Raw genomic sequence first — 93,637 nt, forward strand, 5'->3', positions numbered from 1 at the left:
GCATGCTCGCGCTGTGGGCCGAGTGCCGCGCCGCCGCCACCGAGAGCGGACCTTATCTGTTTGGCCGGGTCAGTCTGGCCGATGCCTTCTTCGCGCCGATTGCCGTGCGTCTGCGTACCTATCAGGTGAACCTGCCGGCCGCCGACCAGGCCTATGTTGAAACCGTCTACCAATGGCCCGCCTTCAGGGCGTGGCAGAAGGCCGGACTGGAGGAGTTGAATCCGTGAAACGCGTACACGTCGCCGCTGCCGTCATTCGTGACGACAACGGCAAGATCCTCATCGCCCGCCGCGCCGACACCCAGCATCAGGGCGGTCTGTGGGAGTTTCCCGGCGGCAAGGTCGAGGCCGACGAGTCGGTCGAAAGCGCGCTGGCCCGCGAGCTGCACGAAGAGTTGGGCATCGTCGTTGGCGCCGCCCGACCGCTGATCAAGGTGCGTCACGACTATCCCGACAAGCAGGTGTTGCTGGATGTCTGGGAAGTCTCGGCATTCACCGGTGAGCCGCACGGTGCCGAAGGCCAGCCGTTGGCCTGGGTCACGGCGAAAGAACTGGCGAACTATGAATTCCCGGCGGCTAATCAGCCGATCGTGGCGGCAGCGCGTTTGCCGGCCGAATACCTGATCACCCCGGAAGATCTGGAAACCCCGGCGTTGCTGCGCGGTATCCAGAAGGCGATTGCCGGCGGGATCAAGTTGATTCAGCTGCGCGCGCCGAATGGCTATGACCCCAAGTACCGTGATCTGGCGGTCGATGCGGCCGGCCTGTGTGCGGGCAAGGCGCAGTTGATGATCAAGGGGCCGTTCGAGTGGCTTGGCGATTTCCCGTCGGCCGGTTGGCACATCACTTCTGCACAGCTGCGCAAATACGCGGCGGCGGGGCGGCCGTTGCCGGCGGAGCGCTGGTTGGCGGCGTCCTGCCACAACGCTGAGGAGTTGGCGTTGGCGGAACAGATGGGCGTGGATTTCGTCACGCTGTCACCGGTGCAGCCGACGCTGACCCACCCGGATGCGCAGCCGCTGGGCTGGGAGCAGGCTGAGGCGTTGATTGAAGGCTTCAGTAAACCGGTGTTTCTGTTGGGCGGGGTTGGTCCGGCGGAGCGCGAAAAAGCCTGGGGCGTTGGCGCGCAGGGTGTGGCGGGGATTCGCGCGTTCTGGCCTGATTCTCTGTAAAGGCTGCTGGCCCATTCGCGAGCAGGCTCGCTCCCACATTTGATTGCATTCCAACTGAAGAAATCCGATCAACTGTGGGAGCGAGCCTGCTCGCGAAGGCGATCTTTCAGGCGCTACTTTTCTGCAGGCTTTGCCGCCGGCTGCCAAAGAATCTCCGCAACCCCCTGCCGCCGCGCAATCAACCGCGCCGCCACAAACAACAAATCCGACAACCGATTGATATACGCCAGGCCAACCCCGGCCAACGGCTCGATCGCGTTCAAATGCTGACAGCGGCGCTCGGCACTCCTCGCCAGGCTCCGGCAGACATGGGCTTGGGCAATCAGCATCGACCCGCCCGGTAGTATGAAATTCTCCAGCGGCCCCAATTCTTCATTCCACACATCGATCGCCGCTTCCAGGCGTTCGATTTCGGCCGCGTTCAACGCCTGATATTCCGGCATCGCCAACTCGCCACCCAAATCAAACAGCCGATGCTGACAAGGCGCCAACACCTCAATCAGCTCATGGAGGCCCGGACACGCCTCGCGCTCGGCAAGCAACCCGGCCAACAACACCCCGACCTGACTGTTAAGCGTATCGACCTCGCCAATCGCCTCGATGCGCGGGTGATCCTTGGGTACGCGGCGGCCATCGCCAAGGCCGGTTTCGCCTTTGTCGCCAGTGCGGGTGTAAATCTTCGACAAGCGAAAGCCCATGGGTTACCTCGGTAATTGATTGTTTTCGACCGCAATCGGCGCAGGTTGCGCCAGCGGCAGGCGCAGGGTGAAGCAGGTGCCTTGACCCGGCGCCGACTGCACTTCCATCTGGCCTTTGTGGTTGTTGGTGATGATGAAGTACGACACCGACAAGCCAAGCCCGGTGCCCTGGCCGATTTCCTTGGTGGTGAAGAACGGTTCGAAGGTGCGTTTGCGCACGTTCTCGCTCATGCCGATGCCGTTGTCCTCGACCTGAATCTCGGCCCACGGCGGATTGAGTCTGGTGCGCAAAATAATGCGCCCCGGCTCGCTGTCGTCTTCGCGCTGATGAATCGCTTGCGCGGCGTTCTTCAGCAGGTTGAGCAGTACTTGTTCCAGTTCGTTGGCGGTGCCCGGCACCGGGCCCAGCGCCGGGTCGAACTGGCGAATGATCGCCTGACCCTTGAAGTCGAAACCGATGGCCAGGTCGAAGTCGTTGCCGGCGATGTCCACCGCCTGGTCGATCAGCGCCGGCAGGTCGCACGGCGCCATTTGCCGGGTACTGCGGCGGCTGAAACTGAGCATGTGCGTGACGATTTTTGCCGCCCGGGCGCCGGCCTGTTGAATGCCGTCGAGTAATTGCGGGACTTCGCGGCCCTGCAGGTAACGGTTTACCGAGTCCAGCTCGATGCCCAGTTGCTCGGCGGTTTCGAGGTTTTTCGGCAGGTCCGTCGAGAGCCGTCGGCGAATGTTCTGCACGTTGTGCAGAATCGCGCCCAACGGGTTGTTGATTTCATGGGCCATGCCGGCCGCGAGGCCGCCGACCGAGAGCATTTTTTCCGACTGCACCATCATTTCTTCCAGCGACAGACGCTGGGTGATGTCGTCGATACGGATCACCACGCCACGCCCGGCACCGCCCATCAGCGGATAGAAGGTCAGCGCGTAATGTTTCGGCTCGTCGTCCTTGAACCAGGTCACCCGCTCGATTTTCGCCACGCTGTGTTGTTCGACGGTTTCCTTGAGTTGTGGCAGAAACGGCTTGAGCGGCTCGAAGGCGAGAAAGATTGGCTGATTCAGCGCTTCGTCCAGCCGTGTGCCGGAGAGGGCGCTGGCTTCCTGGTTCCACTGGGTGACGTAAAGCTGCTCGTCGAGGGCGATCAGCGCCGAGGGCATCGAGTCGATGATGCTGTTGAGGTAGTTCTGGAAACCAGTGAGTTTCTTCTCGATCTTGCTGCGCACCTGGACTTCCAGTTCCAGTTTGCGGTTGGTGTGGCGGGTTTCCTCGGCCAGCCCCTGCGCCTGATCGTAAGCGGCTTGCGAGTCATCGCGGGCGCGCTTGAGTTGCTGCTCGCGGGCTTCGATGCGCGAGAGCATGGTGTTGAACGCCTCGGCGAGACTGCCGATTTCATCGTGGTTACCACGCGAGGCACGCAGGGCGTAGTTTTCTTCGCGGGTGACCTGACGCGACAACTCTTCGAGTTGGTGGATCGGCCGGGTGATCAAACGCTTGATCTGCCGGGCAATCACCAGCCACAGCAGCACGCTGAAAATCAGGATGCCGAGGCTCGCGGTCAACGTACCGGTGTAGAAGGCCATCGGCAGTTCGCTGCTCGCCACCAGCAACAGATGGCCGGGCGCGGTGCCGGGGCGGGGCAGGGTGATCAGCTGGTTGCTGCGAAATTCGGTGATCTGCCAGGCTTCGATGTGCCGATAACGCTCCGGCAGTTTCAGTTTGTCGCCGCGCTGCACCTGAGCGAGGCGTTCGCCTTTGCCGTCATACAGGGCGGCGGCGCGCAGCGGTGAATAACTGTCGAGCTCCTTGAGCAGGCGTTCGGCGCTCTCCGGTGATTGCAGGGACTCGCTGACCAGACTCGGGTTGGCAATCAGTCGGCCGATGGTCTGCAAGGCCTGCGGTGCCATGCTTTCCTGGGAAATATAATAGGCGGCGCTGATAAAAGTCAGGTTGGCGACCAGCAGGACCGTGGTCAACAGCACCAGCAGGGCGGCCAGCAGTTTCTGGCCGACCGGAAGGTTTTCGAGGCGCTGGCGCAATGGCATCAGGTTTATCGCGGCAAAGGAACAAGTCGCCAGCGTAGCCGCTGCTCAGTCGCTGGGCAATCCAAGGCTGCGCAGATGCGCAACCAGCCGCTGCTGCAATTGATTGAGGTGCGGCAGATTCAATTGGTGGCGCGCGGCGACTGTGCAGGCGTAGCCCAGCAGATAGCTGATCTCGGTGCGGCGCTGGTTGGCGACGTCCTGATACATCGACGAATAGTTGGCTGCGGTGGCCAGAATCACCCGCTCGACTTCCTGCTGCAGGTTGTCGGCGGCGGCTGGTTGCCCGCAGCGCTGCAACAACTCGGTGAGTTCGGCGCACAGGGTGGCGACCTCGCAATGGTGTTCCTGCAAGCCACCGTTGCGGCAATGGTGCAACACAGTCAGTGGATTGATCGCGCAGTTCAGCGCCAGCTTGCGCCACAACCGGGTGAGGATATCGGTGCTCCACTCATGGGGGATTTTTGCCGCGTCCAGATCGTCCAGCCAGATGGGCGCGACCGGATGCCCGGCATCGCCCAGCCAGGTGTAACCGTGACCGGCGAATACCACGCGCCAGTCGCCGTCGCGAAAGGCGCCTTCGGTACTTGAGGCGCTGATGCAGCGGGCCTGCGGTACACGGCTGGCGACGGCATCCTGACTGCCGAGGCCGTTTTGCAGGAGGATCAGTTCGGCGTCCGCTGTCAGCCGTGGGGCGAGGCGGGCAACGGCGTTTTCTGCGTCATAAGCCTTGCAGGCCACCAGCAAACGGCGGATCGGTTCGGGGCTGTCGGGTGTTTCGCCGGGCACCGCGTAGGTAGTGGCCACACCTTGTTCGATCAGCGTCAAGCCGCCCGCGGCTTGATAGCTTTGCAGGCGCTTGGTATCGCGCACGATCAGCCGGACCGGCAGGCCGGCCCGGGCCAGACGTGTGGCCCACAACGTGCCGAGGCTGCCGGCGCCAAGTACATGCCAGGGGGTGGCCATCAGTTTTTTGCTCGATTGCGTACAGGCATGTGCGGCTCGCCGTGTTCGTAGGAAAAGACCCGTTATAATGAGCCCGATTTTAACCGCAAGCCAAGCGCGCTCCATCCTCATCGAGCGCGCCTTTTTATTGGAGAGATTACATGCCGTCGTTCGACGTGGTATCCGAACTGGACAAACACGAACTCACCAACGCGGTCGAGAACGCCGTGAAGGAACTCGATCGTCGTTATGACCTGAAAGGCAAAGGCAGCTTCGAGTTCAAGGAAAAAGACCTCACCGTCAGCCTGACCGCTGAAGCCGGGTTTCAGCTGGAAGCGATGATCGAAATCCTCAAGCTGGCGCTGGTCAAGCGCAAGATCGACGTGCAGTGCCTTGAGGTCAAGGACGCCTACGCTTCGGGCAAGCTGATGAAGCAGGACGCCATCCTCAAGGAAGGCATCGACAAGGAACTGGCGAAGAAGATCGTCGGCCACATCAAGGACGCTAAGCTCAAGGTCCAGGCCGCCATTCAAGGCGAGCAGGTCCGTGTGACCGGCAAGAAGCGTGATGACCTGCAAGAAGCCATCGCTGCACTGCGTGCCAAGGAATTCGGCATGCCTCTGCAGTTCAACAACTTCCGCGACTAAGCTCGGTCAGATGATCTGTGGGAGCGAGCCTGCTCGCGAAGGCGGTGTGTCAGTCAACTCATTGCTGAATGACACGGCGCCTTCGCGAGCAGGCTCGCTCCCACATTGTTTTGTGTACACCCGGCGGTTTGCTGCCGCTTACTTTTCGCGTGCCGAATGGCCGGAAATCAGGAGATAGAACATGGATTTGAATGCTGAGGTAGACAACCTGGTCAAGGCATCCCAGGCGTGGATCCCGATGATCATGGAATACGGCAGCCGTGTGCTGCTGGCAGTGATTACCCTGGCCATCGGCTGGTGGCTGATCAACAAGGTCACGCAAAAACTCGGCGGTCTGCTGGCTCTGCGTAACGCTGATCTGGCGCTGCAAGGCTTTATCAGCAGCCTGGCGAACATCATTCTCAAGGTGCTGCTGATTGTCAGCGTCGCGTCGATGATCGGTGTTGAAACCACCTCGTTCGTTGCAGCGATCGGTGCTGCCGGTCTGGCGATCGGTCTGGCCTTGCAAGGCAGCCTGGCGAACTTCGCCGGTGGCGTGCTGATTCTGCTGTTCCGTCCGTTCCGTATCGGTGACTGGATCGAAGCGCAAGGCGTTTCGGGTACAGTCGACAGCATTCAGATTTTTCACACCGTGCTGCGTACTGGCGACAACAAGACCATCATCGTGCCAAACGGTAATCTGTCGAACGGCATCATTACTAACACCAACCGTCAGCCGACTCGCAAAGTCGTATTTGATGTAGGCGTGGATTACGAAGCCGATCTGCAGAAGGCCCGTCAGGTGCTGCTGGATCTGGCCAAGGATGAGCGTGTGTTGCAGGATCCTGCACCTCAGGCCGTGATTTCGACGTTGGGCGACAGTTCGATCACTGTTTCCCTGCGTGTGTGGGTTAAAACTGCAGATTACTGGGACGTGATGTTCATGTTTAACGAACAGTCGCGTGATCGTTTAAAGACTGCCGGCATTGATATTCCTTTTCCGCAACGCGTGATTCGTGTCGTACAGGAATCGGCAACACAATGATAGGTTGCTAATTAATTGCCTGACTTGTCGGTCAGGCAACTATGACAAGTGACAGGCAATAAAAAAGGCCCATTCGAAGATGGGCCTTTTTTTATGCGTCCAAACTAACCACTGACAATTACAAGATGTTCAGTGGGTATTCGGTGATCAGGCGGAACTCTTTGACGTCGCCTTCGCCTTCGTCAGCGTTAGCGGTGTGCCACGCTTGGCGAATACGGAAAGACAGGTCTTTTGCCGGACCGCTTTGAACCACGTACTTGGCTTCAAAGTTGGTTTCGTGATGTTTGCCGTCTTCGCCGTAAGCGCCGGTATAAGAGCTGACGGTCGGAGTGTTGGTGCCGTCGATGTTCCAGCCATTGACGTAACGGACCATGAAGCTCAGACCAGGAACGCCATACTCGGCCATTTTCAGGTCGTAGCGGGCTTGAACGGATTTCTCGCCAGGACCGTTGAAGTCAGAGTACTGGATGGAGTTGGCGAGGAAGATCGAGTCACCACCGCGGTTCGAAGGACCGTGGCCGCCGACACCGATGTAGTCAAACGGAGTGTCACCGTTGACCTTCTGGAAGGCGAGGGTGAAGGTGTGAGCTTTCAGGAACGAGAACGCAGCAGCCAGGGAGAACGCAGTGTTGCTGATCTCGCCTGCTTCAGCACGACCGGTGTCGGTGGTGCGGTAGATGTTACCGTCCAGGTTCAACGACTGATCGCCACCCATCGGGATGGTGTAGTTCAGGTTGGCGTAGTACTGGTTCCAGATGTCTTCCAGCTTGGCGCCATACAGCGAAGCGGACAGATTGTCAGTGATACCGTACTTACCGCCGAAGTAGTCGATGGAGTCAGCTTTGACGCCGGCGTAAGTGGCCCACAACTCGCCATCACGGGCGTTTTTGTCCTGGCTGGTGGCCGAGTAGAAGTGACCGGCTTCGAGGTCAAGGTCTTTGACTTCGCTGCTCTGCAGCTGGAAGCCGCTGGCAGTTTGCGGAATGATCCGGGAACCACCGACAGCGAACACTGGAGCAGTGCTTGGCTGCATATCGCCGACTTTCAACTCGGTTTTGGATACGCGGAACTTGATGGCTGCGCCGGCTTTACCTTGACTGTCATTGACGTCGCGGGCGTAACCGTTGGCTTTGATGGTATCGCTACGGCTCATGTTGCCCGAACCGGAAGTACCGTCACCGCCATCGAGTTTCAAGGCCAGGTAACCGAATGCATCAATACCAACACCAACGGTACCTTGGGTGTACCCGGAGGTGAAGTTGCCCAGGAAGCCCTGAGTCCAGTCTTTCTGGTCATGGCCGCCGTTTTTGTTGTCGCGGTTGAAGTAGTAGTTCTTCAACGTCTCGGTGAGTTTCGCGTCTTCAACAAAACCTTTGGCTTCAGACTGGTCACTTACAAACGGTGCGGCCGTAGCCATTTGAGTACTGGCTGCTGCAGCAACTGCCAGTGCGATCATGCTCCACTTCATCACGCGCATCGTGATTTGCTCCTTTGGTTTTAGAAGAGTACTGCCGTCCCACCTGTTTTATTATCTGGGCGGCTCTTTCTTTTTGTGTCGGCGCAAACTTATATCACGCCGACAATGTTGGCGATACTTGCTAATCCAACCTTTCAGCTTCTTTACGACGGTGTCGCAAACGGCGTGGTGGAGGTCGCAAATTCACAGTACCAATGCAGCCGGACTGACAACTTTATCGCTGTTTCTGGGCCTTTTTGCATCGGTAAAAAAGAGTCCCTGGCAAAACACTTGAATCTCCATCGGGCAACCCTGCCACTGTTCTTATTGGGCTTGACGCAACCACTTCCGGTGGCGCGCTTATAGTCCATATGGGTACGAATGCAACAAGCGTGCACAAACCGCGATTTCACTGCGGTTATTTTTCTGAACCCCCGCCTGCTTCTGTAAAAACCTCATAAATACGGGGCGCCAAGCCGCTTTTTATCAGGGCTTGACGCCATTCCTCCTATGGTGTTGCCACGCTCAATAACGCGCGTGACAACCAAAAACGTTACCGGTTCACCCCGCCAGTGAGTATTTGGCGGATGCCCGACGCAGTGAGCGTAGACGCACTGTGCGGTTTTGGTGCAAAAAAATTTACAGCTGTTCTGAATTCATACAGCTTGCACAGGCAGTAACGCTGAACGCCTCTGCAGATTTCGGTCATTTTTTCGAGCTCAGCGGCGAAGTTGGTTCCGTGCTGGTGCGTTGGCGCCCGTAAATGTCACATGTCGGGGCATCGGCAGGGCGCCGGATTACACCGTCGTCGTGAAGGCGGGCGCATTCGCAGGTATGCTGCCGTCCTGTCGCTTGGTGCGCTGTCTCTATGGATCAGCCGCTAAGCTGAATAATGAAGATCAGCCGGGAGTGCATGCAGTGTTTGCTTTAGATTCACGACTTCAACAGGACACGCTGACCATCGGTGATTTCCCACTGTGCCGATTGCTGCTGTCCAACGACGCCAATTACCCGTGGTTCATCCTGGTGCCTCGTCGCGACGATATCAGTGAGTTGTTTCAGTTGGATGTCGCCGATCAACAGCAGCTGTGGCAGGAAACCACCGCCCTGGCTGAGCTGCTCAAGGATTTGTTCGACGCCGATAAGCTGAACGTCGCAACGCTGGGCAACGTCGTCGCTCAGTTGCACATGCATGTGATTGTGCGCAAGCGCGACGACGCAGCATGGCCGGCGCCAGTCTGGGGCAAGCACCCGGCCAAGCCATACAGTGCCGAGCAGGTCGCCGCCATTCGCGAACGTTTGCAGCGGGTCTTGACCGAGCATTTCACCTTTGTGGAGGGCTGAGTCATGAGCCTGGAAGATCGCGTTACCGATCTGGAAAGCCGTCTGGCGTTTCAGGATGACACCATTCAGGCGTTGAACGACGTGCTGGTGGCGCAGCAGCGAGTGGTCGAGCGTCTGCAATTGCAGATGGCTGCACTGCTCAAGCGCCAGGAAGAAATGGTCGGGCAGTTCGAGTCCTTCGAGGAAGACGCGCCGCCCCCGCACTATTGAGTCACGGCACAGTTTTGTGCAGGCATAAAAAAACCGCGAGCAGCCAGGCTGTTCGCGGTTTTTTGCTTTGGATCAGCGACGCGGCAGAGCGGCGATCACGTCCTCGGCTTGCAGGCCTTTGTCACGGTTCATCACCGAGAACTCGACGCGCTGGCCTTCGACCAGTACGCGGTGGCCTTCGCCACGGATGGCACGAAAGTGCACGAAAATATCATCGCCGGAATCCCGGGAGATAAAGCCGAAGCCTTTGGAGGTGTTGAACCACTTCACGGTCCCGGTATCGCGGTTGCTCATGTCGTAGCTGGTCGGTGCAGCGGCAGGTGAAGACTTATAAAAGCTGACGGCCAGGTGCACAACCACCGCAACCAGAGCAATCAACAGGCTGAACAACACGGCAGGCTGGCCGGCGATGACGGGCATCGGCGCGATCAGGGTCAAGGTTTGCAGGACGACAGTCAGGACCAGAAGAGCGCTGACGATATTTTGCAGATGCTGACGCGGGCCCTTGTTCCAGTAAGGAATCACTGGCGCGAGAAGCAGGTTCAGCAGGCCGAAAAAGGCCAGGTAAAGTGCATCGGGTTGTTGCAGGTAGGGAACGGCTTCGGATTTCAAGCTAGGGATGAACGACAGCAGCAATGCCGCTGCGCCCATTAGCAGGTGGACGATTTTCAACATTTTAATTGGCTCACGTTTATGACGGCTCACAAGGAAGAGCTGAAGGCGTACGGTTCGCTTCGTAACGAAATAAAGAGGCGGTAGGCACGTACACGGCATCAGCCTATGCGCAAGACCCCGAAAAACGGGGCATAGCGACACACTGCCTATTTAACAGTAAAGGCGGCAGCTACTCAAATCAGCCCGGCCAGTGGCACTGTGCCGGTCGATTTGTCGCAGCCTGTGCCGCCGATCAGGGCTGCGAGGTGTCGGCAGCCTTGCTAGAGTGGGTCTGCACCTGCTGGATGAATTCAATCGCCTTAGGGGGTAAACATGGCAATCGATATCGGTATCAGTGAAGAAGATCGCAAGTCCATCGTCGAAGGGCTGTCGCGTCTGCTGTCGGACACCTACGTGCTGTATCTGAAAACCCATAACTTCCACTGGAATGTCACCGGTCCGATGTTCCGTACGCTGCATTTAATGTTCGAGGAGCAATACAACGAGCTGGCGCTGGCCGTGGACTTGATCGCCGAGCGCATTCGGGCGCTGGGGTTTCCGGCGCCGGGCGCCTATGCCACCTACGCACGTCTTTCTTCTATTAAAGAGGAGGTGGGTGTACCCAGCGCCGAGAACATGATCAAGCAACTGGTCGAGGGTCAGGAAGCCGTGACCCGTACCGCACGCGGTATTTTCCCGCTGCTGGACAAGGTCAGCGACGAGCCAACGGCAGACCTGTTGACCCAGCGCATGCAGGTGCACGAGAAAACCGCGTGGATGTTGCGTGCATTGCTCGAAGCCTGATCGACAAAGGTGCGCGGGCTTGTTTGAAAGGCCCGCGCGTTGTCCGAAGTCTTACTTGTGTGGTCGGCTTATCCTACGGCGTCGGTCAACAAGTCATCTGGATATAACTTTGCGTCTGCGTTTTTATGAAGGGCACAGGATGTGTCTTTTTCAATAAGCAGAGATGGCAAAGGAGTGTCACCTATATGGTAGATGGAGACAGGCGAGGCGACAGGGTTGTCGGTTTGCCACAGGCGTTGAAAGTCGATCCGTTCGTCAACGAATTCGACATGTCGTTGATCCAGCCTTTGTCGCGGTCCGTGCGTCTGAACGGGTATGCGACCTGCCTGCGGCTGGAGCAGGTTTACTGGAATATCCTCGGCAACATGGCGGCCGATAATGGTTGTTCGGTCAGTTCGCTGCTGTCCCACGTTGATCGTGAAGTGCATTTGCGTCACGGCGGGGTGAAAAACTTCAGTGCGCTGGTGCGAGTGGTTTGCGTAATGAATGGGGTCGAGAAGCAAATGCCGGCGGTTTCAGTCTGAAACGGCGTTTGCCAATGAGGTCGCGGCCTGTGCAGTCTTACGGCTGCACAGGCCGCATTTAATGGATATAATCCCGCTCTTTCGCCGCAAAGCCCTGCGCGCGGTGGCAATCTGATCGCCGAGACACCCCCATGCCGATGTACGATTACCAATGCGCTTCCTGTGGTCATCAGTTGGAAGCCATTCAAAAGATCAGCGAGGCACCGCTGGTCGACTGCCCTGCCTGCCAGGCGCCAGAGCTCAAGAAACAGCTGTCCATGCCGGGCTTTCGCCTCAGCGGCAGCGGTTGGTACGAAACCGATTTCAAGACCGGGACCAAGAAGAATCTGGCCGGTGGCGACAAATCTGACTAGGGTCTACAGCCTGAGTCGAACGACACGCGCGAGCTACCGGGTCGCTTGAATGCGCCGGGATCTCCACCGAATTTCGAATTACGAGAAGCGAACCACTATCATGATGCGCAGCCACTATTGCGGCCAACTGAACGAAAGCCTGGAAGGTCAGGAAATTACCCTTTGCGGATGGGTTCACCGTCGTCGCGACCACGGCGGGGTGATTTTCCTCGATATCCGTGATCGTGATGGTCTGGCTCAAGTGGTATTCGACCCGGATCGCGCCGAGAGCTTCGCTGCTGCTGATCGTGTGCGCAGCGAATACGTAGTGAAGATCACCGGCAAGGTGCGTCTGCGCCCGGCCGGTGCGACCAACGCGAACATGGCTTCGGGCATGATCGAAGTGCTGGGCTATGAGCTGGAAGTGCTGAACGAATCGGAAACCCCGCCGTTCCCGCTGAACGAGTTCTCCGACGTGGGCGAGGAAACCCGTCTGCGTTATCGCTTCCTTGACCTGCGTCGTCCGGAAATGGCCGAGAAGCTGCGTCTGCGTTCGCGCATGACCACCAGCATCCGTCGCTTCCTCGACGAGAACGGCTTCCTCGACGTCGAGACGCCGATCCTGACCCGTGCCACCCCTGAAGGTGCGCGTGACTATCTGGTGCCGAGCCGTACTCACGCCGGTTCGTTCTTCGCCCTGCCGCAATCGCCACAGCTGTTCAAGCAACTGCTGATGGTCGCCGGTTTCGACCGTTACTATCAGATCGCCAAGTGCTTCCGCGACGAAGACCTGCGCGCTGACCGTCAGCCAGAATTCACCCAGATCGACATCGAGACCAGCTTCCTCGATGAAAAAGAGATCATGGGCCTGACCGAAGAAATGATCCGCAACCTGTTCAAGGAAGTGCTGGGTCTGGAATTCGGCGACTTCCCGCACATGACCTTCGAAGAAGCCATGCGCCGTTACGGTTCCGACAAGCCAGACCTGCGTAACCCGCTGGAACTGGTCGACGTTGCCGATCAACTCAAAGAAGTCGATTTCAAAGTGTTCAGCGGCCCGGCCAACGACCCGAAATGCCGTATCGCTGCACTGCGCGTTCCAGGCGGTGCGAGCATGCCGCGCAAGCAGATCGACGATTACACCAAGTTCGTCGGCATCTACGGTGCCAAGGGCCTGGCGTACATCAAGGTCAACGAGCGCGCTGCCGGTGTTGATGGTCTGCAATCGCCGATCGTGAAGAACATCCCGCTGGAAAACCTCAACGCCATTCTCGATCGCGTTGGCGCAGTCGATGGCGACATCGTGTTCTTCGGTGCCGACAAGGCCAAGATCGTCAGCGAAGCCTTGGGCGCACTGCGCATCAAGCTCGGTCACGACCTCAAGCTGCTGACCTGCGAGTGGGCGCCAATGTGGGTCGTCGACTTCCCGATGTTCGAAGAGAACGACGACGGCAGCTTCTCCGCACTGCACCACCCGTTCACCGCACCGAAGTGCACGCCGCAAGAGCTCGAAGCCAACCCGGCTGGCGCTCTGTCCCGCGCGTACGACATGGTCCTGAACGGCACTGAGCTGGGTGGCGGTTCGATCCGTATCCACCGTAAAGAGATGCAACAGTCGGTATTCCGTCTGCTGGGTATCAACGAAGCGGAACAGGAAGAGAAGTTCGGCTTCCTGCTCGATGCGCTGAAGTACGGTGCACCGCCGCACGGTGGTCTGGCCTTCGGTCTGGACCGTCTGGTGATGCTGATGACCGGCGCCCAGTCGATCCGTGAAGTGATTGCCTTCCCGAAAACCCAGAGTGCTGCCGACGTCATGACGCAAGCGCCGGGTGTGGTGGATGCCAAGGCATTGCGCGAGCTGCACATTCGTTTGCGCGAAACGCCAAAGGCTGAGTAAGACGGGCCTGAAGGCGCATCTTCGGATGCGCCTTTTTTCTTTCTATAGAGAGCAGGTCGAGATTTTTTTGTTTGCTGGCCGCTGCATGAGCAGGGCGGGCAACGTTTCAAAGAGAATTCGGAGCGAGTTATGGCAGGTCATTCCAAGTGGGCGAACATCAAGCACCGCAAAGAACGTCAGGATGCCAAAAGAGGCAAGATCTTCACCAAGTGGATCCGTGAACTGACCGTTGCGGCCCGTCAGGGCGGCGGTGATCCGGGCTCCAACCCGCGTCTGCGTCTGGCCCTGGACAAGGCGTTGAGCGCGAACATGAGCCGCGACATCATCGACCGTGCCGTTGCGCGCGGCGCCGGTGCCACCGAAGCGGACAACGTTGAGGAGCTGACCTACGAAGGTTACGGCCCGGGTGGCGTGGCGGTGATGGTCGAATGCATGACCGACAACCGCAACCGCACCGCAGCGGCTGTGCGCCACGCGTTCAGCAAGTGCGGTGGCAACCTCGGCACCGACGGTTCGGTGGCGTATCTGTTCGAGCGTAAAGGCCAGATCAGCTTCGCGCCGGGCGTCGATGAAGACGCGCTGACCGAAGCAGCACTGGAAGCCGATGCCGATGACGTGGTCAGCCACGAAGACGGTTCGATCGACGTGTTTACTTCGTTCACCAGTTTCTACGCCGTGCGAAACGCGCTGGAAGCCGCTGGCTTCAAAGGTGATGACGCGGAAATCGTCATGCAGCCAACCACCAGCGCCGAGCTGGATCTGGAAGGTGCGGAGAAGGTGCTCAAGCTGATCGACATGCTTGAGGATCTGGATGACGTGCAGAACGTCTACTCCAACGCGGATATTCCGGAAGACGTGGCCGCTCAGCTCGGTTAAGAGCGGCTAGGCTTCAATGTGGGAGCGAGCCTGCTCGCGAATGCGGATTTTCAGGCAACATCGTTGCTGACGATAAAACCGCTTTCGCGAGCAGGCTCGCTCCCACATTTGTTATGGGTTGGTTTGAAAATCGTGCTTTTACCGAATCTGCAGGCGTTATGACTTTAATTCTTGGTATCGACCCCGGTTCGCGCATTACCGGTTACGGGATTGTTCGCGATACCGGGCGTGGCGGCTGTATTTATGTGGCTTCGGGCTGCATCCGTACCGGTGCGGGTGAGTTGCACGAACGTTTGCAAATCGTTTATCGCGGTGTTCGCGAAATCATTCAGACTTACGGCCCGGTGACCATGGGCATCGAAAAGGTCTTCATGGCGAAAAACGCCGATTCGGCGTTGAAGCTTGGCCAGGCCCGCGGCGCTGCGATTGTTGCCGGTGCCGAAGAGTGCCTGGAAATCGCCGAGTACACGGCCACTCAGGTCAAACAGGCGGTTGTGGGCACAGGCGCCGCCAATAAAGAACAAGTGCAGATGATGGTCATGCACATGCTCAAGCTCACCAGCAAACCGCAAATCGATGCCTCGGACGCCCTCGCAATTGCCATTTGTCACGCGCATACACGTTCCAGTCTGCTGCCGCACGGCTTGGGAACGGCACGCAGTCGTGGCGGGCGCCTGCGTCTCTGATAGCATCAGCATCAATTTTCCTGAAAGCGGATTCCTGCGCCTGAGTCGTCGGCCCGAGATTCGCCTTTCGACAGTCGCCAGCCCACGGTTGGCCAACGCTCAAGGATCTGAAACGTGATTGGACGCTTGCGCGGCACCCTGGCTGAGAAACAGCCGCCGCACCTGATTCTGGATGTAAACGGCCTCGGGTATGAGCTGGAAGTGCCCATGACCACCCTTTATCGTCTGCCGTCGGTCGGTGAACCGCTGACCCTGCACACCCATTTGGTCGTACGCGAAGACGCGCAGTTACTCTATGGTTTTGCCGGCAAGCGTGAGCGAGATTTTTTTCGCGAGTTGATCCGTCTCAATGGTGTCGGGCCCAAATTGGCCCTGGCCTTGATGTCGAGCCTGGAGGTCGACGAACTGATCCGCTGCGTACAGTCGCAAGACACCTCGGCGCTGACCAAGGTGCCGGGCGTCGGCAAGAAAACTGCCGAGCGTTTGCTGGTCGAACTCAAAGACCGTTTCAAGGCCTGGGAAACCTCGCCGGCCATGTTCGCGCTGGTGCCGAATCAGCCGGACGGCCCGGCGCCGGTCAACACCGCCGAGAACGACGCGGTCAGCGCGCTGATTTCCCTGGGTTACAAGCCGCAGGAAGCGAGCAAGGCGATTACCGCCATCAAGGACAAGAATTTGAGCAGTGAAGACCTGATCCGCCGTGCCCTGAAGGGAATGATTTAAGTGATTGAAGCTGATCGTCTGATCACCGCCGCGCACAGTCCGCGCGAGCGCGAAGAAGTCCAGGATCGGGCCATTCGCCCGGTCAGTCTCGCCGACTACATTGGCCAGCCAACCGTGCGCGAGCAGATGGAACTGTTCATTCAGGCTGCCCGTGGCCGTAACGAATCTCTCGATCACACGCTGATCTTTGGCCCGCCGGGTCTGGGTAAAACCACCCTGGCCAATATCATTGCCCAGGAAATGGGCGTGTCGATCAAGAGCACTTCCGGCCCGGTGCTGGAACGCCCGGGTGATCTGGCGGCGCTGCTGACCAACCTTGAACCGCACGATGTGCTGTTTATCGACGAAATCCATCGTCTGTCGCCGATCGTTGAAGAAGTGCTGTACCCGGCGATGGAAGATTTCCAGCTCGACATCATGATTGGCGAAGGGCCGGCAGCGCGCTCGATCAAGCTTGATCTGCCGCCGTTCACGCTGGTCGGCGCCACGACTCGCGCCGGCATGCTGACCAATCCCTTGCGTGACCGCTTCGGTATCGTTCAGCGTCTTGAGTTCTATAGCACGGCCGATCTGGCGACGATTGTCAGCCGTTCGGCAGCCATTCTCGGCTTGCCGCTGGATCCGGAAGGTTCTTTCGAGATCGCCCGTCGCGCCCGTGGCACGCCGCGAATCGCCAACCGCCTGCTGCGCCGGGTGCGTGACTTCGCCGAAGTGCGCGCCAAGGGCCACATCACCAAAGCGGTGGCGGATCTGGCGTTGAACCTGCTGGACGTCGACGAGCACGGTTTCGATCATCAGGACCGGCGCCTGTTGCTGACCATGATCGAGAAGTTCGATGGCGGTCCGGTCGGGATCGACAGCCTCGCCGCTGCGATCAGTGAGGAGCGCCACACGATTGAAGATGTGCTGGAGCCGTATCTGATTCAACAGGGTTACATCATGCGCACGCCACGGGGCAGGGTGGTGACGCGGCATGCGTATCTGCACTTCGGTTTAAACATTCCGTCACGAATGGGCGAAATGCCCGTGGCAGATGAGTTTCTCGATGCCGTGGACGACTAATACACATTTGTTGTCGATTTATTCAGGGTTTGTACTGTCAGAGGACGGTACTTTTGCAGTAATGCCCCGAAACCATGAAAAACAGTTGCCTGGCCGGATTGGCAACCTGAGGAGTAAGCACTAGAGTATGCGCGCGCAAAACGGGCTTGAGCCGTTCGCACATCGTTGTCGCGTTTATTACGAGGACACCGATGCGGGCGGCATCGTGTATTACGTTAATTACCTCAAGTTTATGGAACGGGCTCGAACCGAGCGGCTCCGCGAGCTGGGCTTTGCCCAATCGCAGCTTGCCGGGGAGGATCTGTTGTTTGTCGTGCATTCCAGCGAAGCGCGTTACCACGCGCCGGCGCGACTGGACGACGAACTGCTGGTAAGCGCTGAAGTAATCGAATTGAACCGTGCCAGCCTGCGCTTTAAACAGCAGGTCAGGCGGGCTACGGATAATGTGCTGCTCTGCGAGGGGCAGTTTTTGGTGGCCTGTGTGCGCACTAACAGTTTGAAACCCCGGGCCCTTCCCGAAGATCTGCGTGCGGCCTTCGCCGACGCGGTCGGCCCGGGTACACACTCAAAGCAGGAGATAAAGCGTGGAAGCTAACGTCGTCGACCATTCCTCCATGTGGAGCCTGGTCAGCAATGCCAGCATCGTGGTGCAGTTGGTAATGTTGACTCTGGTGGCCGCATCGGTGACCTCATGGATCATGATCTTTCAGCGCAGCAATCTGCTGCGCGCCGGTCGACGTGCCCTGGAGAGCTTCGAGGAGCGCTTCTGGTCGGGTATCGATCTGTCCAAACTGTACCGTCAGGCCGGGAGCAACCCGGACCCTGATTCGGGCGTGGAGCAGATCTTCCGTGCCGGTTTCAAGGAATTCTCCCGTCTGCGTCAGCAGCCAGGTGTTGACCCTGAAGCGGTGATGGAAGGCGTGGCCCGTGCCATGCGCGTTGCCATCTCCCGCGAAGAAGAGAAGCTCGAGCAGAGCCTGCCGTTTCTCGCCACTGTCGGTTCGGTCAGCCCGTACATCGGCCTGTTCGGTACCGTATGGGGCATCATGAACTCCTTCCGTGGTCTGGCCAGCGCCCAGCAAGCCACCCTGGCCACCGTGGCCCCGGGTATCGCCGAAGCCCTGATCGCCACCGCGATCGGCCTGTTCGCGGCAATCCCTGCGGTTATCGCTTACAACCGTTTTGCTGCCCGCAGCGAAACCTTGCTGGGCCGCTACTACACCTTCGCCGATGAATTCCAGGCGATCCTGCACCGCAAAGTGCACACCAGCGAAGAATAAGCAGGTAATTTCCAATGGCTTTAATCGCTCGAGCTCGCAAAAAGCGCAAGCCGGTCGCCGAGATGAACGTGGTGCCCTACATCGACGTGATGTTGGTGCTGCTGGTGATCTTCATGGTGACCGCGCCGATGCTCAATCAGGGCGTGAAAGTTGATCTGCCCAAGGTTTCCAGCGAAGCCTTGCCGCAGGACAACAACACGCAAGTCCTGACCATTTCGATCAAGGCTGACAAGACCTACTACTGGAACCTTGGCAGCGAAGTCGATACCGAGAAGCAACAGGACAGGGCCATGACCCTGCCGCAAATGACCGACGCGGTGACCAAGATCATTCGTGCCGGCACTGAAGGCGGCAAGCGTACCCAGGTCTTCATCCGCGGTGACAAGACCGTCGATTATGGTTCCGTCATGGGCGCCATGGGCGGGTTGCAGAAAGCCGGGGTCGGTAATGTTGGTTTGATTACCGAGGCCCCCTGATGCAGCAACAGCGAGAGCCGTCCGCCTCGGAAAGCTACTTCTGGCCTAGTGTTCTGGCAATTGTCCTGCACGTGCTGGTGTTCGGCATGCTGTTCGTCAGTTTTGCCTTCACACCAGAGTTGCCGCCGGCCAAGCCGATTGTCCAGGCGACCCTGTACCAACTGAAATCGAAAAGTCAGGCAACCACCCAGACCAATCAGAAGATTGCGGGTGAGGCGAAGAAATCCGCCGCGCGCCAGACCGAAGTCGAGCAGATGGAACAGAAAAAGGTCGAGCAGGAAGAGATCAAGGCCGCTGCGGAACAAAAGAAAGAAGAAGCGGCTCAAAAAGCCGAGGAAGCCAAGAAGGCCGATGAGGCTAAAAAAGCGGATGAAGCTAAAAAGGCGGATGACGCCAAAAAAGCTGACGACGCGAAGAAAGCCGAAGCCAAGAAGGCCGAAGAGAAACAATTGGCTGATATAGCCAAGAAGAAGGCTGAAGAAGAGGCTAAGGAAGAAGCCAAAAAAGAGGCTGCTGAAGAAGCCAAGAAGAAGATCGTCGAAGACGCGAAGAAGAAAGCCGCCGAAGACGCCAAGAAGAAAGCTGAAGCTGAAGAGGCGAAGAAGAAAATAGCCGACGAAGCGAAGAAGAAAGCTGCTGCCGATGCTGCGAAGAAGAAAGCGCAGGATGCGGCACGTAAATCGACCGAAGACAAAAAGGCTCAGGCCTTGGCCGATCTGCTTTCCGACACGCCGCAGCGCCAGCAGGCCTTGGCCGATGAGCAGGGTGACGAAGTTGCGGGCAGTTTCGATGACCTGATTCGTGCGCGGGCTGCAGAAGGTTGGGCGCGTCCACCTTCGGCACGCAAAGGCATGACGGTCGTGCTGCAGATCGGCATGTTGCCGGACGGGACGGTGACCTCGGTCAGCGTGTCCAAGTCCAGTGGCGATGGTCCGTTCGATGCGTCGGCAGTCGCGGCAGTCAAGAATATTGGACGTTTGACAGAAATGCAGGGAATGAAGCAGAGCGATTTCGCTCCGTATCGTTCATTCAAGATGACATTCACACCTGAGGATCTAGCCTTGTGAGAAACCTTCTTCGAGGAATGCTGGTCGTGATCTGCTGCATGGCAGGGATCGCGATGGCTGATGAAAAGAATATTCTGGTCACCAGCGGCAGCGATCGGGCTACCCCGATCGCCGTCGTACCGTTCGGTATGCAGGGCGGTGCCGTGCTGCCGGACGACATGGCTGAAATCATTGGTAACGATTTGCGCAATTCGGGCTACTACTCGCCGATTCCAAAGCAAAACATGATCAGCCAGCCAAGCCAGCCGAGCGAAATCATCTTCCGCGACTGGAAGGCGGTAGGTGCCCAGTACATGATGGTCGGCAGCATTGCTCCAGCAGGCGGTCGTCTGCAGGTGCAGTGGGCACTGTTCAATGTGGCCACCGAACAGAAAGTGGCTGACGGCAGTGTTTCCGGTACCACCGAGCAACTGCGCGACATGGCGCACTTCATCTCCGATCAGTCGTTCCAGAAACTGACCGGTATCGAAGGTGCGTTTTCGACTCGCCTCCTGTACGTGACGGCTGAACGCTTCTCCGAGAAGAACACCCGTTACACCCTGCAGCGTTCGGACTACGACGGTGCTCGCGCAGTGACGCTGTTGCAATCGCGTGAACCCATTCTGTCGCCGCGTTTCGCACCGGACGGCAAGCGCATTGCCTACGTGTCGTTCGAGCAGAAGCGTCCGCGTATCTTCATGCAGAACATCGACACCGGTCGCCGCGAGCAGATCACCAATTTCGAAGGCCTGAACGGTGCACCAGCCTGGTCGCCGAATGGCGATCGCCTGGCGTTCGTGCTGTCGAAAGACGGTAACCCGGACATCTACGTGATGAACCTGGCTTCGCGTCAGATCACTCGCGTGACCGCAGGTCCTGGTATCAACACCGAACCGTACTGGGGCAAGGATGGTTCGACCATCTACTTCACCTCGGACCGCGGCGGCAAGCCACAGATCTATAAAACCAGCGCCAGTGGCGGCGGTGCCGAGCGTGTGACCTTTATCGGTAACTACAACGCCAACCCGAAACTGTCGGCGGATGAAAAGACTTTGGTGATGATCCATCGTCAAGATGGCTTCACCAATTTCAAGGTGGCAGCTCAGGATCTGCAGCGAGGTAGTGTAAAGATCCTCACTGATAGCACTCTGGACGAGTCACCTACTGTTGCGCCCAACGGCACCATGGTAATCTACGCCACCCGCCAGCAGGGCCGGGGAGTCTTGATGCTCGTGTCCATTAATGGACGCGTTAGGCTCCCGCTTCCTACCGCTCAAGGCGAAGTCAGAGAACCGTCCTGGTCCCCTTACCTGAAGTGAGCGGGCGCTACACGTTTTACTTAACACACTGGGGTTCATTAGGAGTTTCACGATGGAAATGCTGAAGTTTGGTAAATTTGCTGCGCTGGCTCTGGCCATGGCTGTAGCTGTAGGTTGCTCGTCCAAAGGCGGCGACAACGCCGGTGAAGGCGCTGTTGATCCAAACGCTGGTTACGGCGCAAACACTGGTGCCGTTGACGGTTCCCTGAGCGAAGAAGCTGCTCTGCGCGCAATCACCACCTTCTACTTCGAATACGACAGCTCGGACCTGAAGCCAGAAGCCATGCGCGCTCTGGACGTTCACGCCAAAGACCTGAAAGCAAACGGCGCTCGCGTTGTTCTGGAAGGCAACACCGACGAACGTGGTACTCGTGAGTACAACATGGCACTGGGCGAGCGTCGTGCGAAAGCCGTTCAACGCTACCTGGTACTGCAAGGTGTTTCCCCAGCTCAGCTGGAACTGGTTTCCTACGGCGAAGAGCGTCCAGTTGCTACCGGCAACGACGAGCAGTCCTGGGCTCAAAACCGTCGCGTCGAACTGCGTAAGTAATTCGATATGCAAACGTGCCGTCGTGCTGTAACTGTTCTGGCTCTCAGCCTCGCGCCGCTTGCGGCGTGGGCTGCGGTTCCTGTGGTCGATGACAACTCCGGTTATAACAATAGCGGGAGCAGTTATCCGCCTGCAGGTTACGGTACGAACGGCGCCTATGCCGGGGGAGCGGCTTCGGCCCCTGCCTCGGCACAAGGCATGCTGTTCAACCAATTGCAACAGATGCAGGATCAGATATCGCGCCAGCAAGGCGTGATCGAAGAACTGCAGAATCAGGTTGCGCGCATGAAGCAGGAATCCCTGGAGCGATACCAGGATCTTGATCGGCGCATAGGATCCGGCGGTGCACCTGCCGCGACTCCTGAGAATTCTTCTGCCGGTGGCGATGCAAGTGCTGCTGCCGGTGCTGCCGCTGGCGCCGGGGCTGCTACGGCTGCCCAGGCACCTGCTGCAAGCAGCGAACCGGGTGATCCGGCCAAGGAAAAGCTGTATTACGATGCCGCTTTCGACCTGATCAAAGCCAAGGATTTCGACAAGGCCAGCCAGGCTTTTGCCGCTTTCCTGCGCAAATACCCGAACAGCCAATACGCGGGCAACGCCCAGTACTGGTTGGGCGAAGTCAATCTTGCCAAAGGCGATCTGCAAGGTGCAGGTCAGGCTTTCGCCAAGGTTTCGCAGCTGTATCCCAAGCACGCCAAAGTGCCGGATTCGCTGTACAAGCTGGCTGATGTAGAGCGCCGCCTTGGTCACACCGACAAGGTCAAAGGCATTCTGCAGCAGGTGGTGGCCCAATATCCGGGTACCTCCGCCGCTCAGTTGGCTCAACGCGATCTGCAACGCATGTAAGCAAGCTTGACCCGTTTGGAAGAAACCCGCGCTTGCCGCGGGTTTTTTCGTTAGAATTCACGCCCTTTTTCTGAAACACGCTTCTTGTGGTCTGCGCGTTGGCGGGATTACCTGAAGTGCCTGACGGAGGCGGACAGCCTGTTTAGCTGTTACGCCCGTGGCGACTATGCAAGACACATTGAGAATTACCGAAGTTTTCTACTCGTTGCAGGGGGAAACGCGGACTGCCGGGCTGCCCACTGTTTTTGTGCGCCTGACCGGTTGCCCATTGCGTTGCCAATATTGCGACAGCGCCTATGCGTTCAGCGGCGGCATCGTCCGCACCCTCGACGACATCCTCGAGCAAGTGGCCGGATTTCGTCCGCGCTACGTCTGCGTCACCGGCGGTGAGCCACTGGCTCAGCCGAATGCCATTCCTTTGCTTAAACAGTTGTGCGATGCCGGTTACGAGGTCTCGCTGGAAACCAGCGGCGCTCTCGACGTCTCGGCGGTCGATCCGCGCGTGAGTCGCGTCGTCGACCTGAAAACGCCGGGTTCGAAAGAAGCCCACCGCAACCGTTACGAGAATATCGAGCTGCTGACCCGCAATGATCAGGTGAAGTTTGTCATCTGCTCGCGGGAAGACTACGACTGGGCGGTGTCCAAGCTGATCCAGTACGGTCTGGATCGACGCGCCGGCGAAGTGCTGTTTTCCCCAAGCCACCATGACCTCAATGCTCGCGATCTGGCGGACTGGGTGGTAGCGGATAACTTGCCGGTACGCCTGCAATTGCAGCTGCATAAATATCTTTGGAACGACGAGCCGGGGCGCTGAGATGACTGAACAACTGAATGGCACCGAAAAACGTGCGGTAATCCTGCTGTCCGGTGGTCTGGATTCGGCAACGGTCGTGGCCATGGCTCGCGCGCAAGGCTACAGCTGCTACACCATGAGTTTCGACTACGGCCAGCGCTCGCATGCCGAATTGCACGCCGCTGCACGTGTCGCCCGCGACTTGGGCGTGGTTGAGCACAAAGTCATCGGCCTGAACCTGAATGGCATGGGCGGCTCGGCCCTGACCGACAGCAGTATCGAAATTCCGGAAGAACTCGGCGAAGGCATTCCGGTGACTTACGTGCCGGCGCGCAACACCGTGTTCCTGTCTCTGGCGTTAGGCTGGGCAGAAGTGCTCGGCGCGCGTGACATCTTTATCGGCGTCAACGCGGTGGACTACTCCGGTTATCCGGATTGCCGTCCCGAGTTCATCGAGTCGTTCGAGCGCATGGCCAATCTGGCGACCAAGGCGGGCGTGGAAGGTAATGGCTTCCGCATTCAGGCGCCGTTGCAGAACCTGAGCAAGGCGCAGATCGTCCAGGCGGGCGTCAAGCTCGGCGTTGATTATGGTCTCACCGTGTCCTGCTATCAGGCCGACGATGAAGGCCGTGCGTGCGGTAAATGCGACAGCTGCCGCCTGCGCGCAGAAGGCTTTGCGGCTGCTGGTGTAAGCGACCCAACAGCTTATTTTTGATTATTTTCAAAAAGGTGTTGAATAGTCCTTAAAAATCAGTATTATACGCGCCACCACACAGCGGGTCGTTAGCTCAGTTGGTAGAGCAGTTGGCTTTTAACCAATTGGTCGTAGGTTCGAATCCCACACGACCCACCATATTTGGCGGTTTAGAAAATCCGGAAGGCCCACGAAAGTGAGGATTTCCGGGTTTTTTTTTGCCTGCAATTTCGCTACGCGTTATTTCAATACCCGCAGCGCTGACGCAGGTCAGAATCATCTTTTGTATCAACGGGATATTCTGTAGCCTTGCGCAGCTTCAATGCTGTCCGTGCCTGATAATACTCACTCTCCCGGCGGTACCCTCAAGCGGTCCGGAGCCGGGTGTATACTCGACTTTCGCGCGAACGCGCCTGCAGGTCTTGCGAACATGACGCAGATTTCCGAACGCCTTTTGGTTCAAGCCCACCTCGATGCCAAGCAGCCCAAACCGCTGACGGCTGAGGAAGAGGCTTATTACCGTTCTGCCATCGCCGCCGAGCTCAAGGCTCAGGACGCGGTGCTGGTGGCCCACTTCTATTGCGACCCGGTGATTCAGGCTCTGGCCGAAGAAACCGGCGGTTGCGTGTCCGACTCCCTGGAGATGGCTCGCTTTGGCAACGCTCACCCAGCCAAGACGGTGGTGGTTGCCGGCGTAAAATTCATGGGCGAGACGGCGAAGATTCTCAACCCGGAAAAACGCGTGCTGATGCCGACCCTCGAAGCAACGTGCTCGCTGGATCTGGGTTGTCCGGTCGACGAGTTCTCGGCGTTCTGCGATCAGCACCCGGAACGTACGGTGGTGGTCTACGCCAACACCTCCGCTGCTGTTAAAGCGCGAGCCGACTGGGTGGTGACATCGAGTTGCGCGCTGGAAATCGTCGAAAGCCTGATGGACAACGGCGAGACCATCATCTGGGGTCCGGACAAGCACTTGGGCACTTACATTCAACGCAAGACCGGCGCTGACATGTTGTTGTGGGACGGTGCCTGCATCGTTCACGAAGAGTTCAAGTCCAAGCAACTCGAGGACATGAAGGCGTTGTACCCGGACGCCGCGATTCTGGTGCACCCGGAATCGCCGACGTCGGTGATCGAACTGGCGGACGCCGTCGGCTCCACCAGCCAATTGATTGCCGCTGCGCAGTCGTTGCCGAACAAGACGCTGATCGTCGCCACCGACCGTGGCATCTTCTACAAGATGCAGCAGCTGTGCCCGGACAAGGTCTTCATCGAGGCACCCACCGCCGGTAACGGCGCCGCGTGCCGCAGTTGCGCACATTGCCCGTGGATGGCCATGAACACCCTTGAGCGCACGCTCAAGAGCTTGAAGGAAGGCGCGAACGAGATCTTTGTGGATCCGGCGTTGATTCCGCAGGCGATCCGGCCGCTCAAGCGGATGCTCGATTTCACCCAGGCCGCACGGATGAAGCTGGCCGGCAACGCCTGACATCTAAACCCAAACACGAACCCTGTGGGAGCGAGCCTGCTCGCGAAAGCGGTGTATCAGTCACCATTGGAATCGACTGATACGACGCCTTCGCGAGCAAGCTCGCTCCCACAGTGGTTTTTGGGGTATGGAAATTATTTGCTCTTCTTCGGGATTCGTACGACGCGCGTATCCGAATAGATGTCATGCCACGTACGCTTCTGCTTGTCGTACAGCGACCAGAAAAAACCCAGCCCCACGCACAGCCACGACGCAATCGACACCATGAAGCGCAACAGCGCCTGCCACAGGCTGATCGCCGTGCCATTGGCGTTCTGTACACGAATGCCCCACACCTGCATGCCCAGCGTCTGCCCGCCATGGGTCCAGAACTTGGCAAAGAACGCGAACAGCACCAACAGCAGCACGGTGGAGTAGAGCGGATCGCCATCGAGCTTGCCGGCATCGGTCATCACCCGCAGACGTTCTTCACCAATGATCGCTGCCTGGATCATTTTGTAAACGAAACCGGTGACGATCAGCAGCGCGGTACACAGCAGAAAATCATAGAACATCGCTGCCAGGCGACGACCTAGGCCAACGGGAGGAAAGTCTCCTTGGGGCGTGAGCAGGTTTTTCGACATGGCAGCCTCTGGACGCAAATGGAAGCGCCATTTTACGGATTCGCGCGCACAAAAAAGCCCCTGATATCAATATCAGGGGCTTTTTCGTTACAGAAGATTAGGCTTCTGCTTGTACTTCGTCAGCCTGCATGCCTTTCTGGCCTTGCACAGCAACGAAGGTCACTTTCTGGCCTTCTTTCAGGCTTTTGAAGCCGTTGCCCTGAATGGCGCGGAAATGCACAAACAGATCCGGACCGCTTTCTGGAGTGATAAAACCAAAACCTTTCTCGTCGTTAAACCACTTGACGGTACCGCTCTGACGTGTGGACATTTCTTATTTCCTTTGACGCAAAAATTGATGACAGCCTCTTTCTCATGAAAGAGTACTGGGGCTGGTTGCAGGAGAGTAAGAAGACGTCGAACGGGATGTAGCTAACTTGTAGGCTACTGCCCAGGTCACGATTCCAAGCTGACCCATGCAAACACAGTGGATAAACTCTACGCCAACTACGGGAGAAAAAACAAGCCCCGCGAAGGCCCCGGTTTTCCTGCGCTTGCTGGCAGTTAGTCATTCCACTAGTGCGGCTTAGACGATTAGCTTGTTCAATTGTTTTCGAACGTTATAAGCAAAGTTCATATTCGAATCGGATGTTAGAAAATGCACTTTTTTGTGGCGATTGCGTTACACATTAGTGCACGTATAACGCAATCGCGTTACTTATAGAAACAGTCAATCAACCACGATAGTAGCGTTGTGGAACAAATGGCAATTTGCTTACAAGCATTTGCACCTTTTTCCCACGCACGATGGCCCAGACCGGGGTATCGATAGAGACATAAGCACTGTCGAGGTAACCCATTGCCAACGGACCGCCCAAGGTCGGACCAAAACCGCCACTGCACACGCTGCCGATGATGTCGCCAGTTTCGTTGACGATTTCTGCGCCTTCACGCACCGGGGTGCGTTCTTGCGGTAGCAGGCCGACGCGTTTACGTGCGACGCCATTCTGCTGCTGGGCGAAAATGTTTTCCGCCCCCGGGAAACCACCGGCCCGTGCACCATCGGCGCGGCGTGGCTTGGACATTGCCCACAGCAGACTGGCTTCGATTGGCGTGGTCTCGGTGTTCATGTCGTGGCCGTACAGGCACAGCCCGGCTTCCAGGCGCAGCGAGTCGCGGGCACCAAGGCCAATGGCCTGGACTTGCGGTTCGGCGAGCAGAGCGCGCGCAAGTTTTTCCGCGTCCGCGGCCGGTACCGAGATTTCGAAACCGTCTTCACCGGTGTAACCCGAACGGCTGACAAAGCAATCCACGCCCAATAACGACACGCGGTTGAACTGCATGAAGGTCATCTTCGCGACTTCTGGGGCAAGACGTGCCAGCACCGTAACGGCCGCTGGGCCTTGCAGCGCCAACAGCGCGCGCTCTTCAAACAGCGCCGTAATGGTGCACTGATCGCCGATGTGTTGTTGCAGGTGGGCCAGGTCCTGATCCTTGCACGCGGCGTTGACCACCAGAAACAATTCGTCGTTGCCGAGGTTGGCGACCATCAGGTCATCGAGGATACCGCCGGTCTCGTTGGTGAACAGCGCGTAACGTTGCATGCCCACCGGCAGGTCGATGATGTCCACCGGCACCAGGGTTTCCAGGGCTTTGGCGGCGTTGGCGCCGGTCAGGCGAATCTGGCCCATGTGCGAGACATCGAACAGCCCGGCCTGCTCACGGGTGTGCTGGTGTTCTTTCATCACGCCGAGCGGGTATTGCACCGGCATGTCGTAGCCGGCGAACGGCACCATGCGGGCGCCGAGTTCGAGGTGCAGAGCGTGCAGCGGGGTTTTCGACAGTTGTTCGGTGGACATGCGTGGCTCCTTGAAAATTTGGGTTTGAGGTAAAGGGCAAGATTGAGATCAAGATCAAAAGCCCCTCACCCCAGCCCTCTCCCGGAGGGAGAGGGAGTTAGTTACGTTGCTCTCCCGGAGGGAGAGGGGGCTAAATGCGATGTCTCCCTGAGGGAGGCGGAGTTAATTAAGGCTCAGCACTCGATAATGTTGACCGCCAGACCGCCGCGGGCGGTCTCTTTGTATTTGCTTTTCATGTCGGCGCCGGTCTGGCGCATGGTGCGGATGACTTTGTCGAGGGAGACGAAATGCTGACCGTCGCCGCGCATGGCCATGCGCACCGCGTTGATGGCTTTCACCGAGCCCATCGCGTTGCGCTCGATACACGGCACTTGCACCAGTCCGCCAATCGGGTCGCAGGTCAGGCCGAGGTTGTGTTCCATACCGATTTCCGCAGCGTTCTCGACTTGCTGAACACTGCCACCGAGCACTTCACACAACGCGCCGGCGGCCATCGAACAGGCCACGCCGACTTCACCCTGGCAACCGACTTCGGCACCGGAGATCGAGGCGTTTTCCTTGTAGAGAATGCCAATGGCCGCCGCGGTCAGCAGAAACCGTACGACGCCGTCGTCATTCGCGCCGGGGATAAACCGCATGTAGTAATGCAGCACCGCCGGAATGATCCCCGCCGCACCGTTGGTGGGCGCGGTGACCACGCGCCCGCCGTTGGCGTTTTCTTCGTTGACCGCCAAGGCGTAGAGGTTGACCCAGTCGAGCACCGACAACGGATCGCGCAGTGCCGATTCCGGGTTTTTGCACAGTTGCCGATGCAGCGCTGCCGCACGGCGCTTGACCTTCAAACCGCCGGGCAAGATGCCTTCGTTGCGGCATCCCGCAGCCACGCAGTCCTGCATCACCTGCCAGATTTTCAGCAGGCCGGCACGGGTTTCCGCTTCCGGGCGCCAGGCGCTTTCGTTGGTCAGCATCACCTGACTGATCGACAGGCCATAGGTGGCGCAATGACTGAGCAAATCCTTGGCACTTTTGAACGGGAAGGTCAGCGCCGTGGCGTCTTCGACGATGCGGTCGGCACCGGCCGCGTCTTCATCGACGACAAAACCACCACCGACCGAGTAGTACTCGCGGCTGCGAATCTGCAGGCCTGCCGCATCAAAGGCGCGAAAGATCATGCCGTTGGGGTGATAGGCGAGAGGCTTGCGGATCATCGCCAGGTGTTCTTTCTCGTTGAACGCGATGCTGTGTTCTCCGAGCAGATTGAGCCGGCCGTTACCGCGAATTTCCTGCAGGCGGGCGGCGACGGTTTCGGTATCGACGGTATCGGGGTGTTCGCCTTCGAGGCCGAGCAGCACGGCTTTGTCGCTGCCGTGACCTTTACCGGTGGCGCCGAGGGAGCCGTACAGTTCAACGCGCACACTGGCGGTGGCTGTCAGCAGGTTTTCACGGCGCAGGCCTTCGGCAAAGCGCGCAGCAGCACGCATCGGGCCGACGGTGTGGGAACTGGAGGGGCCGATGCCAATCTTGAACAGGTCGAACACGCTTAACGACATGAGTGGTTCTCCGGTTTCTTGTTATAGGAATTGGCGAAACATCAGGCTGGTTACATCCCCTGTGGGAGCGAGCTTGCTCGCGAAGGCGGAGTGTCAGTCACCATCAATGCTGGCTGACCTAGCGCTTTCGCGAGCAAGCTCGCTCCCACAGTGTTTTGTGGTGTTCTGGAGTAAGGGGCAGGTAAACCCGCCCCTCATTCAATTAAGCGTAGCTTTCGATCGACGGGCAGGCGCAGACCAGGTTGCGATCGCCGAACACGTTGTCGACGCGACCGACCGGTGGCCAGTATTTGCCTTCGATCAGCGACGCTACCGGGTACACGGCCTGCTCGCGGCTGTACGGGTGAGTCCACTCGCCAACCAGCTCTGCCGCCGTGTGCGGAGCGTTTTTCAGTGGGTTGTCGTCCTTGTCCAGCGTGCCGTTTTCCACCGCGCGGATTTCTTCGCGGATGCGGATCATGGCGTCACAGAAGCGGTCCAGTTCTTCCTTGGATTCACTTTCGGTCGGCTCGATCATCAGCGTGCCGGCGACCGGGAAGGACATGGTCGGCGCGTGGAAACCGAAATCGATCAGGCGCTTGGCGACGTCATCAACGCTGATGCCGCTGCTGTCTTTCAACGGACGCAGATCGAGGATGCACTCGTGCGCCACCAGACCGTTGCTGCCGGTGTACAGCACCGGGTAGTGCTCTTCGAGGCGACGGGAAATGTAGTTGGCATTGAGGATTGCCAACTGCGAAGCGCGCTTCAGACCGGCGCCGCCCATCATGCGAATGTACATCCAGGTGATCGGCAAAATGCTCGCGCTGCCGAACGGTGCCGCGCAGACCGCGCCTTCCTTGCGTTCCATCTGGCCGTGGCCGGGCAGGAATGGAGTCAGGTGCGATTTGACGCCAATCGGGCCGACGCCCGGGCCGCCACCGCCGTGTGGGATGCAGAAGGTTTTATGCAGGTTAAGGTGCGAGACGTCGCCGCCGAACTTGCCCGGTGCGCAGAGGCCGACCATCGCGTTCATGTTGGCGCCGTCGATGTACACCTGGCCGCCGTTGTCATGAATGATCCCGCAGATTTCGCGGATGCCTTCTTCGAACACGCCGTGGGTCGACGGGTAAGTGATCATCAGCGCGGCGAGGTGTTCGCGGTGCTCGATGGCTTTGGCGCGCAGGTCTTCGATGTCGACGTTACCACGCGCATCGCACGCGGTCACAACCACGCGCATGCCAGCCATGTTGGCGGTGGCCGGGTTGGTGCCGTGAGCGGACGAGGGGATCAGGCAAATGTCGCGGCGCTCATCGCCACGGCTCTGGTGGTAGGCGCGGATGGCCAGCAGGCCAGCGTACTCGCCTTGCGAACCGGCGTTCGGTTGCAGCGAGATCGCGTCGTAACCGGTGGCGGCGCAGAGCATTGCTTCCAGTTCATCGGTCAGTTGCTGGTAACCGGCGCTTTGCGCGGCGGGGGCGAACGGATGCAGAGCACCGAATTCAGCCCAGGTCACCGGGATCATTTCGCTGGCGGCGTTGAGTTTCATGGTGCACGAACCCAGCGGGATCATGGTGCGATCCAGCGCCAGATCCTTGTCCGCCAGTTTGCGCAGGTAGCGCATCAGCTCGGTTTCCGAGTGATAACGGTTGAACACCGGGTGGCTGAGGATTGGCGACTGACGTACCAGCGACGCAGGAATGGTGCTCTGCACGGAAGCGGCCAGCGCAGCGAAGTCCGGCAGAGTCTTGCCGTCGGCGAACAGGCCCCACAGGGTTTCGATGTCAGCCTGCGTGGTGGTTTCGTCGACCGACAGGCCCAGACGCTGAGCGTCGATCACGCGCAGGTTGATCTGCGCAGCGTGCGCCTTGTCGTGCAGCGCGGCGGTGTGTGCGCCGGTAGCGACGGTCAGGGTGTCGAAGAAACTGGCTTGTTCGACTTTCGCGCCCAGCGCGGTCAGGCCCTTGGCCAGAATCGCGGTCAAGTGATGGATGCGGTTGGCGATCTGCGTCAGGCCTTTCGGGCCGTGGTAGACGGCGTACATGCTGGCGATGTTGGCCAGCAGCACCTGTGCGGTGCAGATGTTCGACGTGGCCTTCTCGCGGCGGATGTGTTGCTCGCGGGTCTGCATCGCCAGACGCAGCGCCGGCTTGCCGAAACGGTCAACCGAAACGCCGACCAGACGGCCCGGCATGTCGCGCTTGAACGCATCCTTGGTGGAGAAGTAAGCGGCGTGCGGGCCACCGAAGCCCAGCGGCACACCGAAGCGTTGTGCCGAACCGATGGCGACGTCAGCGCCGAATTCGCCCGGGGCGGTCAGCAGCGTCAGGGCCAGCAGGTCGGCGGCTATGGCCACCAGAGCGTTGGCGGCGTGGAAGCGTTCGGTCAGTTCGCGGTAGTCGAACACGTCACCGTTGCTCGCCGGGTATTGCAGCAGCGCGCCGAAGAACGGCGTCACGTCGGTCAGTTCACGCTCATCGCCAACAACCACGTCGATGCCCAGCGGTTCGGCACGGGTGCGCAGCACGTCGAGAGTTTGCGGGTGGCTGTGGATCGAGGCGAAGAATTGGTGGCTGCCCTTGTTCTTGCTCAGGCGTTTGCAGAAGGTCATGGCTTCGGCAGCGGCGGTGGCTTCGTCGAGCAAGGATGCGTTGGCGATCGGCAGACCGGTGAGGTCGCTGATCATGGTCTGGAAGTTCAGCAACGCTTCGAGACGGCCCTGGGAAATTTCCGGCTGGTACGGCGTGTAAGCGGTGTACCAGGCCGGGTTTTCCAGCAGGTTGCGCAGAATCGGCGAGGGTGTGTGGCAGTTGTAGTAGCCCTGGCCGATGTAGGTTTTGAACAGCTGATTCTTGCCGGCGATGCCTTTGATCATCGCCAGGGCATCGGCTTCGCTGAGGCCGTCATCCATGCCGAGCACGCTGGTGCCCTTGATGCTTTCCGGGATGACGCTGGCGCTCAGCGCTTCGAGCGAGTCGAAGCCAAGGCTGTTGAGCATGGCTTGCTCGTCACCGGCGCGCGGGCCGATGTGACGGGCGATGAATTCGTTGGCGGTGCCGAGGTTGATTTGGCTCATGTCGGTATTCCTCAGGCTTCGGCTTGGGCTTTGATCAGGCGGTCGTACGCGTCCTGGTCGAGCAGTTTGGCCACGGCCGATGCGTCGCTAGGTTTGAAGCGGAAGAACCAGCCTTCGCCCAGCGGATCTTCGTTGACCAGTTCCGGGGCGTCTTCCAGCGCCGGGTTGACTTCCAGTACGTCGCCGTCGAGAGGCATGTACACGCCGCTGGCGGCTTTTACCGATTCCACGGTGGCGGCTTCGGCGCCTTTATCGTAAGCCTGCAGCTCAGGCAGTTGCACGAACACCACGTCGCCCAAGGCGTTCTGCGCGAAAGCGGTAATGCCGACAGTAACGCTGCCGTCAGCTTCAGTGCGCAGCCATTCGTGATCTTCAGTAAAACGCAACTCGCTCATGGAAACTCCTCAGGGGGCCAGACTCGTCTGGTGGACGCGGTGGAATAGTCGGGCGCGAAGGCCCTTATTTATGAGGGGTTGATTAGCAAGAACGCGGCCAACGTTTATTTATCGTTATAAATCAATGATTTGCGTGTATTGGTCGGTTGGTTGGCTGCGACGTGTGTAGCGAAATCGCTACAGGCTGGGGCGGGGATAAAAGCTGAACGGGATCAAAGCCTTGCACAGCGGTGATCGGAGGAGTGTGTAGCGATATCGTTCCGCTGTAGCGCTTTCAGTACAGGTGGAGGTCGTTTTTGAACGGATTTCGAATGCGCCACATAACCCTGTGGGAGCGAGCTTGCTCGCGAAAGCGTACTGTCAGCCCACATGTCTGTGAATGAAACACCGCATTCGCGAGCAAGCTCGCTCCCACAGGGGGCTGCGGTGTGATTAGGCTTTGTTGGGAATGCCGTACTTGCGCAGGCGATGGGCGATGGCCGTGTGCGAAGTTTGCAGACGGCTGGCCAGTTGGCGGGTCGAGGGGTAGCTGACGTAGAGTTTTTCCAGCAGCGTTTTTTCGAAGGACTCGACCGCTTGTTCGAGGCTGTCGACATCGCTGTCTGACTGCCGTGCGACCGAGGTGCCGGCAATGTCGAGATCGCCAATATCCACCAGACTGCTCTCGCAAATGGCCGCCGCGCGGAAGATCACATTCTGCAATTGCCGCACGTTGCCCGGCCAGCGGTTGCCGAGCAGGGCCGGGTAAGTCCCCGGGGCGAGGCGGCAGACCGGGCGCTGGATCTGCGCGCAGGCCTGCTGCATGAAATAGCGCGCCAACAGCAAAATATCCTGGCCGCGTTCACGCAGCGGTGGCACTTCAACGTTGAGCACGTTGAGGCGATAAAACAGGTCTTCGCGGAACAGGCCTTCGCTGACCATTTTTTCCAAATCGCGGTGGGTCGCGCTGAGGATGCGCACATTGACCTTCACTTCACGATCGCCACCGACGCGGCGGAAGCTGCCGTCGTTCAAGAAACGCAGCAGTTTGGCCTGCAAGTACGGCGACATCTCGCCGATCTCATCAAGAAACACCGTGCCCTGGTTGGCCAGTTCCATCAGCCCCGGTTTGCCACCGCGCGCCGCACCGGTGAAGGCGCCGGGGGCGTAGCCGAACAGCTCGCTTTCGGCGAGGTTCTCTGGCAACGCTGCGCAGTTGAGAGCGAGAAACGGTGCGCTGTGTCGCGTGCTGATCGCATGACAGGCGCGGGCAACCAGTTCTTTGCCGGTGCCGGTTTCGCCTTGAATCAACAGCGGCGCATCGAGGGCGGCGACCCTTTGCGCCCGGGCCTTGAGGGTGCGGATCGCCGGGGATTCGCCGAGCAGCGCATCGAAACCTTCGGCATGGTCGTGGTGCAGTGCCGAGAGTTGTTCGCCGATGCGGTTCGGTTGATAGAGCGTCAGCAGGGCGCCGGCGTCAGTGATCGGCGTGGCGTCGAGCAGCAAGGTCTGACCGTTGACGGTGATTTCGCGCAGCGGCAAACGGAAGCCGTGTTCGAGCAAGGTGTCGAGCAGTGCCGGATCGTTGAACAGTTCAGCGACACTTTCACCGGCCGGCTCACGACCGTACAGCGCGATCAACGCCGGGTTGGCCAGCAGCACTTTGCCGGCGCTGTCGAGGGCCAGCACCGGGTCGGTCATCGCCGCCAGCAATGCATCGAGCTGCAAGTGCCGACGCTGGCCGGGGAGGATGTCGACCACGGTCACCGCTTCCACGCCGAGCACGCGAAACAACGCATCTTTCAGTTCTTCGAGCACTTGCGGACTCAAGGTCGGCGCATCGATGTAGACGTTCGGCGGGATCATCTCCACCGCATCCAGATTGAGATTGCGCCCACCGAGGATAGCCAGGACTTCCTGGGTGATGCCGACGCGGTCGATGAAACTGACGTGGATACGCATGGGGCGGTTCAGTGATCTGCAGAGCGGAGGGTGGCAAGTATGCCTTAAATCAAAAGCCCCCTCACCCCAGCCCTCTCCCGGAGGGAGAGGGAGCTGACCGAGTTGTCTGAGGTTTGACATCGACCTGAAAGAACCAGTCGATTATGGATTCGGTGATGCAATATCAGGTCGGCGTAATTCTGAAGCATCCCCCAATCAGCCCCCTCTCCCTCCGGGAGAGGGCTAGGGTGAGGGGCTTTTGAGGTTTACTCGAAATGCTCGGGATTGACCGGATCCCCGGATTGCATATTCAACTTCTGTCGAATGTCTTCAAACATCAAATCGTAATGCTTGTGCACCGAACCGATCTGGCTGTGAGCCTTGGGAATCCCGTACTTCTCGGCGATCCGCGTCACGTCGCGGGCGAAGTTGTACGCCTCTTCCTTGGGCAGGAAAAACGTCTCCTTCATGTCCTTGCCCTGCATGCTGCCGTGCAAAGTGAACTGGATCCCTTTGCCTTTCTGCGGGTCGGTGAACACTTCATAGTCGAGGTGCACGTTGTAACTGACGTCATCCGGCGTCAACGCGTGCCGCTCGATATGCAAATGACCGGGTTCAAACTGGGCCATGGTTTTCTCCTTTCAAGGCATGGGAGAAGGGCAGACCTGGGGCCTGCCCCCGCAGTTTCTAATTATCGGTAAGTGATGCCGGGTTTCGCGGTGGTCACGCGAGTACCGGCAGTGCCCTGGACAATCGCTTCGATGTCCGCCAGCGAGCCGATTACCGCAACTTTTCCAGTATGGCGTGCGAATTCGCAGGCTGCCTGCACCTTCGGTCCCATCGAACCGGCGGCGAAACCGAGGCGTTCGAGTTCATCCGGGTGCGCTTCGGCGATGGCTTTCTGCGTCGGCTTGCCGTAATCGATGAACGCCGCGTTGACGTCCGTGGCGATCACCAGCAGGTCGGCTTCCAGTTGCTCGGCAAGCAGCGACGAGCACAGGTCTTTGTCGATCACCGCCTCAATACCCTTGAGGTTGCGGTTCTCGTCATACATGGTCGGAATCCCGCCACCACCGGCGCAAATCACGATGCTGCCCTTGTCCAGCAGCCACTTGATCGGGCGGATTTCGAAGATGCGTTTTGGCCGTGGACTGGCGACGACACGACGAAATTTGTCGCCGTCCGGAGCAATCGCCCAACCTTTGTCGGCGGCGAGTTTTTCCGCTTCAGCCTTGTCGTAAACCGGGCCGATCGGCTTGGTCGGGTTCTTGAACGCGGGGTCGTTGGCGTCGACTTCAACCTGGGTCAACAGGGTGGCGAACGGTACTTCGAAGTCGAGCAGGTTGCCCAGTTCCTGTTCGATGATGTAGCCGATCATGCCCTCGGTTTCGGCACCGAGCACGTCCAGTGGGTAAGGGGTGACGGAGGTGTAGGCCGCTGCTTGCAGCGACAGCAGGCCGACTTGCGGGCCATTGCCGTGGGCGATGACCAGTTGGTTGCCGGGATGGATTTTGGCGATTTGCTCGGTGGCGATGCGGATGTTGGCGCGCTGATTGTCAGCGGTCATCGGTTCACCACGGCGGAGCAGGGCGTTACCGCCCAGCGCTACGACGATACGCATGGTGCATGTCCTTCTAATCAGAGGAGAGGCAAACAACTCGATCTTCCTGTCGGAACCGGGATCCCTTGTGGGAGCGAGCCTGCTCGCGAAGGCGTCAGATCAGTCGACATCTCTGTTGAATGACCCACCGCTTTCGCTAGCAGGCTAGCTCCCACCTTTGGAACCGGTTCCTTCAGTGGGAGCTATTTCGGTTACAGATCAGCCAGGGTGGAGACCAGAATCGCCTTGATCGTGTGCATGCGGTTTTCCGCTTGCTCGAAGGCGATGCAGGCTGGCGACTCAAACACGTCGTCGGTCACTTCGATGCCGTTTTTCAGGTGCGGATACTGCTCGGCGATTTGTTTGCCGACTTTGGTATCGCTGTTGTGGAATGCCGGCAGGCAGTGCATGAACTTGGTGCGCGGGTTGCCGGTGGCTTTCATCAGCTCGGCGTTGACCTGATACGGCAGCAGTTGCTGGATACGCTCGGCCCAGGCTTCCACCGGTTCGCCCATCGATACCCAAACGTCGGTGTGGATGAAGTCGACGCCTTTGACTGCCGCTTTCGGGTCTTCAGTCAGGGTGATGCGCGCGCCACTTTCTTCGGCGTACTTGTTGCAGCGCTCGACCAGATCGTCATGTGGCCACAGCGCTTTCGGCGCGCAAATGCGCACATCCATGCCCAGTTTGGCGCCGACCAGCAGCAGCGAGTTGCCCATGTTGTTGCGCGCATCGCCGAGGTAGGCGTAGCTGATCTCATGGATCGGCTTGTCGGCGTGTTCACGCATGGTCAGCACGTCGGCGATCATTTGCGTTGGGTGATATTCATCGGTCAGGCCGTTGAACACCGGCACACCGGCGAACTTGGCCAGCTCTTCGACGATTTCCTGTTTGAAGCCACGGTACTCGATAGCGTCGTACATGCGCCCCAGCACGCGGGCGGTGTCTTTCATGCTTTCTTTGTGGCCGATCTGCGACGAGTTCGGGTCGATGTAGGTGACGTTGGCGCCTTGGTCATAGGCGGCCACTTCGAAGGCGCAACGGGTGCGGGTCGAGGTTTTTTCGAAGATCAGGGCGATGTTGTTGCCCTTCAGGTGCTGCTGCTCGGTACCGGTGTATTTCGCGCGTTTCAGATCGCGGGACAGGTCGAGCAGGTAACGCAGCTCACGTGGGGTGTGGTGTTCCAGGCTGAGCAGGTTACGGTTGTGGATGTTGAACGCCATGATGATTCTCCTTGGATTCGGTAATCGGCCCGGCCGCTACGGGGTGGGTGCGGCCGGGGAGATGGTCGTTTAGTAATCGATTGGGTCACGCACGATCGGGCAGGTCATGCAGTGGCCGCCGCCACGGCCACGGCCGAGTTCGCCGGCGCTGATGGTGATGACTTCCACGCCGGCCTTGCGCAGCAGGGTGTTGGTGTAGGTGTTGCGGTCGTAGCCGATGACCACGCCCGGCTCCACGGCCACCACGTTGTTGCCGTCGTCCCACTGCTCGCGCTCGGCGGCGAAGCTGTTGCCGCCGGTTTCCACCACGCGCAGCTTCGGCAGGTTGAGGGCCTTGGCCACGGTGTCGAGGAAGGTGCCTTCTTCGCGGCGGATGTCGATGCCGCCCTGTTTGCTTTCATCAGGGCGCAGGGTGAACGCGACAATCTGATTGACCACCTCAGGGAAAATCGTCACGAGGTCGCGGTCGCAGAAGCTGAACACGGTGTCGAGGTGCATCGCTGCGCGGGATTTCGGCAGGCCGGCGACGATGACTTTTTCCACGGCTTTGTTCTTGAACAGGTTCAGCGCCAATTGGCCAATGGCCTGACGCGATGAACGTTCGCCCATACCGATCAGCACCACGCCGTTGCCGATTGGCATGACGTCGCCACCTTCCAGCGTCGAGCTGCCGTGTTCCTTGTCCGGGTCGCCGTACCAGATTTCGAATTCGGCGTTGGTGAATTGCGGGTGGAATTTGTAGATGGCGGTGGCCAGCAGGGTTTCCTGACGACGCGCCGGCCAGTACATCGGGTTCAGCGTCACGCCGCCGTAGATCCAGCAAGTGGTGTCACGGGTGAACTGGGTGTTCGGCAGCGGCGGCAGAATGAAGCTGGAGTGGCCGAGGAAGTCGCGGAACATCTGGATGGTCTTGCCACCGAAGCTGTCCGGCAGGTCATCGGCGGAGACGCCGCCAATCAGGAATTCGGCGATGTGTCGCGGCTCGAGGCTTTTCAGCCAGGACTTCACTTCGCTGATCAGGCCCAGGCCCACCGAGTCGGCGGTGACCTTGCGCTCGAGAATCCAGTCCAGCGCTTCCGGGATCGCGACGATGTCGGTCAGCAGGTTGTGCATTTCCAGCACGTCGATGCCGCGCTCGCGCATCTTGGTGACGAAGTCGAAATGGTCGCGTTTGGCCTGGGCTACCCACAGCACATCATCGAACAGCAGTTCGTCGCAGTTGTTCGGGGTCAGCCGCTGATGGGCCAGACCTGGGGAGCACACCATGACTTTGCGCAGTTTGCCGGCTTCGGAGTGGACGCCGTACTTAACTTTTTCCGTGGTCATTTCAGATCCTCCAGATAACAAAACAATCAGGGGTTACAGAGTCAGGAAGCCGTCGTAGAGACCGTAGGCAGCCACCAGGGCACCCACGACCACTGCGGCGAAAATCAGCTTCTCGACGTTAGTGAAAATCGGTTGTTTGAGTTCCAGCTTGGCTTTGGCGAACAGGATCGCGCCAGGTGCGTAGAGCAGGGCCGAGAGCAGCAAGTACTTGACCCCGCCGGCATACAGCAGCCACACCGCATAGATCAGCGCGATGCCGCCGATAATCAGATCCTTGCGCCGTTCGGCCGCAAAGCCTTCGTAGCTTTCGCCGCGCACCGCCAGCAGCAGGGCATAGGCCGCCGACCACAGGTACGGCACCAGAATCATCGAAGTGGCGAGGTAGATCAGCGACAGGTAGGTGCTTGCCGAAAACAGCGTGATGACGAGGAAAATCTGCACCATCGCGTTGGTCAGCCACAGGGCGTTGACCGGTACGTGGTTGGCGTTTTCCTTACGCAGGAACTCCGGCATGGTGTGGTCTTTGGCGGCGGCGAACATGATCTCCGCACACAGCAGCACCCACGACAGCAGCGCTCCCAGCAACGAGATGATCAGACCGACGCTGATCAGCACCGCGCCCCAGTGACCGACCACGTGCTCAAGCACGGCGGCCATCGACGGGTTCTGCAGTTTCGCCAGTTCCGGTTGGGTCATGATGCCCAGCGACAGCACGTTGACCAGCACCAGAAACAGCAGCACGGTGATGAAGCCGATCACGGTGGCTTTACCGACGTCCGAGCGTTTTTCGGCGCGGGCGGAGAAGATGCTCGCGCCCTCGATGCCGATGAACACCCACACGGTGACCAGCATCATGTTGCGCACCTGGTTCATCACACTGCCCAGATCCGGATTTTTGATGCCCCAGATGTCGGCGGTGAAGATGTCCAGTTTGAAGGCGAACACCGCGATCAACACGAACAGCAGCAACGGCACGACCTTGGCGACCGTGGTCACGAGGTTGATGAACGCCGCTTCCTTGATCCCGCGCAGCACCAGAAAGTGCACGGCCCACAGCAGCACTGACGCGCCGATCACCGCCGCAACAGTGTTGCCCTCACCGAAAATAGGGAAGAAATAGCCGAGGGTACTGAACAGCAGAACGAAGTAGCCGACGTTGCCCAGCCAGGCACTGATCCAGTAACCCCAGGCGGACGAGAAACCCATGTAGTCGCCGAAACCGGCTTTGGCGTAGGCGTAGACACCGCCGTCCAGGTCAGGCTTGCGATTGGCGAGGGTCTGGAAGACAAAAGCGAGGGTGAGCATGCCGACAGCGGTGATGGCCCATCCGATCAGTACCGCGCCGACGTCGGCGCTGGCGGCCATGTTTTGTGGCAAAGAGAATATCCCGCCACCGATCATTGAGCCGACTACCAATGCAACCAGTGCACCGAGTCGTAGTTTTCCGGGAGCTTCAGACATTGCATGACTCCATTGCAGGAGAGAAGAGATCACAGCGTAGTTCTGTTGTCTGTTCAAACAGCTGACTTAGATCAGTGCATGGTCACATTCCATTGTTAATGAATGACTTAGGCTTCGACTGAAGGCATAAAGCTATTGCCTGCAAGGCCCGTCCTAGAGGCTTTCTGGCTACATTTTTGGGAATGGCTATTATTACTTTCGAATTATCACGCTAGTTCTTTTTCAGCTTTTGGCAAATTTTCCGCCTCTGTTTTCAGTACAGAATTGAATTATCGGGATCAGCGCACAAAACTGTCTTAACGTGCTAGGCGTTAGCGTCATCCGCTATATATAAATGGGCGTTTGTCGGTATTACCTGATAAACGTGATCAAGCTTTATCCGTTTAGTTAATAGTTGTTACAAATAACAACTCACAACGCACTTGAATGGAGATTCAGATGTCGCAACCGACGCAAAAGCTGCGATTAGGCGCGTTGATCGCCCTGGTGGTGGGTTCGATGATTGGCGGGGGGATTTTCTCGTTGCCGCAGAACATGGCGGCGCGCGCCGATGCCGGAGCAATCCTGATCGGTTGGGGCATCACGGCGATCGGCATGCTGACCCTGGCATTCGTCTTTCAGACCCTGGCCAACCGCAAGCCCGAACTGGATTCCGGCGTGTATGCCTACGCCAAGGCCGGGTTTGGCGACTACATGGGGTTTTCCTCGGCGTGGGGTTACTGGATCAGTGCGTGGCTGGGCAACGTCGGTTATTTCGTCCTGCTGTTCAGCACCCTCGGTTATTTCTTTCCGGTGTTCGGCCAGGGCAACACGCCAATCGCCATCGGCTGTGCCTCGGTGCTGCTGTGGGCCGTGCATTTTCTGGTGATGCGCGGGATCAAGGAAGCGGCGCTGATCAATCAGCTGACCACAGTGGCCAAAGTCGTGCCGCTGATCATGTTCATCGTCATCGCCGCCATCGCGTTCAAGGCAGACATTTTTACCCGTGACATATGGGGCACCAGCAACCCGAATTTCGGCGGGGTGATGGATCAGGTGCGCAACATGATGCTGGTCACGGTGTTCGTGTTTATCGGCATCGAAGGCGCCAGTGTGTACTCGGCGCGAGCGGAAAAACGCAGCGACGTCGGCCGCGCCACGGTCATCGGTTTTGTCGGCGTGCTGGCGCTGCTGGTGTTGGTCAACGTGCTGTCGCTGGGGATCATGAGTCAGCCGGAGCTGGCCAATCTGCAGAACCCGTCGCTGGCGGCGGTGCTTGAGCACATTGTCGGGCCGTGGGGGGCGTTGCTGATCAGCATTGGCCTGGCGATTTCACTGCTCGGCGCGTTGCTGTCGTGGGCGTTGCTGTGCGCGGAAATCCTTTTCGCCACGGCCAAGGACAAGACCATGCCGGCGTTCCTGAAAAAGGAAAACAAGAACCATGTGCCGGTCAACGCGTTGTGGCTGACCAACGCGATGATCCAGATTTTCCTGTTGATCACGCTGTTTTCGGCCGGCACTTACACCAGCCTGATCTATTTGGCGTCGTCGATGATTCTGGTGCCGTATCTGTGGTCGGCGGCCTACGCGGTGCTGCTCAGCGGCCGCGGCGAAACCTACGAACACGCCTCGGCCGAGCGCACCAAGGACCTGCTGATCGGTGGCATTGCCCTCGGTTATGCGGTGTGGTTGTTGTATGCCGGCGGGGTGAAGTATTTGCTGTTGTCGGCGTTGCTCTATGCGCCGGGGGTGATCCTGTTTGCCAAGGCCAAACATGAAGCGGGCGAACCGTTGTTCACCCATGTCGAGAAGGGCATTTTCACCTGCGTGATCATCGGCGCGGGGTTGGCAGCGTATGGGTTGTACAGCGGTGTGTTGTCGTTGTGAGGTTGTCGCTGGCGTATGTGCCGCCGTATGACTGGGAGGCGATGTTGGGGTTTCTGGCGGCACGGGCGGTGGTCCGGATGGAGACCGTGGGCGATGGCGTGTATTCGCGCAGCATCGGGTTGAACGGTGTTCACGGCACGGTTTCGGTCTGGCTTGGGACGGCGGATGCGCTGGAGGTCGAGCTGGACTTTCCTGATCCGGCAGCGGTACCCGAGATCGTTTTCAGGTTGCGGCGGATGTTTGATCTGGATGCCGATGTGGCGCTGATGCAAGCGCATCTGGCGAATGATCCGTTGCTGGCGCGGTTGAATGCCGAGCGTCCGGGGTTGCGCATTCCCGGTGCGTGGGACGGGTTGGAGTTGGCGTTTCGCGCGGTGCTTGGGCAGCAGATTACGGTGGCGGCGGCGATTCGTCTTGCGGGGAAACTGGTTGCGCAATATGGCGCGCCGCTGGATTCCTCAGTACCTGGATTGACGCATGTGTTTCCCGAAGCGCCGGTATTGGCAGTGGCAGATCTGGCCGCGTTGGGCATGCCGAAAAGTCGCGCGGGGACGCTGTCGGGCGTGGCGCAGGCGTTGCTGGATGAGCCCTCGTTGTTTGAGCCGAATCGCGAGGGCGGCATGGCGCGGTTGTTGGCGCTGCACGGGATTGGCGAGTGGACGGCGCAGTACATTGCGTTGCGGCAGTTGCGCGATCTGGATGGGTTTCCCCATGGCGATGTCGGGTTGTTGCGGGCATTGGAAGAGTTGGAAGGGGAGCGGCCGACAGCGCGGGGATTGTCCTTGCGCGCTGAGGCCTGGCGGCCTTATCGAGGGTATGCGGCGCAGCTGTTGTGGACGTCCTTGAGCCGTGCTGATTGATAGATCATCGCCCGGCCTTAAATTGCAGCCCTCACCCCAGCCCTCTCCCAGAGGGAGAGGGGGCCGACCGTGGTGTCTTGCGTTGTACATCGACCTGAAATACTGAGTCGATTATGGATTCACAGCCAATCGTTCAAGTCGGTGAATCTCTTCAGTATCCCCGAATCAGTCCTTCTCTCTCTGAGAGAGTGGGCCGACCGAGGTGTTTTGCGCTGTCCATCGACCTGAAACATTGAGTCGATTAGGGATTCACCGATATTCGTTCAAGTCGGTGAATCTCTCGAATATCCCCCAATCAGTCCCCTCTCCCTCTGGGAGAGGGTTAGGGTGAGGGGCTTTTTAAGCCCACTGTGGTTGATGAGAACCCAGTTCTGTGGCCGGCAACGCCCACTGAATCGGTGTGCCGCTGATCTTCACCGGCACCTGTAAGCGATGCGCCGGTCCCCACGGGGTCTGCTCAATCAGCAAACCCTGATCCTGTTCATCCTCGGCGCGCAGTGCTTCGTTTGTGCCGGGCCCATGTTCGATCAGCAAATTCGCGGTCCGCGCCAGCGACAATCGGGCAGAGCTTCCCCGGCCGTTGCGCAAGCGCTCGCTGAGCAACCTGAGCGCACTCGCCGCCATCAAATACCCCGTCGCATGATCCAGCGCCTGCACCGGCAACGGCGTCGGTTTATCGACCTGCTGCCAGCGCTGCCCGGCCTCGGCGATGCCGCTGCTCATCTGCACCAGACTGTCGAAGCCGCGGCGGTTCTGCCAAGGGCCGCTCCAGCCGTAGGCGTTGAGGCACACGTCGATCAGCCCCGGCGCCAATTGCTGGCGGCGTTCGCTGCCGAAACCGAGATTTTCCAGCGCATCGGCGCGGTAGCCGTGCAGCAGAATGTCAGCGTCCTTCAATAGATGTTCGAACACCGCGCGATCCGCCGGCTCCTGTAGATCCAGCCGCGCGCAGCGTTTGCCTAGAGTCATTTCCGGCACCACACCGGGCTCGTTCCAGGTCGGTGGATCGATGCGCAAAACGTCAGCCCCGAGCCCGGCGAGGAAACGGCTGGCGGTGGGACCGGCGAGCACGCGGGTCAGATCCAATACTTTGATTGCGGCCAATGGTCGCTCGACTGAGCCTTGCCACGGTTGCGCGTTTTCATCCGGCGAATCGAGGAAGTGCACCAGTTGCTCGGCATTCACCGCCAACCCCTGTGGATGTTGCTGCCACTGTGCCCAACTGCGCATCTCGGCGGCGCAGCCCTTGGCCTCGACCACTGCTTGCTCCAGATCCGTGCTGGTCCATTGCGCGACTTTCGCCGCCATCGCGGCGCGGTCAGCGCAGGCACCGAGCACGCGTTCAGCAGCGGCGCGATGGTGCGGGGCATTGGTGTGCAGGCGGATCCAGCCGTCCTCGGTGGCGTAGTCGCCGGCGACCGGATCCCACAGCGGTGGCACTTGCCAGCCCAGCGGACGTAGCGAGTTGGAGAACCAGAACGAAGCCAGACGCCGATCCACTTCAACCGCAGGCAGGTGACCGGTCTGTTGCCGGATAAACTCGCTGGCGGCCTGACCGGCAGCGGCCATGCTGGCGCAGGCAAGGTCGGTGACGGCGAACGCCGAGGGCAGTGCGCCACGGTCAGTGAACGGGATCGGCGTGTGCGGCAAGCCGAGTGCGGCTTGAATGGACGTGAGTAAATCAGTCATCGAAGGCCCTCCGGAGCGAGAGGGCGATGATAGTGCAAAAGAATGTCGGGTCAGATGAAATCCCGCAGGTGAACACTTACCCCTGTGGGAGCGAGCCTGCTCGCGAAAGCGGTGGATCAGTCACATTAATGTTGAATGTGCTGCCGTCTTCGCGAGCAGGCTCGCTCCCACAGGGATTTTTGCAGGTTTGCTAGACGCGGAACTGATCCATCAACTTCATCTGCTGACTGGCCAAAGCATTGAGCTGGCTGCTGATCGCTGCCGACTCAGTGGCTTGCCCGGTCAAGGTTTCGGTCACGGTACGAATCGCCGAGACGTTGCGATTCACTTCTTCAGCCACCGCACTCTGCTGTTCCGCCGCGCTGGCAATCTGCAGGTTCATGTCGCTGATCACCGTCACCGCGTCGCTGATCTTGCCCAGCGCATCCACCGCTTGGCGAATCTGCCCGGCGTTGTTGTGCGCCTGGGTCTGGCTCGAATGCATGGTCGCGACCACCCCACGGGTGCCAGTTTGAATGCGCTCGATCACGACGCGAATTTCTTCCACCGAGTCCTGCGTGCGCTTGGCGAGGTTGCGCACTTCGTCGGCAACCACGGCAAAACCACGGCCGCTCTCACCGGCGCGGGCCGCTTCAATCGCCGCGTTGAGGGCCAGCAGGTTGGTCTGTTCGGCGATGCTGCGGATCACTTCCAGCACCGAGCCGATCTGCTCGCTGTTGACTGCCAGCGCTTCGACTTCAGTCACCGCTTTGCTGACTTCATCGGCCAGTTGATTGATGTCGCGGGTGCTGCGCTCGATGATCGACATGCCGTCCTTGGCCGATTGATCGGCACCTTTTGCAGCATTGGCCGCGTTCGACGCGCTGTTGGCGACATCGTGGGCGGTGGCGCTCATTTCGTTGGAGGCGGTGGCCACCTGGTCGATCTCGCGGAACTGCACCTGCATGCCTTCGCTGGTCTGGCGGGCAATCTCCGAAGACTGGTCGGCGGTGCCGCGCGCTTCGGTGATGCTCTGTTTGATCTGCGCGATGGTCGGTTGCAGCTTGTCGAGGAAGCGGTTGAACCAGTTGACCAGTTCGCCCAGTTCATCCTGTTTGCTGTAGTTCAGGCGTTGGGTCAGGTCGCCTTCACCGCTGGCGATATTTTTCAGCATCTCGGCGACGCTGTTGATCGGACGGGTGACGCCGGACGCGGTCAGCCAGATCAGCAACAGGCCAACCAGACCGGCAACCACGGCGACCAGCAGCGCGGTGAGCACGCCGGTTTCCTGAGCATCATCGAGGACCGCTTGCAGCTTGACCGAGTCGGCCAGCAGCACTTGTTTCGGCAGATCGATGACCACGCCCCAGGCGCGCGAGTTGCCGATCGGGTCGACCGGGTAAACGGCGCGAATCAAGTCGCCCTGTTCGAGAATCTTCGGTGTGCCTGAGCTCAGCAGTTGCAGTACATCCTGGCCATCGGCGCCGAGGGTGTCGCTGATCTTTTTGCCGACCTTGTTGGCGTCAGAACTGTCGGCACCGAGCACGCCGCTGCCGGAGACGATCAGCATGTGCCCGGCGTTGTTGAACAGGTTGCGCTGGGAATCCACGGCCGCTGCTTGCAGGGCGTCGAGAGCAATATCGATACCAACCACGCCGATGGCTTTACCGTCGACGATCAGCGGCACGGAAATGGTCGTCATGAGCATTTCCTTGCCGCCGACGGTGTCGGCATACGGGTCGAGCAGGCAGGTGCGCTTGTTGTCGCGAGGGCAGGTGTACCAACTGTTGTAGGGCGTGCCGCTGACGCTGAGGGTGGTTTTGGTCAGGTCTTCTTCGACCATGATCGTGTTCAGCGAGGCGCCGGCGGCGCGGCTCCAATAGGTGGCGAAACGTCCGGCTTCGTTGGACTGGCGCGCGGCATCGTTGGCGAATTCGCTGTCCTTGCCGTCGAGAGCGTTCGGCTCGAAAGCGAGCCAGATACCGAGCACTTTGTCGTTGCGCTCGAACGCGGTTTTAAGGCTCAGGTTCAACTCTTCGCGCAAGGCGCCGGCGTCCAGCGAACGCTTGGCGGCCATCACCCGCATGTCCTTGATCTGGTCGGCCAGGGCGGTGATCACCGTCAGGCTTTCGCCGAAGGTTTTCTGCACCCGCACCGCTTGTTCGGCGGCTTTGGCTTGCAGCAGGTTCTGCACGCTGGCAGTGAGCAGCTTGTTGCTGGAGTCACTGACCAGTTCGTCGTTCTGGTTGGTCTGGTAAATGTTCATGCCGACGATCAGCGCAACCACACCGAGCAGGCACAGACCGGAGAGCAGGACGATTTTCAGGCGAATGGACAGAGAGTCGAACATGGGGCGATCTCGCGAATGAATAAACGGGTGGCAGGCGGATATGAACTATCCGGTTCGCCAAATCCATTCAGCGCCATTCAATGCTCATCGGCGCGAGGCGAGAGGGCATGAGGCGCGTGCCGACGGACGGTCACCGCTAAACGTTTGCGCAGGAGAATGTGCTGAAAAAGCGAATAATTACAGGGATGTTTCAGTGCGAAGACGGGTCAGTGCAGACCCGGATGGATTCCGGGCGCGACCAGATCCACAAATTGCCCAGGCTCATGCCGGCAATCGCCAGGTAAACCGGCCAGCCGTGGTCGAGCATCACCAGCATCAACGTCGCGCAAAGCAACATGCTCACCGTCGCGCTGACTTTGGCCTTGCGCGCGATGATCTTGCCGTTGCGCCAGTTGCTGAGGATCGGCCCGAACAGCCGATGGTTTTCCAGCCAGGCACTCAGGCGCGGCGAGCTGCGAGTCGCGGCCCAGGCGGCGAGGAGGATGAACTCGGTGGTCGGCAGGCCGGGCACGACGATGGCGATCAGGCCAATGCCGAGGCTGACGTAGGCCAGCAGGCCGAACAGCACACGGGCGAGTTTCGAGGAGGCGGGTTGCGGCATGGGCTCGGGATTGCTGTAAGGCGAGATGGGGATTCTACAGACTTGCGCTGTTCCCATGTGGGAGCGAGCCTGCTCGCGAAAGCGGTATGTCAGTCACATCTGTGTTGAATGTGCCGCCGTCTTCGCGAGCAAGCTCGCTCCCACAGGGTTTTGTGGTGTGTCGGGAATCAGGCCGGTTCAGCTTCAGTGGCGTAAGCCTGTTCCAGCAACACGGTGAAGCGGTTGAACGCGTCGATCGCGCCTTGCTCCACTTCGGCTTCTTCTTCAGCAGTGAATTGCAGCGAATCGAGGGTGCGCACAAAGCTCTTCCAGCCTTCGGCACGGCCACCTTCAGGCTCACCGAGGTGACGGGCGCCAAAGGTTTCGCTCAGCTCCAGCGCCACGGCACGTTTGATCAGGAATGCCGCACCGAGCTTCGAACCTTCGGAGACAAAGATCCAGCCCAGTGCGCGAGCCTTGCTCGGGTTTTTCACCGCGCCTGCGACCGGCGCCGGCACTTCGGTGTCGAGGTCGGCGAGGTCAGCCTTGGCCGCTTCAGCGCGGCAACGGGCCGGCAGATCCGGCACGATGGCGGTCAGTTCGGCATCGTTGTACAGGTCGACCAGTTCCGACTGGAACAGGTACTGCGCGACGACAAAACGGGCGAAGTTGGCGCGGGTCTCGAACGGCGCGTGAGCCTTCACCAGCGCATCGAGCTTGGTGTGCGGCTCGTTGGTGATCTGGTTCAAGCGTTGCGAACGCAGGGCAGGACGTTGTTCGGTGTCTTGAGCGGTCATGGGAAATCCTTGAGAAAAAGAAGCGCTTGCTAACGAGACGAACAAGAAGACGTGCAAGCGTAAAAAAACCTCACTGCACGCCACATGAATACGTGCAGTGAGGTCGACCGGATCAGATGTCCCAGATCAGGTTGATCGCGAAGTTGCGGCCCGGTTGGGTCAGGCGATCAAGGTTGGCCGGTTGCGTCACCGAGGCTTCGCCGACGCTGTCGTAACCACGGACGTCATCCCACAGCCAGTATTTCTTGTCGGTCAGGTTGTAGATGCCGCCGCTGACGGTGACGTCGTCGGTGACTTTGTAGTACCCGGCCAGATCCAGAATGCCGAAGCCTGGGGTTTTGAACTGACTGCTGACGCCATCCGGCGACTTGAAGTTGCTGTCGTCGACGCGATCCTTTTTCTTCACCACAGTCCAGCTCAGCAGGCCGCCGTAGTTGTCCTGGTCGTAACCCAGACCGAACACGCCGGTCAGCGGGTTGACGCTGTTGATCGGCTCGCCGTTGTCGTTGTTGCGACCGTAGGCGTAGGCGATAGAACCTTGGGTGTAGAGGCCTTGCGGCGCGCCGAACGCATCCAGATTCAGACGACCTTTGACTTCAGCACCCTTGATGGTGGCGTGCTTGATGTTGGCCGACTGGAAGGTCAGTTCGTTGCGGCCCGGGGTCACAGCGTCTTCGTTGATGAAATCGCGGTACTTGTTATAGAACACCGCCACATCGAACGAGCCTTGCTCGAAGTTGCCGCGCAGACCGGTTTCATAGCTTTTGCTTTTTTCCGGTTCCAGGTCCGGGTTCGGCGCCACGCTGTAGCCAGTGGTGGTGTTTTCGAAGCGGCCGTACAGGGCTTTCGCGGTCGGGGTGCGGAAGCCTTCAGCGTATTGACCGTACCAGGTGTAGTTTTCGGTCAGGGCGTAGGTCAGGCCGAATTTCGGCGAAACTTTGTGCCAGGTCTTGTTCTCGTCGCTGACCGTGCCTTGGCCGTCAGCTGCCACGGTGTTGAGGAATTCCTGAGTGATGTGCGGCTTGAGCTGGGTGTAGTCGTAGCGCAGGCCCGGCAGGAAGGTCCAGTTGTTCCAGCTGATCTGATCCTGAGCGAACACGCTGTAGGTGTTGATGGTAGGGTCCGGGAAGTCGGTAGCCTTGGCCAACACATCAGCGGGGCTGGTCGCACCGATGGCGGTGCAGCCACGACCGACCGCCAGGCAGGTGCCGTCGCCGCTGCGCGAGCCGGTGACTTTCTGCTGCTTGATGGTGGTGCCGTAAGTCAGCACGTGGTTGGTGTCGCCGATGGCAAACGCCTTATCCAGCTGCGCGTCGAACACCCACTGCTTTTCTTCGTAAATCGTGTCGCGAGTACGCAGCACTTTACGGGTGATCGGGTAGTAGAACTCGGTGGTGCTCTGGTCGGTTTTGGCGATCTGGTGGTTGAGGCTCCACTTCACGTTGTCGACCAGCAGGCTGTCGAGGGCGAACGAGTGCTCGATGCCGAAACGTTCACGGGTGATCGTGTCGTTGCCGGTGCGCCACTGGTACATGCCGCCGGGCAGGACGCTGTTGGGGATAGTTGGGGCGCCGTTGAAGTATGGGCCGCCGTAAGCGCTTTTCTGATCGGTGTCGCGATCATCCTTGTACTTTTCGTAGGTCAGGCCCAGACGTGAATCTTCGTTGTAGTTCCAGCCGATCTTGGCCAGCACGTTGTAGGCATTGACGTCTTCCGGGTTGGCGGCGGTGCGCTCAAGGCCAGTGCCATTGTTACTGCCGTAGGAATCGGTTTCGTGACCGTCACGCTGGCTGTAGTGCAGCAAACCGTCGAACTGATCGGCGCGACCGGCCACGGTGGCGGACTTCAGCCAGCTGTCATCGGCCGAGCTGTAACCGGTTTTCAGACGGGCGCCGACGTCCTCGCCAGGCTTGATGATGTCGTCGGCATCGAGGGTGTAGTAGCTGACGGCGCCGCCGATGGCGTTGCTGCCGTAGAGCACCGAGGCCGGGCCACGGAGGATTTCCACGCGTTTGACGATTTCCGGGTCAACGTAGTTGCGCTGGGTCTTGGCGTACGGGCCGTTGAAGAAACCGTCCGGCACTTCCACGCCATCAACCTGAGTCAGGATGCGATCACCGTCGATGCCGCGAATGTTGTAGCCGCTGATGCCGCCACGGGTGCCTGCGCCGCCGACGGACACGCCCGGCTCGTAACGCACCAGATCCTTAATGGTGTTGACGTTGTTGCGGTCCAGATCCTGACGGGTCTGCACGGTGACAGTGGCCGGCACGCTGTTGACCGATTGCTCCTGACGGGTGGCGCTGATGGTCACCTGATCGAGATTGAGCGTGCCGCTGGCGTTGCGCTTTTCCAGCACGACGTTGTTGTTGCCGAGTTTACGGAACGTCAGATTGGTCCCCACCAACAGACGCTCGAGGGCTTTTTCCGGTGGCAGCGAGCCACGCACGCCCGGCGATGACACGCCCTGACCCAGTTCTGCCGGCAAGCCAACCTGCCAACCGGTCACGGTAGTAAAGGCATTGAGCGCTGACACCAGCGGCTGCTGGCCGATGGAGAACGAGTAATCACCCATGTTGCGTGCCGGTTGCTCGGTGGCAGCCATCAGCGGCGCAGTGCCGGCCATCAGGATGGCCGCGGTCAACAGCGACAACACGCGGGAAGGGGAAGCAGTCTGGCGGGTAAGGCGAGAGGACATCGATAGCGCTCCGTGTCGCACGAATCTTTATAGGTGCTGATTCGCGTCCGATGATGCGAATCAATTGCATTGGCTATAACGAGACGTACTGACGGTGGCTATCGAGTAAAAATAATTCTCATTTAGTTCAAGATCACCAGCGCGGGGAATTCCTGCAGGCGCGCCGAGGTGATGTGCGCGAGGGAGCGCACCACGTCGAGGGGCTGATCGAGACGGTAATTACCGGTCACGGCGACGTCGGCCAGTTGCTCATTGGTGTTGATGATCCAGCCCGGGTAGTAGCGGCGCAATTCGGCCAGCACCTGATTCAGCGGGCAGTTCTCGAACACCAGTCGACCCTGCACCCAGGCCAGATCGGTATTGGCATCGAGTTTGGCCGGGCGGTCGAAACCGTTGGGACCGATGCGAATGCTTTCGCCGGCAGTCAGGCGCACCCGCGCATCGTTATGCGTGGCGCGCAGATCGACATCGCCACGTTGCACATTGACCTGGGCCACGCCATCGAGATAACGCACGGCGAACGCGGTATCGCGCACGCTGGCAGTGACCGGGCCGGCATCGATTTCCAGCGGCTGACCGCGACCGCTGGCGATCTCGAAAAACGCCTCGCCCTGAAACAATCGGGCAACGCGCTGCTGATCATTGATGGTGCTGGAAAACGCTGAATTGGTATTGAGCAGGACTTTCGAGCCGTCCTCCAGTTGCAGACGCTGGCGCTCGCCGACCACGGTCAGATGATCGGCCTGAATGCGCATAGGCAAGTTACTGAAACTGAACAAACCGAGAATCAGCACGGCGGCTGTGGCCAGCGGTTTCCAGTGCGGACGCAGACGCTTGAGGAAGGTGACTTTCGCTGGTTTGGCCGCGAGGTTTTGCGCGCACTGGGCGATTTGCGGGCCGTCCCAGATCGCCTGCGCCTTGGCAAAGGCCTCGGCATTCAGCGGGTCGGCCGCCAGCCAGGCATGGAATTGCCGGGTCTGCTCCTCGTCCGGGCTGCCGAGCACGATGAGCCAGTCCAAAGCCTGGTCCATTGCGTTTGCAGCGTCCTGCACCGAATCCGGCGAAGGCGAGCGGTGGGTGTCCGTCACGGTGTTTCCTCGGCAGTGTCTGCGCACGGCTGTTTTTTCAAGTGAAGCGTAAAAGTCGGGCAAGGGTAACAAAGCCCGATGATCCGTGCAGTCGATCCTGGCAATTACAGAAAAGCCCTACAGCCTCAGTCGCCATTCAGACGTTCGGCGACGCCGATGCAAATGGTCATGATCAGCTTCAGTTCTTTCTGCACAGTGCTGAGGGAGACGTTCAGTTCGTCAGCGATTTCCTGATAACTGTTCCCGTGCAACCGGCTGAGGATGAAAATCTGCTGCTGGCGGGGGCTGAGTTGACTGAGACTCACGTTCAGGCGCTCCAGCATCTGTTCGGCGTGGGCGGCGTCTTCGGCGCTGCTGGCGGGGGCGGCGACGCTGTGCACGACATCCTGCGGCACATCATCGACCATGGTCCGTGAATGGATCTTGCGCGCGCGCAAATGATCCAGCGCCAGATTGCGCGCGGTCTGGAAGACAAAAGGTTCGAGGTGATCGATGGCCCGTTCGCTCAACGCCCGCGTCACGCGCAGGTAGGTCTCCTGCAACAGGTCTTCAGCGGTGCTGTGATTGTTGACCATCCGTTCCAGCGTGCGCAGCAAGGACGTGCGCTGGGTGAGGAAGACGTGGTTGAAGCGCGATTGACTCACGGGAGGACCTGATCCATTTCGAGCGAATGATAATGCTTATCATCTAGTCAAATGGTCAAGCCCTGATTTTGAAAGCTGCGCAAAAAACTGTGGGAGCGAGCCTGCTCGCGAAAGCGGTGGATCAGCCAACATAAATGTTGAATGACACATCGTATTCGCGAGCAGGCTCGCTCCCACAGGGATAGGGGATTACTTGAGATTACTCGGCGTTACACAGCGCCAGGCAGTTATCCAGCATGCGGTTGGAGAAGCCCCACTCGTTGTCATACCAGGCCAGCACCTTCAGCAATTTGCCGCTGGATTTGGTGTGGTTGGCGTCGAAGATCGACGACAGCGGGTTGTGGTTGAAGTCGCTGGACACCAGCGGCAGGGTATTGAAACCGAGAATCTTCGAATGTTGGCTGGCGGCTTTCATCAGCGCGTTGACTTCTTCGGCGCTGGCTTCTTTTTTCAGCTGTACGGTCAAGTCCACCAGCGACACATTGATCACCGGCACGCGCACGGCCATGCCGGTCAGTTTGCCGGCCAGTTCCGGCAACACCAGGCCTACTGCTTCAGCGGCGCCGGTCTTGCTCGGGATCATGTTCTGCGTGGCCGAACGCGCGCGGTACGGGTCGGTGTGATAGACGTCGGTCAGGTTCTGATCGTTGGTGTAGGCATGAATCGTGGTCATCAGACCGCTTTCGATGCCCAGTTCGCGGTGCAGCACTTGCGCCACCGGCGCCAGGCAGTTTGTGGTGCATGAAGCGTTGGAGATGATCTGGTGCGACTGGCGCAGAATGTCGTGGTTCACACCATAAACGACGGTGGCGTCGGCGCCTTTGGCCGGGGCCGAAATGATCACTTTGCGTGCGCCGGCAGTAAGATGCGCGGCGGCTTTGGCGCGATCGGTAAAGAGACCGGTGCATTCGAACACCACATCAATCTTTTCCGCAGCCCATGGCAGCTCGGCCGGGTTGCGAATTGCGCTGACGGCAATGCGGTCGCCGTTGACGGTCAGGCTCTCATTATCATGTTCGACTTGTGCGTCGAACGTGCCGTGAACGGTGTCGTATTTGAGCAGATGGGCATTGATCGAGCTGTCGCCCAGATCGTTGATGGCGACGATCTGCAAATCCTGTCGATAGCCTTGGGTATACAGTGCGCGCAGGACATTACGGCCGATGCGGCCAAAACCATTGATTGCGATTCGAAGAGTCATGGAACAGCGCCGCCGTCGTTTTGTTGTTGGAATTACAAGATTATTCGCATAAAAATAGAAAACAAGCCTTTTTAGTGGCAATATTTTGTTTTATCTACAACGAGCGACCTGAATCAACTGGTCCGAATGGTCAAAAAAGCCGTCTGTCATTCCAACAACAACGGCGTTTGATCAGCATAGACAATCAGGTCGCCACATCCGTTAGCCTGGAGTTCTACACATGCATCCCCGCGTTCTTGAGGTCACCGAACGGCTTATCGCCCGCAGCCGCGCCACGCGTCAGGCTTACCTTGCACTGATTCGCGGCGCCGCCACTGACGGGCCGATGCGCGGCAAGCTGCAATGCGCCAACTTCGCCCACGGCGTGGCCGGGTGCGGCAGCGAAGACAAGCACAGCCTGCGGATGATGAACTCGGCGAACATCGCCATTGTTTCTTCGTATAACGACATGCTCTCGGCGCACCAGCCGTACGAAGTGTTCCCGGAACAGATCAAGAACGCCCTGCGCGAAATCGGCTCGGTCGGCCAGTTCGCCGGCGGTACCCCGGCGATGTGCGACGGCGTGACCCAGGGCGAACCGGGCATGGAACTGAGCCTGCCGAGCCGCGAAGTGATCGCGTTGTCCACGGCGGTAGCGCTGTCGCACAACATGTTCGACGGCGCGCTGATGCTTGGCATTTGCGACAAAATCGTCCCGGGCCTGATGATGGGTTCGCTGCGTTTCGGCCACTTGCCGACGATTTTCGTCCCGGGCGGGCCGATGGTCTCGGGGATTTCCAACAAGGAAAAAGCCGACGTTCGCCAGAAGTACGCCGAAGGCAAAGCGACCCGCGAAGAGCTGCTGGAATCGGAGATGAAGTCCTACCACAGCCCGGGCACCTGCACCTTCTACGGCACCGCCAACACCAACCAGTTGCTGATGGAAGTCATGGGCCTGCACTTGCCGGGCGCCTCGTTCGTCAACCCGAACACGCCGCTGCGTGACGCGCTGACCCGCGAAGCCGCGCACCAGGTTACGCGCCTGACCAAGCAGAACGGCAACTTCATGCCGATCGGCGAAATCGTCGACGAGAAGTCGCTGGTCAACTCCATTGTTGCGTTACACGCCACTGGCGGTTCGACCAACCACACCCTGCACATGCCGGCCATCGCCATGGCGGCGGGCATTCAACTGACCTGGCAGGACATGGCCGACCTCTCCGAAGTCGTGCCGACCCTGAGCCACGTCTACCCGAACGGCAAAGCCGACATCAACCACTTCCAGGCCGCCGGCGGCATGTCGTTCCTGATCCGCGAACTGCTCGGCGCCGGCCTGCTGCACGAAGACGTCAACACCGTACTCGGCCACGGCTTGAGCCAATACACCAAAGAACCGTTCCTTGATAACGGTGAACTGGTCTGGCGCGAAGGCCCGGTTGACAGCCTCGACGAAAATATCCTGCGTCCGGTCGCCCGCGCATTTTCGCCAGAAGGTGGTTTGCGCGTGATGGAAGGCAACCTCGGTCGCGGCGTGATGAAGGTGTCCGCCGTCGCGCTGGAAAACCAGATCGTCGAAGCACCGGCGATGGTATTCCAGGATCAACAGGACTTGGCCGACGCGTTCAAGGCCGGTCTGCTGGAAAAAGATTTCGTCGCCGTGATGCGCTTCCAGGGCCCACGCTCCAACGGCATGCCCGAGCTGCACAAGATGACGCCGTTCCTCGGCGTGCTGCAGGATCGTGGCTTCAAAGTCGCGTTGGTGACGGATGGGCGCATGTCCGGCGCTTCGGGGAAAATTCCGGCGGCGATTCACGTCAGCCCCGAAGCTTATGTCGGTGGCGCTTTGGCGCGCGTGCAAGAGGGCGATATCATCCGCGTCGATGGCGTCAAAGGCACTTTGGAACTGAAAGTGGACGCCGACGAATTTGCAGCGCGCGAACCTGCCAAAGGCCTGTTGGCCAACAACATCGGCAGCGGTCGCGAACTGTTTGGCTTCATGCGCATGGCCTTCAGCTCGGCGGAGCAGGGCGCCAGCGCCTTCACTTCTGCCCTGGAGACGCTTAATTGAAACTGGCTTTGGTCGGTGACATCGGAGGCACCAACGCGCGGTTCGCGCTGTGGAAAAACCAGCAACTGCAATCGGTTCAGGTGCTGGCCACAGCCGACCATGCCAGCCCGGAAGAGGCGATCAGCCTGTATCTGAGTGGGCTCGGTCTGGCGCCGGGTTCGATCGGTTCGGTGTGCCTGTCGGTGGCCGGTCCGGTCAGCGGGGATGAATTCAAGTTCACCAACAACCACTGGCGCCTGAGTCGCACCGCGTTCTGCAAAACCTTGCAGGTCGAGCAGTTGTTGCTGGTCAACGACTTCTCGGCGATGGCGCTGGGCATGACCCGTTTGCAGCCAGGCGAATTTCGCGTGGTCTGCGAGGGCACGCCGGAGCCGTTACGTCCGGCGGTGGTGATCGGCCCGGGCACTGGCCTTGGCGTCGGCACTTTGCTTGATCTGGGTGAAGGTCGTTTCGCCGCGCTGCCGGGCGAGGGCGGTCACGTCGATCTGCCGCTGAGCAGCCCGCGTGAAACCCAGCTGTGGCAGCACATCCATAACGAGATCGGCCATGTCAGCGCCGAAACCGCGTTGAGCGGCGGCGGCTTGCCACGGGTTTACCGGGCGATCTGCGCGGTGGATGGGCATGAGCCAAAGCTTGATACACCGGAGGCGATTACCGCGGCCGGTCTGGCGGGTGATCCGATTGCGCTGGAAGTGCTGGAGCAGTTCTGCTGCTGGCTCGGCCGTGTCGCCGGCAATAACGTGCTGACCACGGGTGGGCGTGGCGGGGTGTATATCGTTGGCGGGGTGATTCCACGCTTTGCCGATTTCTTCCTCGAAAGCGGTTTCGCCCGCAGCTTCGCCGACAAAGGTTGTATGAGCGATTATTTCAAAGGCATTCCGGTGTGGCTGGTGACGGCGCCGTATTCTGGCCTCGTTGGCGCCGGTGTAGCCCTGGATCAATCAATCCCGACCTGAAATGCAACCCCCCCTGTGGGAGCGAGCTTGCTCGCGAATGCGGAGTATCAGTCAACCCAAATGTTGAATGTAATGACGCCTTCGCGAGCAAGCTCGCTCCCACAGGGGTTTCTGTGGTGTTTGTAAGTTCCATGCTTAAGGCATAATCCGCCCCAATTCCAACAACAAGGATGCCTTCGAAGTGAGCTCAGTCAACAAGTCGATATTGTTGGTCGATGACGACCAGGAAATACGCGAGTTGCTGGAAACCTACCTGACCCGCGCCGGGTTTCAGGTGCGGGCCACCGCCGATGGCGCCAGTTTCCGCCAGGCACTCAACGAGGCGCCGAGCGATCTGGTGATCCTCGACGTCATGCTGCCCGATGAGGACGGCTTCAGCCTGTGCCGGTGGGTGCGTCAGCATCCGCGTCAGGCGCAGGTGCCGATCATCATGCTCACCGCCAGTTCCGACGAAGCCGACCGTGTGATCGGTCTGGAACTCGGCGCCGACGACTACCTCGGTAAACCCTTCAGTCCACGCGAACTGCAAGCACGCATCAAAGCCCTGCTGCGGCGTGCGCAATTCGGTCAGGAGCGCAGCGGCAGTGAAGTGCTGGCGTTCGATGAGTGGCGGCTGGACATGGTCAGCCATCGGCTGTTTCACACCGATGGCGAGGAAGTGATTCTTTCCGGCGCCGACTTCGCCCTGCTGAAACTGTTCCTCGATCACCCGCAGGAAATCCTCGACCGCGACACCATTGGCAACGCCACCCGTGGCCGCGATCTGATGCCACTCGATCGCATCGTCGACATGGCCGTCAGCCGTTTGCGCCAGCGCCTGCGCGACACCGAGAAACCGCCACGGCTGATCCGCACCGTGCGCGGCAGCGGCTACCAATTGGCAGCCAACGTGGTTGCCGGCAATGGTCATTGAGTCGCTGCGTAAACTCGCCGCCAAGGTGCCGGTGCCGCGCTCGCTGCTTGGGCGGATGTTGTTGCTGACGTTGCTGGCGGTGTTGTTCGCGCAGACGTTATCCAGCGTGATCTGGGTCTCGCAATTGCGTGCCACGCAGCTTGAAGGCCTGGTCACCAGCGCCCGCAGCCTCGCCCATTCGATGACCGCCAGCGTCAGTTACTTCCGCTCGTTGCCGGTGGCTTATCGTCCATTGGTGCTCGACCAATTGCGCAGCATGGGCGGCACTCGTTTCGTCGTGACGCTCAATGACAAACCGCTGGGCATGGACGTGCTGCCAGTCACCCCGCGAAAAGCCGCGGTGATGAAAGCCGTCGACGAAGTGCTGCGCCAGACCCTCGGTAATGACACGGATATTTCAGTGACCTTTGTCAGCCCCGAAGACCTGCGGATTTTCAACGCCGGGCTGAAACTCGATGAGTTGCCGCGCTCGTGGGCGCATTACGCCTTGACCCTCGAACCGGTCAACCCGCCCGTGCTGGTCACGCAGATTCAGATGGCGCCGGGCGAATGGCTGTACATCGCCTCCTTGTTGCCCGAACCGTACACCAGTCTTGAAGAACAAGGCCTGCCCTCGCAGCAGGTGTGGTTCATCGTCCTCACCAGCGGCTTTCTGTTGTTGTTCATCGGTCTGCTGGTGCACTGGCAGAGCCGGCCGCTCAAGCGTCTGGCGCGAGCGGCGCGGGATCTGTCGCTGGGCGCCGACGTCGAGCCGGTGGCCGAGGGCGGCGGCAGTGAAGTGGTCGAAGTGGGCCGCGCGTTCAATACCATGCGCGAACGCATCAGCCGTTACCTGACCGAGCGCAGCCAGTTGTTCAGCGCGATTTCCCATGACCTGCGCACGCCGATCACCCGTTTGCGTTTGCGCGTCGAATTGCTTGAAGACGAGAAGCTGCAAGCCAAATTCGGCCGCGATCTGGATGAGCTGGAACTGCTGGTCAAAGGCGCGCTGCAATGTGTGAAGGACACCGATATTCACGAGAACATCGAACCGGTGGATCTCAACCATGTGCTCGATTGTCTGGTCGAGCCGTACCTGGCGCCGAACGGCAACGGTCGCGTGACTCAGCATGGTCGTGCGTTGGCGGCGTATCCGGGCAAACCTTTGGCGTTGAAACGCTGCATCGGCAATCTGATCGACAACGCGTTGAAGTATGGGCAGAACGCGCATCTGCACATCGATGACGATGACAGTGCGTTTGTCTTGCACGTTGATGATGAAGGGCCGGGGGTGCCGGAGCAGCGGCTGGAACAAGTTTTTGAGCCGCACTTCAGGCTGGCGGGGCAGCAGCAGGGCTATGGTTTGGGGTTGGGCATTGCGCGCAACATTGCCCACAGCCATGGCGGGGAAGTGACGTTGCAGAATTTGCGTGAGGGTGGGTTGCGGGTGACCCTGCAACTGCCGCGTTCGGCGGATTAGGTCAAAAGAGCCCCTCACCCTAGCCCTCTCCCGGGGGGAGAGGGGAGTGACCGAGGCGTATTTGGCTATCCGCCGACCTGATGCATTGAGTCGATTATGGATTCGGTACAGCACTTTCAGGTCGGCGCAACTCTCCAGCATCCTGCGATCGGCCCCCTCTCCCTCCGGGAGAGGGCTCGGGTGAGGGTGTCTTTTTTGTCACGGATCAGTGACAAACCCCGCCCCCTTCGTTACAAGCCCGCCTCGGCCCGTTGTTTAGACTCCCCGCAGTCATAACAACAAAAAAGGCCACCCATGGATCTTTTCCACCCAGGCTTCAGCAGTTGGCTGAACGCCCCTGCCCACCAGCAATGGCTCGCCGCCGAAGGCCTGCGTCTGCTGGATTTCGCCAAGGCTTCAAGACTCCCGGAAGGCTTCGGCAACCTCGACGAACGCGGCCGTCTGCCGGCGAACGCGCAAGCCGAAACCATGAACACCGCGCGCATGACCCACAGCTTCGCCATGGCCCATGTTCAAGGCTTGCCGGGTTATGCCGAATTGGTCGATCACGGCATCGCCGCCCTGCGCGGGCCGTTGCGTGATGCGTTACACGGTGGCTGGTTTGCGGTCGCCGAACACCGCGACGGCAACACCGGCAAGAATGCTTATCTGCATGCCTTTGTCGCGCTGGCGGCGAGCTCTGCGGTGGTCGCGCAACGCCCCGGCGCACAAGCGCTGCTGGACGACGCCATCGACATCATCGACACGTATTTCTGGAGTGAAGAAGAGGGCGCCATGCGCGAGTTCTTCAATCGCGACTGGAGCGAAGAAGAAGCCTATCGCGGCGCCAACAGCAACATGCACGCGACCGAAGCGTTCCTCGCGCTGGCCGATGTCACTGAAGATCCGCGCTGGCTGAGCCGTGCACAACGCATCGTCGAGCGAGTAATCCACGGTCACGCGGCCGGTAACGGTTACATGGTCATCGAGCACTTCGACCGTGATTGGCAACCGTTGCGCGAATACAACCACGACAACCCCGCCGACGGTTTCCGCCCTTACGGCACCACACCGGGCCACGGTTTCGAGTGGGCGCGGCTGTTGTTGCACCTCGAAGCGGCGCGGGTGCAGGCCGGTATGCTCACCCCCGGCTGGCTCGCCACAGACGCGGCAAAATTGTTCGAGAACAACTGCCACAACGGCTGGAACGTCGATGGTTTGCCGGGCATCGTTTACACCCTCGACTGGGACAACAAAGCCGTCGTCCGCCATCGCTTGCACTGGACGCACGCCGAAGCCAGCGCCGCGGCCAGCGCCTTGCTCAAACGCACTGGCGATGCGCAGTACGAAACCTGGTACCGCCTGTTCTGGGAATTCTGCGAAACGCATTTCATCGACCGTTGCGACGGCAGTTGGCACCACGAACTCAACCCGCAAAATATCCCGAGCGCCGATATCTGGCCGGGCAAACCGGATCTGTACCACGCCTGGCAAGCCGTGCTGATCCCTCGTCTACCCTTGTCACCGAGTATGGCGACTGCTTTAGCGCAGTTGTCTCACGGTTCTCCTGTGTAACCATGTGGTGACATTCGCGCGTCCCTTCGTTACCTGCGAAGGGAATCGCCCTGTTTAAACTCCTGTGCAGCGCAAGCACCAGACTTGCATGCATAACAACAAGAAAGGTACATCTCAGATGAATGCGATTTCTCGCCTCGCTACTGTCATTTCTGTCGCCTCCCTGTTCCCGCTCGCAATTCTGCCTCTCAGTGTTTCCGCTGCCGAATCCAAAGGTTCGGTCGAAGTCGTGCACTGGTGGACGTCCGGTGGCGAAAAAGCCGCCGTTGATGTGCTCAAGGCGCAAGTCGAAAAAGACGGTTTCACCTGGAAAGACGGCGCTGTCGCCGGTGGTGGCGGTGCCACTGCCATGACCGTGCTGAAAAGCCGTGCCGTTGCCGGCAACCCGCCTGGCGTAGCCCAGATCAAAGGCCCGGACATCCAGGAATGGGCGTCGACCGGCCTGCTCGACACCGACGTGCTGAAAGACGTCGCCAAGTCGGAAAAGTGGGACAGCCTGCTCGACAAGAAAGTCTCCGATACCGTGAAGTACGACGGTGATTACGTGGCCGTGCCGGTGAACATTCACCGCGTGAACTGGCTGTGGATCAACCCGGAAGTCTTCAAGAAAGCCGGCATCACCAAGAACCCTACCACCCTCGAAGAATTCTACGCCGCTGGCGATAAGCTGAAGGCTGCGGGCTTCATTCCGCTGGCCCACGGCGGTCAGCCTTGGCAGGACAGCACCGTGTTCGAAGCCGTGGTGCTTTCGGTCATGGGTGTCGATGGTTACAAAAAGGCCCTGGTTGATCTGGACAACGCCGCGCTGACCGGCCCGGAAATGGTCAAGGCGTTGACCGAGCTGAAGAAAGTCGCGACCTACATGGACGTCGACGGTAAAGGCCAGGACTGGAACCTGGAAGCGGCCAAGGTCATCAACGGCAAGGCCGGCATGCAGATCATGGGTGACTGGGCCAAGTCCGAATGGACCGCCGCGAAGAAAGTCGCCGGCAAGGATTACGAGTGCGTGGCCTTCCCGGGCACCGACAAGGCGTTCACTTACAACATCGACTCGCTGGCCGTGTTCAAGCAGAAGGACGCAGGCACTGCGGCCGGTCAGCAAGACATCGCCAAAGTCGTGCTGGGTGAAAACTTCCAGAAAGTCTTCAGCATCAACAAAGGCTCGATCCCGGTTCGCAACGACATGTTGAACAACATGGACAAGCTCGGTTTCGATTCCTGCGCGCAGACCGCTGCCAAGGATTTCCTGGCAGACGCCAAGTCCGGCGGCCTGCAGCCAAGCATGGCGCACAACATGGCGACCACGCTGGCGGTGCAAGGCGCGTTCTTTGACGTCGTGACCAACTACATCAACGACCCGAAAGCCGACCCGGCCGACACCGCCAAGAAACTGGGTGCAGCGATCAAGTCGTCCAAATAAGCGTCGTTAGCGCAGGCTCTCGCTCCCACAAGGGATCTCACTGTAGTTTTTATTCCCTGTACTGGATTTCCCCATGAGTTCTGTTGCTGTGTTCAGCAAGGCCTCGCCGTTCGATGCATTGCAACGCTGGCTGCCCAAACTGGTGCTGGCGCCGAGCATGTTCATCGTGCTGGTGGGCTTCTATGGTTACATCCTGTGGACGTTCGTGCTGTCGTTCACCACCTCGACTTTCCTGCCCAACTACAAGTGGGCCGGCCTGGCGCAATACGCGCGGTTGTTCGACAACGATCGCTGGTGGGTCGCGAGCAAAAACCTCGCGGTGTTCGGCGGCATGTTCATCGGTATCACTCTGGTGATCGGCGTGTTGCTGGCAGTGTTCCTCGATCAGCGCATCCGTCGCGAAGGCTTTATCCGCACCATTTACCTGTACCCGATGGCGCTCTCGATGATCGTCACCGGTACCGCGTGGAAATGGCTGCTCAACCCGGGCATGGGCCTGGACAAATTGTTGCGTGACTGGGGCTGGGAAGGCTTCCGTCTCGACTGGCTGATCGACCCTGATCGCGTGGTTTACTGTCTGGTGATCGCCGCTGTCTGGCAAGCCTCGGGCTTCATCATGGCGATGTTTTTGGCCGGCCTGCGTGGCGTCGATCAATCGATCATCCGCGCTGCGCAGATCGATGGCGCGAGCATGCCGACGATCTACTGGAAAGTGGTGCTGCCAAGCCTGCGTCCGGTGTTCTTCAGCGCGGTGATGATTCTCGCGCACATCGCGATCAAGAGCTTCGACCTGGTCGCCGCGATGACCGCCGGTGGTCCGGGTTATTCCTCCGACTTGCCGGCGATGTTCATGTATTCCTTCACCTTCAGTCGCGGCCAGATGGGCATGGGCTCGGCCAGTGCGATTCTGATGCTCGGTGCGATCCTCGCGATCATCGTGCCTTACCTGTATTCCGAGCTGAGGACCAAGCGCAATGACTAGTCTCGCTGCCAAACCTGCTATCAGCCTGAGTCGCATCGCGATCTACGCGGTGCTGATCCTCGCCGTACTGCTTTATCTGGTGCCGCTGGTGGTCATGTTGCTGACCAGTTTCAAGACCCCGGAAGACATCAGCACCGGCAACCTGTTGAGCTGGCCGACCGTGGTCAGCGGCATTGGCTGGGTCAAGGCCTGGGCCACGGTTGACGGTTACTTCTGGAACTCGATCAAGATCACTGTGCCCGCCGTCATCATCTCCACCGCCATCGGTGCGTTGAACGGTTATGTGCTGTCGTTCTGGCGCTTCCGTGGTTCACAGTTGTTCTTCGGTCTGCTGTTGTTCGGCTGCTTCCTGCCGTTCCAGACCGTGCTGCTGCCGGCCTCGTTCACCCTCGGCAAGATGGGCCTGGCGAGCACCACCACCGGCCTGGTGTTTATCCACGTGGTTTACGGTCTGGCGTTTACTACGCTGTTCTTCCGTAACTACTACGTGAGCATTCCGGATGCGCTGGTGAAAGCCGCACGCCTCGATGGCGCGGGTTTTTTCACGATTTTCCGCCGCATCATCCTGCCGATGTCGACGCCGATCATCATGGTCTGCCTGATCTGGCAGTTCACCCAGATCTGGAACGACTTCCTGTTCGGTGTGGTGTTCTCCAGCGGTGATTCGCAACCGATCACGGTGGCGCTGAACAACCTGGTCAACACCAGCACCGGCGCCAAGGAATACAACGTTGATATGGCAGCGGCGATGATCGCCGGCCTGCCGACCCTGCTGGTCTATGTGGTCGCAGGCAAGTATTTCGTGCGCGGGCTGACGGCCGGCGCAGTCAAGGGGTAATCATGGCAACGCTCGAACTTCGCAACGTAAACAAGACCTACGGTGCCGGCCTGCCGGACACCCTGAAGAACATCGAACTGTCGATCAAGGACGGTGAGTTCCTGATCCTTGTCGGCCCGTCGGGCTGCGGCAAGTCGACCTTGATGAACTGCATCGCCGGTCTGGAAACCATCACCGGCGGCGCGATCATGATCGGTGACCAGGACGTCAGCGGCATGAGCCCGAAGGATCGCGACATCGCCATGGTGTTCCAGTCCTACGCGCTGTACCCGACCATGAGCGTGCGCGAGAACATCGAGTTCGGCCTGAAGATTCGCAAGATGGCCCAGTCGGCGATCGACGAAGAAGTCGCGCGCGTGGCCAAGCTGTTGCAGATCGAGCACCTGCTCAATCGCAAGCCAGGTCAGCTCTCCGGCGGTCAGCAACAGCGTGTGGCGATGGGCCGTGCACTGGCGCGGCGGCCGAAGATTTATCTGTTCGACGAACCGCTGTCCAACCTCGATGCCAAGCTGCGCGTCGAGATGCGCACCGAAATGAAACTGATGCACCAGCGCCTGAAAACCACCACGGTCTACGTGACCCACGACCAGATCGAAGCGATGACGCTGGGCGACAAGGTTGCGGTGATGAAGGACGGCATCATTCAGCAGTTCGGCACGCCGAAAGACATCTACAACAACCCGGCCAACCTGTTCGTGGCGAGCTTCATCGGTTCGCCACCGATGAACTTCATTCCGCTGCGTCTGCAACGCAAGGACGGTCGTCTGCTGGCGCTGCTCGACAGCGGTCAGGCGCGTTGCGAGTTGCCGATGAGCATGCAGGATGCCGGGCTGGAAGATCGCGAAGTGATCCTTGGCCTGCGCCCTGAGCAGATTGTTTTGGCGAACGGCGAAGGTAACGGCCTGCCGAGCATTCGTGCGGAAGTGCAGGTCACCGAGCCGACCGGTCCGGACACCCTGGTGTTCGTCAACCTCAACGAAACCAAGGTCTGCTGCCGTCTGGCGCCAGACGTGGCACCGCAGGTGGGCGAGAGCCTGACGTTGCAATTCGATCCGTCGAAAGTGTTGTTGTTCGATGCCAACACCGGCGAGCGCCTCGGCACTGCCGGTCAACCACAGACCGATGCGCGGTCTGCGAACGTGGCGCAATTCAAAGGCCGCTGAAGAACAAATGTGGGAGCGAGCCTGCTCGCTCCCACAAAGGAGCACGCGCTGGATTGTCTGTAATTCATCGCACTTTATGTAAACCGCGTTAGATAAAAACAGTTAATAACAATAAAGACGAGGATGTAGGGATGAAAAAGAAACACGTCAATGCCCGGTTGATCTGCCAAGTGTCAGCTGCGGCGGCATTGGTGCTGGCCGGTAACGCCATGGCGGCGGATGCCTTCAGCTCCGACTCGAAATGGATGACCGGTGACTGGGGTGGCGAGCGTACCAAGCTGATCGAGCAGGGTATCGACATCAAGGCCGACTACGTTGGGGAAGTCGGTGGCAACCTGAACGGTGGCTACAACGACGACAAGACCGCGCGTTACGCTGATCAGTTCGGTCTGGGCGTGGCACTCGATCTGCAAAAGCTGTGGGGCTGGGATAACACCCAGGCGAAGATCCAGCTGACCAACCGTAACGGCTACAACATCTCCAACGACCGCGTTGGCGATCCGCGTGCCGGCACCTTGAGTTCTTCGCAAGAAGTTTACGGTCGTGGCCACATGGTGCGTCTGACCCAGTTGTGGATTCAGCACCAGTTCTTCGACAACAAACTCGACGTCAAGGCCGGTTACTTCGGTGAAGGCGAAGACTTCAACACCTTCCCGTGCGACTTCCAGAACCTGGCGTTCTGCGGTTCGCAAGTGGGTAACTGGGCAACCAACATCTGGTACAACTGGCCAGTCAGCCAGGCCGCGATCCGCGTCAAGTACAACATCAACGACGAGCTCTACGCGCAAATCGGTGCGTACAACCAGAACCCGTCGCAGCTGGAACACGGCAACGGCTTCAAACTCAGCGGCAGCGGCACCAAAGGTACTGTGTTGCCGGTCGAGCTGGTCTGGTCGCCGAAGGTCAACAGTCTGCCGGGCGAATACCGCGTCGGTTACTACAAGAGCACCGCTGATGCCAGCGACGTTCGTGAAGACGTCAACGGTTTCGACGCTGCAACCACTGGTGATGCCTACAAGACTCACAGCAGCAAACACGGCTACTGGTTTGTCGCGCAACAGCAACTCACCAGCCACAACGGTGATGCCTCGCGCGGTCTGAACATCGCCGCCAACGCGACCTTCCACGACAAAGACACCAACTTCATCGACAACTACCAGTCGGTGATGTTTGTCTACAAAGGCCCGTTCGACGCGCGTCCGAAGGATGACGTTGGTATTGGCGCGGCGCGTATCCACGTCAACGATGACGTGAAGAAAAACGCCGAGCTGCTGAATGCATCCAACGGTGTGTCGGACTACGACAATCCAGTGTTCTCGCCGATTCGTGAAACCGAATACAACTACGAGATCAACTACGGCTTCCACGTCACCAACTGGCTGACCGTACGCCCTAACCTGCAGTACATCACTCACCCGGGTGGTGTGGATGAAGTGGACAACGCATTGGTCGCTGGCCTGAAAATTCAGTCTACGTTCTAACGCGTCTGCGATAAGCTCCTCTCTATGTGCGCATATTTGCGGACAGCCCAGGCTGTCCGCTTTTTTTTGGGGCAAGCGCCGCCCTGTGAAAGTCGAGTTCAGGACCGTGGCAAATGCATGAGCATCCGCTGCAACGCTTCTTCAAATCCCTGCGTGAACAACCGGTGTTCGCCTGGGAGCGCTATCAGATGCGCGACGTGTTGGTGATCGATCACCCGCTGTGTCAGGCGGTGTTCAGTCGTCAGGGCGCCCAGTTGCTGCACTTTCAACCGCGCGGGCAAAAGCCGTGGTTGTGGTGTGCGGCAAAGTGGCCGCATGTCGGTGCGATCCGTGGTGGCGTGCCGGTGTGCTGGCCGTGGTATGGCCGTCATCCGAGCGAAAACGCGTGGCCGTCGCATGGCTGGGCGCGACTGCTCGACTGGAAGTTGCTCGACAGCAGCAGCGCCGAAGATGGCGTGCGCCTGCACTGGCAATTGCAACTGTGCGACTGGCAGGTCGACCTGCACGCGCATCTGGGCGAACGCATGGAATTACGCCTGAGCACCGAGCATCAGGACGACATGCCGTGCCAGTTGAGCCAGGCTTTGCACGCTTACTGGCGTATTGGTGATGTTGCCGAGATAGCGCTGTCTGGGCTCGAAGGGGCGCAGGGTTATGACCAGTTGAACCGTCAGGTTTGTCAGCAGGAAGGTGAGTTGCGGGTTGATGGCGGCTGTCAGCGAGTGTTCCAGCATGACGGTGAATTGCAGCTCAAGGATCACGCCTGGCAGCGCGAGTTGTGCATCGATACCGGTGACAGTGCCGACACGGTGGTCTGGCATCCTGGGGCGCGGCCGTTGTTGGGTGTGAGCTGGGATGAGGTGTTGGAGTTTGTTTGCGTGGAAGCCGCGGCGGGTGGGACTGACAGCTTGCACCTGGCACCGGGGGAGAAGGCGCATTTGAGTTTGCAGGCGTGGGCGGCGGCTTAGTGTGTCAAGTACACCGCTACCCTCACCCTAGCCCTCTCCCAGAGGGAGAGGGGACCGAATGAGGGGTGTTGAAGAATTACGCCGACGTGAAAGTGCAGTGCTGAATCCATAATCGACTCTATTTTTCAGGTCGGTGTATAGCGCAAGACACCTCGGTCGGCTCCCTCTCCCTCCGGGAGAGGGCTGGGCGGGCGGCGTTCCGATGAGGGTTGGCTTTTAAGCTATCAATGACTCAGTTGAACTCGTCACCCACCGGATACCGGCTGGCATTCAGGCTCTCTTTGATCTTGCGCAGATGCGGCTGGAAATCCACCCCGCGACGCAAGGTCATCCCGGTCGCCAGCACATCCAGTACGGTCAACTGAATGATCCGCGAAGTCATCGGCATATAAATGTCGGTGTCTTCCGGCAGCGGAATGTTCAGGCTCAAGGTACTCGCCTTGGCCAACGGCGAATTCTCCGCCGTCAGGCCCAGCACCGAAGCGCCATTCTCGCGAGCAATGCGTGCCACTTCCACCAGCTCACGGGTGCGGCCGGTGTAGGAAATGATCACGAACAGCTCACCGGTGTGTGCCACCGACGCAATCATCCGCTGCATCAACACATCGGCATGCGCGGTCACCGCGAGGTTGAAGCGGAAGAACTTGTGCTGTGCATCCAAAGCCACTGGCGCTGAAGCACCGAGGCCGAAGAAGTGGATCTGCCGCGCCTGAATCAACAGGTCGACAGCACGGCTGATCAGGTTCGGATCGAGCGCCTGGCAAGCACTGTCCAGCGAGGCAATGGCGCTGCCGAAAATCTTCTGCGTGTACGCCTCGGGATTGTCGTCGGCCTCGACCGCGCGGCTGACATACGCCGCGCCGCTGGCCAGGCTCTGCGCCAGTTGCAGCTTGAGTTCGGGGTAGCCGCTGACGCCGAACGAACGGCAGAAACGGTTGACCGTCGGTTCGCTCACCTTTGCTGCCTGGGCGAGGGCAGCGATGCTGAAGCGGGTGGCCTGCTGCGGGTTGAGCAGGATCACCTCGGCGACTTTGCGTTCGGCCTTGTTCAGGTCTTCAAGGCGACTCTGGATCTGTTCCAGTAAATTTCGCACGCGGTCCATATGGAATTCCTAATTCACCTGCGCAAAGGTGCGCCGGGCTATGCAAATTGGGCCTTTGATATGGCCCGTCACGGTGGCCTATCCTACTGATGCGTCCGAGCGACCACCACTCGGAATCTGTATTTTGCGAAAATGTTGTGGTTATTACTACATTTTCCCTTGAGTGATGCCTTGAAAAAAGGTATTTGTAGCTTAACTTGATAAAAGAACAAACATCATGCCTTCGATTACGGTTGAACCGTGCACCTTTGCCTTGTTCGGCGCGCTTGGCGATCTGGCCCTGCGCAAGCTGTTTCCTGCCCTTTATCACCTCGATGGCGCCGACCTGCTGCACGAGGACACGCGCATCATCGCGCTGGCCCGTGAAGAAGGTTCCGAGCAGCAGCACATGGCGTTTATCGCCGCCGAACTGCGTCGCTACGTGGGCAAAGAACTGGACGAGGCCGTCGCCGAGCGTTTTCTCGCACGCCTGACCTATCTGCACGTCGATTTCCTCAAATCCGAAGATTATGTGGCGCTGGCCGAACTGGCCGGCAGCACGCAACGCATGATTGCCTATTTCGCCACACCGGCCGCGGTGTACGGCGCGATTTGCGAGAACCTGGCGAAAGTCGGTCTGGCAGAAAACACTCGTGTAGTGCTGGAAAAACCGATCGGCTCCGACCTCGAATCGTCGCGCAAAGTGAACGACGCCGTGGCGCAGTTCTTCCCGGAGAACCGCACCTACCGCATCGACCACTACCTGGGCAAAGAAACCGTTCAGAACCTGATCGCCCTGCGTTTCGCCAACAGCCTGTTCGAAACCCAGTGGAACCAGAATTACATCTCCCACGTGGAAATCACCGTGGCCGAGAAGGTCGGTATCGAAGGCCGTTGGGGCTACTTCGACAAGGCCGGCCAGCTGCGCGACATGATCCAGAATCACCTGTTGCAGTTGCTCTGCCTGATCGCCATGGACCCACCGGCCGACTTGTCCGCCGATAGCATCCGTGACGAAAAGGTAAAAGTGCTCAAGGCGCTGGCGCCGATCAGTCCGGAAGGCCTGACCACCCAAGTGGTGCGCGGCCAGTACATCGCCGGCCACAGCGAAGGCAAGTCCGTACCGGGCTACCTCGAAGAACCGAATTCCAACACCCAGAGCGACACCGAAACCTTCGTCGCTTTGCGTGCCGACATCCGCAACTGGCGCTGGGCCGGCGTGCCGTTCTACCTGCGTACCGGCAAGCGTATGCCGCAAAAGTTGTCGCAGATCGTTATCCACTTCAAGGAACCGTCGCACTACATCTTCGCCCCTGAGCAGCGCTTGCAGATCAGCAACAAACTGATCATTCGCCTGCAGCCGGACGAAGGCATTTCCTTGCGTGTGATGACCAAAGAGCAGGGCCTGGACAAAGGCATGCAACTGCGCAGCGGCCCGCTGCAACTGAATTTCTCCGACACCTGGCGTAGCGCGCGGATCCCCGATGCCTACGAGCGGTTGTTGCTGGAAGTGATGAACGGCAATCAGAACCTGTTTGTCCGTAAAGATGAAATCGAAGCCGCGTGGAAATGGTGTGACCAACTGATCGCCGGATGGAAAAAATCCGGTGACGCGCCCAAGCCGTATGCGGCCGGGTCGTGGGGGCCGATGAGCTCCATTGCATTGATCACGCGGGACGGGAGGTCGTGGTATGGCGATATCTAATGTGCAACTGCCGGCGGGCGTAGATGCCCACGAATTCAACAGCCCGGTGTTGTTGGCCGAAGGTCTGGCGCTGAACGTTGCCAAGCAACTGAGCGAAGCCATTACGGCACGCGGCAACGCGGTGCTGGTGGTGTCGGGCGGTCGTAGCCCGGTGGCGTTTTTCCAGCACTTGGCCAAGCAAGATCTGGACTGGTCGAAGGTCGTCGTGACCCTCGCCGACGAGCGTTGGGTACCGGTTGAACACGCTGACAGCAATGCCGGCCTGCTCAAGCAATACCTGCTCAAAGGCCCAGCGGCCAAGGCGCAGTTCCTCAGCCTTTATAGCGCGGCGGCCAACGTCGAGCAGGCGGCCGAACAGGCTGATCGCTTGCTCGCTGAGCTGCCGCCAATTGACGTGCTGGTGCTGGGCATGGGCGATGACGGTCACACCGCGTCGCTGTTCCCCGACAGCCCGAATCTCACCGAAGCGCTGCAAGCCGATGGCACTCGCCGTTGCTGGCCGATGCTGGCGCCGAGCGTGCCGCGTCAGCGCCTGACCATGAGCCGTGCGCTGCTCGCGTCGGCCAAGCACAAGATTCTGTCGATTTCCGGTCAGTCGAAACTGACCACCCTGAATGCCGCGCTGGCATCCGATGACGTCGCCGCCATGCCGGTGCGCGCGTTTCTGCAACCTACGTTAGAGATTTACTGGTGCCCATGAGCCAAGGAACAGCCGCTATGACAACCCCATCCCCGACCGTTTCCATGGCGGACAAAGTTGCCCTGATCGACAGCCTCTGCGCCAAGGCGCGGATCCTGCCGGTGATCACCATCGCCCGCGAACAGGACGTGCTGCCATTGGCCGACGCCCTGGCCGCCGGTGGTCTGACCGCGCTGGAAGTGACCCTGCGTTCGCAGTTCGGCCTCAAGGCCATCCAGATCCTGCGCGAGCAGCGTCCGGAACTGATGACCGGTGCCGGCACCGTGCTCGATCGCAACATGCTCGCGGCGGCAGAAGCGGCTGGTTCGCAATTCATCGTCACCCCGGGCATCACCCGTGATTTGCTGGAAGCCAGCGTCGACAGCCCGATTCCGCTGTTGCCGGGCATCAGCAACGCCTCCGGCATCATGGAAGGCTACGGTCTGGGTTATCGCCGCTTCAAGCTGTTCCCGGCCGAAGTCAGCGGTGGCGTTGCGGCCATCAAAGCCCTGGGCGGTCCGTTCGGTGAAGTGAAATTCTGCCCGACTGGCGGCGTCGGCCCGGCCAACATCAAGAGCTACATGGCGCTGAAAAACGTCATGTGCGTGGGCGGTAGCTGGATGCTCGATCCTGAGTGGATCAAGAACGGCGACTGGGCGCGCATTCAGGAATGCACCGCCGAGGCGTTGGCGCTGCTCGACTGATGCCGCCGGATTCAATTGTTACCTGACACTTCGTTGTGTGTTCTACGGCTTTACGGTGCGCTTGGTCGGTGCACCGTTTTTTTTTGCCTTGAAGAAAGTGCCAGGACATCACGCGATACATAGTTACCGCACAGGCGGATTTGTGTGGCGCTAATCTGCGTTCATCTTACGGAAGAGAGAACGCCTCATGGACGACCATCAATCTGTCGCTTTATCAATCAACGCTCTGTGCTCGCGGCAGTTGCCCGTGGTTGGCAGTTTCGATTGGCACAACAGCAAGGGCAAGGTGCGCAACATCAGTGCGGGCATCGAAGGTTTGCCTCTTGTATTACGGCTGGCCTTGGTCGATGCCATGACCGGCGAGCCGGTCAGCGGCGCCGTGGTCCGCATCGAGCAGCACATTGGCATCGACACACTGTGCGGCAGTCAGTCGACCGACACTAAAGGCATCGTTCGTTTCACCAGTCTTTACCCTGATCGGCAAACTGCCTTTTCGTGCATCGCTCTGAGCGTCGCCATCGCCAATGACGATCAACAGCCGCAGCTGTACCAGGAGGCCTGGGCAGGACGCCTGCATTTGCCTTGTGTCTGCAATTGCACAGCCGTTGATAACGATGCCGTTCGGCTGGTGTTGCGCCCGATCACGGAGGATGGCCCGGAGGACGGCTACTTCGGCAATCTGACGATCGGCGTCGACACCTTTGCACTGTCATCGCAGATCGGCGTGGCTGGCTACGACAAACATCTGATTACGGTGTTTTAACGCAGCTCGTTCAGTGCGCGAACCAGCAACTGCATCTCGGCAGCGGTAGTGGTCAGCCCCGGAGTGATGCGAATGCTCGGTCCGCTGGCTGCACCGTTGCGCACCACGGTAAACAGGTTGTAATCGTTGAGCAGACGCTCGGCCATCGCCACTTGATCGTCGTGCCGGGTAAAGCGCAGGGAGGTGATGCCGCAATACAGCCGCGGATCGTCCGGCGTCATCACCTCGATACCCGGCAACAGGCGCACCGCGCTGACCCACAGATTGCGCAGATAATTCAGGCGAGCACCTTTGGCCGGCGCGCCACCGAGTGAGCGGTGCTCTTCGAACACCAGCGGCAAGGTCATCAGCGCTGGAATGTTGGGTGTGCTGTACGAGGTGCGTGCCCGGATGTCATTGGCCGGGTAATGCATTTCATCCATGTCCGGATCGATGTCGGCCAAGCGTTGCGGCGCGATATAGAGGAAGCCGAGGGTGAGCGGTGCGCCGATCCATTTGTGCAGGTTGTAACCGGCGAAGGCGATACCCAACGCTTCAAGATCGAACTCGATCTGGCCAAGCGCATGGGCGCCATCAAGGATGACATCGACGCCATGTTCCTTGGCGAGTGCGGCGATGGCTTGCACCGGCATGACCAGACCGGTGCGGTGAGTGACGTGAGTCAGGGCCATCAGCTTGAGTTTCGGGTGACCTTTGAACGCCTCGCGATAAGTCTCCAGCAGGCTGTCGAAACTCGCCGGGTGCGCGTGGGCAATTTCGATCACCTCGGCGCCACGGTGCCTGGCCAGCCAACGCATCGCACCTTTGACCGTGTCGTATTCCAGATCACTGATCAGCACCTGATCGCCCGGTTGCAAGCGGTTGTAGTTGCGGATCAGCGATTGCAGGCCTTCAGTGGCGTTGCGGGTGAAGGCGACGCTCTGCGCGCGCACGCCGATCAACTCGGCCAGTTGTGCGCGGATGTCGAGGTTGTCGTGCTGTTCGAAACGCTGGCGTACATACACCGAATTACTGGTGTTGATCAGCTCGATATTGCGCTGGTATTCCTCGATCACCGTGCGCGACATGCGCCCGAAGTAACCGTTTTCCAGGTTCACGGGGCCGGGTTGAACGTCGTAACGATCAGCGAACGTTTGCCAGAAGGCTTCGTCACGGGCGCGGCGGGTGTTATCGGGCATGGTCGGCTGACTCTAAAGAGGAGGGCGCTTCAATGGCGCGGGGCAGGTTTGCCGTGTTTGGCGCGCAGCGGTTCGAGCAAGTCCGAGAGGCCGTTATGGTCGATCTCCTGCATCAGCGCGAGCAAGCCACCGAGTTCGCCGTGCGGGAAACCTTCACGGGCGAACCAGTTCAGGTAGGGGCCCGGCAGGTCGGCAATGATCCGGCCCTTGTACTTGCCGAAGGGCATTTCGCGGGTGATCAGCAGTTCGAGTTTTTCGGGATTCATCAGTGAGATCGTCTGGCTTCAAATCAGATTGGAAAATACAGGCATTCTGCATGCAGGCCAAATGACAGATCATGCAAATAACCGTGATACAGATAGTTCATTTATCTTTAACTTGTTGATATTTAACGATTTTATGTAAATAAAAAAGCTGGCACGCACACTGCAATATCCCTTGCATCTTCCACCGATCGCAAGGAATTGAAAAATGACCGACATGAATAAAGAAGCCATCTCTGTACTCAATGACCTGATTGAAACCAGCAAGGACGGTCAGGAAGGGTTCAAGACTTGCGCCGAAGACATCAAGCACCCAGAACTGAAAACTCTGTTCGTGACTCGCTCTGCCGATTGCGCCACTGCTGCAGCTGAACTGCAAGCCGAGGTTCGCAAGCTGGGCGGTGATCCGGAAACCTCTACCAGCGTCAGCGGTGACCTGCACCGTCGCTGGGTCGACGTCAAAGCCATGTTCACCGGCAAAGACGAAGAGGCTGTGCTGAACGAAGCCGAGCGCGGTGAAGACCATGCGCTGAAGGCTTATCGTGAAGCCATCGAGAAGATCAACAAGCACAACCTCGTGGGTATTCGTGATCTGGTTGAACGCCAGTATCACGGTGTGCAACGCAATCACGATCAGGTGAAGGCGCTGCGTAACCAGGCTCGCGCTCGTTCGTAAGCGTTTGCCGGGTAGAAAAAACGCCAGCTAGTCTGGCGTTTTTTTATGGGGCTGGGAAAAGCACAGGCAGAAGTAGAAGCCCCTCACCCTGGCCCTCTCCCAGAGGGAGAGGGGACTGATCGGGGTGGATGTTCGAGATGCACCGACTTGAGCGATCTGAGGTGAACTCAGGTTTTGAAAACCACGGAGATCGGCTCCCTTTCCCCCCTCGCCCCCCTGGGGGAGAGGGCTGGGGTGAGGGGGAAAAGCTCTACCTGACACCCCACCAATCAATCAGCCAATGCTGATCGCCGGCAAAGTCGGCAACGTCACCGTCTGCTGCTTGCGCGGCGCCAGAATCTCCGCCTCGCCATCCACCACCAACTCATCACGCTGGTTGAACACGCGAGTGGCAATGCGCACGCGAAACTTCGGCAGTTTCTCGAGAATTTCCAGGCGTACCGTCAGCGTGTCGCCAATCTTCACCGGCTTCTGAAAGCTCATCTGCTGACCGATATAAATAGTCCCCGGCCCAGGCAGCTCGCAGGCAACGGCGGCACTGATCAGCGCACCACTGAACATACCGTGAGCGATACGCTCCTTGAACATGCTGGCGGCGGCGAACTCGGCGTCCAGGTGCACCGGGTTGTGATCGCCCGACATCGCGGCGAACAATTGAATGTCGCGCTCTTCGACGGTCTTGCTGTAGCTGGCGGTCTGGCCGACTTCGAGGGCTTCGTAAGGGATGTTGGTAACCTGGGTCATCGGGCTTGATTCCTCTGATGGATTAAATGAATCCACAAAAAATTATTCGCTGCGGTGAGGGCGTGGATGGCTCAGGACCTGGTCGATCCAGGCCAGCACATCGGCGATCACTTCGTCGCGGTTGGTTTCGTTGAACAATTCGTGCCGCGCCTGCGGGTAGATCTTCAGTTGCAGGTTTTGGCTGCCGGCGCTGCGCAAGGCATTGGCCAGATCTGTCAGACGCTTGCCTTCACTCACCGGATCACATTCACCGCCAATCACCATCAGCGGCAGGCCCGGATCGATCTGGGCGAGATTGGACGCTTTGCTGATCTGCTGCAAGCCGCCGAGCAGGTCGATCCACAGCTGATTGGTGCAGCGAAAGCCGCACAGCGGGTCGCTGGCGTACTTGTCGACTTCCACCGGGTCGCGGCTCAACCAGTCGAACGGCGTGCGCACCGGTTTGAATTTGTTATTGAACGAGCCGAACGACAACCACTCGATCAACGCACTGCGGCCCTTGCCGCCCTGACGCAGTTTTTCCAGGCGGGCGATCTGTCGGGCAGCGCCATACAGCGCCACCGGCTGGAAATTCGAACCGCTGAGAATCGCCCCGTGCAAACTGGCGCTGTGGTGCAGCAGATAGCCCTGCGCCAGGTAGCTGCCCATGCTGTGCCCGAGCAAAATGATCGGCACACCGGGATGCTGTTGACCGATGTGCTGATTGAGGCTCGCCAGATCGCCCAGCACTTTGCACCAGCCGTCGTCATCGGCGAAATGCCCGAGCGTGCCCTGATCGGCCGTTTGGCCATGACCGCGCAAATCCGGGGCATACACCCCGTAATCTTTGTCGCAAAAAATGTCGGCCAAGCGGGCATAACGGCCGCTGTGTTCGGCCATGCCGTGGGCCAGCAGAATCACGGCTTTCAACGGCGCGGTGGGCAGCCACTGATTGACGAACAGGCGGCTGCGGTCACTCGCGTCCAGCCATAGGGTGTGGTGGATCATGGCGATTCCTTTGCTCAGAGTCGGAACATTGTATAGCGCGTCTGATCAGCCCACGCCACGGCAGGAAGATTCACACGATCAATGACGGCTTTGCCCGTATTTGCCTCAATGCCCATAACTGCTAGTGTCCGTGAAGCTCCGCTTTCAGAAATGACAGAAAGCGGCCCGGATCGGCTCAGGTAAAGAGGACAAGAACAATGCAACCTGATTTCTGGAATGACAAACGCCCGGCCGGCGTACCGCTGGATATCGACATGAATGAATTCAAGTCGGTGATCGAAGTGTTTGAGCGTTCCTGCAAGAAATTCGCCGATCGTCCGGCCTTCAGCAACATGGGCGTGACCCTGACCTACGCCGAACTGGAGCGCCAGAGCGCGGCCTTCGCCGGCTATCTGCAAGCGCACACCGATCTGCTGCCGGGCGATCGCATCGCGGTACAGATGCCCAACGTCCTGCATTACCCGATTGCCGTGTTCGGTGCGTTGCGCGCCGGGCTGATCGTGGTCAACACCAACCCGCTGTACACCGCGCGGGAGATGCGCCACCAGTTCAAGGATTCCGGCGCGCGGGCGCTGGTGTACTTGAACATGTTCGGCCAGAAAGTCCAGGAAGTGCTGCCCGACACCGACATCCAGTACCTGATCGAAGCGAAGATGGGCGATCTGATGCCCACCGCCAAGGGCTGGCTGGTCAACACCGTGGTCAGCAAAGTGAAAAGAATGGTCCCGGCGTATTCACTGCCGCAGGCGATCTCTTTCAAGAGTGCGCTGCGCATGGGCCGTGGGCTGGGCATCAAGCCGCTGAAGGTCGGCCTCGATGACATCGCCGTGCTGCAATACACCGGGGGCACCACCGGGTTGGCCAAGGGCGCGATGCTCACCCACGGCAATCTGGTGGCGAACATGCAACAAGTGCGCGCCTGCCTCGCGCAACTCGGCCCGGATGGCCAGCCGCTGTTGCGCGAAGGTCAGGAAGTGATGATCGCGCCGCTGCCGCTGTATCACATCTATGCCTTCACCGCGAACTGCATGTGCATGATGGTCTCCGGCAACCACAACGTCTTGATCACCAATCCACGCGACATCGCCGGGTTTATCAAGGAGTTGAAGAACTGGCGTTTCTCGGCACTGCTGGGGCTGAACACCCTGTTCGTCGCGCTGATGGATCATCCGGATTTCAAGACCCTCGATTTCTCCAGCCTGAAACTCACCAACTCTGGCGGCACCGCGTTGGTCAAAGCCACCGCCGAACGCTGGGAGCAGATCACCGGTTGTCGCATCACCGAAGGTTACGGTCTGACCGAAACGTCGCCGGTGGCCTGCACCAACCCGTATGGCGATCAGTCGCGGCTCGGTACGGTCGGTTTGCCGGTGCCAGGCACGCTACTGAAAGTCATCAACGATGACGGCGTCGAGCAGCCGATGGGCGAGCGCGGCGAGCTGTGCATCAAGGGCCCGCAGATCATGAAGGGTTACTGGCACAAGCCTGAGGCCACTGCCGAAGTGCTGGATGCCGAGGGCTGGTTCAAGTCCGGCGATATCGCGGTGATCGATCCGGACGGTTTCGTGCGCATCGTCGATCGCAAGAAAGACATGATCATCGTCTCCGGTTTCAACGTGTATCCGAATGAAATCGAAGACGTGGTGATGGCCCACCCGAAAGTCGCCAACTGCGCGGTGATCGGCGTGCCGGACGAGCGTTCGGGAGAGGCGGTGAAGCTGTTTGTGGTGGCGCGGGAAACCGGTGTGAGTCTTGAGGAGCTCAAGGCCTACTGCAAAGAGAATTTCACCGCGTACAAGGTGCCGAAACACATTGTGTTGCGTGAGTCATTGCCGATGACGCCTGTCGGCAAGATTCTGCGCAGGGAGTTGCGCGATATCGCGTAGCCCTTGACCGCTGCGCTTCGCACATTCGCGAGCAGGCTCGCTGCCACAGGGCAAAATATGATCCTTGTGGGAGCGAGCCTGCTCGCGAATTTTTGTTTGATGACCCCGAAAACCGGGGCTTTCAAGGCGCTCTAGGATTTTTGCTCTAAAATGACTGCTAGCAAGTCTTGAGTCATGAATATGACTGTAGGGGCCTCTTTTGGCTCTAGTCGACCCTCGGCAAAGCTGCTACTCTCGGCGCGCTTTGTGACTTCTCGGCCTCTCTGAAAGCCAGATTCACCAATACAAAACACACACCAATAATAATCGCATCAAATGCGGTGAAGAATTCGCGTTGCTGAGGAGTGGGCTTCCATGATCGAAGACTTTTGGAAGGATAAATACCCGGCTGGAATTGCTGCCGACATCAATCCAGACGAGTATCCGAACATTCAGGCAGTGTTGAAGCAATCCTGCCAACGCTTCGCCAACAAACCGGCTTTCAGCAACCTGGGCAAGACAATCACCTACGGTGAACTGTACGAATTGTCCGGTGCGTTTGCCGCGTATCTGCAACAGCATACCGACTTGCAGCCCGGTGATCGAATCGCCGTGCAACTGCCCAACGTTCTGCAGTACCCGGTCGCCGTCTTCGGTGCTATTCGTGCCGGGCTGATCGTGGTCAACACCAACCCGCTGTACACCGCGCGGGAAATGGAACACCAGTTCAACGATTCCGGTGCCAAAGCCCTTGTTTGCCTGGCGAACATGGCGCATCTGGCCGAAGCCGTGGTGCCGAAAACCGGCGTCAAACACGTCATCGTCACTGAAGTCGCCGACCTGTTGCCGCCGATCAAGCGCTTGCTGATCAACAGCGTCATCAAGTACGTGAAGAAGATGGTGCCGGCCTATCACTTGCCCAAAGCCGTCAAGTTCAACGACGTGCTGAGCAAGGGCCAGGGCCAGCCTGTGGCCGAAGCCAATCCGGACAGCGGCGACGTTGCGGTGCTGCAATATACTGGCGGCACCACCGGCGTGGCCAAGGGTGCGATGCTGACCCACCGCAACCTCGTAGCCAACATGCTGCAGTGCAAGGCGCTGATGGGGTCGAACCTCAATGAAGGTTGCGAGATCCTGATCACGCCGCTGCCGCTGTACCACATCTATGCGTTCACCTTCCATTGCATGGCAATGATGTTGATCGGCAACCACAACATCCTGATCAGCAACCCGCGTGACCTGCCGGCGATGGTCAAGGAACTGTCGAAGTGGAAGTTCAGCGGTTTCGTTGGCCTGAACACCTTGTTCGTGGCGCTGTGCAACAACGAAGGTTTCCGCAAGCTGGATTTCTCCGCGCTGAAAGTCACCTTGTCCGGCGGCATGGCCCTGCAACTGGCCGCTGCCGAGCGCTGGAAAGCCGTCACCGGTTGCTCGATCTGCGAAGGTTACGGCATGACCGAAACCAGCCCGGTGGCCACGGTCAACCCGATCCAGCACATCCAGATCGGCACCATCGGCATTCCGGTGCCGTCGACCCTGTGCAAAGTCATCGACGACGCTGGTGTCGAGCAGCCGCTGGGTGAAATCGGCGAACTGTGCATCAAGGGCCCGCAAGTGATGAAGGGCTACTGGCAGCGTCAGGAAGCCACCGATGAAATGCTCGACAGCGAAGGCTGGCTCAAGACCGGCGACATCGCGCTGATCCAGCCGGACGGCTACATGCGCATTGTCGATCGCAAGAAAGACATGATTCTGGTCTCCGGTTTCAACGTTTATCCGAACGAACTGGAAGACGTACTGGCAACCCTGCCGGGTGTGTTGCAGTGTGCCGCGATTGGCGTGCCGGACGAGAAGTCGGGTGAAGCGATCAAGATTTTCATCGTCGCCAAACCGGGTGTCACGCTGACCAAGGAAACGGTGATGGAGCACATGCGCGCCAATGTCACCGGCTACAAGGTGCCGCGTTCGGTGGAATTCCGCGATGCGCTGCCGACGACCAACGTCGGCAAGATCCTGCGCCGCGAGTTGCGGGATGAAGAGCTGAAAAAGATCAAGGCCAAGAACGCCGCCTAAAAACACGAAGCCCCGCAGATGCGGGGCTTTTTGTTGGTGCAGGCTGTAGATTTTCAGTGTCAGGTAAATCTACCCCCTCACCCCAGCCCTCTCCCCCAAGGGGGCGAGGGGGAAAGGGAGCTGATCGGGGGCTGTTCGAAACCTGAGTTCGACTCGATATTTCAGGTCGGTGTAGCGTGTCCAGCCAACTCGGTCAGTCCCCTCTCCCTCTGGGAGAGGGCTAGGGTGAGGGGAAGGGGGGTGGTACAAATCCTACTGACGGAACGGCGCGAAATTCACGTTGGTCCCCGCCGGACGCATGTCCTGCAGATACGAATCCTTGTCCGCGCTCAATTCCAGGCTCAACGCCGCCTTGCGCTTGCCTTCATTGCGAATCACCAGCCCTTCAAGCTTTTCACGCAGGAACACCGTCGGCACCTTCAGGTGCAGCAATTCGTCGGTGGCCGGTGTGTGCATGAGCAAGTGAATCCACTCGTACTGACCCACGGCCAGACGCGTTACCGGCAGGTCGAACCACCAGATGTTGCGGTTGCGGTTGAGTTCGGCGAAGTGGCAGTTGTTGGTGCCGAGCACGGCACCGCCCAGTTCCTGGTTACGACGGGCGATGGCCTGCTTTTTATCGAGTTTCATAACATTCCTGCGGGATCGGTCTCTGGCGCACAGCGCCCATATGTTGCGCATTCTCGGGGCAATGCCCGCAAACATAAAGCCCAACCTGCACGCCGCGACGAAATGAACCGCCAAAAATAAATGAAACTTGGCGCAAACCCGGCCAGTCAATCATTACGTACTGACTTTTCCCCCTAATTGCACCAAGGAGAAACACCATGAGTAGCACAGGCGATAAAGTAAAAGGCATGGCCAACGAAGCGGTCGGCAACGTCAAGCAAGGCGTCGGTAAAGCCACCGACAACACCAAGCTGCAAGCCGAAGGCAAGATTCAAGAGAAAAAAGGCGAAGCCCAGCAAGCGGTCGGCAAAGCCAAAGACGCTGTGAAAAAAGGCGTCGACAAGGCGTAACTCAGCCTTGAACGAAAGACACGAACGGCCATCCAAGGATGGCCGTTTTTGTGTCGAAATTCTGCTGAGACCCGGCAAGGTTCGCCAAACAGGCTACCTTGATGTAAAAAACGGCCCCTGAGTCGCCACGACTTCAAACCTGTATAGCGGCGAAAGGAGACGCGAATGATTTTCCCGGACATGAAAGGTCTGCCCCTGCACCGGGTGATGGTGCGCACGGTGACGGAATTCGTCGACGACGAAATGTCGACTTACGCCTCGGCACTGGCCTACCAGATGCTGTTTTCGCTGTTCCCGTTCATCCTGTTTCTGATCGCCCTGATCGGTTTCCTGCACCTGCCGGATTTCTTCTCCTGGCTGCGCCTGCAATCGGAACTGGTCCTGCCGCCGCAGGCGCTGGAGCAGGTCAACCCGGTGATCGACCAGTTGCAGCAGTCCAAGGGTGGCTTGCTCTCGGTCGGTATCGTCATTGCGCTCTATACCGCCTCTGCCGGTGTGCGCTTGATGATGAGTGCGATGAACGCGGCGTACGACGTGGTCGAAGGCCGGCCGGTGTGGAAGCGCTTTCCACTGTCGATTTTCTACACCGTCGGCATTGCCGGCATGCTGTTGGTGGCTGCCGCGCTGATGGTGCTCGGGCCGCAGGTGATGGGCTGGATCGCCGCGCAGGTCGGCCTGGAAGAAGTCATCGTCACCGTGTGGACCATCGCGCGCTGGCCGGTGATCGTGATTCTGATGATGGTCGCCGTGGCACTGATCTACTACGTAATGCCGGACGTCAAACAGGAGTTCCGCTTCATTACTCCCGGCTCGGTGTTGGCGGTAGTGGTGTGGATCATCGCTTCGTTGGGCTTCGCGTTCTATGTGAAAACCTTCGCCAACTACAACGCGATGTATGGCAGCATCGGTGCGATCATCGTGCTGTTGCTGTATTTCTACATTTCCGCCGCGGTGTTGTTGCTCGGCGCGGAAATGAACGCGGTGATCGAGCACATGTCCAGCGAGGGCAAGGACCCGGGCGAGAAAGTCCCCGGCGAACTCGATGAACAACCCAAACAACACGTCTCGGGCCTGGGCCGCGATCATTCGCTCAAGCCGGACACTGACGAAGTCTGATCATGATCCGTGAAATTCTGAAAATGGGCGACGAGCGCCTGCTGCGCATTGCGCCGCCGGTGCCGGCAGAGATGTTCGACAGCCCTGAACTGTGGCAACTGATCGATGACATGTTCCAGACCATGGAAAGTGTCGGCGGCGTTGGCCTGGCTGCGCCGCAGATCGGCGTTGATCTGCAACTGGTGATCTTTGGATTCGAGCACAGCGAACGCTACCCGGACGCTGAAGCGGTGCCGCAGACGATCCTGATCAATCCGCTGATCACGCCGCTGAGCCCGCTGACGGAAGAGGGCTTTGAAGGCTGTCTGTCGGTGCCGGGTTTGCGCGGTGCGGTGGATCGTTATCAGCAGATTCGCTACGAGGGTGTTGATCCCAAGGGCGAGCCGATTGTGCGTATCGCCTCAGGTTTCCACGCCCGCGTTGTGCAGCACGAATGCGATCACCTGATCGGCCGGCTGTACCCGTCGCGCATCACCGATTTCAGCAAGTTCGGATTTACCGAAGTGATGTTCCCGGACCTCGATCCCACCGCCGACGACTAACTCAAGACCCAACACATCCCCTGTGGGAGCGAGCCTGCTCGCGAATGCGCAATATCAGTGACAGATTCTGTGACTGACACACCGCTTTCGCGAGCAGGCTCGCTCCCACATTGGTTTTTGCATGTCCCTCAGGATTGAGCAGGAATCAGCTCCATCGCAATCATCGGCTTGCTCCGCGCATACCGACTCAAGCGCTCCGCCATCGCCTGCGGCAGGGCCGGGTCGAAGGTGAACCCGCGCCGCTCATAAAACCCGCGCAAATCCGGATGACAAAACAGCCACACCGGCTCGCTCACGTCCTGCACTGCCGCCGCGATCAACTGTGCGGCAATCCCTTGCTCACGACACCCCGGATCAACAAACAAGCCGGTCAACCAATGCCCACCCGCGACGGGCCGCAAACACAACGCGGCGACAATTTCGCCGCGCCGCGCTACCCACAATTGTGCCTCGCGAACGGCTTTCATCGAAGACTGGTGGCTGCGGTAAAACTTGTTCATCAACGGCCATAAAGACTCGTCGAGCAAGGTGTATTGGGTCTCGGGCATGGGATCGGACTGTCGGTGGGCAAAGCGGCGATTATAAAAGAACGTGCGCGGCGCGATAGGTGTATACCTGAGCCTACATCCCCTGTGAGTGGAGTACGCATCATGTCCAAAGGTATGGATTCAAAGAAAGCCGCGAAGAAGAAACCGGCCAAGACCGCGATTGAAAAGCGTGCGGAGAAGAAGGCCAAGAAAGTCGACATCTTCGGTCACTGATCACGCCTTTTCGGAGCCCGGTTCTCGGGCTCCTGCCTGAACCTGAAAATAATCTGCAAGATTGCACCGCGTCGTTGCACAGAAGGGCAAGACTCCCGTTTCGAGCAACGCCATGCCCCATTACTTCGACGCCGCCCACCGTCAGCAAATCGAAACCCTGCGCCAACGCTTTACCGCCCGCACCGAATGGCCCACCTGGCTGTTGCTGATCGGCGTTTACGGCAGTTGGTTCACCATTGTGCTCAATAGCCATTGGCTCGGTCGTGGCGTGAGCACGGTGCTGCTGATCCCGTTGCTGGTGCTTTGGTTGTCAGTGCAACACGAACTGCTTCACGGGCATCCGACGCGCTGGAACCTGGTCAACAAAATCCTCGGCTATGCACCATTCGCAGTCTGGTATCCGTACACGCTCTATCGCGACAGTCACTTGCTGCACCATCGCGATGAGGATTTGACCGTGCCCGGTGTCGACCCGGAAAGTCGCTACCTGACGGCAGCACGCTGGCAGGGCAGTTCGCTGTTCGAACGCAGTCTGCATTGGCTGAACAAAACCGTCCTCGGCCGTTTCGCGATGGGTGCGCCACTGGCGCTGTTGGCGCTCGCCAGCGAGGAGCTGCAACGCTTGAAAAACGGCGAGCGCCAGGCTTGGCTGATGTGGCTGACCCACGGCGCGTTCACCCTGCTGATGCTGGGGTTCATCGCCCGCTACAGCGCGCTGCCGGTGTGGCATTACCTGTTGTTGATCAGCGTGCCGGCGCTGTCGATCGCGATGATTCGCTCCTACTACGAACATCGCCCGCATGCGCAACCGGAACAACGCACGGTGCTCAATGAGGCCGGTTGGCCGTGGCGCTGGTTGTTCCTCAATCTGAATTTTCATCTGGTGCATCACGACTTGCCGAAGCTTTCGTGGTACGACTTGCCCAAGGTTTACCGGATGCATCGCGAGCAATGGATTGCGCGCAGTGGCGGGTTTCTGGTGCGAGGGTATGGCGAGTTCTGGCGCCGTCATGGCATCAAGCCAATCGACAGCCCGCAGCATCCGTTCCACTGACCCAAGAACATCACAAAACCTGTGGGAGCGAGCCTGCTCGCGAAGGCGTCGTGTCAGTTGATAGATCTGTTGTCTGACCCAGCGCTTTCGCGAGCAGGCTCGCTCCCACATTGGATATTTGTAACTCGGAAAATATGTGTATGGCTCAACACCACACCGAACTCCTGATGTACGTCGCCCCCGAGCCGATCCGCGCGGCGAATGAGCGCTGGATTGCGCGCATCCTCGAGCAGCTTGGGCACACGCGTCTGAGCGCTGATGGCCTGTCATTGCCCGAACTCTGGTTGTCACCGGATCTGTTGCTCACGCAAACCTGCGGCTATCCGCTGATGACCGCGTTGCGCGGGCAGGTGCGCCTCGTCGGCCGCCCACGCTACGAGCTCCCTGACGCCAGCGCCGGCAATCATTGCAGCCTGATTCTCAGCCGTGCCGATGACCCACGCCAAACCCTCGCGCAGTTGCGCGACAGTCGCGGGGTGATCAACAGTGAGGATTCCAACAGTGGCATGAACCTGTTCCGTCAGCGCCTGGCCCCGCTGCATCAGCACGGGCAATTCTTCGCTTCGGTCGGCATCAGCGGCGGTCATCGCGAGAGCCTGCGCTGGTTGCGCGAACACCGCGCCGATCTGGCGGCCATCGACAGCGTCACCTACGCCTACCTGGCGCAGCATGCGCCGCACGAGGTCAGCGCCTTGCGAGTGATTGCGCGCAGTGCCCTGAGCCCGACCTTGCCGTTCATTACTGTCGCCAGCGCCACGGACGAGCAGATCGAAACGCTTCGGCACGTGATGAACCAGACCTTGCGCGAACTGCCCGACGTCGCGAAAACACTGGGCTTGCCGGAAATACTGCCGGCGAGCACCCGCGATTACCAGATTCTCCTCGACTATCAACAAGAGGCCGAGGCGGCGGGCTATAGCCATGTTCGCTAATGCATTAATGGAATATAAGAATTCGTTTTAAGTATTTTTAACGAATAAGGCGCCTTGCTACGATCGCGCCACCGGACGACCGGACATTCAAGCGACCCCTAACCCAGGAGCCCCTATGTCCGGCGCCGAGCTTTGCCATCGCCACACCGTGGACGGTCTGTTCCGCGCCCACTACCGCTGGCTCTGCGCTTTCCTGCGCGGTCATGTGCATGACCGCGCCAGCAGCGAAGACATTGCCGCAGAAACCTTCGCGCAATTACTCCAGGCCCCGGCACTGACGGCCATTCGTGAACCTCGCGCCTTGCTGACGACCATCGCCCGGCGTCTGCTTTATCAGCGCTGGCGACGGGCTGACCTGGAGCGTCGTCATCGCCAGTCAATCGATGTCGATTACGCCGCCTCCCCCGAGGACCTCGTCACGCTCTCGCAAACCCTCCACCGCCTCGATCACAGCCTGCAACGCTTGCCCGGCAAGGTCCGCACGACTTTTCTGCTGGCGCGCATCGATGGCCTGACCTACCCGCAAATCGCTGCCGAACTGGGCATCTCCCAGCGTTCGGTCAGCGTGTACATGACGCGTTCCCAAGCACTGTGCGATCGCCACAGCGCCAACCAATTCCTGCAAGACAAGAGGTCCGCATGAGATCGATCAAAACCCTGCTCGGCAGCTCGCTATTGGCGTTGAGCCTGAGTGTCGGCGCTGTATCCGCAACGGAAAAAACCGCGCCGATTCACTTCGGCGACATCACTTGGGAAAGCGGCAGTTTCATCACCGAAGTGCTGCGCCTGATCGTTGAAAAAGGCTACGGCTACCCGACCGATACACTGCCGGGCAGCACCGTCAGCCTCGAAGCGGCGCTGGCGAAAAACGATATTCAGGTGATCGGCGAAGAGTGGGCCGGGCGCAGTCCGGCGTGGGTCAAGGCTGCCGGCGAGGGCAAGGTGTTCGGCCTCGGCGACACGGTCAAAGGCGCGACCGAAGGCTGGTGGGTGCCGGAATATGTGATCAAGGGCGACCCCGAGCGCGGGATCAAGCCGCTGGCGCCGGAGTTGAAATCAGTGGCGGACCTGCCGCGCTACAAGGATGTGTTCCGCGACCCGGAAGATCCGTCGCGCGGACGTTTCCTCAACAGCCCGACCGGCTGGACCTCGGAAATCGTCAACAGCCAGAAGCTCAAGGCTTATGCGCTGAACGACAGCTTCGTCAACTTCCGCACCGGTTCCGGCGCGGCGCTGGATGCCGAGGTGGCGTCGTCGATCAAGCGCGGTAAACCGGTGTTGTTCTACTACTGGTCACCGACGCCGCTGCTGGGTCGATTCAAACTGGTCAAACTCGATGAACCACCGTTCGATGCCGAGGCCTGGAAGACCCTGGCCGATGCCAACAACCCGAACCCCAAGGGCACGCGGTCGATGCCGGCAAGCCTTGCGATTGGTGTGTCGGCGCCGTTCAAGGCGCAGTACCCGGAACTGGTAACGTTTTTTGAAAAGGTCGATCTGCCGATTGATCTGTTGAACCAGACACTGGCGGGAATGAGCGAAAAACGCTTGCAGCCGAGAGTGGTGGCGCAGGCGTTCTTGCGTGATCAGCCGCAGGTCTGGAAAGCTTGGGTGCCTGCGGATGTGGCGACCAAGGTGACAGGAAGTCTGTAAGTCATTTCTGTTGTTTTTGTAGTGCTGCAACTTTTGCCTTCGCGAGCAGGCTCGCTCCCACAAGGGAATGCGTTCCATATGTGGGAGCGAACCTGCTCGCGAAAGCGTCCGCCCCGGCAACATTTCTCCCCGCGCTGAACCGATTCTTGTGCAAAAAGTGCCAGATACTGGCCGACTAGTGGCCTTGCGCAAGGCTTCCCGCTGGCTATGCTTCCTGTAACTAACTATGTCGACCGTCATGCCAAACCATGCCGGATGCACAGCGTTGGTCCGTGAATTCATGCTGCCAGAGTGCGCAAGCCAAGGCACCGACACTGAACCAACAAGGAGCGTCGCCTACATGGAAGTTCTTCAACGCGTTAGGGCTGGCCCGCGTGCGGGCTATCAAGAGAAGGATGTCTTGATTAGAGCGTCGCTGCATGGACGTTCCGATTGATCATCATTTATCACCTGACAACTTCCTCCTGTGGAGGAATGCGTGTGCCTGTTCTGTGGAACGTAGTGGTGGATCTTGAAAGAACTGAACTTTCATCAAATCAAAAGTCCGCGCGGAAGGTGATACAACCATGTTCAACCTACATCACAAGGCTGACCTGCAGGAAATCGAGCGCTTCAGCTGCGCCCTGACCGAGGCCAACGCCAAGTTGGCAGCGATCAGCCGTTCCATGGCAATGATCGAGTTCAGCCCGGATGGCATCGTGCTCGATGCCAATGAAAACTTCTGCAAGACCATGGGCTACAGCGCCGATGAAGTGCGCGGCAAACATCACCGAGTGTTTTGTGAAGAGGCTTTCTATCGCAGCGAGGAGTACGCCAAATTGTGGCGTGATCTGGCTCGCGGTGAACCGATCAGCGGCACCTTTCTGCGCTTGAACAAGGCCGGTAAAGAAGTCTGGCTCGAAGCCAGTTATATGCCGGTGTATGGCCCGGACAAACAAGTCAGAAGCGTGATCAAAGTGGCGGCGGACATCACCGCGCGGGTCAATAAAGAACACGAAGAAGAAAGCATGCTGGCGGCGATCAGTCGCTCGATGGCGGTGATCGAGTTCACCCCGGAAGGCAATGTCATCGCCGCCAACGACAACTTTCTGAAGACCATGCAGTACTCGCTCAATGAAATCGTCGGTCATCACCACAGCCTGTTCTGCCATCGTGCCGAAGCCGAATCTGCGCAGTACAAGGCCTTCTGGGCTTCGCTCAACCGCGGCGAATATCACTCGCATCGTTTCGAGCGCAAGAACAAGTCCGGGCAGATGGTTTACCTCGAAGCCTCCTACAACCCGCTGTTCGATGCCAAGGGCCGACTGTACAAAGTGGTCAAGTTCGCCAGCGACATCACCCATCAGATGACCACTTTGCAGAACGCTGCGGAATCGGCCCACAGCACTTCGGTACAAAACGACGCCTGCGCGCAAAAAGGCTCACAGGTCGTGCAGCAAACGGTGCAGATCATTCAGGACATTTCCCGCGACCTCAACGAAGCGGCGTCCAGCATCGATGCGGTCAGCAAACAATCGGACATCATCGGCACCATCGTCCAGACCATCCGCGGCATTGCCGATCAGACCAACTTGCTGGCGCTCAATGCTGCGATTGAAGCGGCGCGGGCCGGGGAACACGGGCGCGGCTTTGCGGTGGTCGCCGATGAAGTGCGCAGCCTCGCGGCGCGCACCAGTCAGGCCACGCTGGAAATTGTCGAAGTGGTGCGCAAGAACCATGACCTGTCGCTAAGTGCGGTGTCGAGTATGCAGTCGAGCCTGAGTCGGACCGGGCTCGGGGTGGAACTGGCGAATGAAGCGGGGGAGGTGATTCTGGAGATTCAGCAGGGTTCGCGGCATGTGGTGGATGCGATCAGCCAGTTCAATGAAACCCTGCAACTGAACTGATTTCTTCAGCTGGATACAATCAATGTGGGAGCGAGCTTGCTCGCGAAAGCAGTGTGTCAGTCGATGGAAGTTTCACTGAAACACCGCCTTCGCGAGCAAGCTCGCTCCCACATTTCATTTCAGGCGACCTGGAGATCAGAGCGCAGCGAGAAACTTGTCCGCTTGCTTGTCGCTGTCCTTCACGTCGTTGTCTTTCTCCGTCTGGGCCAATTTCATCTTGTCCTGCAAACGCTCGGCAATCTCTTTGCCGATGGCCTGTTGTTTCTCCGGCGGCATGGCTTTGATGTCATCTTCGGTCAGCCCCATCGACTGCAGAATACTGTCGCGCAGACGCTGTTCCGGCGTCTTGCTCATGTAGTCCTTGAATTCGTCAGTGGCGGATGTTGCCGAAGCGCTGGTGGCGTCGGTCGATTGCAGGCCAACGCGGGTCTTGGCGAAGGCTTCGTCGACGTTGTCGCTGATGCGCGAGGCTTCGCTGACTTGCTGGGTGGCGATCTGCGTGGCCGAATCCTGCACCTTGGCAGTGGCTTCAGCGGTTTGCGCCTGGGTCTGGTTTTGCAGGGTTTGCAGCATGGCGCCGTGCAGGCCACCTTGCAGGCCGGCGGCGGCGATGGACGTCGCATCGTCGTTCAGCGCTTTGGGCAGATGAATGATTTGCTGTTGTTTGGCACTGATCAACATGATGTGTGGACCTGTTGGTAATTGCTGACTGGGGTAGCAGAGCAATTACCGTGCCTTCTGAATAAATCCTTTTATTTCAATATGTTGATCATTTTCATAGTGTTCGCTGCGGTCACCCCTTGCCGATAAGCGGCAGAGGATGACCGTTGCCTCTCAGCGATGGGCAATATTCTCCAGCGCCAGATTGCGTGTGCGCGGGCCGAACCAGCCGATGGTCAACATTACGATCAGCATGCTGCTGACGATGAACGCCAACACCCCGGGCGTGCCGAAATTGTCGAGAAACAAGCCGATCAACAGGCTGCTGAACACCGTCGACAAACGACTGAACGAATAGCAGAAACCTACTGCGCGGGCGCGGATGTTGGTCGGGAACAGTTCGCTCTGGTACGAGTGATAACTGAAGCTCAGCCAGGCGTTGCAGAAGGTGATCATCACCCCGCAGAAGATCAGCCCGAATGCGCTGGTCTGCAGGGCGAACAAGGTGCCGAAGGTCATCGCGCCGAGGGCCGAGCCGACGATCTGCCATTTGTTCTCGAAGCGGTTGGCAAACTTCACGAACAGCAACGGCCCGAGCGGGTAGGCGAGGGTGATGATGAAGGCGTACATCAGGCTGTGGGTGACGCTGACACCCTGACCGGACAGCAGCGCCGGCAGCCAATTGCCGAAACCGAAGAAACCGATGGCCTGAAAGATGTGGAAGACAATCAGCATCAACGCGCGACGGCGATAAGGCGGCTGCCAGATATCGGCGAAGCGGCCCTTGCCCTCGACATCGACCGGGACCGTTTCGGGCACGTCCAGTGGCTGGCCGTGATCCTTTTCGCAACGTGCTTCGATGTGGTCGAGAATCCGGTTGGCCTCATCAAAGCGGCCATGCTGCGCCAACCAGCGCGGCGATTCCGGCAGGCGTTTGCGCAGCCACCAGATAAACAGCGCAAACACCGCACTGGCCAACACCACCCAGCGCCAGCCGCTGATGCCGAACGGTGCTTGCGGCACCAGCCACCAGGACATCAGCGCCACTGCCGGCACCGACAGAAACTGCACAAAAAACGCGAAGGCAAACGCCGAACTGCGCATGCGTTTGGGCACCAGTTCCGAGAGGTAGGCGTCGATCGTCACCAGTTCGATGCCCAAGCCGATGCCGACCAGAAAGCGCATGCAGATAATGCCCAGCGCCGAACTCTGAATGCCCATCAACACCGTCGCGACCGTGTACCAGACCAGCGCAAAGGTGAAGATCGCACGGCGGCCGAAGCGATCCGCCAACGGGCTGAGCAGACTGGCGCCGAGGAACAGGCCGAGGAACGTCGCCGAGGCAAACGCCGCCTGATCGGAGAAGCCGAACACGCCCTGATTGCCGGTGGCGAAGATGCCGTCGCGAATCAGGCCGGGGCTGATGTAGGCGGTCTGGAACAAATCGTAGAGTTCGAAAAAACCACCGATCGACAGCAACGCCACCAGCCGCCAGATCGTCGCGACGGCGGGGAGACGGTCGATGCGGGCGGAAATCTCGGCGGCGCGTACCGGGTCGATGCCATCGCGTTGCGCGGCGGCGGGGGCGTGTGCAGTCATGGGCTGATCCATTTTTTATTGATGGAAAAGCTTAGCCTGCTATCGGAGTGAGCGGATTGTGAATATCGGCGGTTTAACCAGGTAAACCGCTGATTTTCAGCAATATCTACTTACGAATTAACGATTTATGCCGCCGCTGCCGAATCCGGCAGTGCCGAGGCTGGCAGCCCGAAGATCCGGTCAAACAGCCAGTTGAAAGCAAACGTGTAGCACGGGATGAAGATGATCAGCGCCAGATCCAGCAGAAACGCCTGCACCAGGCTGATGTTCATCCACCAGGCGATCAACGGAATCAGAAACACGATCAGCGTCAGTTGAAAGCCAACCGCATGGGCGATGCGCCGTTTAACCGTGCGTGTGCGCGAAAGCTGACGGCTTTCCCAATGCTCGAACAGCGAGGTGTAAATGAAATTCCAGGTCACGGCGATGGTGGTGATGATCACTGCCAATGGCCCGGTGCTGCCCGGCGAGGTGCCGGACAACAGCGCCAGACCGAGGGCGGAGAAGGTCATGCCGATCACTTCGTAGAGCGATACGTAGACCAGTTTGCGTTTAACGCCTTGCATGGGAATTGCCTCTTTCTTGCGACTTGTGGCCAGTAGCACTGGCGAAGGCGGCGGAAGATAGCTTCAATAGGGCTGACAGAAAAAGTCAGCTACTTTCACTTTTATTGATAGGTGTTCAGGTGAATTTCAACAGCGACAGCATCGAGCTGTTCCTTGCCGTGATCGAGCGCGGCTCGTTTTCGGCGGCGGCGCGGGCGTTGGGCAAAGTCCCTTCGGCGGTGAGCATGGGCATCGGCAACCTTGAGGCCGAGCTGGGTTATCTGCTGTTCGACCGCAGCCACCGTGAACCGCAACCCACGGCGATGGCGTTGTCACTGGTGCCACACGCGCGACTGATCGCCGAACAACTCAAACACCTGCAAGTGCACGCGGTGGAACTGTCGTTGGGACTGGAGAGCAAGTTGTCGATCGGCGTGGTCGCGGACATCGACCGGCGCCGTTTGCTGGCGGCGATCAAGGTGATTGCCGAGCGGCACCCGCTGCTTGATATCGAAGTGCTGACCGCCCCGCAGGATGACGTGCTGGCGATGTTGCACAGCGGCCGGGTCAGCGTGTGCCTGGCGTTCGCCGGGTTGAGCATGAACGTGCTGGAGCGTTTTCAGTTTGTCGGCAGCGAACGGATGATCGCCACGCTGGCGGCGGACAGTCCGCTGTTGCGGGGGCAGGGTCTGTTCCTCGAAGACTTGGTGCATGTGCGGCAGATCATCGTCGCCAGCCGCGATTTGCCAATCAGTGAGACGCGGCCGTTGGTGGCGCAATCGTATTGGCGCACCGACAGTCTGGAGACGGCGATGGAAATGGTCGAGGCGGGATTGGGCTGGGGTAATTTTCCGTTGTCGGTGGTGCAGTCGCGGATCGACTCCGGGCGGCTGAAACGCCTGAATTTCCGCAACATCGAAAACGGCCTGGTGATGCCGGTGCACGCGGTGTGGCTCAAGAGCCAGCCATTGCAGAAGGGCGCGCTGGCCCTCGTTGACCTGCTCAGCCACTGAACATTGCGCAGATCCAACTAATGAAATGGTTA

The 93,637-nt window shown here is 59.2% G+C and carries 87 protein-coding genes, 1 tRNA gene and 3 pseudogenes (1 of these 91 only partly in view); 55 read left to right on the top strand and 36 right to left on the bottom strand.

Annotated features, from left to right (window positions below):
• Window positions 1-227 carry the final stretch of a glutathione S-transferase family protein gene (locus A8O26_RS17460; protein WP_064119096.1) on the top strand. The gene continues 406 nt to the left of window position 1, outside the view, so 227 of the gene's 633 nt are visible here — the last part of the coding sequence; its start codon lies off the left edge, out of view; its stop codon occupies window positions 225-227.
• Window positions 224-1,171 (top strand): Nudix family hydrolase, encoded by a 948-nt coding sequence (locus tag A8O26_RS17465; protein ID WP_064119097.1) that lies wholly within the window; start codon window positions 224-226, stop codon window positions 1,169-1,171. Before A8O26_RS17460 ends, A8O26_RS17465 begins: the two co-directional genes overlap by 4 nt.
• A gap of 113 nt (window positions 1,172-1,284) precedes the next feature.
• On the opposite strand, the gene A8O26_RS17470 is transcribed toward A8O26_RS17465, so the two are convergent.
• The 3 genes from A8O26_RS17470 to A8O26_RS17480 are packed head-to-tail and all read right to left on the bottom strand — an operon-like array spanning window position 1,285 to window position 4,872.
• Entirely contained in the window at window positions 1,285-1,869 is a 585-nt protein-coding gene (locus A8O26_RS17470; RefSeq protein WP_064119098.1) for a cob(I)yrinic acid a,c-diamide adenosyltransferase, read from the bottom strand.
• 3 nt (window positions 1,870-1,872) lie between these two features.
• The gene (locus A8O26_RS17475) at window positions 1,873-3,909 is read right to left on the bottom strand and encodes a sensor histidine kinase (RefSeq protein WP_064119099.1); all 2,037 of its coding nucleotides are present in this window, start codon (window positions 3,907-3,909) and stop codon (window positions 1,873-1,875) included.
• 45 nt (window positions 3,910-3,954) lie between these two features.
• A complete protein-coding gene (locus A8O26_RS17480) occupies window positions 3,955-4,872 on the bottom strand; it encodes a putative 2-dehydropantoate 2-reductase (protein WP_064119100.1) in 918 nt (305 codons plus the stop codon).
• A 140-nt stretch (window positions 4,873-5,012) separates the two neighbouring features.
• Here A8O26_RS17480 and A8O26_RS17485 point away from each other — a divergent pair, with 140 nt between their 5' ends.
• A complete protein-coding gene (locus tag A8O26_RS17485; protein ID WP_008080210.1) occupies window positions 5,013-5,498 on the top strand; it encodes a YajQ family cyclic di-GMP-binding protein in 486 nt (161 codons plus the stop codon).
• Between the two features lie 181 nt (window positions 5,499-5,679).
• Window positions 5,680-6,522, top strand: coding sequence for a mechanosensitive ion channel family protein (locus tag A8O26_RS17490; protein WP_034153426.1), 843 nt, complete (start codon window positions 5,680-5,682; stop codon window positions 6,520-6,522).
• A gap of 118 nt (window positions 6,523-6,640) precedes the next feature.
• On the opposite strand, the gene A8O26_RS17495 is transcribed toward A8O26_RS17490, so the two are convergent.
• Complete coding sequence (locus tag A8O26_RS17495; RefSeq protein WP_064119101.1) at window positions 6,641-7,999, bottom strand: OprD family porin; 1,359 nt, start codon at window positions 7,997-7,999, stop codon at window positions 6,641-6,643.
• Between the two features lie 897 nt (window positions 8,000-8,896).
• Between A8O26_RS17495 and A8O26_RS17500 the strand changes: the two genes are divergently transcribed.
• Entirely contained in the window at window positions 8,897-9,322 is a 426-nt protein-coding gene (locus A8O26_RS17500) for an HIT family protein (RefSeq protein ID WP_064119102.1), read from the top strand.
• Between the two features lie 3 nt (window positions 9,323-9,325).
• Window positions 9,326-9,532 (top strand): SlyX family protein, encoded by a 207-nt coding sequence (locus tag A8O26_RS17505; protein WP_064119103.1) that lies wholly within the window; start codon window positions 9,326-9,328, stop codon window positions 9,530-9,532.
• Between the two features lie 72 nt (window positions 9,533-9,604).
• On the opposite strand, the gene A8O26_RS30455 is transcribed toward A8O26_RS17505, so the two are convergent.
• Entirely contained in the window at window positions 9,605-10,207 is a 603-nt protein-coding gene (locus tag A8O26_RS30455; protein WP_064119104.1) for a cold-shock protein, read from the bottom strand.
• 312 nt (window positions 10,208-10,519) lie between these two features.
• Between A8O26_RS30455 and A8O26_RS17515 the strand changes: the two genes are divergently transcribed.
• The 19 genes from A8O26_RS17515 to nadA all read left to right on the top strand — a co-directional run bounded on the left by A8O26_RS17515 (window position 10,520) and on the right by nadA (window position 25,583).
• Window positions 10,520-10,990, top strand: coding sequence for a Dps family protein (locus A8O26_RS17515; RefSeq protein WP_025112783.1), 471 nt, complete (start codon window positions 10,520-10,522; stop codon window positions 10,988-10,990).
• 185 nt (window positions 10,991-11,175) lie between these two features.
• Window positions 11,176-11,514 (top strand): ribbon-helix-helix domain-containing protein, encoded by a 339-nt coding sequence (locus tag A8O26_RS17520; RefSeq protein ID WP_064119105.1) that lies wholly within the window; start codon window positions 11,176-11,178, stop codon window positions 11,512-11,514.
• A 131-nt stretch (window positions 11,515-11,645) separates the two neighbouring features.
• Entirely contained in the window at window positions 11,646-11,867 is a 222-nt protein-coding gene (locus tag A8O26_RS17525; protein WP_064119106.1) for an FmdB family zinc ribbon protein, read from the top strand.
• 100 nt (window positions 11,868-11,967) lie between these two features.
• Window positions 11,968-13,743 (top strand): aspartate--tRNA ligase, encoded by a 1,776-nt coding sequence (gene aspS / locus A8O26_RS17530; protein ID WP_016983822.1) that lies wholly within the window; start codon window positions 11,968-11,970, stop codon window positions 13,741-13,743.
• Window positions 13,744-13,872: 129 nt separating this feature from the next.
• A complete protein-coding gene (locus A8O26_RS17535; protein ID WP_007912738.1) occupies window positions 13,873-14,619 on the top strand; it encodes a YebC/PmpR family DNA-binding transcriptional regulator in 747 nt (248 codons plus the stop codon).
• Between the two features lie 158 nt (window positions 14,620-14,777).
• A complete protein-coding gene (gene ruvC, locus A8O26_RS17540; protein WP_007962095.1) occupies window positions 14,778-15,305 on the top strand; it encodes a crossover junction endodeoxyribonuclease RuvC in 528 nt (175 codons plus the stop codon).
• 114 nt (window positions 15,306-15,419) lie between these two features.
• Complete coding sequence (gene ruvA, locus A8O26_RS17545; protein ID WP_003227522.1) at window positions 15,420-16,028, top strand: Holliday junction branch migration protein RuvA; 609 nt, start codon at window positions 15,420-15,422, stop codon at window positions 16,026-16,028.
• Window positions 16,029-17,090, top strand: coding sequence for a Holliday junction branch migration DNA helicase RuvB (gene ruvB, locus A8O26_RS17550; protein WP_034153417.1), 1,062 nt, complete (start codon window positions 16,029-16,031; stop codon window positions 17,088-17,090).
• A 127-nt stretch (window positions 17,091-17,217) separates the two neighbouring features.
• Entirely contained in the window at window positions 17,218-17,685 is a 468-nt protein-coding gene (gene ybgC / locus A8O26_RS17555) for a tol-pal system-associated acyl-CoA thioesterase (RefSeq protein ID WP_064119107.1), read from the top strand.
• Window positions 17,675-18,370, top strand: a complete 696-nt coding sequence (gene tolQ / locus A8O26_RS17560; protein WP_008080223.1) for a protein TolQ — start codon at window positions 17,675-17,677, stop codon at window positions 18,368-18,370. The genes ybgC and tolQ overlap by 11 nt, the downstream gene beginning before the upstream one ends.
• Before the next feature lie 23 nt (window positions 18,371-18,393).
• Window positions 18,394-18,846 carry a protein TolR gene (gene tolR / locus A8O26_RS17565; protein WP_161806672.1) on the top strand — a complete coding sequence of 151 codons (453 nt, stop codon included), beginning with the start codon at window positions 18,394-18,396 and terminating at the stop codon, window positions 18,844-18,846.
• Window positions 18,846-19,913 carry a cell envelope integrity protein TolA gene (gene tolA / locus A8O26_RS17570; RefSeq protein WP_064119108.1) on the top strand — a complete coding sequence of 356 codons (1,068 nt, stop codon included), beginning with the start codon at window positions 18,846-18,848 and terminating at the stop codon, window positions 19,911-19,913. Before tolR ends, tolA begins: the two co-directional genes overlap by 1 nt.
• A gap of 17 nt (window positions 19,914-19,930) precedes the next feature.
• Window positions 19,931-21,211, top strand: coding sequence for a Tol-Pal system beta propeller repeat protein TolB (gene tolB, locus A8O26_RS17575; protein ID WP_172828178.1), 1,281 nt, complete (start codon window positions 19,931-19,933; stop codon window positions 21,209-21,211).
• Window positions 21,212-21,263: 52 nt separating this feature from the next.
• On the top strand, window positions 21,264-21,761 hold the full coding sequence (gene pal, locus A8O26_RS17580; RefSeq protein ID WP_003178634.1) for a peptidoglycan-associated lipoprotein Pal: 498 nt from the start codon (window positions 21,264-21,266) through the stop codon (window positions 21,759-21,761).
• A 6-nt stretch (window positions 21,762-21,767) separates the two neighbouring features.
• Window positions 21,768-22,607 (top strand): tol-pal system protein YbgF, encoded by an 840-nt coding sequence (ybgF, locus tag A8O26_RS17585; protein WP_064119109.1) that lies wholly within the window; start codon window positions 21,768-21,770, stop codon window positions 22,605-22,607.
• Window positions 22,608-22,773: 166 nt separating this feature from the next.
• A complete protein-coding gene (queE, locus tag A8O26_RS17590; RefSeq protein WP_064119110.1) occupies window positions 22,774-23,421 on the top strand; it encodes a 7-carboxy-7-deazaguanine synthase QueE in 648 nt (215 codons plus the stop codon).
• A gap of 1 nt (window position 23,422) precedes the next feature.
• Complete coding sequence (gene queC / locus A8O26_RS17595; RefSeq protein ID WP_064119111.1) at window positions 23,423-24,115, top strand: 7-cyano-7-deazaguanine synthase QueC; 693 nt, start codon at window positions 23,423-23,425, stop codon at window positions 24,113-24,115.
• A gap of 62 nt (window positions 24,116-24,177) precedes the next feature.
• Window positions 24,178-24,253 (top strand) — tRNA-Lys (locus A8O26_RS17600).
• Window positions 24,254-24,524: 271 nt separating this feature from the next.
• The gene (gene nadA / locus A8O26_RS17605) at window positions 24,525-25,583 is read left to right on the top strand and encodes a quinolinate synthase NadA (RefSeq protein ID WP_064119112.1); all 1,059 of its coding nucleotides are present in this window, start codon (window positions 24,525-24,527) and stop codon (window positions 25,581-25,583) included.
• A 134-nt stretch (window positions 25,584-25,717) separates the two neighbouring features.
• Here the strand turns inward: nadA and A8O26_RS17610 are convergent, their stop codons facing one another.
• The 12 genes from A8O26_RS17610 to arcD (A8O26_RS17665) all read right to left on the bottom strand — a co-directional run bounded on the left by A8O26_RS17610 (window position 25,718) and on the right by arcD (A8O26_RS17665) (window position 40,574).
• Window positions 25,718-26,206 (bottom strand): RDD family protein, encoded by a 489-nt coding sequence (locus A8O26_RS17610; RefSeq protein ID WP_064119113.1) that lies wholly within the window; start codon window positions 26,204-26,206, stop codon window positions 25,718-25,720.
• Between the two features lie 97 nt (window positions 26,207-26,303).
• A complete protein-coding gene (locus A8O26_RS17615) occupies window positions 26,304-26,516 on the bottom strand; it encodes a cold-shock protein (RefSeq protein ID WP_003227496.1) in 213 nt (70 codons plus the stop codon).
• Between the two features lie 403 nt (window positions 26,517-26,919).
• Window positions 26,920-28,044, bottom strand: coding sequence for a glycine cleavage system aminomethyltransferase GcvT (gene gcvT, locus A8O26_RS17620; RefSeq protein ID WP_064119114.1), 1,125 nt, complete (start codon window positions 28,042-28,044; stop codon window positions 26,920-26,922).
• 173 nt (window positions 28,045-28,217) lie between these two features.
• Window positions 28,218-29,594 (bottom strand): L-serine ammonia-lyase, encoded by a 1,377-nt coding sequence (locus A8O26_RS17625; protein WP_064119115.1) that lies wholly within the window; start codon window positions 29,592-29,594, stop codon window positions 28,218-28,220.
• A 202-nt stretch (window positions 29,595-29,796) separates the two neighbouring features.
• On the bottom strand, window positions 29,797-32,649 hold the full coding sequence (gcvP, locus tag A8O26_RS17630; RefSeq protein ID WP_064119116.1) for an aminomethyl-transferring glycine dehydrogenase: 2,853 nt from the start codon (window positions 32,647-32,649) through the stop codon (window positions 29,797-29,799).
• A gap of 11 nt (window positions 32,650-32,660) precedes the next feature.
• Entirely contained in the window at window positions 32,661-33,044 is a 384-nt protein-coding gene (gene gcvH, locus A8O26_RS17635; RefSeq protein WP_064119117.1) for a glycine cleavage system protein GcvH, read from the bottom strand.
• A gap of 432 nt (window positions 33,045-33,476) precedes the next feature.
• The gene (locus A8O26_RS17640) at window positions 33,477-34,985 is read right to left on the bottom strand and encodes a sigma-54-dependent transcriptional regulator (RefSeq protein ID WP_064119118.1); all 1,509 of its coding nucleotides are present in this window, start codon (window positions 34,983-34,985) and stop codon (window positions 33,477-33,479) included.
• 245 nt (window positions 34,986-35,230) lie between these two features.
• Window positions 35,231-35,593, bottom strand: coding sequence for a DUF5064 family protein (locus A8O26_RS17645; RefSeq protein WP_064119119.1), 363 nt, complete (start codon window positions 35,591-35,593; stop codon window positions 35,231-35,233).
• A 62-nt stretch (window positions 35,594-35,655) separates the two neighbouring features.
• Window positions 35,656-36,585: a carbamate kinase gene (gene arcC / locus A8O26_RS17650; RefSeq protein WP_064119120.1), complete on the bottom strand. Its 930-nt coding sequence runs from the start codon at window positions 36,583-36,585 to the stop codon at window positions 35,656-35,658.
• A 191-nt stretch (window positions 36,586-36,776) separates the two neighbouring features.
• On the bottom strand, window positions 36,777-37,787 hold the full coding sequence (locus tag A8O26_RS17655; RefSeq protein WP_064119121.1) for an ornithine carbamoyltransferase: 1,011 nt from the start codon (window positions 37,785-37,787) through the stop codon (window positions 36,777-36,779).
• Window positions 37,788-37,856: 69 nt separating this feature from the next.
• Complete coding sequence (gene arcA / locus A8O26_RS17660; protein WP_064119122.1) at window positions 37,857-39,113, bottom strand: arginine deiminase; 1,257 nt, start codon at window positions 39,111-39,113, stop codon at window positions 37,857-37,859.
• 33 nt (window positions 39,114-39,146) lie between these two features.
• Complete coding sequence (gene arcD, locus A8O26_RS17665) at window positions 39,147-40,574, bottom strand: arginine-ornithine antiporter (RefSeq protein WP_064119123.1); 1,428 nt, start codon at window positions 40,572-40,574, stop codon at window positions 39,147-39,149.
• Window positions 40,575-41,012: 438 nt separating this feature from the next.
• Here arcD (A8O26_RS17665) and arcD (A8O26_RS17670) point away from each other — a divergent pair, with 438 nt between their 5' ends.
• Both arcD (A8O26_RS17670) and A8O26_RS17675 read left to right on the top strand, forming a co-directional pair.
• The gene (arcD, locus tag A8O26_RS17670) at window positions 41,013-42,440 is read left to right on the top strand and encodes an arginine-ornithine antiporter (protein WP_064119124.1); all 1,428 of its coding nucleotides are present in this window, start codon (window positions 41,013-41,015) and stop codon (window positions 42,438-42,440) included.
• Window positions 42,437-43,300, top strand: coding sequence for a DNA-3-methyladenine glycosylase family protein (locus A8O26_RS17675; RefSeq protein WP_064119125.1), 864 nt, complete (start codon window positions 42,437-42,439; stop codon window positions 43,298-43,300). The genes arcD (A8O26_RS17670) and A8O26_RS17675 overlap by 4 nt, the downstream gene beginning before the upstream one ends.
• Window positions 43,301-43,639: 339 nt before the next feature.
• Here A8O26_RS17675 and A8O26_RS17680 read toward each other — a convergent pair whose 3' ends face one another.
• The 9 genes and pseudogenes from A8O26_RS17680 to gap all read right to left on the bottom strand — a co-directional run bounded on the left by A8O26_RS17680 (window position 43,640) and on the right by gap (window position 54,326).
• Complete coding sequence (locus A8O26_RS17680) at window positions 43,640-44,989, bottom strand: CoA transferase (protein ID WP_064119126.1); 1,350 nt, start codon at window positions 44,987-44,989, stop codon at window positions 43,640-43,642.
• Window positions 44,990-45,179: 190 nt separating this feature from the next.
• Window positions 45,180-45,935 carry a methyl-accepting chemotaxis protein gene (locus A8O26_RS30650; protein ID WP_401242094.1) on the bottom strand — a complete coding sequence of 252 codons (756 nt, stop codon included), beginning with the start codon at window positions 45,933-45,935 and terminating at the stop codon, window positions 45,180-45,182.
• A gap of 102 nt (window positions 45,936-46,037) precedes the next feature.
• Window positions 46,038-47,318 (bottom strand): annotated as a pseudogene (locus A8O26_RS30655) (PDC sensor domain-containing protein); the annotation flags it as partial.
• A 190-nt stretch (window positions 47,319-47,508) separates the two neighbouring features.
• Window positions 47,509-47,919, bottom strand: coding sequence for a YbaN family protein (locus A8O26_RS17690; protein ID WP_064119128.1), 411 nt, complete (start codon window positions 47,917-47,919; stop codon window positions 47,509-47,511).
• A 167-nt stretch (window positions 47,920-48,086) separates the two neighbouring features.
• Entirely contained in the window at window positions 48,087-48,695 is a 609-nt protein-coding gene (locus A8O26_RS17695) for a biliverdin-producing heme oxygenase (protein ID WP_064119129.1), read from the bottom strand.
• Between the two features lie 112 nt (window positions 48,696-48,807).
• Entirely contained in the window at window positions 48,808-51,393 is a 2,586-nt protein-coding gene (locus A8O26_RS17700; RefSeq protein ID WP_064119130.1) for a TonB-dependent receptor, read from the bottom strand.
• Window positions 51,394-51,515: 122 nt separating this feature from the next.
• Window positions 51,516-52,481 (bottom strand): FecR family protein, encoded by a 966-nt coding sequence (locus tag A8O26_RS17705; RefSeq protein WP_064119131.1) that lies wholly within the window; start codon window positions 52,479-52,481, stop codon window positions 51,516-51,518.
• Window positions 52,482-52,606: 125 nt separating this feature from the next.
• Window positions 52,607-53,125, bottom strand: coding sequence for an RNA polymerase sigma factor (locus A8O26_RS17710; RefSeq protein ID WP_007917886.1), 519 nt, complete (start codon window positions 53,123-53,125; stop codon window positions 52,607-52,609).
• A 199-nt stretch (window positions 53,126-53,324) separates the two neighbouring features.
• Window positions 53,325-54,326 carry a type I glyceraldehyde-3-phosphate dehydrogenase gene (gene gap, locus A8O26_RS17715; protein ID WP_016983705.1) on the bottom strand — a complete coding sequence of 334 codons (1,002 nt, stop codon included), beginning with the start codon at window positions 54,324-54,326 and terminating at the stop codon, window positions 53,325-53,327.
• 220 nt (window positions 54,327-54,546) lie between these two features.
• Between gap and edd the strand changes: the two genes are divergently transcribed.
• The 11 genes from edd to A8O26_RS17770 all read left to right on the top strand — a co-directional run bounded on the left by edd (window position 54,547) and on the right by A8O26_RS17770 (window position 68,107).
• Entirely contained in the window at window positions 54,547-56,373 is a 1,827-nt protein-coding gene (gene edd / locus A8O26_RS17720) for a phosphogluconate dehydratase (protein ID WP_064119132.1), read from the top strand.
• Window positions 56,370-57,329 (top strand): glucokinase, encoded by a 960-nt coding sequence (locus A8O26_RS17725; RefSeq protein WP_064119133.1) that lies wholly within the window; start codon window positions 56,370-56,372, stop codon window positions 57,327-57,329. The genes edd and A8O26_RS17725 overlap by 4 nt, the downstream gene beginning before the upstream one ends.
• A gap of 181 nt (window positions 57,330-57,510) precedes the next feature.
• Entirely contained in the window at window positions 57,511-58,242 is a 732-nt protein-coding gene (locus A8O26_RS17730; protein ID WP_025112821.1) for a response regulator, read from the top strand.
• Window positions 58,232-59,701: an ATP-binding protein gene (locus tag A8O26_RS17735; protein ID WP_064119134.1), complete on the top strand. Its 1,470-nt coding sequence runs from the start codon at window positions 58,232-58,234 to the stop codon at window positions 59,699-59,701. Before A8O26_RS17730 ends, A8O26_RS17735 begins: the two co-directional genes overlap by 11 nt.
• Before the next feature lie 294 nt (window positions 59,702-59,995).
• Window positions 59,996-61,255 carry a D-mannose isomerase gene (locus A8O26_RS17740; RefSeq protein WP_064119135.1) on the top strand — a complete coding sequence of 420 codons (1,260 nt, stop codon included), beginning with the start codon at window positions 59,996-59,998 and terminating at the stop codon, window positions 61,253-61,255.
• Between the two features lie 118 nt (window positions 61,256-61,373).
• Complete coding sequence (locus tag A8O26_RS17745; protein WP_064119136.1) at window positions 61,374-62,675, top strand: ABC transporter substrate-binding protein; 1,302 nt, start codon at window positions 61,374-61,376, stop codon at window positions 62,673-62,675.
• Between the two features lie 73 nt (window positions 62,676-62,748).
• Window positions 62,749-63,657 (top strand): carbohydrate ABC transporter permease, encoded by a 909-nt coding sequence (locus tag A8O26_RS17750; protein WP_007917874.1) that lies wholly within the window; start codon window positions 62,749-62,751, stop codon window positions 63,655-63,657.
• On the top strand, window positions 63,650-64,495 hold the full coding sequence (locus tag A8O26_RS17755) for a carbohydrate ABC transporter permease (RefSeq protein ID WP_007917872.1): 846 nt from the start codon (window positions 63,650-63,652) through the stop codon (window positions 64,493-64,495). The genes A8O26_RS17750 and A8O26_RS17755 overlap by 8 nt, the downstream gene beginning before the upstream one ends.
• 2 nt (window positions 64,496-64,497) lie before the next feature.
• On the top strand, window positions 64,498-65,658 hold the full coding sequence (locus A8O26_RS17760; RefSeq protein ID WP_034153390.1) for an ABC transporter ATP-binding protein: 1,161 nt from the start codon (window positions 64,498-64,500) through the stop codon (window positions 65,656-65,658).
• A 131-nt stretch (window positions 65,659-65,789) separates the two neighbouring features.
• Window positions 65,790-67,139, top strand: coding sequence for a carbohydrate porin (locus A8O26_RS17765; RefSeq protein ID WP_064119137.1), 1,350 nt, complete (start codon window positions 65,790-65,792; stop codon window positions 67,137-67,139).
• Between the two features lie 113 nt (window positions 67,140-67,252).
• The gene (locus tag A8O26_RS17770; RefSeq protein WP_064119138.1) at window positions 67,253-68,107 is read left to right on the top strand and encodes a D-hexose-6-phosphate mutarotase; all 855 of its coding nucleotides are present in this window, start codon (window positions 67,253-67,255) and stop codon (window positions 68,105-68,107) included.
• Window positions 68,108-68,339: 232 nt separating this feature from the next.
• On the opposite strand, the gene A8O26_RS17775 is transcribed toward A8O26_RS17770, so the two are convergent.
• Window positions 68,340-69,200, bottom strand: a complete 861-nt coding sequence (locus tag A8O26_RS17775) for a MurR/RpiR family transcriptional regulator (RefSeq protein ID WP_172828179.1) — start codon at window positions 69,198-69,200, stop codon at window positions 68,340-68,342.
• Window positions 69,201-69,426: 226 nt separating this feature from the next.
• Between A8O26_RS17775 and zwf the strand changes: the two genes are divergently transcribed.
• From zwf to A8O26_RS17795, 4 genes are all read left to right on the top strand, one after another.
• A complete protein-coding gene (zwf, locus tag A8O26_RS17780; protein ID WP_064119140.1) occupies window positions 69,427-70,893 on the top strand; it encodes a glucose-6-phosphate dehydrogenase in 1,467 nt (488 codons plus the stop codon).
• On the top strand, window positions 70,880-71,593 hold the full coding sequence (pgl, locus tag A8O26_RS17785; protein ID WP_064119141.1) for a 6-phosphogluconolactonase: 714 nt from the start codon (window positions 70,880-70,882) through the stop codon (window positions 71,591-71,593). The genes zwf and pgl overlap by 14 nt, the downstream gene beginning before the upstream one ends.
• A gap of 17 nt (window positions 71,594-71,610) precedes the next feature.
• Window positions 71,611-72,276 carry a bifunctional 4-hydroxy-2-oxoglutarate aldolase/2-dehydro-3-deoxy-phosphogluconate aldolase gene (locus A8O26_RS17790; RefSeq protein ID WP_016773539.1) on the top strand — a complete coding sequence of 222 codons (666 nt, stop codon included), beginning with the start codon at window positions 71,611-71,613 and terminating at the stop codon, window positions 72,274-72,276.
• 187 nt (window positions 72,277-72,463) lie between these two features.
• Window positions 72,464-73,039 carry a hypothetical protein gene (locus A8O26_RS17795; RefSeq protein ID WP_064119142.1) on the top strand — a complete coding sequence of 192 codons (576 nt, stop codon included), beginning with the start codon at window positions 72,464-72,466 and terminating at the stop codon, window positions 73,037-73,039.
• Here the strand turns inward: A8O26_RS17795 and A8O26_RS17800 are convergent.
• Window positions 73,036-74,217: an aminotransferase class V-fold PLP-dependent enzyme gene (locus A8O26_RS17800; protein ID WP_064119143.1), complete on the bottom strand. Its 1,182-nt coding sequence runs from the start codon at window positions 74,215-74,217 to the stop codon at window positions 73,036-73,038. The two genes, A8O26_RS17795 and A8O26_RS17800, sit on opposite strands and share 4 nt — an antisense overlap.
• 29 nt (window positions 74,218-74,246) lie before the next feature.
• Window positions 74,247-74,483, bottom strand: a complete 237-nt coding sequence (locus A8O26_RS17805; protein ID WP_003227425.1) for a DUF3820 family protein — start codon at window positions 74,481-74,483, stop codon at window positions 74,247-74,249.
• A gap of 205 nt (window positions 74,484-74,688) precedes the next feature.
• Here A8O26_RS17805 and A8O26_RS17810 point away from each other — a divergent pair, with 205 nt between their 5' ends.
• The gene (locus tag A8O26_RS17810) at window positions 74,689-75,156 is read left to right on the top strand and encodes a ferritin-like domain-containing protein (protein WP_034153383.1); all 468 of its coding nucleotides are present in this window, start codon (window positions 74,689-74,691) and stop codon (window positions 75,154-75,156) included.
• A gap of 273 nt (window positions 75,157-75,429) precedes the next feature.
• Here the strand turns inward: A8O26_RS17810 and A8O26_RS17815 are convergent, their stop codons facing one another.
• Window positions 75,430-75,900 carry a MaoC family dehydratase gene (locus tag A8O26_RS17815; RefSeq protein WP_003227420.1) on the bottom strand — a complete coding sequence of 157 codons (471 nt, stop codon included), beginning with the start codon at window positions 75,898-75,900 and terminating at the stop codon, window positions 75,430-75,432.
• Window positions 75,901-75,942: 42 nt separating this feature from the next.
• Complete coding sequence (locus tag A8O26_RS17820) at window positions 75,943-76,887, bottom strand: alpha/beta hydrolase (protein ID WP_064119144.1); 945 nt, start codon at window positions 76,885-76,887, stop codon at window positions 75,943-75,945.
• A 197-nt stretch (window positions 76,888-77,084) separates the two neighbouring features.
• Between A8O26_RS17820 and fadD2 the strand changes: the two genes are divergently transcribed.
• Together fadD2 and fadD1 are read left to right on the top strand one after the other, a co-directional pair.
• Window positions 77,085-78,773 carry a long-chain-fatty-acid--CoA ligase FadD2 gene (gene fadD2, locus A8O26_RS17825; RefSeq protein ID WP_064119145.1) on the top strand — a complete coding sequence of 563 codons (1,689 nt, stop codon included), beginning with the start codon at window positions 77,085-77,087 and terminating at the stop codon, window positions 78,771-78,773.
• Between the two features lie 354 nt (window positions 78,774-79,127).
• Window positions 79,128-80,825 (top strand): long-chain-fatty-acid--CoA ligase FadD1, encoded by a 1,698-nt coding sequence (gene fadD1 / locus A8O26_RS17830; protein WP_064119146.1) that lies wholly within the window; start codon window positions 79,128-79,130, stop codon window positions 80,823-80,825.
• 252 nt (window positions 80,826-81,077) lie between these two features.
• On the opposite strand, the gene A8O26_RS17835 is transcribed toward fadD1, so the two are convergent.
• Window positions 81,078-81,455, bottom strand: coding sequence for a hypothetical protein (locus A8O26_RS17835; protein ID WP_007969330.1), 378 nt, complete (start codon window positions 81,453-81,455; stop codon window positions 81,078-81,080).
• A gap of 197 nt (window positions 81,456-81,652) precedes the next feature.
• On the opposite strand from A8O26_RS17835, the gene A8O26_RS17840 reads away from it, so the two are divergent.
• From A8O26_RS17840 to def, 3 genes are all read left to right on the top strand, one after another.
• Window positions 81,653-81,844 (top strand): CsbD family protein, encoded by a 192-nt coding sequence (locus tag A8O26_RS17840; RefSeq protein WP_008082339.1) that lies wholly within the window; start codon window positions 81,653-81,655, stop codon window positions 81,842-81,844.
• 165 nt (window positions 81,845-82,009) lie between these two features.
• Window positions 82,010-82,960 (top strand): YihY/virulence factor BrkB family protein, encoded by a 951-nt coding sequence (locus tag A8O26_RS17845; protein ID WP_064119147.1) that lies wholly within the window; start codon window positions 82,010-82,012, stop codon window positions 82,958-82,960.
• 2 nt (window positions 82,961-82,962) lie between these two features.
• Window positions 82,963-83,502: a peptide deformylase gene (gene def, locus A8O26_RS17850; protein ID WP_064119148.1), complete on the top strand. Its 540-nt coding sequence runs from the start codon at window positions 82,963-82,965 to the stop codon at window positions 83,500-83,502.
• Between the two features lie 128 nt (window positions 83,503-83,630).
• On the opposite strand, the gene A8O26_RS17855 is transcribed toward def, so the two are convergent.
• Window positions 83,631-84,050, bottom strand: coding sequence for a GNAT family N-acetyltransferase (locus A8O26_RS17855; RefSeq protein ID WP_064119149.1), 420 nt, complete (start codon window positions 84,048-84,050; stop codon window positions 83,631-83,633).
• Between the two features lie 325 nt (window positions 84,051-84,375).
• On the opposite strand from A8O26_RS17855, the gene A8O26_RS17860 reads away from it, so the two are divergent.
• The 6 genes and pseudogenes from A8O26_RS17860 to A8O26_RS30665 all read left to right on the top strand — a co-directional run.
• Window positions 84,376-85,317 (top strand): fatty acid desaturase, encoded by a 942-nt coding sequence (locus A8O26_RS17860; RefSeq protein ID WP_064119150.1) that lies wholly within the window; start codon window positions 84,376-84,378, stop codon window positions 85,315-85,317.
• Between the two features lie 140 nt (window positions 85,318-85,457).
• Window positions 85,458-86,249 (top strand): phosphate/phosphite/phosphonate ABC transporter substrate-binding protein, encoded by a 792-nt coding sequence (locus tag A8O26_RS17865; protein ID WP_064119151.1) that lies wholly within the window; start codon window positions 85,458-85,460, stop codon window positions 86,247-86,249.
• A 115-nt stretch (window positions 86,250-86,364) separates the two neighbouring features.
• Complete coding sequence (locus A8O26_RS17870) at window positions 86,365-86,892, top strand: sigma-70 family RNA polymerase sigma factor (protein ID WP_064119152.1); 528 nt, start codon at window positions 86,365-86,367, stop codon at window positions 86,890-86,892.
• Window positions 86,889-87,902: an ABC transporter substrate-binding protein gene (locus tag A8O26_RS17875; RefSeq protein ID WP_064119153.1), complete on the top strand. Its 1,014-nt coding sequence runs from the start codon at window positions 86,889-86,891 to the stop codon at window positions 87,900-87,902. Before A8O26_RS17870 ends, A8O26_RS17875 begins: the two co-directional genes overlap by 4 nt.
• Before the next feature lie 566 nt (window positions 87,903-88,468).
• A pseudogene (locus tag A8O26_RS30660) lies at window positions 88,469-89,245 on the top strand (PAS domain-containing protein); the annotation flags it as partial.
• Window positions 89,246-89,365: 120 nt separating this feature from the next.
• Window positions 89,366-89,788, top strand: a pseudogene (locus A8O26_RS30665) (methyl-accepting chemotaxis protein); the annotation flags it as partial.
• Between the two features lie 135 nt (window positions 89,789-89,923).
• Here A8O26_RS30665 and A8O26_RS17885 read toward each other — a convergent pair.
• The 3 genes from A8O26_RS17885 to A8O26_RS17895 all read right to left on the bottom strand — a co-directional run bounded on the left by A8O26_RS17885 (window position 89,924) and on the right by A8O26_RS17895 (window position 92,613).
• The gene (locus A8O26_RS17885) at window positions 89,924-90,469 is read right to left on the bottom strand and encodes a hypothetical protein (protein ID WP_064119155.1); all 546 of its coding nucleotides are present in this window, start codon (window positions 90,467-90,469) and stop codon (window positions 89,924-89,926) included.
• 153 nt (window positions 90,470-90,622) lie between these two features.
• The gene (locus A8O26_RS17890) at window positions 90,623-92,047 is read right to left on the bottom strand and encodes an MFS transporter (protein ID WP_064119156.1); all 1,425 of its coding nucleotides are present in this window, start codon (window positions 92,045-92,047) and stop codon (window positions 90,623-90,625) included.
• Window positions 92,048-92,172: 125 nt separating this feature from the next.
• Window positions 92,173-92,613 (bottom strand): PACE efflux transporter, encoded by a 441-nt coding sequence (locus A8O26_RS17895; RefSeq protein ID WP_064119157.1) that lies wholly within the window; start codon window positions 92,611-92,613, stop codon window positions 92,173-92,175.
• 119 nt (window positions 92,614-92,732) lie between these two features.
• Between A8O26_RS17895 and A8O26_RS17900 the strand changes: the two genes are divergently transcribed.
• Window positions 92,733-93,605, top strand: a complete 873-nt coding sequence (locus A8O26_RS17900) for a LysR family transcriptional regulator (RefSeq protein WP_064119158.1) — start codon at window positions 92,733-92,735, stop codon at window positions 93,603-93,605.
• Window positions 93,606-93,637: the final 32 nt, after the last annotated feature.

The organism is Pseudomonas fluorescens, assembly GCF_001648775.1.
GTDB classification, from domain to species: domain Bacteria; phylum Pseudomonadota; class Gammaproteobacteria; order Pseudomonadales; family Pseudomonadaceae; genus Aquipseudomonas; species Aquipseudomonas fluorescens_M.

Bases quoted from the DNA above. Each gene is read 5' to 3' on its own strand.
- A8O26_RS17470 (WP_064119098.1), bottom strand. From the start codon at position 1,869: ATGGGCTTTCGCTTGTCGAAGATTTACACCCGCACTGGCGACAAAGGC.
- A8O26_RS17475 (WP_064119099.1), bottom strand. From the start codon at position 3,909: ATGCCATTGCGCCAGCGCCTCGAAAACCTTCCGGTCGGCCAGAAACTG.
- A8O26_RS17480 (WP_064119100.1), bottom strand. From the start codon at position 4,872: ATGGCCACCCCCTGGCATGTACTTGGCGCCGGCAGCCTCGGCACGTTG.
- A8O26_RS17485 (WP_008080210.1), top strand. From the start codon at position 5,013: ATGCCGTCGTTCGACGTGGTATCCGAACTGGACAAACACGAACTCACC.
- A8O26_RS17490 (WP_034153426.1), top strand. From the start codon at position 5,680: ATGGATTTGAATGCTGAGGTAGACAACCTGGTCAAGGCATCCCAGGCG.
- A8O26_RS17495 (WP_064119101.1), bottom strand. From the start codon at position 7,999: ATGCGCGTGATGAAGTGGAGCATGATCGCACTGGCAGTTGCTGCAGCA.
- A8O26_RS17505 (WP_064119103.1), top strand. From the start codon at position 9,326: ATGAGCCTGGAAGATCGCGTTACCGATCTGGAAAGCCGTCTGGCGTTT.
- A8O26_RS30455 (WP_064119104.1), bottom strand. From the start codon at position 10,207: ATGTTGAAAATCGTCCACCTGCTAATGGGCGCAGCGGCATTGCTGCTG.
- A8O26_RS17515 (WP_025112783.1), top strand. From the start codon at position 10,520: ATGGCAATCGATATCGGTATCAGTGAAGAAGATCGCAAGTCCATCGTC.
- A8O26_RS17520 (WP_064119105.1), top strand. From the start codon at position 11,176: ATGGTAGATGGAGACAGGCGAGGCGACAGGGTTGTCGGTTTGCCACAG.
- A8O26_RS17525 (WP_064119106.1), top strand. From the start codon at position 11,646: ATGCCGATGTACGATTACCAATGCGCTTCCTGTGGTCATCAGTTGGAA.
- aspS (WP_016983822.1), top strand. From the start codon at position 11,968: ATGATGCGCAGCCACTATTGCGGCCAACTGAACGAAAGCCTGGAAGGT.
- A8O26_RS17535 (WP_007912738.1), top strand. From the start codon at position 13,873: ATGGCAGGTCATTCCAAGTGGGCGAACATCAAGCACCGCAAAGAACGT.
- ruvC (WP_007962095.1), top strand. From the start codon at position 14,778: ATGACTTTAATTCTTGGTATCGACCCCGGTTCGCGCATTACCGGTTAC.
- ybgC (WP_064119107.1), top strand. From the start codon at position 17,218: ATGCGCGCGCAAAACGGGCTTGAGCCGTTCGCACATCGTTGTCGCGTT.
- tolA (WP_064119108.1), top strand. From the start codon at position 18,846: ATGCAGCAACAGCGAGAGCCGTCCGCCTCGGAAAGCTACTTCTGGCCT.
- tolB (WP_172828178.1), top strand. From the start codon at position 19,931: ATGCTGGTCGTGATCTGCTGCATGGCAGGGATCGCGATGGCTGATGAA.
- pal (WP_003178634.1), top strand. From the start codon at position 21,264: ATGGAAATGCTGAAGTTTGGTAAATTTGCTGCGCTGGCTCTGGCCATG.
- ybgF (WP_064119109.1), top strand. From the start codon at position 21,768: ATGCAAACGTGCCGTCGTGCTGTAACTGTTCTGGCTCTCAGCCTCGCG.
- queE (WP_064119110.1), top strand. From the start codon at position 22,774: ATGCAAGACACATTGAGAATTACCGAAGTTTTCTACTCGTTGCAGGGG.
- queC (WP_064119111.1), top strand. From the start codon at position 23,423: ATGACTGAACAACTGAATGGCACCGAAAAACGTGCGGTAATCCTGCTG.
- nadA (WP_064119112.1), top strand. From the start codon at position 24,525: ATGACGCAGATTTCCGAACGCCTTTTGGTTCAAGCCCACCTCGATGCC.
- A8O26_RS17610 (WP_064119113.1), bottom strand. From the start codon at position 26,206: ATGTCGAAAAACCTGCTCACGCCCCAAGGAGACTTTCCTCCCGTTGGC.
- A8O26_RS17615 (WP_003227496.1), bottom strand. From the start codon at position 26,516: ATGTCCACACGTCAGAGCGGTACCGTCAAGTGGTTTAACGACGAGAAA.
- gcvT (WP_064119114.1), bottom strand. From the start codon at position 28,044: ATGTCCACCGAACAACTGTCGAAAACCCCGCTGCACGCTCTGCACCTC.
- A8O26_RS17625 (WP_064119115.1), bottom strand. From the start codon at position 29,594: ATGTCGTTAAGCGTGTTCGACCTGTTCAAGATTGGCATCGGCCCCTCC.
- gcvP (WP_064119116.1), bottom strand. From the start codon at position 32,649: ATGAGCCAAATCAACCTCGGCACCGCCAACGAATTCATCGCCCGTCAC.
- gcvH (WP_064119117.1), bottom strand. From the start codon at position 33,044: ATGAGCGAGTTGCGTTTTACTGAAGATCACGAATGGCTGCGCACTGAA.
- A8O26_RS17640 (WP_064119118.1), bottom strand. From the start codon at position 34,985: ATGCGTATCCACGTCAGTTTCATCGACCGCGTCGGCATCACCCAGGAA.
- A8O26_RS17645 (WP_064119119.1), bottom strand. From the start codon at position 35,593: ATGGCCCAGTTTGAACCCGGTCATTTGCATATCGAGCGGCACGCGTTG.
- arcC (WP_064119120.1), bottom strand. From the start codon at position 36,585: ATGCGTATCGTCGTAGCGCTGGGCGGTAACGCCCTGCTCCGCCGTGGT.
- A8O26_RS17655 (WP_064119121.1), bottom strand. From the start codon at position 37,787: ATGGCGTTCAACATCCACAACCGTAACCTGCTCAGCCTGGAACACCAC.
- arcA (WP_064119122.1), bottom strand. From the start codon at position 39,113: ATGACCACGGAAAAAGTTAAGTACGGCGTCCACTCCGAAGCCGGCAAA.
- arcD (WP_064119123.1), bottom strand. From the start codon at position 40,574: ATGTCTGAAGCTCCCGGAAAACTACGACTCGGTGCACTGGTTGCATTG.
- arcD (WP_064119124.1), top strand. From the start codon at position 41,013: ATGTCGCAACCGACGCAAAAGCTGCGATTAGGCGCGTTGATCGCCCTG.
- A8O26_RS17680 (WP_064119126.1), bottom strand. From the start codon at position 44,989: ATGACTGATTTACTCACGTCCATTCAAGCCGCACTCGGCTTGCCGCAC.
- A8O26_RS30650 (WP_401242094.1), bottom strand. From the start codon at position 45,935: ATGCAGGTGCAGTTCCGCGAGATCGACCAGGTGGCCACCGCCTCCAAC.
- A8O26_RS17690 (WP_064119128.1), bottom strand. From the start codon at position 47,919: ATGCCGCAACCCGCCTCCTCGAAACTCGCCCGTGTGCTGTTCGGCCTG.
- A8O26_RS17695 (WP_064119129.1), bottom strand. From the start codon at position 48,695: ATGACCGCTCAAGACACCGAACAACGTCCTGCCCTGCGTTCGCAACGC.
- A8O26_RS17700 (WP_064119130.1), bottom strand. From the start codon at position 51,393: ATGTCCTCTCGCCTTACCCGCCAGACTGCTTCCCCTTCCCGCGTGTTG.
- gap (WP_016983705.1), bottom strand. From the start codon at position 54,326: ATGACTCTTCGAATCGCAATCAATGGTTTTGGCCGCATCGGCCGTAAT.
- edd (WP_064119132.1), top strand. From the start codon at position 54,547: ATGCATCCCCGCGTTCTTGAGGTCACCGAACGGCTTATCGCCCGCAGC.
- A8O26_RS17735 (WP_064119134.1), top strand. From the start codon at position 58,232: ATGGTCATTGAGTCGCTGCGTAAACTCGCCGCCAAGGTGCCGGTGCCG.
- A8O26_RS17740 (WP_064119135.1), top strand. From the start codon at position 59,996: ATGGATCTTTTCCACCCAGGCTTCAGCAGTTGGCTGAACGCCCCTGCC.
- A8O26_RS17745 (WP_064119136.1), top strand. From the start codon at position 61,374: ATGAATGCGATTTCTCGCCTCGCTACTGTCATTTCTGTCGCCTCCCTG.
- A8O26_RS17750 (WP_007917874.1), top strand. From the start codon at position 62,749: ATGAGTTCTGTTGCTGTGTTCAGCAAGGCCTCGCCGTTCGATGCATTG.
- A8O26_RS17755 (WP_007917872.1), top strand. From the start codon at position 63,650: ATGACTAGTCTCGCTGCCAAACCTGCTATCAGCCTGAGTCGCATCGCG.
- A8O26_RS17760 (WP_034153390.1), top strand. From the start codon at position 64,498: ATGGCAACGCTCGAACTTCGCAACGTAAACAAGACCTACGGTGCCGGC.
- A8O26_RS17765 (WP_064119137.1), top strand. From the start codon at position 65,790: ATGAAAAAGAAACACGTCAATGCCCGGTTGATCTGCCAAGTGTCAGCT.
- A8O26_RS17770 (WP_064119138.1), top strand. From the start codon at position 67,253: ATGCATGAGCATCCGCTGCAACGCTTCTTCAAATCCCTGCGTGAACAA.
- zwf (WP_064119140.1), top strand. From the start codon at position 69,427: ATGCCTTCGATTACGGTTGAACCGTGCACCTTTGCCTTGTTCGGCGCG.
- pgl (WP_064119141.1), top strand. From the start codon at position 70,880: ATGGCGATATCTAATGTGCAACTGCCGGCGGGCGTAGATGCCCACGAA.
- A8O26_RS17790 (WP_016773539.1), top strand. From the start codon at position 71,611: ATGACAACCCCATCCCCGACCGTTTCCATGGCGGACAAAGTTGCCCTG.
- A8O26_RS17795 (WP_064119142.1), top strand. From the start codon at position 72,464: ATGGACGACCATCAATCTGTCGCTTTATCAATCAACGCTCTGTGCTCG.
- A8O26_RS17800 (WP_064119143.1), bottom strand. From the start codon at position 74,217: ATGCCCGATAACACCCGCCGCGCCCGTGACGAAGCCTTCTGGCAAACG.
- A8O26_RS17805 (WP_003227425.1), bottom strand. From the start codon at position 74,483: ATGAATCCCGAAAAACTCGAACTGCTGATCACCCGCGAAATGCCCTTC.
- A8O26_RS17810 (WP_034153383.1), top strand. From the start codon at position 74,689: ATGACCGACATGAATAAAGAAGCCATCTCTGTACTCAATGACCTGATT.
- A8O26_RS17815 (WP_003227420.1), bottom strand. From the start codon at position 75,900: ATGACCCAGGTTACCAACATCCCTTACGAAGCCCTCGAAGTCGGCCAG.
- A8O26_RS17820 (WP_064119144.1), bottom strand. From the start codon at position 76,887: ATGATCCACCACACCCTATGGCTGGACGCGAGTGACCGCAGCCGCCTG.
- fadD2 (WP_064119145.1), top strand. From the start codon at position 77,085: ATGCAACCTGATTTCTGGAATGACAAACGCCCGGCCGGCGTACCGCTG.
- fadD1 (WP_064119146.1), top strand. From the start codon at position 79,128: ATGATCGAAGACTTTTGGAAGGATAAATACCCGGCTGGAATTGCTGCC.
- A8O26_RS17835 (WP_007969330.1), bottom strand. From the start codon at position 81,455: ATGAAACTCGATAAAAAGCAGGCCATCGCCCGTCGTAACCAGGAACTG.
- A8O26_RS17840 (WP_008082339.1), top strand. From the start codon at position 81,653: ATGAGTAGCACAGGCGATAAAGTAAAAGGCATGGCCAACGAAGCGGTC.
- A8O26_RS17845 (WP_064119147.1), top strand. From the start codon at position 82,010: ATGATTTTCCCGGACATGAAAGGTCTGCCCCTGCACCGGGTGATGGTG.
- def (WP_064119148.1), top strand. From the start codon at position 82,963: ATGATCCGTGAAATTCTGAAAATGGGCGACGAGCGCCTGCTGCGCATT.
- A8O26_RS17855 (WP_064119149.1), bottom strand. From the start codon at position 84,050: ATGCCCGAGACCCAATACACCTTGCTCGACGAGTCTTTATGGCCGTTG.
- A8O26_RS17860 (WP_064119150.1), top strand. From the start codon at position 84,376: ATGCCCCATTACTTCGACGCCGCCCACCGTCAGCAAATCGAAACCCTG.
- A8O26_RS17865 (WP_064119151.1), top strand. From the start codon at position 85,458: ATGGCTCAACACCACACCGAACTCCTGATGTACGTCGCCCCCGAGCCG.
- A8O26_RS17870 (WP_064119152.1), top strand. From the start codon at position 86,365: ATGTCCGGCGCCGAGCTTTGCCATCGCCACACCGTGGACGGTCTGTTC.
- A8O26_RS17875 (WP_064119153.1), top strand. From the start codon at position 86,889: ATGAGATCGATCAAAACCCTGCTCGGCAGCTCGCTATTGGCGTTGAGC.
- A8O26_RS17885 (WP_064119155.1), bottom strand. From the start codon at position 90,469: ATGTTGATCAGTGCCAAACAACAGCAAATCATTCATCTGCCCAAAGCG.
- A8O26_RS17890 (WP_064119156.1), bottom strand. From the start codon at position 92,047: ATGACTGCACACGCCCCCGCCGCCGCGCAACGCGATGGCATCGACCCG.
- A8O26_RS17895 (WP_064119157.1), bottom strand. From the start codon at position 92,613: ATGCAAGGCGTTAAACGCAAACTGGTCTACGTATCGCTCTACGAAGTG.